The organism is Maricaulis sp. B-26 (assembly GCF_056857855.1).
Map to the genome: position 1 here is coordinate 55,428 of NZ_JBSXNX010000019.1, position 109,289 is coordinate 164,716.

The following is a 109,289-nucleotide window of genomic DNA, read 5'->3' on the forward strand; positions in this document are numbered from 1 at the left end:
GTCATGGAGAAATGCGACAACATCACGGTAGCCCCCTGGGGCGACCTTATTGTCGTCGAAGATGGCAGTGAGGATCAGTACATCCGTGGCGTGACGCCGCAGGGTCAGGTGTATACGATCGGCCGAAATGCCGCCACCGGCCCGAATGGCCAGAAGAGTGAGATTACCGGTCCATGTTTCAGTCCCGACGGTTCGACCCTGTTCTTCAACGTACAGCGCTATCCCGGCCGCACCTTCGCGGTGCGCGGTCCCTGGCGACAGCGCTCGCTCTGACGGCGTCCGTCTTCGCCCTCGCCGCCTGCGGTCAGAGCGACGAGGCGCCGGAGACGCCCGAGGGCGTCCAGGACGTCGAAGAGAATACCCGTGAAGTCCTCGTCACCGCTGCCTTCACGGGCGTCGATGGCGGGGCGGCGGCGGTGTCTTTCCTGCCCGATATGGATGCGCCCTCGCTGGGCTATGTCGTCACCGCGACCCGCGAGGGCGGTCTCGATCTCTTCGATCTCGACGGTGCTCTGAAAACCCGCCATGCGGGCGCGCGCCTGACCGGGATCGCCACCGCGCCGGGCTTCCAGCTGCGCGGCGAATCCCTGCCGCTCGTCTTCGGCGCTTCCCCGGACAATGACGCCGTCTTCGGTTATGCCGTCGTGCGCGAAGGTGCGCGCGTCCTCGACCTGCCGATCGAGACCGTTGAGCCGGTGGACGGCGTCGCCGGTCTCTGCCTGCACCGCGAAGGCACCGGTTTCGTCGACCTGGTCGTCCTGGGCACCGGTGCCCATGCCGAGATCTGGCGCGTCCAGGATGCCGGCGCGGATACGCTGTCCGTGGAGCGCGTGCGCGATTTCGCGCTGTCGGCCCCGGCGCGTCAGTGCACCAGTTTCGACGGCGACATCTACACCGCCAGCCCGGCCGGCGGCCTGACCCGCCTGAGCTCTGACGGCTCGATTCTCGCGGAGAACAATTTCCCGGCGACCAGTCTTGCCGTCGAGGAATTCAGCGGCACCCGCCTCCTCCTTGCCACTGACGGCACGGCCAATGACGTGCGCAGCTTCAATGCCCGCACGCTGGAAACGGGCCCGCTGATCGATATCGTGGACGGTCTGTCCACGCGCGGCGTGGAACAGCCGGCCGCCATCGCGGCGACTGCGGTCAATTACGGCTTCACGGCCTATATGAACGGCATGGTCGCCGTGTTCGACGATGCGGACGACCGGGTGAAGGTGATTTCCCGCGACGCTTTCTCGCGCGCCGTGATCACCGGTGAAGGCACGGACGTCGCCGAATAGGCCGACCAGACCCGCAACAGCAAAAGCCGGGCGCTCGAGGGCGGCCCGGCTTTTTTATGCGCGATCGTCCGGCAGACCTGACTCAGACGGCGCGGCGGGCCGTCCAGGCGGCGCAGAGCGTCGCGATGAAAAGCAGGATGGCCCCAGCCTGGTGGGCGAGCGACAGGCTCAAGGGCACCACGGCCAGCAGCGCGGCGATGCCGAGCGAGATCTGCGCGATGACCAGGGCCGGCAGGATTACCATGAAAGGTTTGAGCGAGACGCGCGGCTCGAACCAGACCGCGGCCGCATAGGCGGCGACGGCGAATGCCACGAGATAGCCCGTCCAGCGATGGTTCATCTGCACGGCGGCATGGCTCTCGAAAACTGCCGGGAAGACGTTCATTCCGGCGAGATAACCTTCGGGGATGAGTTCGCCATTCATCAGCGGCCAGGTGTTGTAGATACGCCCGGCATCCAGTCCGGCCACGAAAGCGCCGAGCAGGATCTGCAGGAAGATGAGTCCGAGCAGGGCGAAACTCCATCCGGCCAATTGGCCCCGTCGCAAGGGGGGCGGCCCGAAGCGCGCCTCCAGCGACAGCCAGATCGTGTAGCCGAGTATGATGAAGGCCATGCCGAGATGGGTCGCCAGCCTGTACTGGCTCACATCGAGCCGATCTGACAGACCGCTCGCCACCATCCACCAGCCGATCGCGCCCTGCGATCCGCCCAGCAGCAGAAGGAAGAGCAGGCGCGGCTTGAGGCGCGCGCTCAGCTTGCCCTGATACCAGAAGAAGACCAGTGGCAAGGCGAAGGCGAGACCGATCAGGCGGCCGAGCTGTCGATGCCCCCACTCCCACCAGAAGATGAACTCGAACTCCTGCAGCGTCATGGCGCTGTTCTGCTCCTGGAATTCGGTGGTGCGTTGATAGAGCGCGAACTCCTCTTCCCAGTCCGCCTGGGTGATCGGCGGAATGGCGCCGGAGATCGGTTTCCATTCCGTGATGGACAGGCCGCTATCGGTGAGCCGCGTGGTGCCGCCGATGATGATCATCAGACAGACCAGGCCGGCAACGACAAGCAGCCAGTTGGAAACGGCGCGAGACGTGGTGCTGGTGTGATACGACATGCGTCCTCCTGCGCGCGACAGGTAACGCATCCACCTGCTAGGACAAGATACCGGCTACACTCCGGTGCATTTTCGGACGCGCGTACAAGAGGCCCTGCGCCAGTATGTCACGGATTTCGGCTAGCCGGCGTGCCGGCCGATGAAGAGGACGTCGTCGCGATACAGACCGTAACGGGCCTCGTCTTCCTGCGGCGCGCGCCAGGTCTCGATCTCGAGTCCGCTCGCATCGGCGAAGCGTTTCGCGAAGTCATTGCCGTAATAGCGCAGATGGTCGGCATCATCGTAATGCGCATAGCGCTCGGCCTCGGTCGTCAGATCGGGGTTTTCATAGGTCGCATCGCGCGACCAGACCTGCGGAACGGTAATCACAGCGAGACCGCGTGGCGAAAGACAGCGCCCGATCTCGGCCATCGCCTTGCGATCGTCGGGCACATGTTCGAGCACATGATTGGCAATGATCATGTCGAGCGCACCATCGTCGAACTTGATGTCCGCGATATCCATGGCGAGATCCGCCTTGCCCGGCACGATGTCCGCGGTGGTATAGCCGTCCCGGTTGCGAAGCATGTCGCGGACATGCCGCTCGGGCGCGACATGAAGGATCGTGCCGAAATCGTCCAGCGTCGATCCCTGCTCATCGAGAAAGAGCTGGAAGAGCCGGTGCCGCTCGCGCGAACCGCATTGCGGACAGCGTCCGTCCCAGCGCGGCGGCGTTCCCACCGCGAAGAAGCGACCGACATAGCCGCAGATAGGACATTCGCGATCGGAGCGCGGCACGGAAAACTGCCGCGGATCGCGAATGGCCGCCTCTACGGTCTTCAGCATGATCCTGAAAGACATCAATCGAGCCCCTTCTCAAATCCCCAGACCCATGACTACCGCGTCGCGGATAGGGCCAACATCGGAAATCTCACAGCAGGAAGAGAAATAAATGGTCGGAGCGGCGAGATTCGAACTCGCGACCCCCGGTCCCCCAGACCGGTGCGCTAACCGGACTGCGCCACGCTCCGACACTTGTTTCGGACAGGCGATCCTGTCCTGTGGGGAGGCCGGTTATAGGCAGGGTGCCGGGCATCCGCAACACGGATGTCAGCAGGAAAGGCTCTCACGCTGAGATTTCTTCCGGTCAGGGCTCCAGGGCGACCTTGAGCTTGGCCCGCGCATCCTCGAGGTCATCGATGATTTCGCGGATCGGGCGCTTCGGCGCATTGGCCGGACGATGTGGTCCCGGCTGGCCTGCCACAGGCGTTTCCCGATCAGCCGCATCGACGGCAAGCGGCTCGATCGTCGCAGCCGGGCTCGCGCCCAGTTCGACCACGGAGGCCACGCCATTATCCTTGATGAATTTTCGGGCGCCCTTGATCGTGAACCCGTCTTCGTAGAGAAGACGTTTCACGCCCCGCAGCAATTGCAGGTCCTGCGGCCGGTAGAAACGACGGCCGCCGGCACGCTTGAGCGGGCTGATCTGGGGAAACTTGCTCTCCCAGAAGCGCAGGACATGCGCAGGCACATCCAGCTCGTCAGCGGCTTCGCTGATGGTTCGAAATGCGTCCGGAGACTTCTTGCTGACCGACATGCGTTTATCGCGTCAGTCTTCGGCCCCGTTGCCCCCTAGTCTTTCGACAGGGCCGAGTCGACGCGCTCCTTGAGAACTTGTGACGGTTTGAACACCAGAACACGACGCGCCTCAATCGGCACTTCCACACCGGTCTTCGGATTTCGACCGACACGGCCGTTCTTGTCCCGCAGAAGAAATGAACCGAACGAAGAGAGCTTCACGGACTCTCCCGCGGCCAGCGTATCGGAAATCATGCCGAGTACGGACTGAACCAGATCGGCCGATTCCTGTCGTGATAGACCGACTTCCTGGTAGACAGATTCGGCCAGGTCCGCTCGCGTCAAGGTTTTGTCTGACATATTCATCCCCAATTGGACGAGAGACAGGCTACGCCTCAGATCGGGGTCAGGTCAACGCCAAGGTCTTGGATAAAAGCGAGAAAAAGCGAAGAATCTACGGTTAATACCGCGCCAGGGCCGCGCCCCAGGTGAATCCGCCGCCCAGAGCCTCCATCAATACAAGGTCGCCCCGCTTGATCCGCCCGTCCTGCACGGCCCGGTCGAAGGCCAGCGGCACCGAGGCTGCCGAGGTGTTTCCGTGGTCCGCTACGGTGGAAATCACCTTCTCCGTCGGGATGGACAGCTTGCGGGCCACGCCTTCGAGAATGCGCTGATTGGCCTGGTGCGGCACGAACCAGTCGACATCCTCGATCGTCACACCGGCGCGATCCGCGATCGTGGTCATGGATTCAGATATATTCGTGATCGCGTGCCGGAAGACCTGGTTTCCAACCATGCGCAGATGGCCGACCGTGCCCGTTGAGGACGGCCCGCCATCGACATGGAGCAGGTCCTTGAAACGCCCGTCCGAGCGCAGATAGGTCGCCAGAATCCCGTCCGGCGTATCACCGTCGCGATCCCCGGCCGTCAGCACAATGGCCCCTGCCCCGTCTCCGAACAGCACGCAGGTGCCGCGATCGGTCCAGTCGATGATGCGGGACATCGTCTCCGCGCCGACCACGAGCGCCGTCTTCGCCTGACCGCGCGCCAGCATGTTGTCGGCCACGGACAGCGCATAGACGAAGCCGGTACACACCGCCTGCACGTCGAAGGCTGCGCCCCGGGTCGCGCCGAGGCGCGCCTGCAGCATGGTGCCGACCGACGGGAAGGTGAAATCCGGCGTGGTGGTCGCGACGACGATCAGATCGAGGTCTTCCGGCGCGATCTCCGCATCGGAGAGCGCCCGGCGGGCCGCCTGTTCGGCCAGGTCGCAAGTGGTCTGCCCTTCAGCCGCGATGTGGCGCTGACGAATACCCGTGCGTTCGCGAATCCACTCGTCACTGGTGTCGACCATGCGAGAGAGTTCGTCGTTCGACAGGATCCGGTCTGGCAGGTAGGAGCCGATACCGGCGATACGCGCAATCTGCTCGCTCATGAGGCCGCAGCAACATCCTGTTCTTCGAATTTCGCAAACTTGTCGAGATTCTTGCGAATCTCGGACATGAAGTCACTTTTCGCCATCACATAGGCTAGGCCGAGCGCGGACGCGAAGCCTTCTCCGTCGGCGCCGCCATGGCTTTTTACCACGATACCCTTGAGGCCCAGCAGAACGCCGCCATTGATGTAGCGCGGGTCCATGCGCTGGCGGAGACGATCGAGTGCACCCAGCGACAACAGGCCGGCAGCCAGCTTGGCCAGCAGGGAACTGGTCAGGGCCTCACGCACCCATCCGGCCACAAGGCGCGCGGTTCCTTCGGCGGTCTTCAGCGCGATATTGCCGGTAAAGCCGTCGGTCACGACCACGTCGATATCGCCGGCGGAGATATGATTGCCCTCGATAAAGCCGCGATAGTCGATATCCAGTCCGGACTTGCGGATCAGGGTATCGGCCTCGCGGACCGTATCATTCCCCTTCAGCTCTTCCTGGCCGACATTGAGCAGGCCCACGGTCGGTTCGCCTCCACCGAAGACAGCGCGGTGATAGGCTTCGCCCATAATGGCGAATTCGACGAGCTGGGTCGCGCCGCACTGAACATTGGCCCCGACATCGAGCACGACAGTGTGCCCTTTCGGGGTCGGCCAGTTGGCGGAGATCGCCGGGCGATGGACGCCCTTCTTCATGCGCAGGATGACCTTGGAAATGGCCATGAGCGCGCCGGTATTGCCCGATGACACGACGGCGCCGGCCTCGCCGTCCTTGACCGCGTGAACGGCATTCCACATCGAGGAGCCGCGCGCCCGGCGAACGGCTTCGCTGGGCTTGTCGGTCATCTGGACGAGCGTTCCGGTATGGCGCAGCTCGCACACGGCAGCGACCGCCGGATGCTTTTCCAGCAGCGGTTTGAGCTGGGCTTCATCGCCATGCAGGAGGTAGCGCGCCTTGCGGTCCGGCCAGCGCTTGAGCGCCTGGCCAATCCCTTCGACGACAGCCGACGGGCCGAGGTCGCCCCCCATGGCGTCAACGGAAATCGTGGTGATACCTGTCATGTGCAGCGATATCGTTCCTCGCCGGGGCAAAGGCCCCAAAAGTCCGCGGAACTTAGACCATGATCTATCAGATGCAAGACGGCAGGACCGCGATCAAGGGCGCGGGAAGCCCGGTTTCGCGCCCTGCACCAGTTCATCCGGCCCTTGCTGCTGCAACGCAGAGACGGCCGAACTGACGTATAGGGCAAGGCGATCGACGCGTGGGTCGTCGGTTTCGCTCCGCAAAAGATTGCGCGCGATGAAGGCCTGCAATTCCTTCGCATCGTCGGATGCAAGCGCATCATCCAGATTTTTGGCGCGACCATAAAAGCCTTCCGCCATGAACCGGATCTTCTTGCCGATTCCCGAATCCCCGACGCCCATTTCGCGCATGGCGGCATCGAAGTCGTCGAACATGGCATCGAATGTCGCCTGGGAGACGGCGGCCGCAGTGTCGTCATCGGCGCGACGCATCACGATAATCAGGAGCGCGGTGTGGAGCATGATCAGCTCGAACCGGCCCTCCATCGTGTCGGGAACGCCATTTTCGCCATACAGGGCAGGCTGTCGCGCCGCAGAAACGATGGCCGCGTAATGCGAGGAACCGATCTTTTTTTCGGGCTTGGGACCGAACCAGTTCCGCAACATGTCTGAGGGCTCCCTTCAATTCGCGCTTGAAGCTAAGCGCGCGCTTGTTTAGGTCAAGATATGGCAACAGGTTGCGCTTCACGGGAAGCACGCCTGAGGCCCGTGACCTGGGAGTTCCTTGATGAAGCGTCGTGTCAGCCTGTCCGTCCTTGTTCTCGCCTGCGCCGTCGGCGCATCGGCGTGCAATCCCGTGCTGCGCTCACACGGCTATCGCTACACCACGCAGGAAGCGCCGGTGATCACGCCTGCCGAGGACACCGAGTCCTCGGTGCTCGCCCGTCTCGGCAATCCGTCGACCCGCGGCACCTTCGAGGACAATACCTGGTATTACATCTCGGCGACCCGCGAGAGCCTGGCCTATCTGCGGCCGGTGACGCGCGACCGCCGCATCATCGCCGTCAGCTTCGACGAAACCGGTGTGGTCAGCGAAGTCAATGAATACGCGCTCGAGGACGGACGCGTGGTGGCCTATGCCGACAGCGAGACGCCGACACGCGGCCGCGAGCTGAGCCTGCTCGAACAGCTCCTCGGCAATGTCGGCCGACTGCCGACCGAACAGTTCGGCGGCGAACAGAATCTGCCCGGCGGCGCCGGCGGTCCCCGCCGCGATCAGTAGACCGTCTCGCGAGAGACTCGCGATCAGCCCCGGTCCACGACCGGGGCTTTTTGCTGCGCGCTCCGCAAACCTTCCATCGAACACGAAAAAGCCCCGGCGTCTCCGCCGGGGCTTTCCGTTCGATCGATGATCGCTTCGATCTAGCCGGCGAGGAAGGCCAGCAGCAGAAGCGCCACGATATTCGTGATCTTGATCATCGGGTTTACAGCCGGGCCCGCAGTGTCCTTGTACGGATCACCCACGGTATCGCCCGTCACGGCCGCCTTGTGGGCTTCAGAGCCCTTGCCGCCATGATTGCCGTCCTCGATATACTTCTTGGCATTGTCCCAGGCACCGCCGCCGACGGTCATGGAGACCGCGACGAAGAGACCGTTGACGATCACGCCGAGCAGCATCGCCCCCACCGCGGCCAGCGCTTGCGGCTGGTCGGCGATGAAGAGGATCGCGAAGTAGAGCACGATCGGCGAGAGCACCGGCAGAAGCGACGGGACGATCATTTCCCGGATCGCCGCCTTGGTCAGGATATCCACGGCGCGGCCGTAATCCGGCTTCGCCTTGAATTCCATGATCCCCGGGATCTCCTTGAACTGCCGGCGAACCTCGGCCACGACGGCCGTCGCAGCACGGCCCACAGCCATCATGGACATGCCGCCGAAGAGATAGGGCAGCAGACCGCCGAAGAGCAGACCCACGATTACATACGGGTTCTCCAGCGAGAAGTCCGGCTCGAGGCCCAGCAGGTGTTCGACATCGGTGGTATAGGCCGCGAACAGCACCAGCGCGCCGAGGCCAGCAGAACCGATGGCATAGCCCTTGGTCACCGCTTTGGTGGTGTTGCCGACCGCGTCGAGCGTATCGGTGGTCTCCCGGACGCTCTCGTCCAGTCCCGCCATTTCGGCAATACCGCCGGCATTGTCCGTCACCGGACCGAACGCATCGAGCGCGACGATCACGCCGGCAAGCGCCAGCATGGTGGTCACGGCGATGGCGATGCCGAAGAGGCCGGCCAGATTGAAGGTGACGAGAATGCCCACGATGATGATCAGTGCCGGCAGCGCCGTCGCCTCAAGCGATACAGCCAGACCCTGGATCACATTCGTGCCGTGGCCGGACTCGGACGCCTTGGCCACCGATCTGACAGGCCGGAACTCCGTGCCCGTATAGTACTCCGTCACCCAGATGATCGCCGCGGTGACGATCAGGCCGACAATGCCCGAGAAGAAGAGCGACTGGCCGGTGATCATGCGTTCGCCGATGGTACCGATATCGCCCATGCCGTTCGGCAGGGCGTAGGTGGTGACGAGCCAGAGGCCGCCCACGGAAAGTACGCCGGCAGCGATCAGGCCCTTGTAGAGCGCGCCCATCACATTGGTGGACTTGCCCAGACGAACGAAGAAGGTGCCGATGATCGAGGTGACGATGCAGACCGCCGCGATCGCGAGCGGGAAAATCATCATCGTGGCGCCGAGCGCGCCGGTGAAGAAGATCGAGGCGAGCACCATGGTCGCGACCACGGTCACCGCATAGGTCTCGAACAGGTCGGCCGCCATGCCGGCGCAGTCGCCGACATTGTCGCCGACATTGTCCGCGATGGTCGCGGCATTGCGCGGATCGTCCTCGGGGATACCCGCTTCGATCTTGCCGACCATGTCGCCGCCGACATCCGCACCCTTGGTGAAGATACCGCCGCCGAGACGGGCGAAGATCGAGATCAGGGAAGCGCCGAAGCCCAGGGCCACAAGCGCGTCGACGACGACGCGGTCGCCCGGAGCGTTGCCCATCGCGGACGTCAGCACCCAGAAGTAGCCGGCGACACCCAGCAGGGCGAGACCCGCCACGAGCATGCCGGTGATGGCACCGGAGCGGAAGGCGATGTCGAGACCCGCCGCCAGCGACGTGCTCGCCGCCTGCGTCGTGCGGACATTCGCGCGCACGGACACCAGCATGCCGATAAAGCCGGCAGCGCCGGACAGGATCGCGCCGACCGCAAATCCGAGCGCGACTTCCCAGCCCAGGAAAATGGCTATGAGGATACAGACGACGATGCCGACAATGGCGATGGTGGTGTATTGACGCTTGAGATACGCGTTAGCGCCTTCCTGGATGGCCGATGCGATTTCCTGCATCTTTTCGGAACCCGCACTCGCCGCCATCAAACGCTGTGTCTGCACAACGCCGTAGATGATGGCAAGGACGGCCGCTCCAATGGCCAATAAAAGCATGTTCATGGCTTCCTGCCCCGTTCTTTCACTTCGTTTGGTCTTGGAAGGAGAGAGGGAAACAAGCGCGCGAGAACCACGCCGACCATGATCAAGTTCCCCCCTTATTGTTTTTGTTATCGGGAGGACTATGCCCAATGCGTATCAGGCACGCAATACGCGGTCTTTATTTTGAAGAATCAGCAGGTTGAGAGATATCGAAACGCTAGTAGTAGTCGAGCATCCGCACATCGCTGCTGCGAATCTCCAGCGTTGCGATCGCCTCTTCGCCGTAATACTCGGCGAGTGCCGAAGACCAGACTTCCTCGGCCCGCTCGAAATCGAGCCCCGACCCGTCCGGCAGCGACAATGGCGTGCGGTAGGCCGCCCTCACGAGGATATCGAGAGCGTAATGGGCCCGTTCCTGCATGGTCCAGACATTGCGCCCGGCCGCCACGCGGATGCGGACATTCACATAGGCAAACCCGGTGAGCCGCCCGTCCGAGGACAGCGGCGCGACGAGCGCGGGCATATTGAAGGCGCGCGGATCATCCTCGACGATCTCCTCTTCGTCGTTTTCTTCCTCGGCGCCGGCGCGATTGAAGAGCATCAGGATGCGGTTCACGCCGCCCCCCTCGCCTTCAGAGCGGTCGTTTTCCGCAGGCGGTGCCGCAACCGCCGGAACAGACGCTCCCAGCAGTGTGAAGATAGCGAGAAAGATGACGGGCAAGATGCGCATGATGTCCACCTGGTTGACGATCACCGTGACAGACGCGCCTCAAAAATGCGTAAACCCGCCCCGCTTCACGTCAATCCGCTTGTCATGAAGCCGTGTGACGACCACGCCCGGTCCGGCCTCGACCGTCCCGATCCGCGTGACCGGTACGCCGATGACCTCCGCCGCAGCCTGTACGGACGGACGTTTTTCCACCGGCGCCGAGAAGAGAATTTCGTAATCGTCGCCGCTACTTGCCAGACGCAGCAACTCGTTTTCGGCGCCTCGCCGCCCAAGCCATCGGGCCATGCGGTCGGATACGGGCATGCGGTCCAGATCCAGCACGACCGAGACATCGCTCGTTTCGGCCAGATGCCCGGCATCCGCGATCAGGCCGTCCGATACGTCCAGCGCCGCACTCGCAATGCCGCGCAGGGCCATTCCCAACGAGATCCGCGGCTCCGGATGGGTATAACGCCCGAGCAGACCGGGATCGGGCTCGAGCCGACCGCGGGCCATCTCCAGGCCCAGGCCGGCATCACCGATGGTTCCGGACACCCAGACATCCTCGCCCGGACTTGCTCCGCCCCGTGTGAGAACGGCATTGGCAGGGCACTTGCCCAGAAGCGTCAGAGATACCGTCAGAGGACCGGGTGTAGAGGTGGTATCACCACCGATCAGGGCGATGCCGAAAGCGACCTGCTCGTGCTCCAGCGCCGCAATGAAACGGTCGCGCCATTCATCCGGGAGCGACTCCGGCCAGGCGATGGAGCTGAGATAGGCATCCGGCTCGGCACCCATGGCGGCCAGGTCGGACAGATTGGCGCGCAAACAGCGCGCGGCCACGGTTTCCGGCGGGTCGTCCTCGAGGAAATGAACCCCGGCAACCAGCATGTCGCTGGCAATGACGAGGGCCCGCCCGCTGTCCAGCTCCATCACGGCAGCATCGTCCGACAGACCAAGCGCGTCCGGCCGCCCTTCGGTCAGAGGCAGAAGGCGCGTCCGGATGAAATCGAACTCGCCGCGCCGCGCCATCGGCTAGAACTCGTCCGGCCGCGCCTGGCGCGCGCAGCGGTCCAGTGCCGCATTGATGAATTTCGGTTCGGAGCCCTCGAAGAAGGCATTCGCGACATCGACATATTCGTCGATCACGACACGCGCCGGCACATCGCTGCGCTCGAAAAGCTCATAGCCACCCGCTCGCAGAATCGCCCGCACGGTCGCGTCGAGGCGATCCATGCGCCAGCCTTCCGCAAGGAGCTTGTCGATCGCCGGATCGACCTTCGCCTGACGATCGACCACACCGGCTACCAGCGCCTCGAAGAAATCCTCGTCGGCCTCGACGATCTCCGGCCCTTCGCCATCCATGCCGAAACGGTGGTCGCGAAACTCACGGATTACCGAACTGGCGCCACGGCCCGCGATCTCCATCTGGTAGAGCGCCTGGACGGCAGAAAGCCGCGCAGCTCGCCGCAGACGGGCCCGGGTCTCGGACGGGTTTTCCTTTTCGCCGGCGCTCATGCCTCGCTCCTGAACTGGTTGCGCAGCCCGATCAGGCTGAGCGCGGCTTCTGCCGCATCCGCGCCCTTATTCTTGTCGACGGCCCGCTTCAAGGCCTGAGCGCGGTTCTCGACGGTCAGAATACCGTTCCCGACAGGCACCCCGCCCAGGTTCAGTTCCATAAGTCCTCGCGCGCTCTCGCCGCAGACATAGTCGTAATGTGTGGTCTCGCCCCGGATCACGCAGCCCAGCGCGACATAGCCGTCAAAACCGGCCTCGGCGAGTTCTGCCTGGACAATCGCCCCCGGGATCTCCAGCGCACCGGGCACCTCGACCGTTTCCGAACGCGCGCCGGCCGCCTCGATCGCCTTGCGGGCGCCCTCGATCATCGGATCGGCAATATCGCGGTAGAAGGTCCCTGCCACGATCAGGATGCGAGCTTCGCTCATTATGCGTTCTCCGGAAAGTGGCGGTCCTCGACCACCGACAGGCCATAACCGTCCAGACCGACAATGGTCTGGGGCTTGGTGCTGAGCAGCACCATTTCGCGCACGCCGAGATCAAGAAGAATCTGGGCACCGACACCATACTCCCGCAAGCGCCGCGCTTCACGTTCATCCTGTGGCAGGGCCGGATGAGCCCCGAGGCGCTCGACGATGGCGGTATGGGAGGTCTCGCGGATGAAGACCATCACGCCCGCGCCAGCCTCGGCCGCCAGGGCACGAATACCGGCCTCCACAAGCTCCCCGCGGGGGCCCTCTTCATGCAATACGTCATCCACGAAGCTGACCTTGTGCATGCGCACCAGGGTCGGCTGATCAGCACTGGGGCGCCCCTTGACCAGGGCAACATGCTCTGCGCCGTCCAGTGTATTGCGGAATACGACAAGCTTGAACGGGCCGCCGAACTTGCTCGTGAAATCGCTCTCGATCCGCCGCTCGATGAAGCGGTCATTGCGGCGACGATAGGCGATCAGATCCGCGATGGTTCCGATCTTGAGCCCGTGCAGCTGCGCGAAAGCGATCAGATCAGGAAGACGCGCCATCGTGCCGTCTTCATTCATGATTTCGCAAATCACGCCGGACGTGCCGGCACCCGCGAGCCGCGCGACATCGACGGAGGCTTCGGTATGGCCGGCGCGTACCAGCACGCCGCCGTCACGGGCGACGAGCGGAAAGACGTGCCCCGGCGTGGCGATATCGTCCGCCCCCTTCGAAGGGTCCGTTGCCACCTCGATCGTTCGGGCGCGGTCATGGGCCGAAATGCCGGTCGTGACACCGTCGCGCGCCTCGATAGAGGTCGTGAAAGCCGTCTGGTGCCGGGAGCGGTTTTCGGTCGACATGAGCTGCAGCCCGAGCTGTTCGATACGCTCCTGCTGCATGGCGAGGCAGATCAGGCCTCGCCCGTGCTTGGCCATGAAATTGATGGCATCGGGCGTCGCGAACTTTGCGGGAATGACAAGGTCGCCCTCGTTCTCGCGGTCCTCGGCGTCGACCAGGATGAACATCCGGCCGTTGCGGGCATCCTCGATGATGTCCTCGATGGGAGAAAGCGGGATATCGCTCACGCGGGAGCCTCCAGGGTCAGGCGGACGGGAATTCACTCAGGCGGGCGGCGTAGCGCGCCATGAGGTCGACCTCAAGGTTCACGCGTGCACCTTTTTGCAGGCTGCCAAGAGTCGTCACGTCCGCTGTGTGGGGAATGATCATCAGATCGAAGGTCTCGCGGGTGACCGAATTCACGGTGAGCGAGACGCCGTCCACCGTGACCGAGCCCTTGCGAGCAATGTATTTGTTGAGGTCAGCCGGGGGCCTGACCGTAAAGACCAGCCATTCGCCCTCCTCGCGACGGTCGACGACCTCACCGACGCCGTCGACATGCCCGGTCACGAGATGGCCGCCCAGCTCCTCACCCATGGCGAGGGCGCGCTCCAGATTGACGCTGTCACCTGCGGCCCAACCGCCGAGCGTCGTCAGGCGCAGGGTTTCCGGGGACACCTCGACGGCGAACCATCCCCCCGTCTGCGCCCGTCCCTTCTCGACCACCGTAAGGCAAACCCCGGCATGGGCGATCGACGCGCCGATATCGATCGTGTCCGGATCATAGGCCGCTTCGATCTCGAAACGGCGCACATCCTCGCCCGAAATTGCGCGGATACGGCCCTTGGCGGTGACAATACCGGTAAACATCAGCGAATCCGTTCGTAGCTTTCCTGGACATCATCGCCGCGCGGCGTCAGGGCTATACGCGTGAAGATGGGCGCGGCGTCGAGCGTCTCAAGCCCCAGGGCTGCAAACACCGGCAATCCGTCGCCGCCCAATATCTTCGGAGCGCGGAACCACTCGATCCGGTCGACCAAGCCAGCCGCGATCGCCGAAGCGGCGATACCAGCCCCCGCCTCGATCATCACATTTTCATAGCCCTGTATCGCTCGGGCGATATCCCGGTGCGGTATGAGCGCGACCTGGCGATCCGGTGCAGCAAAGACGGCAGCCCCGGCGGGCGTTCGCCCCCGGCTGTCCATAATGATCACGTCCGGCTGCTGCAGCGGCTCCCCCTCGATACGCGCCGTCAGTCGCGGATCGTCGGCCAGCACCGTGCCGATCCCGGTCAGGATCGCGTCGTGTGACGCCCGCATGCGATGCACTTCCGCGCGGCTTTCCGGCCCCGTGATCCATTGCGAGCGCCCATTGCCAAGAGCGATCATGCCGTCGAGCGAGGTAGCCAGCTTCAACGTAACGCGCGGTCGTGCCGCGGCGCTCATTCGCTGTCGTCTTCCGCAGCGTCCAGCCGGGCGGTCAGCGCCTCGTCGGTGATGAACTCCCGGAAGTCCTCGACCTTGTGGAAGTCCTTGTAGACCGAGGCGTAGCGGACATAGGCGACCGCATCCAGGTTTTTCAGGCCTTCCATGACCAGCTCGCCCACACGGTCGGAGGTCACATCGGTCTCGCCAGTCGATTCCAGCCGCCGCACGATCCCGGAAATCATCTGATCGATGCGATCCGGCTCGATATTGCGCTTCTGCATGGCAAGCCCGATCGAACGGTTCAGCTTGTCTCGATCGAAGGGAACCCGCCGGCCGGACTTCTTCGTCACGGTCAGTTCGCGCAGCTGGACACGCTCGAAAGTCGTGAAACGTGCTGCACAGGACGGGCATTGGCGGCGGCGGCGAATGGCATTGCCATCCTCCGCCGGTCGGGAGTCTTTGACCTGAGTGTCAGGATGGCCGCAAAATGGACAACGCATCCGCTAACCTTAGGCCAGTTCCGGGTAAATTGGGAAGCGCGAGGTGAGCGCGATGACTTCTTCGCGCACAGCGGCTTCCACATCGGCATCGCCGTCCGGCTTGTCGACAAGCGCGTCGAGCACTTTCACCATCAACTCGCCCACCCGCTTGAACTCGGCTTCGCCGAAACCGCGCGTCGTCGCCGCCGGTGAGCCGACGCGAAGGCCTGAGGTTACGGTCGGCTTTTCCGGGTCGAACGGAACACCGTTCTTGTTGCAAGTGATGTAGGCGCGCTCGAGCGCCGCTTCCGCAGCATTGCCCTTGAGTCCCTTCGGCCGCAGATCGACCAGCGCAAGATGGCTGTCGCTGCCGCCGGACACGATCGCATACCCGCCGTCGGTGATCGCCTTTGCCATGGCCTGGCAATTGGCCACCACCTGCCGGGCATAATCCTTGAACGACGGCTGCAGGGCTTCGCCGAAGGCCACCGCCTTGCCGGCAATCACGTGCATGAGCGGTCCGCCCTGCAGACCCGGGAAAATGGCCGAATTGATCTTCTTTCCGAGATCCGTGTCGTTGGACAGGATCATCCCGCCGCGCGGACCGCGCAGCGTCTTGTGGGTAGTGGTCGTGCAAACATGCGCATGGGGCAGCGGGTTGGGATAGACACCCCCCGCGACGAGGCCCGCGAAATGCGCCATATCGACCATGAGATAGGCCCCGACCTCGTCGGCGATCTTGCGGAACTCAGCGAAATCGATCTCGCGCGGATAAGCCGACCCGCCCGCTATGATCATTTGCGGTTTGACCTCATGGGCCTGCTTGCGCAGCGCGTCGTAATCGATCCGCGCATTGTCTTCGCGGACGCCATAAGCGTGGGCCTCGAACCACTTGCCGGAAATGTTCGGGCGCGCACCGTGCGTCAGGTGACCGCCTGCATCCAGCGACATGCCGAGAATCCTGTCGCCCGGCTTGAGCAGGGCCAGAAACACGCCCTGATTGGCCTGGCTGCCCGAATTCGGCTGGACGTTCACGAAGGCGGCGCTGAACAGGGCCTTGGCCCGTTCAATGGCAAGGTTCTCAACCACGTCGACATGCTCGCAACCGCCGTAATAGCGGCGGCCCGGATAGCCTTCCGCATACTTGTTCGTAAGCGGCGACCCCTGGGCCTCCAGAACGGCCCGCGAAACGATGTTTTCCGAAGCGATCAGCTCGATCTGGCTCTGCTGACGCTGGATTTCCGCGTGAATGGCATGTGCCACTTCACGATCGGATTCCACGATCGAGCGGGTAAAGAACGGGGTGCTGTTGGCGCTTTCGGCCTGTGTATCCGGCATGTCGCTTCCTCGCTGCTTTCGCACGTGTGATAAGGCTGTCCGCGGTCTCGCACAAGCGGCCTGTGCGGGACGGAATACGGATGCATGCAGGATCGACAATTCTGAATTTCGAATATTTGCTTTTCTGTAACAATTAGCTCCGTCACCTGATTTTCTGCTACATTACGCTTGAACTGATCAGCGCATCATAATATCGCTCAATTCGCCCCAAATGAATCTTCTATTCTTTGGTGCCTACAAAATAATCTACGAACGGAAGGTAAGACGATGGCTGACGACATGATCCCGGATATCGACAAGGAAGAACTTCTTCGCATGACCACCGACGTGGTCGCGTCCTACCTGTCGCACAATTCCATGCCGGCCGATAACGTCCCCGAACTTATCAAGTCCGTACACGCAACGATGAAGGAAGTTTCCGACACCGTCGTGAAGAGCGAGCCGAAATCCAAGCCGGCCGTTCCGGTGTCCAAATCGGTCAGCGACGATTACATCGTCTGTCTCGAAGACGGCAAGAAGCTGAAAATGCTGAAGCGCTATCTGCGCTCGCAATACAACATGTCGCCGGACGATTATCGCCGCAAATGGAACCTGCCGTCTGACTACCCGATGGTCGCTCCGGCCTATTCGCGCAAGCGTTCCCAGTTCGCCAAGGATATCGGCCTCGGCCGCGGCAAGAAGGGCAGCTGACGGGTCAGACCCCGCTCAGACACGAATTCCACGGCCGGACCCAGTGTCCGGCCGTTTCTTTTCGGGGTCGGAGTCGCCCTCCCCGGCCAGGCGCTTGAGCTTCCATTCGACCTTCGCGACAGCCAGCCGTTCGATCTCGGACCGTGACGCATGCTTGGGGACCTGGAAGACGACCTCTTCCGCCGTCTCCGCATCGATCGCGGCGACGCGGAGAGCCTGTCCGACGGCCAGAATTTCCAGATAGATTTCCCGTTGCGTCATCCGCACTCCGTTCCCGACAGAAGCGCGATCAGGCCCGGGCGACCCCCGTCTGCTCGGAAGCCCGTGTCCAGACATCATCAAGCGCTTCGGCCAGATGATCGAACATTTCGTCCGTGTGCAAGGGCGTCGGCGTCAGGCGCAGGCGCTCCGTACCGCGGGGCACGGTCGGGTAATTGATCGGCTGAACGTAGATGCCGTGCTCTTCCAGAAGCATGTCGGAAATGCGCTTGCAGAGAACCGGGTCGCCGACCTTCACGGGCACGATGTGAGTTTCCGAGGGCATGACCGGGAAGCCGGCATCCGAGAGGCGAGCCTTCAGGGTGGCAGCCCGTTCCTGGTGCTCCTCGCGCAGATGGTGAGCGGATTTGAGGTACTCGACGCTCGCGCGCGCACCTGCTGCGAGAGCCGGCGGCAGCGCCGTGGTGAAAATGAAACCGGGCGCCATAGACCGGATGGCATCCACGATCGCGCCGTCGGCGGCGATATAACCGCCCATGACGCCGTAAGCCTTGCCCAGCGTGCCCTCGATGATGTCGATACGGTCCATCAGGCCTTCGCGCTCGGCAATGCCCGCCCCGCGCAGCCCGTACAGCCCCACGGCATGGACCTCGTCGAGATAGGTCAGCGCATTGTACTTGTCCGCAAGATCGCAGACCGCTTCGAGCGGTCCGATATCGCCGTCCATCGAATACACCGACTCGAATGCGATAACCTTGGGAGCGTCATAGGGAGCCGCCGCGAGCAATTCCTCGAGATGTTCGATATCGTTATGGCGCCAGATCCGCTTTTCGCAACGAGCCCCCTTCACGCCCTCGATCATCGAGGCGTGGTTCAGCTCGTCGGAGAACATGATCAGCCCCGGCAGAATCTTGCCCAGCGTGGCCAGCGTTGCCTCATTGGCGATATAGCCGGATGTGAATAGGAGCGCGCCGTCCTTCTGGTGAAGGTCCGCGAGCGAGCGCTCGAGCTCGACGTGATAATGGGTCGTGCCGGAAATATTCCGCGTGCCGCCGGCCCCGGAGCCGACATCGTCGATCGCCTTCTTCATCGACTCGACGACACAGGGGACCTGCCCCATGCCAAGATAGTCATTGGAGCACCAGACCGTTACGTCCCGGACACCGCCGTCCGGAGAGCGCCAGCGCGCAACGGGGAAATCGCCCTTGCGGCGCAGCAAATCGGCGAAGACCCGGTAACGGCCTTCCGCCTTGACGCGGCGGACGGCATCTTCGAACGCGGTTTGGTAGTCCATCTAACGGGCCTTTCTCACATCAGTACGCGGCACAAGGCGTTACGAGTCGGCTTTTAAAGACAAATCTGCAGAGAGGCGAGCGGACGAAGCGCCGCACCTGCATGAAAAAACCTGGCCGCCCGATCATACCGGGTCTTTAGCGCCGAAAAAACCAGATGTAAGCACAGAAAAAGGGCGCGCCGGCAGAAACCGACGCGCCCCGTCTGTCTTTCGGCCATGGCCGCCCGGCTACATGCGGAAGCGGATATGGTCCGACCAGAACCGCTCGATCCGTGCCAACGCCGTATTCATCATCGGCAGCTGCGACACGTCCACACCACCGACCGGCGCGAGGGCTTCGCCCTGACGGGCGAACATCTTGTTGAGCTGCTCGCGCACCGCGTGGCCGGTCTCGGTCAGGCTGACGCGAACGGAACGACGATCGACCGCGGAGCGCTCATGGCGGATATAGCCCGCATCGACCAGCTTCTTGAGATTGTAGGACACGTTAGAGCCGAGATAGTGGCCGCGCGTTCTCAGCTCGCCGGCGGTCAGTTCCTGATCGCCAATATTGAAAAGCAGCAAGGCCTGGACCGAATTGAGATCATCCAGTCCTTCCCGATCCAGCTCGTCTTTTACAACATCGAGCAGCTGCCGGTGAAGTCGTTCCACCAGCTGCAAAAGCTCGAGATATTCCAAGTTCGGAGCCGCATCCGGCTCCATGTTTTCTGCCATAGCCATCACACTCTCCACCCGTTTTTCTGGGTTATTGTGCGTGAAGGCTACAAGAGGAGGCCTAATATCCGCTTAATCCGCGGACCAGCTACCATCGAGCAGCTTGTAGATTCCGGAAAAGTCGCTCGCACCGCCGCCGAGATTGTCGAACAGCGAATAAAGCGACTCCGCCTGGGCGCCCAAAGGCGTGGTCGCGCCGGCGCTCTGTGCGGCGTCCTGGGCGAGCTTCAGATCCTTCAGCATCATCGCCGTGGCGAAGCCCGGCTTGTAGCCGTTATTGGCCGGCGTCGCGGGCACGGGCCCCGGCACCGGACAATAGGACGTCATCGACCAGGACTGCCCCGAAGCTTTCGAGGAGATGTCAAAGAATTTCTGCTGGTCGAGCCCCAGCTTCTCGGCCAGGGCGAAGGCTTCGCACGTTCCGATCATCGTAATGGCGAGCAGCATGTTGTTGCAGATCTTCGCCGCCTGCCCGGCGCCCAGATCGCCGCCACGAATGACCGCCTTGCCCATGGCCTCCAGGAACGGCTTTGCCGCGTCGAAATCGTCCTCGGAACCGCCGACCATGAAGGTCAGTGTACCGGCCGTCGCTGCCGCCACGCCGCCGGAAACCGGTGCGTCCACGAAACGGAACCCCTTGCTCACGGCCTGGGCGCCGACATGCCGCGCGCTGTCCACATCGATGGTGGAGCAATCCATGAAGAGCGTGCCGGGAGCAGCTGCCGTAAAGACCTCGCCTTCATAGACGGCGCGCACATGCTTGCCCGCCGGCAGCATGGTGACGACGGCGTCTGCTCCGGTCACGGCTTCGGAAGCGGACCCAGCCGCGCTTGCACCGGCATCCACCAGCTTGGCGACCGCCGCCTCGCTAAGGTCGAAAGCCCGGACGTCGTGGCCGGCCTTGACCAGGTTCACGGCCATGCCGGACCCCATATTTCCCAGTCCGATAAAAGCAATCGTCGCCATGGCGCCCTCTCCCCGTCTCGTCAGTCCTGTTGTTCAAGCCCCGGCGGTCTCGCCGAGAAACGTCATTTCATGCTCCGCATCGAGCGGCGCGAAGGCGGCTTCGATGGCGGTGTCGTCGACATCGGCGAGCGAGGCCGGCGACCAGTTCGGCGCATTGTCCTTGTCGATGATGACAGCGCGCACGCCTTCGTAGAAATCCTTGCCGGTCAGGCACCAGCTCGACACGCGCAGGTCCTGGCGCATCACATCCTCGAAGGACAGATCGCCGCCCTTGCGCAGACAGGCCAGAGTGAGCTTCAGGGCGGTCGGAGACTTGCTCGCGATGATCTTCGCCTGCTTGGCAGACCAGCTGTCACCGGCACCCTCGATGCGCGAAACGATCTCCTCGACATCATCGCCGGCGAAGGCGGCATCGATCAGGCCGCGCGTGTGCCCCAGCTCGCTGTCACCCGGATCGCCGGAATGCTCCTCCAGGAGGACCTCGAGTGCATCCTCGTCCGACAGATCGGCGGTTTCGAGGGCGGACAGGAGCGCGTCGTACTGAGAGGACGGGCAGTAATGGGTGGCCAGCCCGGCCGCGACACAATCGGCCGCCTTCAGGCGCGCGCCGGTCAGCCCCATCCAGGTCCCGATCTCGCCCGCAAGCCGCGGCAGGAAGAAGGCCCCGCCCACATCGGGGTGAAAGCCGATCCCGGTCTCCGGCATGGCGAACATGGTCCGGTCGCCGGCCACACGGTGCGAGCCATGCACGGACACACCGACACCACCGCCCATCGTGATCCCGTCGACCAGCGCCACATAGGGCTTAGGATAATGATAGATCAGCGTGTTGAGACGGTATTCGTCGCGCCAGAACAGCCAGGCCTGATCATCGCCCGCCTTGCCCGAATTGTGCAGTTTGAGGATATCGCCACCGGCGCAAAAACCCTTCTCCCCGGCCCCGTCGACCACGACCGCCTTCACGTCCGCATCCTCGCGCCAGGCCTCCAGCGCCTCGATCATGTCCAGACACATGCCATGCGTCAGCGCATTGAGTGCCCTCGGGCGATTTAGCGTGATCCGGCCGATCTGGCCGGTCTTGCGGGCAATGATTTCCGGTTCGTCGGTCATGGATACTCGGTCCCTGTTCCGGTGCAAAAGGGTTACGCGGCCAAGCCTATTTCATCACGTCCTTGGCGATGATGACGCGCATGATCTCGTTCGTGCCTTCCAGAATTTGGTGGACGCGGAGATCGCGCACGATGCGCTCGAGCGGATAGTCCTTGAGATAGCCGTAGCCGCCGTGCAGTTGCAGCGCCTGATTGGCGACGTCGAAACACGTGTCCGTCGCGAAACGCTTCGCCATGGCGCAATACTTCGCCGCGGAGGGGTCCTTGGCATCGATCGCGGCTGCTCCGCGATAGAGCATCATGCGGGCGGCCTCTAGTTCGGTCGCCATATCGGCCAGTTTGAACTGGGTGACCTGGAACTGACCGATCTCGCGGCCGAACTGCTTGCGCGTACCGACATACTCCTTCGCCACGTCGAAGGCTTCCGATGCACCGCCCAGCGAGCAGGCGCCGATATTGATCCGGCCGCCATTCAGGCCGTTCATCGCGAGCGTGAAGCCCATGCCTTCCTCGGCGAGACGATTCTCGACCGGCACCCGGCAATCCTCGAAGGTCACGACGCGCGTCGGCTGTGCGTTCCAGCCCATCTTCTTCTCGTTGGCACCAAAGGACAGACCGGGCGTGTCTTTCTCGACCAGGATGGTCGAGACGCCTTTCGGCCCCTCGCCGCCTGTCCGGCACATCACGACGTAATAGTCGGACGTCCCCGCACCGGAGATGAAGGCCTTGGAACCGTTGAGGACGTAATGATCGCCGTCCCGCCTGGCCGTTGTCCGCAGGCTCGCCGCGTCGGAGCCGGACCCCGGCTCGGTCAGGCAATAGGACGCGATCTTCTCCATCGTCATCATCTGGGGCAGGAAGCGCTGGCGCTGTTCCTCGCTACCCCAGGTGTCGATCATCCAGGCGCACATATTGTGAATGGACAGGAAGGCCGCGGTGGCGACGCAGCCGCGCGACAGCTCTTCGAAAATGATCGCCGCATCCAGCCGCGACAGTGCCGATCCGCCCACATCGTCACGCGTGTAGATACCGGCAAAACCCAGTTCGGCAGCCTCGCGCATCGCCTCGACGGGGAAATGCTTTTCCTCGTCCCACTTGGCGGCATTCGGCTTGAGTCGGTCATTGGCGAATTTTCTCGCCATGTCGCGGATCAGGGTCTGATCTTCTGTGAGTTCGAAATTCACAGCAGCGCTCCTGTTGCTAATAAGGTGTCAGAGGGACAGATTTTGTCCCGAGAATTTGGCTGGAGCCGTAACGCGGCTTTCCGCCCGCGGCAAGTTTGATATGTGTTAGAGACTGAAACGAGAGCGCAGGGGCACTGCCGTTTCTTCCTTTCCGGACAAAACATTACAGAGTGTGTCGTCATGAACTCAGCGCGTATCCGCCCCTGTCCATCCTGCAGCATGCCAATTAGCCGGCATTCCGCTCGTCGCGAGCTCACTCACATGCCTACCGATCCGATCATTTCCCGTTGGCTGCCAAGCCAGCGTCGCTGTCCGCACTGCCGGGCCTTGATCCACTTCCCGGACTACAGCTGGCGATGGAAGCTCGGGCTCGGGGCGGGCGTAATACTCTTGATCATGATACTCGGTACAATGGGGATGCATCCATTGTTGATTTGCCTAGTCATGGGTTCCGTGGCGTTTGTGATCGGGATTCTCGGCCTCATCTTCGATCACTAACCCTAGCCCCCAAACGCCGCAGTGACAGACGGTTTGCGGCTCGCTATCCCTGTCAGTACCCAGCTCGGAAAGAGATCGTGATGTACCCAACGACCCGCCTGCGCCGCACCCGGCAAGCCGATTGGAGCCGCCGCCTCGTCCGCCAGAGCGAACTGTCAGTGAATGATCTGATCTGGTCGGTCGTCGTGTCCGACAGCGCCGATCCGACCGAGCCGGTCACAGCGATGCCGGGCGTGGAGCGTCTCTCCCTGCCGGCTCTCGCCAAGGCGGCGAAGGAAGCCGAAGCGCTCGGAATCCCGGCCATGGCGATCTTCCCGCACATTTCCGATAGCCGTAAAGACGAGGCCGGATCGGAAGCGCTCAATCCCGATGGGCTTGTGCCGCAGGCGATCCGCACGATCAAGAATGCCGCGCCCAATGTCGGCGTGATCTGCGATGTCGCGCTCGACCCCTTCACCACGCATGGTCATGACGGCGTGCTGGACGGCGAGAAAGTCGATAACGATGCCACGGTCGAGACGCTGATCGCCCAGGCTCTCGTGCAAGCCCAGGCGGGCTGCGATGTGGTCGCGCCCTCGGACATGATGGACGGGCGCATCGGCGCCATCCGCGAGGCGCTGGAAAGCGACGGACATCACGACACGATGATCCTGTCCTATGCGGCGAAGTACGCGTCCGGCTTCTACGGCCCCTATCGCGAAGCGATCGGCTCGGCGACCGCGCTGAAGGGGGACAAGAAAACCTATCAGATGGACCCCGCCAACCGGGACGAATGCCTGCGGGAAGTCGAACTCGATATCGCCGAGGGCGCCGACATGGTCATGGTCAAGCCGGGCCTGCCCTATCTCGATATCGTCCGGGCCTTGTCGGACACATTCCCGGTGCCGGTCTATGCCTTTCAGGTGTCCGGAGAGTACGCGATGATCGAGGCCGCAGCCGCCAATGGCTGGATCGACGGGGAGCGCGTCATGATGGAGAGCCTCCTCGCCTTCAAGCGCGCAGGAGCAGCCGGCATCGTCACCTATTACGCTGCGCGGGCCGCGAAGCTTCTGGGGTGACGGGTGGCTTCCGGTAAGATCACCTGCCCGGACTGCCAGCATCGATTTGAGGAAATCGCGGCGCTGGCGGCACTTGAAGACGAGATATGGGAGGCCGAGACACGCGCTGGCGGCTTCCGCTCCTTCGCTCGCCCCACCGTCGCCGGGTCACTGCACCCCATCAAATGCCCGAACTGCGGCATGCGCCTCCGCATGCCACTGTGGCCGTACAGCTTTCTGATCGCAGCATTCGTCCTGGGCTGGTGCCTTGGTCTGGCAGCCCTGATCAACACGCTCGGCGGCTATGTTTCCAACGAAATATTCGCCTATCCCGCGTGGGCCATTGGAGGCTTGGCGGTGTTCGGTGCCGTCTTTGCGATAGTCGCGTTCATTCGCGCCAAGCCTATCCGGTGCGGGCGCTACTAGTCGCTGATCGGGCTAGGCCTGCGCCGTTTTTATCGCGGTCTCAGCATCGATCGGCGCCACACCGGCCTCGATCAGCTGAATGAGGTCCTCGATCGGCATCGGTCGCCCGAAATGCCAGCCCTGCATGTAGTCGAGCTCCAGCATCCGGACCATCCGCGCCTGGTCGGCATTTTCGATGCCTTCCGCAACGACTTCCATGTTGAAGGTCTTCGACAGAAGTGCCAGTGCCTGGAGGGTTTGCATCGCGTTCGGATCGGTATCGCACCGGCCACCGTAATTGCTGTCGATCTTGATCTTGTCGAACTTGAAGGCCCGCAGATAGCCAAGGCTTGCGAAGCCGGTTCCGAAATCGTCGAGATTGACCTTGAAGCCGGACATCGAGAAATCGCGCAGGCGCGACTTCGCCCGGGCGAGATTGTCCACCAGGATGCCCTCGGTCAGCTCGATTTCCATGCGCTCGGGCGGCATGTCGTACTCTTTCAGGATGCGCGTGAAACGTTCGCAGAGATCGGGGTCCTTGAGCTGGGCGGGTGACAGGTTGATCGCCACATTGAGGCCCACGATCGGCGCGATTTCGCGACAAACCGTATGAAGCACGAACTCGCCCAGCGGCGCGATGAGTTTGGCATCTTCGGCAACCGGGATGAATTCATCCGGCCCCACCGGCTGCTGGCCAGGTCTGCTCCAGCGCAAAAGGGCTTCCACCGAGGCAATGTTTCCGCCCCGGGAGCGAACGATCGGCTGATAGGCGACGTGGAATTCCTCGCAGGCGATACCGACACGGATCGCATTGGCCATTTCGCGCCGCGCACGAACTTCGCGCTCCAGCTCGCCGCCATAACAGAGCGGCCGCGTCATCTGCTCGTTCTTGGCGCGATACATGGCGACGTCTGCATTCTGGACCAGTTCGACCAGCGACAGGGTGTGCGCCCGCGTCGAGAGCGCGACGCCGACGGCGGCGCCGACTTCGTAGAAGGCCTCATCAATCTCGAGCGGCACTTCGAGGCAGGAAATCAATCTCCGGGCAATGGGCATGGCGAGACGCGTCGCTTTCGGCCCAGTCAGAATGACCGCAAATTCATCGCCCCCGATCCGCGCGAGCGCCCCTTCATCATTGACGACTGCCGAAAGACGCCGCGCCACCAGACGCAGCACTTCGTCGCCGATGGCGTGACCGGCCCGGTCATTGATGGACTTGAAACCGTTGAGATCGACGAAGACGACGGCCGCCTGCCCGTCCAGCGCGGCCCTGTTCGCGCTCTCGCCTTCCAGAATATCATTGAACCCATTCCGGTTCGGTAGCCCGGTCAGACGATCCCGCCGCGCCGCGTCGATCGCCCGGCTTTCATTCTTCCGCGCCTCATTGCCCAGGCTGGCCGTGCGCCGCCCGATCACGATGGCCAGGATGAGAAAGAGGCCGACATAGCCGATAATCGGGAAAATCGCCACGCGAAGCGTGAAATAGCCCGGTGTCGATGCGAGCCAGGTCAGCACGCCGACGGAATGCCCCGCCGCATCCTGCAGCTCGACCTGGTTGGGCGCCCGCGTGCGCGCTTCGGAGAAATGCACCGAGTTCACGCCGAAAAGGTCGCCCAGATTGGCGACCCGGCGGGAGTTGAGCTCGCGCGCGATCATCAGGACGGGTCGGTTGTCGTCCGGCCCGGCCCTATCCCCGCCTGCTCCGGCCAGACGGGTCGCGGAGACGATAAAGGGCGTATTGCCCCGCTGCATTACATGTGTCCCGGAGCGAGCGCCACGCCGCTCTGCTGCACGCAGATCGGCCAGCACGATATCGCGCTCGGCGGGCGTGATGGCGACCGCATCGCCTGCCGCACTCCAGGTCAGGCTCTCATTGGAATCGGATAGATGAAACAGCGCCAGATCGAACGGCGCCGGCTCTTCGGGGGCACCGCCCGCTGTATCCAGCCAGGTCAAATCCCCGCTCCGCGAAAGCGCCGACGCTTCAGGGGCGACCGCGAGGCTTTCGACGATACCCTCATTCTCCGATATCAGTGCCGCGAACCCGGTCTGGACGAGCTGGTTGTCCGTTTCGACTGCCTGCCGGTTCAATTGTCCGATGAAATAATAGATGGCCAGCACGGAACCGATCAGGCTGAGCAGAACCGCGACGTTCACATATGACGTCAATTGTCGCTGCAGCTGAGTTCCCACCCCGGAGGCCTTTCTTTGAGGTCTTTTCCAAGGGTTGTTTTAACTCGAAGTCTTTGAATTTAAGTGAATAACGCGTTCACCAATGATGAACCATAAAAGCGGCCCGCCTTTAGGCGTGAAACCACCTGCCCGCCTAGTCGCCCAGCTTGATTGCGGGAAGGCTCCATTTGTAGCGGATCGCACAGCCCCGCAAGGAGAATGCGAGCACGGCCGAAACCAGCGTGACAAGGCTCGTATTGAAGCCCAGCGCTGTCCCTGAGACATACCCGGCCGCTCCTGCCAGTGCAGCCAGCGCGTAGATATCCGCTCTCAAAACCAGCGGGACATCGTTTACGATAACGTCCCTCAGCAGACCGCCGAACGCCGCGCTCATCGTCCCCGTCAGAAGGGCGATCGTCCAATGTGCCCCTGCGGCGAGGCCGGCTTGAGCACCAAGCACACTGAATACGGAAAGGCCGATAGCATCGGCCCAGACCAAAGCCGCCCGCCGCGAAGCGATTGCCTGCGCGCCCGGGGAGGTGAAATAGCCGGCCAGTGCGCCGGCGACGGCTACGAACAGGTAGCGCGGCTCGGCCACCCAGTAGACCGGGAGTTCACCCAGCAGGATGTCACGCAGCGTGCCGCCCCCCATGCCCGTTACCGCCCCGATAATCGCCGCGCCAAAAGGATCAAGCGCCTTCCGGGCTGCAAGCATGCCGCCGGAATAGGCGAAAAAGCCGATGCCGGCATAGTCGAGCCACAGGAAAAGCGTTTCCACGCTCACTGACCCGGCCCCTTCGCGTCTGCAAGCTCACGGCGCGCGATCTCGAAAGCGATCAAATCGGCCATGTCGCGTGCGCGCCACGCCGCGACCATCAGATAACCCGACAACATCAGCCAGACCCCGAAAGTCGTGATCACGCCTTCGATCTCGCTGAATCCGAAACGCTCCCAGATACCAGGCTGCAATTCGTTCAGCCCGACAAGAATACCGACCGGCAATGTCACAAGAATGAGGGCGGTTACGCGAAAAATCCGATCGACCCGGAGCGCGTTGAGCTCGGCATAAGTCTTGAGGAAGCCGAGCTGCGCATCCGATAGCCCTCCAAGAAGACCGAGACCGAGCTTCCAGTGAGATGCCCGCGTGAGCGGTGTGAGCTGATCATTGGAAAACTGGTAGAGCGCACGACGGGAAAACCCGGCGAACAGAATGGCGCGCCAGGCTGCGAAAAGATTTCGAAGCCGCAGCCATACGCCCATGGCCACCGGATCGGTCTTTATAAGTTCGACCGGCCCCGTCATGAGTCGCGCTCGAGTCGCGCGATCAGGCTGGACGTATCCCAGCGATTCCCGCCCATCTCTTGCACATCGGCATAGAACTGGTCGACGAGCGCTGCGACCGGAAGACGGGCGCCATTGCGGCGAGCCTCTTCAAGTGTGATGCGAAGATCTTTCCGCATCCAGTCGATCGCAAAGCCGAAATCGAACTCGTTCTCGACCATGGTCTGCCAACGATTTTCCATTTGCCATGACTGCGCCGCCCCTTTCGAGATCGCCCCGATCATAAGCTCCGGGTCGAGCCCGGCCCGTTTCGCGAAATGTAGGCCCTCGGATAGGCCCTGGACGATGCCGGCTATACAGATCTGGTTGACCATCTTGGCGAGCTGTCCGGCTCCGGCCGGCCCTATCAGCGATGCGGCCTTGGCATAGGCGTCCATGACCGGCTCGGCGCGCGAAAACGTGTCCGGCTCACCGCCGCACATAATCGTGAGCGCGCCGTTCTCGGCGCCGGCCTGACCGCCCGACACCGGCGCGTCGAGAAAGCCGATACCGCCGTCGCGCGCATCCTGGTCGAGTTCGCGCGCCAGCTCTGCCGAGGCTGTCGTATGGTCCACGAAAATGGCACCGGGTTTCATCGCCGGAAGTGCTTTTTCCGCGACCGCCCGGACATCCGGATCATCGCCCAGACAGGCGAAGACGAAATCGGCGTCGGCGACCGCCGTTTCCACGCTGTCCGCGGCCTCTCCGTCATGAGACCGCGCCCAGTCCGTGGCCTTGCTCGCCGTACGGTTCCAGACCGTCACAGCATGCCCCTTGGCCGCCAGATGACCGGCCATCGGAAAACCCATGACGCCGAGCCCAAGGAACGCACACCGTGACATTGCCATCTCCCATTACGATTTTCACCTTGCTAGTCTTCCCGCGAATGGGGAGCAAGTCATCATGATCAGAACAGTCCTTCGTACGACGGGCTATGCCGTCGTCGGTCTCGTTATTCTGGGCGTCATCGCGGCACTCATCCTGACAAACCGGCTTTATGCCTCGCTCCCGCAGACGCATGGCGAAATGACCGTTGCCAATCTGTCGGCGCCGGTTCGGATCGTTCGCGATTCTTACGGCGTGCCCCACATTTTCGCCGATGCCGATGCCGACGCCTTCCGCGCGCTGGGTGTCGCCCATGCGCAGGACCGCCTCTGGCAGATGGAAATCACCCGGCGCGCTTTGCGGGGCCGTCTTGCCGAAATCCTGGGCGAGCCCGGCCTGGAAACCGACATTTTCTTCCGCACCATGGGGCTTGGTCCGGCTTCGGATGAAGCGGTGTCGAACCTGCCGGCGGATGTTCTCGACGCGCTCGACGCCTATGCCGAGGGCGTGAACAGCGTTATCGAGGCGCCTGGCTTCGTCGCGCCGCCGGAATTCCAGATTCTCATGACAGCCCCGGAGCCGTGGACCCCGGCAGACACCGTCGTGGTCTACAAGGCCATCGCCCTCGACCTTTTCGGCAATGCCTTCAGCGAACCGGCGAGGAATGCGCTCGTCGAGGCGCTGGGGGAAAGCAGGGCGCGCGAATTCATCGGCCGCTATCCCGACAATGCGCCGCGCTCGCTGACCATGGCGGATATCGGCCTAGAAGCGCCCGCTACTCCATCAACTGGCGAAGACCCTGCGCCCGTTACCGGACCGGACGATACCGGCCGCGACGGATCGAACAACTGGGTGCTCTCGGGGAGCCGTACGGTCTCGGGTCAACCCATACTCGCCAATGATCCCCATCTCGGCCTGAGAGCACCGGCCATCTGGTATCTCGCCCGGCTGACCACGCCGACCGGGTCGGTCGTGGGCGCCACCCTGCCGGGCACGCCATTTGTCACCCTTGGACGCAATGACGATATCGCCTGGGGCTTCACCAATACCGGACCGGATGTCGGCGATCTTCATGCCGTCACTCAGAACGACGTGTCCGGCAGCCGCGAGGAAATCATCCGCGTGCGCTTTGGCGAGGACGTCACCATTACCCGTCGGGAGACGGCGACCGGCCCCGTGCTCGATCCGGCACATTTCGACTATCCGGTTCCCGAAGGCGCGGATTTCTTCGCTCTGCAATGGATGCTCGACGAACCTGACGACGCCACGACCGGGGTCGGCCTGCACATTCTGCGCGGCGATGACTGGGACGATTTCGTCAATGCGATCCGAGACTTCGTCGCGCCCCAGCAGAACATGGTCTTCGCGGCACGCGACGGCGATATCGGCTTTTATGCCCCCGCCCGCATCCCCGTCCGGGACGAGGCCGGGAATTGGGTATCCACCCTTCCCTTCGACATTCTCCCGCACACGCGCAATCCCGACCGCGGCTTTATCGCCACCGCAAACAACAAGATCGTGCCGGACGCTTACCCCTACTACCTGACCAGCGACTGGTATGGCGCCAGTCGAATCCGGCGCATCTATGCAGGTATAGAAGCGCGCGAGCGCCACGACCTCGATTCCATGGCCGATCTCCAGATCGATACGGTCTCCGACATGGCCCAGCAGATCCTGCCGGTCCTGCTCGAGGCCGAACCTGACAGCCAGGCTGGACAGTCCGCGCTTGCACTGCTGGCCGACTGGAATGCCGACATGGCCGTCGACCGTCCCGAACCCCTGATCTACTCGGCCTGGATGCGCGAGCTGTCGCGACGTGTCTATGCCGATGACCTGGGTGAACTCTTCGATGCCTGGTACGGCGACCGGCGTCTCTTCATGACCGACGTGCTGGCCGGCGATCTCGGCTATTGGTGTGACGACGTTACGACGGACGAGACGGAAGACTGCCAGACGCTCGCGGGCGAAAGCCTGGACGACGCCGTGCTCCGCCTCGTCGAAACGCGAGGCGATGACATCGCGTCATGGCAGTGGGGCGATGTCCATTATGCGCGCCATGCGCACGCGCCCTTCTCGGACATGCCGGTTCTGTCGGAGCTCTTCACGATCGAGACTCCGATCCCCGGAGACGGGTCGACGGTCAATGTAGCGCACTCGCGCTGGGGCGATCCGGACGATTATTCCGTCTTCCATGGCGCATCCTATCGCGCGCTCTACGACATGGCCGATCCCGACGCCTCGCGCTTCATGATCACGACCGGACAATCGGGCAATGTCATGTCCCGTCACTATGACGATCTGGCGCCGCTCTGGGGGCGTGGCGACTATATCGAGATCCGCACCGACTGGACGCCGGAGACCGCCCCGGCGGACGCGGACATGCTGACGCTTCAGCCGGACTCGCTATAGGTGGAGCGATAAAAGACGAGTGCCCGCGCGTCGCGAGGCTCATCGAGGTCCGTGACCTCGCCGACTATGATGTCGTGGTCGCCTCCGGGATGAACGGCCCGCTGACGGCAGGTCAGGCGCGCTACGGTATCCGGCAGGAGCGGCGCTTTGGTGCCTTCCCAGGCGATCCGGTTGGCGAGCAGGTCCGCATCCAGCGCGCAGGCATGCGCCAGCCCCGCCTGGTCGGCCGCGAGGACGTTGATCGCGTAATCCTCCGCATCGCGGAAAATCGCATAGCGGTCTGACTCGCATTCGATCGACCAGAGCACGAGCGGCGGATCGAGCGAAACGGACGCGAAGGAATTCACCGTCATGCCCTTGGCCACACCGTCGTGAAAGGCGGTTACGACGGCTACGCCGGTCGGATAGCGACCGAGAGCGTCACGGAATTTGCGGGTGTCGATCAAGGCAATCCTCGCAAGCGCATTTCGAAACCGGACTTTAACGCTAACGATCTATAGGTGGATGCAACCAAGAAACAAGGTGGGTGGACATGGCTGCTTCGGATCGGCCGATCGTCATCAAGAAAGTCATAAAGCGAAGCGGTGGCGGGCACCATGGCGGTGCCTGGAAGGTCGCCTACGCCGATTTCGTGACCGCCATGATGGCCTTCTTTCTCCTGATGTGGCTCATCAACACCACCACGCCGGAACAGAAGCGCGGTATCGCCGACTATTTCGCCCCGGCCAGCGTTTCCCCCGCGCCGTCCGGCTCCGGTGCACCACTCGCCGGCACATCGCCTGGCGATGACGGCGTGCAGGGCTCCGGCGACAGTTCCATGCGCCAGCGTCTCGCCCCGACAGCGCCGCAGATGAATGATCGCGACCGCCAGCAGGCACCGGAAGGCTCTCCCGTGGCTGTCGAGGAACAACCCAATGTGACCTCTTCCGCGATGGCGGAAGCACAGCAACGCCGCGAGGCCGCGGAGCTGCACAGTGCCGCCATGTCGCTGCGTCAGGCGATGCAGGAGATGCCCGAACTTGCCGAGCTGTCCAATCACGTCATTGTCGATGAAACGCCGGAAGGACTGCGCATCCAGCTGATCGACCAGGAAGGCCGGCCGATGTTCAATCCGGGTGCCATCGAGCCCAATGACCGCGCTGTGACCCTGCTGCGCGCCGTGGCGCGCATCGCCGAACGCCTGCCGAACAGGCTCTCTATCGCCGGCCATACCGACAGTGCCCCCTCTGCCGGTGGGGACTATACCAATTGGGAATTGTCTGCAGACCGGGCGAATGCATCGCGCGCAGTGCTCCAGGATGCCGGAATCACCGACGACCGCATCTATGAAGTACGCGGCAAGGCCGGCTCCGAACCGCTTTATCCGGACGATCCCTACATGCCGGGCAATCGCCGCATCTCGATCATCCTGCTGCGCGAAGCGCCTGTCATTCCGACCGGTCACGAGCTCTAGCGCGTCGCTTCGACATCATTAGATCACGGGAGGACTTCGCAAGCAGGCCTGCGCCATGCTAGCGTCCGGGTGCGGACTAATCACACCCATAGCTTCCTGAAATCATTATGATTGAATCGGCGTCAATCGACGTGTGGCAAATGTGGGCGATCCTGGCGGGCCTCACCGTCGCGATCGTGTTCTACGCCTGGGACAAATTCCCGCTCGAGATCGTTTCGGCCTCCATCGTCGCGATCCTGATGCTCTTCTTCGAGTTTTTCCCGCTCGCGGACGGCAATCCCGGCGTGGCCGAACTCCTGGCGGGATTCGCGAATCCCGCCCTCTTCACCATTCTGTGCCTGCTTATCGTCGGTCAGGGAATTTTCCAGACCGGTGCGATGGAGGGGCCGACCCAGTGGCTGCTGTCCTCCTACGATCAGCGCCCTCGCGGGACCATGATCGCGATATTCGCCTTCGTCTTCGTGATCAGCGCCTTCATCAACAATACGCCCGTGGTGGTGATGTTCGTGCCGATTCTGGCCGCGATCGCGAAACGGATGGAGACCAGCCCATCCAAGCTTATGATTCCGCTAAGCTATATCTGCATTCTCGCCGGCATGACGACGCTGATCGGCTCTTCGACCAACCTTCTGGTCGCAGATTCGCTCCGCAGCCTGCTGGCCGCCAATCCGGAACATGCGGGCCGTGGGCTCGAACTGGGCTTCTTCTCCCCCACGGGCATCGGGCTTTACATGGCGGCTGTGGGCATCATCTACATCGTCTTCATCCTGCCCCGTTTCCTGCCGGAACGCGCCTCCATGGAGAGCGAGATCGCCGGCGGCAAGGGCAAGCAGTACATCGCCCAGCTCGAAGTGACCCAGGACCATCCGCTGGCCGGCAAAAAGCCGGTCGCGGGCATGTTCGCGGACCTGCCGGACATGACGGTCCGGATGATCCAGCGCGGCGAGCATGCCCTCCTCCCGCCTTTCGACCAGATCGAGCTGCGGCCCGGCGATCTCGTCATCGTCGCGGCGACCCGCCAGACCCTGACCAATCTCCTGTCCAAGCGCGCCGACTTCATGCGCGGCATGCTGGAAGCGTCCGGTCCGGGCGAAGATCCGACACCCGGCGAGACGCTGATCATGACCGAGGCCGTGGTTGCACCGGGCTCGCGTCTGATCGGCCGGACCATCCAGCAGATCGGCTTCCGGCATGCGACCGGAACGATCGTTCTCGGCATCCAGCGCCGAAGCCGCATGATCCGCTCCCGCATGGGAGAAATCCGGCTCGAGGCCGGCGATACGCTGCTGCTGTTCGGATCATCGACGGCCATGCGTCATCTGCGGGCCGACCGCGACCTGCTTCTCATGGAATGGGCCACGACCTCGATCGCGGATCCGCGCCGTTCGACGGTTGCGCGCATCATCTTTGCCGGCGTTGTGCTTTCGGCGGCGACCGGTTTCCTTCCGATCGCGCTCGCATCCTTCCTCGGCGCCGTAGGCATGATCGCCGGCGGCTGCCTCAATACGCGCCAGGCCGCGCGGGCAATCGACATGCGAGTCTATCTGCTGATCGGCTCGGCCATCGCCCTGGGGACGGCCCTTCAGGTCACAGGTGCCGCCAATTTCATAGCGGGAGGTGTCGTCAACATCTTCGCGCCCTACGGACCGGTCGCGCTCATGTCGGCGCTCTTCATCGTGGTGGCCGTGCTCACCAATGTCCTATCCAACAGCGCCACCGCCATTCTGTTCACGCCGATCGCCGTCGCCGCCGCCAATCTGACCGGCGGCGACCCGGCCATGTTCGCACTGACAGTGCTTTTCGCTGCCAATACCTGCTTTGCCACCCCGATCGGATACCAGACCAATCTGCTGGTCATGGGCCCGGGCCATTACCGCTTCCGCGACTACTTGCGGGCGGGCGCCCCCATGGTCATCCTGTTCTGGATCGCATTTACGGCCTATATTGCCATGCGTTACGCCCTGGGCTGGAGCTGAGTTAGAATGACCGCCCAAGGCGCTGAGTCGAAGGTCGAGCAGTGACACACCCGTTTGCGACACGGCAGATACCCTTTTTCCTGACGGCAGCCGCGCCCTGCCCCTATCTGCCTGACCGCTGGGAGCGGAAAGTCTTCACCCGTATCGAGATCGGCGAAGGACCGGCGCTGAACGACGCGCTGACCCATGCCGGTTTCCGCCGCAGTCAGGGCGTGCTCTATCGCCCGGCCTGCGAAGCCTGCGACGCCTGCAAATCGGTTCGTGTCGATGCGCATCATTTCGACTGGAAACGCCGCTGGCGGAAAATCGCCAAACGGAATGCCGACCTGCGAGTCTCGACCGACGCGATCACCGCGACGATGGAGCAGTACGAGCTGCTCACCCGTTATCTGGAGAGCCGTCACGGCGACGGAGACATGGCGGGCATGTCTTTCGGCGAATATGTGATGATGGTCGAGGAAGGTGCCCAACGCACCCATGTTACGGAATATCGCGATGCCGACGGCAATCTCCGTGCCGCAGCGCTGACCGACGTTCTCAAGGACGGCCTGTCCCTGATCTACAGCTATTTCGACCCGGATCAGGATCGCCGCAGTCTCGGCGCCTACATGATCCTCGACGCGGTCCGTCAGGCCGAGGCCGCGGGCCTGCCCTTCGTCTATCTCGGCTATTGGGTCGAAGGCAGCCGGAAAATGACCTACAAGTCGTCCTACCAGCCGCTGCAAGTTCTCACACCGTCGGGCTGGCAGGCCTTCGACGAACTCGCTAACCATGAGCGCGAGGACGAGACGCACGAGCCGGACTGACCGGCCTACAGGATCCCGGGGGAGTTCAAGATGGATCGACGCACATTTCTGAGCGGCGCGACGGTCGCTGCCGCAACCGTTGCCACGGCTTGCGGGGAGACCGGCCAGGACAGCCGCTCGAGCGGATCGCCTTCGGCACCGGCGGTCAATCGCGGCGTGACCCGCCTGCGCATGGTCACGACCTGGCCCGCCAATTTCCCCGGTCTCGGCACCGCCGCGAACAATGTCGCCGATCTGGTCAACCGCATGTCGAACGGCACGCTGGACGTCCGCGTCTATGCGGCGGGTGAGATCGTCAGCGCGTTCGAGGCCTTCGATGCCGTCTCCGAGGGCACGGCGGACATGTATCACGGCGCCGAATACTACTGGCAGGGCAAGTCGCCGGCCTTCAACTTCTTCACCGCCGTGCCGATGGGCATGACCGCCCAGGAAATCATGGGCTGGGTGGAATATGGCGGCGGCCAGGAACTCTGGGACGAGCTCTCCGGCCAGTTCAACATCAAGCCCTTCCAGGCCGGCAATTCCGGTCACCAGATGGGCGGCTGGTTCAAGCGCGAGCTCAATACGCTGGAGGACTTCCGGGGGCTGCGCATGCGCATACCGGGCCTGGGCGGGAATGTCCTGCGCGAGCTGGGCGGCGCAGCCGTCACCCTCTCCGGCGGCGAAATCTATCCCGCGCTCCAGTCCGGCGCGATCGACGGCACTGAATGGGTCGGGCCCTGGAACGATCTGGCCTTCGGCTTCTATCGCGAGGCACCCTATTATTACGGACCGGGCTTCCACGAGCCGGGCTCCTGCCTCGGGGTCGGTATCAACCGTACCGTCTGGGACGGTCTCGCCGACGACCACAAGGCGATCATCGCCACCGCCTGCCGCACCGCGAACAATCTCTCCCTCGCCGAATTCCAGTACCAGAACGGCCTTGCCCTCAATGTCCTCGTCAATGAGCACGGTGTCGAACTGCGCCAGTTCTCGGACGAGATCTGGACCCGCATCGGCGAGATTTCCGAACAGGTCGTGGCCGATACCGGCAATGCCGATCCGCTCACCCGCCGCGTCTATGAGAGCTATCGCGCCGCACGAGACACGATGAGCCAGTGGGGCCGGATTTCCGAAATGCCCTATATGGTCCAGCGCAATCGCGTCCTCGGAGGCTGATGCCATGCGGCCGGGCGACCGCCTGATCATCATCGCCGTCCTGGCTTCGCTCGGCCTGCTCGCCATCGACATGGCGACGGGCGGCGGCGTCGCGAGCTGGGCGAATGCCAGTCTGCCCGGCCTCGCACAGAGCATTGGTGGCGTACTCGGCATTGCCGGTCTCGCCCTGTCACCGCTCCTGCTTGTGCCTCTGATCACAGCCTTCGCCGGACGCTTTATGCGCCTGCCGCCGATAGTGTGGAGCCTTCACCGCCGTGCCATCGCGTTTCTCGACACGATTGCCCTGACGATCGGCGGCGCAGCGCGCTGGTTCGCCCTCGGCCTCGTCGTCGCGACGGCCATCATCGTCATCCAGCGCTATGTGTTCGGTTATGCCTCGACCAAGCTGGCGGAGAGCGTGATCTACATGCATGCGCTTCTCTTCCTGCTCGCCTCGGCCTCGACCCTGCTCAGCGGCGGTCACGTACGCGTCGACGTTTTCTTTGCCAAGGCGACCGAGCGCGGCAAGGCCTGGACCGATCTCTGGGGCACCTATCTCACCCTCATGCCGATGAGCGCGCTCATTCTCTGGTCCTCGACCGGCTATATGAATTCCACCTGGCGGATCCTGGAAAGCTCCCGCGAGAGCGACGGGCTGGCCTTCGTCTTCCTGCTCAAGACCGCCATTCCCGTCTTTGCCGTGATGATGATCCTGCAAGGCCTCTCCATGGCCGCGCGGGCCGCCATGACGATCGGCGGCGAAGATGCGCCGGCCACGCCGGCCGCGCTCGCGGATGCGGAGATCTGAGATGGACCTCTTCATCTTTCTCCTGCCCTTCCTGATGTTCGTGGCCGCCTTTGCGGCGCTGCTGCGTGGTTATCCGGTTGCCTTCACGCTGGCCGGCGTGGCGCTGGCCTTCGCCCTCATCGGCATGTCGATCGGGATGTTCGACCCGATCCATTTCCGCGCCTTCCCGCAGCGCATCTACGGCAATCTAATGGAGATGGACCGGCAGATCCTCGTCGCGGTGCCGCTCTTCGTCTTCATGGGCGTGATGCTTGAGAAATCGAAGATCGCCGAGGAATTGCTCGAGGCAATGGGCGCGCTCTTCGGCTCGCTGCGCGGCGGTCTCGGTATTTCGGTCGTCGTCGTGGGCGCGCTTCTGGCCGCCTCGACGGGCATTGTCGGTGCTACGGTGGTGACGATGGGGCTGCTTTCCCTGCCGACCATGCTCAAGCGCGGCTATGACCCGGCCCTGGCCGCCGGCTCGATCGCGGCCTCGGGCACGCTGGGGCAGATCATTCCGCCGTCCATCGTACTCGTCCTGCTCGGCGACCAGATCTCGAACGCCTATCAGGAAGCCCAGCGTGCGCAGGGCATTTTCTCGCCGGACATCGTCTCGGTCGGCGACCTTTTCGCCGGAGCCCTGATACCCGGCATGCTCCTCGTCGGTCTCTATATCGCCTACCAGATCGCGATGGCGGTCTTCCGGCCGAACTCGGCACCGGCCGCACCGCGCCCGGAAGGCGGGACGAACTGGGGCGGGGTCATGCATGCGCTGCTGCCGCCGCTGGCGCTGATCGTCGCGGTGCTCGGCTCCATTCTCGCAGGCCTGGCCACGCCGACCGAAGCCGCGGGTGTCGGCGCCGTCGGTGCGACCTTCATCGCCGGTGCTCGCAATGCCGGGCGCGACAGCAATCCGAAAGCCGGCCAGATTCTCTCCTATCTGGGACTGGCCTCGCTGCTGGGCCTTATCGCCCTGATCGTGTTCGCGAATATCGGTGCGGAGCGGCGTCTTTACGTAGCCGATCTCGGCGCGGGCGGTACGCTGCTCGCCGGCGCCATGGTCATCCTGACCATCGCCGGTGCCGGGCTTTCCCTCTTGCGCCTCAAGCGGTCCGGCGTGCTGGACGATGTGATGAGCTCGACCGCGACGATCTCGGCCATGGTTTTCGTGATCCTGATCGGCGCCTCGCTCTTCTCACTGATTTTCCGCGAGCTGGGTGGCGACGAGACCGTGCAGCATGCGCTCGAAGCGGTCCCCGGCGGCATGTTCGGCGCGCTCGCAGTGGTCATGCTGGTCATGTTCCTGCTCGGATTCTTCCTGGACTTCATCGAGATCACCTTCGTCGTGGTCCCGATCGTCGCGCCCATCCTGTTGATGATGGGCGTGGATCCGGTATGGCTCGGCGTGCTGATGGCGATGAACCTGCAGACCAGCTTCCTCACCCCGCCCTTCGGTTTCGCCCTCTTTTATCTGAGAGGCGTCGCGCCGGAGAGCGTGAAGACGACGGACATCTATCGCGGTGCCATCCCCTTCGTGATCATCCAGCTCCTGGCCATTCTGGCCGTGGCCATGATCCCGTGGCTGGCGACCGGACTACCGAACTGGCTCTACGGATAGGACCGAGATGAAACAGGACCGGAAACTCCAGCTTGAACGCCTTTTCATCGCCGTCCTGGCCCTGGTCATCACGGCGGTATTCGGCTGGATGATCCGGGACTATCTCGCCGCGCTTTTCCTGGCCGGCGTGCTGACCATCTTCCTCTCCAAACCGCATACCAAACTGAGCAAGGCGCTCGGCGACCGGCCCGGACTCGCGTCCGGCCTGATCGTGGTGGCCGCGATTCTCGCTTTCGTTATTCCGGCCACGCTTCTGCTCGGCGTCGTGGTGGATCAGGCCATCGAGGTCACGGGTATGGTGACGCCCTGGGTACGCGATCAGGTCGCGAACATCCGGGCGGAGGGTCTGGACGGCCTGCCGGACTGGCTGCCCTTCCGCGAGAGCATCATCCAGTACCAGGCCGAGATCACGGCCCAGCTGGGCAATCTGGCCGGTACTATGGGGCGTCTGCTCGTCTCCAGCCTGCGCGCCGGCACAGGCGGTTTTCTCATCGCCTCGCTGAACGTCTTCATCCTGGTCTACGCCCTCTATTTCTTCCTGCTGACCGGCCGCCAGAGCGCCCGCAAGGCTGTGAGCCTGCTGCCCATGACCGGCGAGCAGCGCGACCTGCTGGCGGAACGGGTGCTCTCCACCATCCGCGCCACGGTGAAGGGCTCTTTCCTGATCGCGCTCGTACAGGGCGGGCTGACCGGTGTCGGTCTCTATTTCGCCGGCGTGCCCGGCGCGATCTTCTGGGCGGCGGTGACCGCCCTCCTTTCCATCATTCCGATGATCGGCCCGCCGCTGGTCTGGGGACCGGCCGCGATCTGGCTGATCGCCTCGGGTCAGTATCTGGAAGGCGGACTGCTGGCGGCCTGGGGCGCACTCGTCGTGTCGACCTCCGACAATCTCCTGCGCCCGCGCCTCGTGGGTCAGGACGCCAAAATGTCCGATCTCATGGTGCTGATCTCGACCCTGGGCGGTCTGACCCTGTTCGGCGCCGTGGGCATCATCATCGGCCCCGTCATCGCCGCCCTCTTTACCTCCATCTGGTTCATCTTCCGCGAGACGTATTCCGGCTTGCTGGAGGAGGAAGACGATGAGGGCGGAGCTAAGGATAGCGAGGCTGGCGAAGACGCCGAAGCCGCGACGGACTAGCCCGAAGTCGGAACGCTTGAGACGGGCTTGCGGCGCTTGCCTCCGGCATATTCGACCAGCATGTCGATGCGCTTCTCGATCGGCGGATGGGTGGCGAAGACGCCGAGAAAGCCCGTCTTCGGGTTTTCGATGAACATTTCGCGGACCTCGTCCGGCGAGTCCTCGATCTCGGCATGGCCGGAAATCTTTTCCAGCGCGGAGATCATGGCGTCCGGATTGCGCGTCAGCTCCACCGCCCCGGCATCGGCCATGTATTCGCGCCGGCGCGAGAGGGTGAAACGGATAACGATGGCCAGAAGATAGGCGATCGCGATGATCGCCACGGCAAGGGCCACGACCAGTGCCCCGCCCCGACCGCCGCGGCGGCCGCCGCCACCGCGCAGGCCCATCCAGAAAATTCGCCGGAAGATGATCTCGGCCACGAAGGAGATGATCCCGACGAAGATCACAGAAATCACCAGAAGGCGCACATCCTTGTGGCGGATATGGGAGAGTTCGTGCGCCAGCACGGCTTCCAGCTCGGCCCGGTCCAGCCGGTCCATCAGGCCGCGCGTGACGGTGACGGTATACTGGCCTTCGCGCAGCCCGGAGGCATAGGCATTGAGCGCGGAGGTCTCGATCACGGCCAGATTCGGCATGGTCAGCCCGCGCGAGATACACAGGTTTTCCAGGAGGTTATAGAGTTCCGGCTCGTCCGTGCGCTCGACCGGCCGGGCCCCGGTCGCCGCATTGATGATGGACTGGTGGAAGAACCAGGCGATCACGAACCAGATGCCTGCGGCGCCGAGCGACCAGAGGCCGATCATCGGCAGACGCGCCAGCTCCGACACGAAGATATTGTCGGGACCGCCGCCTTTGCCCATCCCCGGATCGACCGGCTGGAAGCCGGTCATCATGATGGTCAGGGCATAGCCGACCGCGACCAGCAGGACCGGAAACCCGGCCAGCAGCAGGACGGATTTCAGGTTGTTGTTCCAGATATGGGAGCGAAGCCCGGTCGCGCCCAGAAACATGGCCTAGAACTGCACCTTCGGGGCGGCGCGCTCGGTCTCGGCGACTTCGAAGAAATCGCGCTGTTTGAAGCCGAGCGAATTGGCGATCACGACGGCCGGGAATTGCTCGGTCGCCGTGTTGAACTCGCTCACCGCATTGTTGAAGAAGCGGCGGGCGGCGGCGATCTTGTTCTCCAGATCGGCCAGCTCGGTCTGCAGCGAGAGGAAGTTCTGGTTCGCCTTGAGGTCGGGATAGCTTTCGGACAGGGCGAAGAGCTGGCGCAATGCGCCGGAGAGCATGTTCTCGGCCTGGGCCAGATCCTTCACCGAGGATGCATCGATCGCCGTCTGGCGCGCCTTGATGACGTTTTCGAGCGTTTCCTTCTCGTGCGTGGCATAGCCCTTCACCGTCTCAACCAGGTTCGGCACGAGATCGTGCCGCTGCTTGAGCTGGACGTCGATATCGCCCCAGGCCTGATTGCAGGTCTGCCGCAAAGCGACGAGCCGGTTGTAGATCACCACCAGGAACACACCGAGTGCGATGATCACGAGCAAAAGAATGACGCCGGTATCCATGCCTGTCTCTCCTTGCAGGGCTTCGAACGGGCCTTACTCGCCCGCTATCCTGTCTATTCCGCTTTCGCCTGGGAGGCGAGGAATTCCGAACCTCTGGGTGCAAATCGCAGGCTGCGCGGGAAGCCGCGCGGGGCCATGCGCCCGGCTTGGGCCCGCTTGGCGGTCCAGAGCTGCCAGTCTTCCAGATTGAAGCGCCGGCCGGCCCCGTCGAGCCAGCTCAGCCCCTCTTCCGCATCGAACACGGTCGCATCGGCCAGCTTGGCGCCCTTGCCGCCCAGAAGGCGTACCCCCTTGCCGCGCGACATGAGCGGGATTTCCTCGAGCGGGAAAACGAGCAGCTTCTTGTTCTCTCCGATCAGGGCGCAGCTGTCGCCGATGGCGGGGATGCAGAGCAGCGCCTCGTCGCCCTCGACCAGGTTGAGTATCTGCTTGCCGCCCTTCTTGGACGCAAGGCAGTCCTTCTCCTTCACGCGGAAGCCCGTATTGCCGTTGGCGGCCACGAGGAGCGTGCGTTCCGGATCGTATTTGAACAGGCCGATCGGTGCGGCATCCTCGGGCAGGTCCACATGCAGGCGGACCGGCTCGCCATGGCCGCGACCGCCGGGCAGCTTGGAGGCTTCGAGCGTGTAGAACTTTCCGTCCGTGGCGAACATGAGGAGCTTGTCCGTCGTTTCGCACTTCACGGCGAAGGCAGAGCGGTCGCCCTCCTTGAACTTCAGCTCGGTGACGTCGTTGATATGGCCCTTGAGTGCCCGCACCCAGCCGCGCTCGGAGAGCACGGCCGTGATCGGCTCGCGCACCACGAAGGCCTCGATCGGGGCATCGCCCGCGATCGCCGGCGCCTCGCCGAATTCGGTGCGGCGCGCGCCAAGCGGCGTGTCCAGAGCGTAGAATTCGCCCACCGAGGCGACCTCCTCGCGCACCTTGTCCCATTGCAGGGCGTCGGAGCCGATAAGGTCTTTCAGGCTCTTGCGCTCGGCCCGCAGGGACTTGTCTTCCTTGCGGATTTCCAGCTCTTCCAGCTTGCGCAAGGCACGCAGGCGCATGTTGAGGATGGCTTCGGCCTGACGCTCGGTCAGCTCGAAATGCGCCATCAGCTTCGCCTTCGGCTCGTCCTCGAAGCGGATGATGCGGATCACCTCGTCGAGATCGGCATAGACGATAAGATAGCCGGCGAGCACTTCGAGCCGGTCCTCGACCTTGGCGAGGCGCGTGCGCGCGCGGCGCACGACGACTTCGCGGCGATGGCCGAGCCAGATCGACATCGTCTCTTTCAGACCCATCACGCGCGGCGTGCCGGTCGGATCGAGGACGTTGAGGTTCAGCGAGAGGCGCGTTTCCAGATCGGTCAGCTTGAACAGCGACTCCATGAGCATGTCCGGATCGACCAGCTTGCTCTTCGGCTCGATGACGAGGCGGATGTCTTCGGCACTCTCGTCGAGAATGTCGTCCAGCAGCGGCAGTTTCTTGGCGTCCATGAGCTGGGCGATGCGCTCGACCAGTTTGGACTTCTGCACCAGGTAGGGGATTTCCGTGACCACGATGCGCCACATGCCGCGGCCGATATCTTCCTTCTCCCACTTCGCCCGCACGCGGAAGCCGCCGCGCCCGGTCTCATAGGCCTCGCGCATGCTTTCCGGGCTCTCCACGATCGTGCCGCCGGTCGGCAGGTCGGGGCCCTTGATGTGCTTGAGCAGCGCGTCCGTATCGGCTTCCGGGTTCTCGATCAGCGCCATGGCGGCCTGGCAGATCTCCGCGACATTGTGCGGCGGGATCGAAGTCGCCATGCCCACGGCGATACCGGTCGAGCCGTTGGCCAGCAGGTTCGGAAAAGCGCCCGGCAAGACCAGCGGCTCGCGCTCCGAGCCGTCATAGGTTTCCTCGAAATCGACCGTACCGTGCTCGATATCCTGCAGCAGCAGTTCGGCGGCATGGGTCAGGCGGGCTTCGGTGTAACGCATGGCGGCTGCGCCATCGCCGTCGACATTGCCGAAATTGCCCTGCCCCTCGACCAGCGGATAGCGCGAGGCGAAGTCCTGGGCGAGTCGCACCAGTGCGTCGTAGACGGCCTGGTCGCCATGCGGGTGATACTTGCCGATGACGTCGCCGACGACGCGCGCGGATTTCTTGAACGCCTGGTCAGGGTTCAGCTTCAGCTCGCGCATAGCGTAGAGCAGGCGCCGGTGAACCGGCTTCAGTCCGTCGCGCGCATCCGGCAGAGCCCGCTGGGTGATGGTCGAGAGCGCATAGGCGAGATAGCGCCGCGAGAGCGCCTCGTCGAATTTCTCCTCGACGATATGCCCGCCATCGGGATCGAAATGCTCACCCATCGTCCATGCCTCTTGATTCGTTCCGCATCAGTATAAGCGGGCGAACATGATCACGCAGGGCTGGCACGCAGGATTAACTGTGGGGAATGGGCTCTCAGATCCTTCCCCTTGATGGGGAAGGTGGATCGCCGCAGGGCGGCGAGACGGAAGGGGTGAGACGCCAAGCGTATCTGCGCAAGCCGAGCCATCACCCACTCCATCCCCCCTTCGGCGCGGTCCCTTCGGCGCGTCGAACAGGCCCCCGGACTGTTTTTGAGCTCCTCAGCGCCCGTCAAGGGCGAGCACCTCTTGCAACCGCCCACCCACTCCAATTCCTCGATCGGTGACCGGAACGCTTGACCCGGCGTGCGCAATCAGGTCTTGCAGACCGAATTCCCGCCATCTGCGAGAAGTGCGCTCCCGGTGACGAATTCGGACTGGTCCGAGGCCAGGAAAAGCGCCACGCGTGCGATCTCCTCCGGTTCGGCCATCCGCTTGAGCGCGTGCAGGCCGGCGATAAAGGCCTGCGTCTCCGGATCACCGGGTGCCATGGCCGTCTTCGTCCCGCCGGGTAGCAGCGCGTTGACGCGAATGCGCTCCGCCCCGTGTTCCGACGCAAGCACCTGTGTCAGACCGACCAGCCCGGCCTTGCTTGCCGCATAAGCCCCCATGCCCGGCATACCAATCGTGTGCCCCACGAAACTACCGGTGAAAATGATCGAACCGCCGCCTCTTGCCTTCATGGCGGGCAATTGCGCCTTGGCTGCCAGAAACGCACTGTCCAGATTGGTCTCCATCACCTGCCGCCAGTTCTTCGCGTCCATATCCGCGACAGGAGCCATATCTCCCATCATCCCGGCATTGTTGAACGCGATATCGAGCCCGCCGAATTCACGCTGAGCCGTTCCTACCAGGGTCCCGGCAAACGCCGGAGACGTTATGTCGCCGGGTACGCTGACCGCCTCTCCGCCATGGTTTCGGATCTCCTCGGCGAGCCGGTTCAACCGGTCCTCCCGGCGGGCTGCCAGGACCAGTTTCGCCCCTTCCCGGGCAAAGAGACGGGCGGCCGCCTCGCCTATTCCGCTGCTGGCACCGGTGATGATGGCGATCTTGTTTTCGAGCTGCATCCTGTCCTCCTTGAATACGGGCAACTGCCGGGAGGGAGCCAGCAATCCGTCCCGCCCACGACCCGCTTCTTGCGGTGGACTAGGCTGACTTTCGCGCCGGAGCGATCAGGGTTGAGAGGTAACTGTCCCGCCGCAGCAGAAAATCCCGCAACAGGACTGGATATTCGGACGACACCGCCCGGGCGATGGACGGCCGCACAGCCAGATCACGACGCCAGAAAGTCACTTTTTCCAGGCCCTCCATAATCCCGAAATCGCCTATCTCGTCGAACACGTCGAAATATCGGAAAATCGGTCCATAGACGGCGTCCACCAGCGAAAATTCCTCGCCAGCGAAATACGGTCCGTCGCCCAGGATATTCTCCAGCCGCTGGAAGCCCGATCCGAGCGCATCCGCCTTCGCCTGGAAGCTTGTCACGTCGGCAGCATTGTAGAGACCTGCGATCAGGTTGAGCTGAGACGAGCCGAACTCCATCCAAGCGCGGTGGCGGGCGCGGTCCAGCGGATCGTGCGGGTGCAAACGCGGTGTCAGCGTGTCTTCAAGAAATTCCAGGATGGCCGCCGACTCGAAGATCGGCCGGTCGTCGACGAGGAGCACGGGAACCTTGCCGAGAGGAGAAATCCTCAGGAACCAGTCCGGCTTGTTACCAAGATCGATATCGATCCGTTCGAACGGGACACCTCGTTCGCTGAGCGCGATCGCAGCGCGCTGAACATAGGGGCAGAGGGTGTGGCTGATCAGGGTCAGCTTGGGTTGCAAATTCGACATGAGGCTTTCCTTTTCATGCAGGTGCATGGAAAATGGGCACGACGAGAACTAGATGCAAGTGCATGGAAAAGAGAAAATCGACATTGACGAAAAAATCATCGGCCCGTTCGCTTGCCTGGATCGCGCTCAATCGCGCATGGACACGCGTCTCGGACCGCATCGAATCCGCGCTGAAGCAGGCCGGCCACCCCTCGCTCGCCTGGTATGATGTGCTGTGGGAGCTGGAAAAGGTCGACGATGCCGGCCTGCGTCCGGTCGAGCTGGAGGCGCGTCTCCTGATTCAGCAGCACAATCTCTCCCGCCTGCTAGCCCGTATGGAAAAGGCCGGGATGGTCACAAAGCTTCGTTGCCCGGAAGATGGCCGCGGCCTACGCGTCAGGTTGACGGAAAAGGGACGCCGGACCCGCGACAGGATGTGGGATATCTACAGGCCAGCGCTCGATGACGCGCTGCGTGGATTATCGGATGAAGAGGCGAAGACTCTGGCGGACCGGCTCGACGGGCTCGGGGTATAGGCCAGCGATTCAGCAAGTCCCCCTCCTAGAGGCGCCCTACCCGCTCCAGCTCCGCGATCAGGCGCATACGCGCCTCCGGCAATTGCTTGTCGACCGGCCAGAGGACGCGGCGTTCCAGGAAATGGGCGGTAAGGTCGAGGCCTCGGGCGATGTCGCCCTCCCCGATCGTGCCGGATCCGCTCATGAAGGGCGGGAGTTCGAGGAGTTTTGGGGCGTAGGGCTCGGCCTCTTCGCGGCAGACGGCGCGGCCCGTGCGCGGACTGACATGGGAGAGGTCTTCGGTCTGGCCGGTGACAGCGCAATGCTTGAGGTCGAGCCCATAGCCGAGATCCGACAACAGGCCCGCCTCCCAGCGCACATAGAGGGCCGGCCAGATATCGATATCCTCGAAAGCGCCCAGCAGTACCTGGAAACCCTGATGAACGCGCGGATGCGATTCGCGTTCCGGCAGCGCCATGATGGAGAGCGCGCAAGCCGCATTCAGTCCCGCAAGCGCCGTGCGGTCTTCCATGACGGCACCGGCGGAAAGATCGTCCGGTTCGATCTGGAACATGCCGAGATGCTCGGACAGCCGGGCCCGCCAGCTCACGCCGATCTGGTTGCCGGGCTGCAGGATCGGCCGCATGGCACGCGAACGCGCACCGCGTACGAGGCCGGCATGACGTCCCTGCTCCCGGGTCAGCACTTCCACGATGGCACTCGTCTCCCCGTGCGGGCGCACGGAGAGGACGATGCCGTTGTCGGACCATTCCATGGGAATGCTTATGCCTGAGTCTCGGGCCGCAAACACGCCGCAGGCTGTCAGGGCTGTCGGCGGTTTGCCAGGACAGCGGCGACGTCGATACCGTGGCCGGCCGCGATCTGGCGGGCCTCGCCGGGCCGGGCGCCGGACAGCCGGTAGATCTCGTCCTCGCCGCAGACGAAGTCCCGGGCCAGCAGGTCGGCAGCGTCCCGCGCAATCTCATTGCCGCCCGCCATCATCGCATTGACATAAGCGACCGGACAGACCTCGGTGCCGCCCAGTCCGGTCAATGTGGTGACCACGAGCGTCTCGCCCCGGCCCCAGCTTCCGTCATCCAGCGGTATATTGCTGTAATAGCGATGGATGGTCGCGGTCGGGGACTCGCTTACCAGGCGCCATTCCACCACCGAGTGGAAGGAGCCGAAATTGCCCCGCACCTGCGGCTGGTGAAAAACAGGTGCCGTCCCGCCGCGCGTATAACCGGTGCGCTGGGCGTGTTCGCCGCCATCGATGTGCAGCGTCCAGCCGCCCACCCCGCCGCAGGCGACCCATTGGTAGAAACCGCCCTCGTCCGGATCGCTCTCCTCGACGACGCGGCAGGCGCCGTCCGTATCGGTGCGGGTGTAGGTGCTGTCGATCTGGGCTGCGGCGCTCCCGGCGCAAAACAAGAAGCCCGCGAGCGCGGCCGTGGTCTTGACGATCATGGTTTCCCCCTTGCGATCCGGGCGCAAGCATAGGCTGCAAACGCCCGTGCCGAAACGGGGAAGCGCAAGGAAAATCGCCGGCGGACTAGTCCGCGTCGAAATCGAGGCCGACGCTGGAATAATTCCCGCGCCGGTTCATCCATTTCGGATCGACCTTCACATTGAGGAAAAGGTGGACCTTGCAGCCCAGCACCTCCTCGAGCTCCTTGCGGGCCGCTTCGCCGATCGCCTTCACCGCACTGCCGCCCTTGCCCAGCACGATAGGTTTCTGGGTCTCGCGTTCGACGATGATGGACTGCTCCACACGGATCGAGCCGTCGCGCAGCTTCTTCCAGACCTCGGTTTCGACCATGGAGGCGTAGGGCAGCTCCTCGTGCAGGCGCAGATAGACCTTCTCGCGCGTAATCTCGGCGGCGAGAATGCGCGAGGGCAAATCGGCGACCTGGTCGGCCGGATAGTGCCAGACGCCTTCCGGCATCTTCTCGGTCAGGAAATGCTTGAGCTGCTGCACGCCGGAGCCCGTCTTCGCCGAGATCATGAAGACGTCGGAATAGACGCCCGTCTCGTAAAGTTCCTGCGACATGGCGAGCAGGTGATCGCGCTCGATCAGATCGACCTTGTTGAGCACGAGGATCGCCTGCCGCCCGGCCTTCTTGAGGCCCTCATTCACGCGCTCGTCGTCATCGACCATGCGCTTGTCGCCGCTCTTGGCGCCGCCATGCTCGAGCCGCGCGCGGGCGCCGGCATCGACGACATGGATGACCGCATCGGCATCCTCGGCGCCGGCCCAGGCAGCCGCGACCATGGACTTGTCCAGCCGCCGCTTCGGCGCGAACACGCCGGGCGTGTCGACGAGCACGATCTGCGCCTTGTCCTCGATCGCCACGCCGCGCACGGCGAAGCGGGTCGTCTGGACCTTGTGGGTGACGATGGTCACCTTTTCGCCGACCAGCGCGTTCACAAGCGTGGACTTGCCGGCATTGGGCGAACCGATCACGGCGACGAAACCGCAGCGTTGTGTGTTGTCTTGCGTCATCTGTTTTCCTGTCAGGCCTGCTGGCCTTCGCGCTCGAGCAGCGCGCTCGCGGCGGCCCGTTCGGCCGCCTGTTTCGATCCGCCTTCTCCGATCGCCGGATCGAGCGGGCTGACTGTGACCTCGACCGTGAAGACGGGCCGGTGGTCCGGGCCCGAACGTTCGGTGAGGCGGTATTTCGGGACGCCGTGGCCGGCCTTGGCCGCCCATTCCTGCAGCGCCGATTTCGGATTGGCGGGCTTGGCCTTGAGCGCCTCGATTCGCGGCCCCCAGAAGCGGTCGTAAAAGACCCGCACAGCCTTCATACCACCGTCCAGATAGATCGCCGCGATCAGCGCCTCGCAGGCATCGCCGAGGATGGACGTCTTCTCGCGCCCGCCGCCCTTGGCTTCCGACTTGCCGATACGCAGCGCCTCGCCGAGATCGACCTCGCGGGCCACCTCGGCGCAGGTCTCCTTGCGCACGAGCGCATTGAGGCGCGGCGCCAGCGCGCCTTCATCGGCCTTGTCGAAGACCTTGAACAGCGCGTCCGCCGTCATCAGGCCGAGCACGCGGTCGCCGAGGAATTCCAGGCGCTCATAGGACTTCACCTTGCCGCGTCCGTCGCCATGACTGGCATGGGTGAGCGCACGCTCGATCAGGGCGCGTTCCTTGAAACGATAGCCGATGCGTTCTTCCAGCGCCGCGATCGCGTCAGCCATGGACGACCTCGATCACACGCGCCTCGATCACCACGAAGGCCTGGGCGTAGGGATGGTCGTCCGTGATGGTGATGTGCGCATGCGCCTCCATCCCGTCCGGCGTGAGCTGCTGCAAACGCTCCAGCGCCCGCCCCCTGAATTCCAGTGTCGGCTTGCCGCCGGGCAGGTTCACCACGCCGATCTCCTTCCAGGAGACCCCGCGCGCAATGCCTGTGCCCAGCGCCTTGGCGCCGGCTTCCTTGGCCGCAAACCGCTTGGCATAGCTCGCGGCTCGCATGCGCCGCTTGTCGGATTTCGCCCGCTCGATCTCGGTGAAGACCCGATTGGTGAAACGCTCGCCGAAGCGTTCGAGCGACCGCTCGATCCGGCGAATATCCATCAGGTCGGAGCCGAGGCCGATGATCACGGCTGAATCTCCGCCCGTGCCTCTTCGATCAGGCCGCGCATCGTGGTGACCGCTTCGCGCAGGCCGCGGAAGATGGCTTCGCCGATGAGGAAATGGCCGATATTGAGCTCGGCGAGCTCGGGAATGGCGGCGACGGGTTTGACGGTGTCGTAGGTCAGGCCGTGACCGGCATGGACTTCCAGTCCGCGTCTGTGTGCTTCCGCCGCTCCGGTTCGCAGACGTTCCAGATGTTCCTCGACGGCCGCCGTCTCGCCGCGCAGGAAGGCTTCGCAATAGGCGCCGGTGTGAAGTTCCACGACGGCGGCCCCCATGGCTTCGGCCACGGCGACCTGGACCGGATCCGGCTCGATGAAGAGCGAGACGCGACAGCCCGCATCACCCAGCTCGCGAACATAGGGCGCGATATGGTTGTGACCGGCGGCGATATCGAGCCCGCCCTCTGTCGTGCGCTCCTCGCGCTTTTCCGGCACGAGACAGACCGCATGCGGCTTGTGGCGCAGGGCGATGTCGAGCATTTCCGGCGTCGCCGCCATTTCCAGATTCAGCGGCAGGTCGATCTCGTCCATCAGCCTGTCGATATCGCCGTCGGTAATGTGACGGCGATCTTCGCGCAGATGGGCGGTGATCCCGTCGGCACCGGCTTCGGCCGCCTGGCGCGCCGCACGCACCGGGTCCGGATGGGCGCCGCCGCGGGCATTCCGGATCGTGGCGACGTGATCGATATTCACGCCGAGCCGGATGGTAGCGCCCGTCTCGCTCATGCCAGGCCCCGGCTGCCCGGCTTGATGGCCGGGATGGCTTCCAGTTCCGGCGGGAGCTGGTCGGCCGGATAGGCCGGCACCTTGTATTCGGTCAGCGCGATCAGCGGTACGCCGACATCCGCCTCGCCGCCGGAGCGGTCCACCAGGCAGGCCTCGGCAACCACGGTCGCACCGGTCGCCTTGATCGCCTCGATGCATTCGCGCGAGCTCAGGCCCGTGGTGACGATGTCCTCGACGACCAGAACCTTGTCGTCCGAGCTCAGCTCGAAGCCGCGGCGCAGGGTGAATTCGCCATCCTCGCGCTCGACATAGAGTGCATTAAGCCCCATCTGACGCGCCGTTTCATAGCCCGGCACGATGCCGCCCACGGCCGGCGAGACGATCACGGTCGGCTCTTCGGTAAGCTGGGCCCGAACCTTCTCGGCCAGTGCCTTGCAGAGCTTTGCCGTGCGCGCCGGATCGGCAAAGACCTTGGCCTTCTGCAGGAAGACCGGGCTGCGCAGGCCGGAGGAGAGAATGAAATGGCCCTCGAGAAGGGCTCCGGCAGCCTTGAATTCGGCGAGGACTTCGTCGCGGGTCATGCGGGTCGGATCTCCATAATACGGCTCAGCCGCGCATACGCTCGGCCGAAACGACCGGTTCGCACATGCGCAGGGCGGCCAGGATATTGGCCAGATGTCGGGTATCGAACACTTCGACGTCGAATTCCATGTCGAAGAATTCCGGGGAACGGTTGCGCGTCATCACGCTGGCGATATTGCCGCGGTTCTCGCTGACCGTCTTGGCGATCTCTGCGAGCACGCCCGGCCCGTTGTGCAGGATGGCGCGAATGCGCGCGATCGAGACGGCGTTGTCCTCCGCCTCGGCGGTCCAGGCGAGGTCGAGCCATTTGTCCGCATCGGCGTCCTCCAGCTCGGCCAGCCGGTCGCAATCGATAGTGTGGATCTCGATGCCCTTCTCCGGCATCAGCACGCCGACGATCCGGTCGCCCGGCAGCGGCGAACAGCAATCGGCGAAATGCAGTGTAACGCCCTGGGTCAGGCCGCGGCCGCGCACATAGAGTCGCGCCTTCTCGTCCTGGATAAGCTCTCGCTGGGCCGCATCGCCGCGCTCGTCGAGCCGTCCCGGAAAGGCCGCGTTGAGCAGGTCCGTCGAGGTCACGCGACCGCGGCCGAGCGCCTCGTAGAGGTCCTCGACATCACGCAGTTCAAGCCGGCTGATCGCTTCGCCGAGGTCTTTCTCGATCAGCGTACGCCCCTCGCGGCGGAAGGCATGGTCGGCCATGATCTTGCCGATGCGCAGGAATTCGTCGCGCTCGCTGTCGCGGATGAGACGGCGGATGGCGGCTCGGGCGCGTCCGGTGATCGCAAGATTTTCCCAGCCCTGCGGAGGCTGGCGCACGCCGCCTTTTACGATCTGCACCACATCGCCATTGCGAAGCTGTGTGCGCAGCGGGCGTTCGCGGCCATTGATCTTGGCCGCGACCGTGGTGTGGCCGAGTTCGGTATGAACCGCATAGGCGAAATCGAGCGGCGTTGCGCCGGAGGGCAGCGAGATGAGATCGCCGTTCGGCGTGAAGCAATAGACCTGGTCGGAGAACATTTCGAGCTTGGCGTGCTCGAGGAATTCGTCCGGATCGCCGCCCTGGTTCAGGATTTCCACGAAGGGCCGCAGTCGCTCCAGCGGATCGCCACCGGCGGCCTGCGCCGCGGCGGCATCATAGGTGTAGGTGGAATTCTTGTAGCGCCAGTGCGCCGCCACACCGCTTTCCGCCACGGCCTCCATCGCTTCTGTTCGGATCTGCAGCTCGACCCGGACATTGCGCGGTCCGATTATGGTGGTGTGCAGGGAGCGATAATTGTTCGGCTTCGGCAGCGAAATGAAATCGCGGAAGCGCTCCGGCATACAGCGCCAGGCCTGGTGGATGACGCCGAGCGTGCGATAGCACTCGTCCGGTGTGTCGACGATCAGCCGGAAGGCGTAGATGTCGGCGATTTCCTCGAAGGTGAGCCCCTTTCGCTCCAGCTTCCGCCAGATCGAGTATGGACGCTTCTCGCGGCCGAAAATGCGCGCCTCGATACCGGCCTGTGCCAGTTTCTCGATCAGGGCCGCCGATACGGCGGCGACCTCTTCGCTGTGCTGGTCGCGCAGGAGTTTCAGGCGCTTGGTGATCGATTCCCAGGCCGCCGGATTGATGTGCCGGAAGGCCAGGTCTTCCAGCTCCACGCAGACGCGGTTGATACCGATGCGACGGGCCAGCGGCGCATAGATTTCCAGCGTCTCCCGCGCAATCCGCTCGCGCTTGTCGGCACGCGGAATGGCGTCGAGCGTGCGCATATTGTGCAGGCGGTCGCACAGCTTGACGATCAGCACCCGGACATCGTCCGAGATCGCGACGACGAGTTTCTGAAGGTTCTCGGCCTGTTTGGTGCGCTTGGAGCGCAGCTCCATCTGGCCGAGCTTGGTGACGCCGTCGACGAGGCGCGCAGTCTCCGCGCCGAAATGCTCGTCGACGTCCTCGCTGGTTACCGGCGTGTCCTCGACCGTGTCGTGGAGCAGACCGGTACACACGGTGGCGACGTCCATGCGCAGATCGGCAAGGATCATCGCCACAGCGGCGACATGGGCAAAATAGGGTTCGCCGGACTGGCGCCGCTGCGGCCTGTGCGCTTCCTCGGCAAAATCATAGGCGCGACGCACATAGTCGGCGTCGACCTTGGGGAAATAGCGTTGGATACGCGCGACCAGCTCGTCCGCGCTGGGTATGGCGGGCGGCGGCGATGCCAGATCGGGTGACGTCGCGCCGAGGGTCAAGACGGATCAGAGACGGCCGTCAGGCGCGCCGTCCCGATCATTCTGGAGCGCCTTGAGCATCTCAGCCTCGTCCAGCTCGACCTGCGGAGCCGGGAGGGCCTCCATCTGGGTCGCCTTTTCGGACTCTTCAGCCTTGGCTTCAGCTTCCTCGTCCTCGCTCGGCAGCACACGCTGCAGACCGTGAACCAGGCTTTCCTTCAGCGCATCCATGTCGAGCGTTTCGTCGGCGATCTCACGCAGCGCGACGACCGGATTCTTGTCGTTGTCGCGGTCAATCGTCAGCTCCGAACCGGCCGAAATATTGCGGGCACGGTGAGCCGCCATCAGAACGAGGCGGAAACGATTGGGAATTTTTTCGATGCAATCTTCGACAGTGACGCGAGCCATGCGCGCGATCTCCTTGAACCAGCGCTGTAGGTTTGGAACCGCGTTCCCTACCCTTCCCGCCTTGCAAAAGCAAGGCTCTCGGGTGCCGCGACTCCAAGCCATTACAGTCGATAGATGGGGGCCGTGTCGGCCTCCGGCAAGTCCGCCAGGAGATCGGATATCCCGCGGCCCGTACGCGGGTCCGTCCAGCCCGGCGCGATTTCCTGCAAGGGCAGCAGCACAAAGGCCCGCCCGGTCGCCCTCGGATGCGGAAGAACCGGACCGGCAGCGCCGGCATCCACCACCCCCTTGTAGTCGATGATATCGAGATCGAGCGGACGCGCGGCATTGACGACGGTGCGGGACCGGCCGAAAGCGGCTTCAACCGCGTGCAGGCAGGCCATCAGCGCCGCGGCATCCAGTTCGGTCTCGACCCGCGCCGCAGCATTCACATAGGGCGGATCGGCCGGGTCCGGCCAGGCCGGACTGTGCCAGTCCGAAGACCGCTCGGCGCAATGGACACCCCTCGCCTCGAGTTCGGACAGGGCTGCAGCCAGCGTCTGCTGCGGCGTGCGCGAACCGGATGGAAGATTGGCGCCCAGCGCGATATATATCGCCTCAGATTGCATATCCGAATTCATTCATTGCTTGAGGAATATTCGACATGGCCTTTTATCCCGACGAACGCATCGGATTGTTCATCGACGGCGCCAACCTCTTTTCGACCACCAAGGCGCTCGATTTCGATATCGACTTCAAACGCCTTCTCGAGGAATTCCGCAAGCGCGGCAAGCTGATCCGCGCGAATTACTACACCGCGCTGCTCGAGCAGGAAGACTACAATCCCCTGCGCCCCCTGGTCGACTGGCTGGACTATAACGGCTTCTCGGTGATCACGAAGCCGGCCAAGGAATATACCGACGATCACGGACGCCGCCGGATCAAGGGGGATATGGATATCGAGCTCGCAGTCGACATGCTCGAAGCAGCCAATTACCTCGATCACATCATTCTCTTCTCCGGCGATGGCGATTTCCGCCGCGCCCTCGCTGCGGCTCGGGCCAAGGGCGCCCGTGTCAGCGTCGTATCCTCCCTGAAGACTTCGCCCTCCATGATTTCCGACGATCTGCGCCGCGAAGCCGACACTTTCATCGAGCTGGCGGACCTGCAGCACATGATCGGCCGTAACGGGGGTCAGGACTGATGGGGGAAAACACCTCCGTCGCGCCCGCCGCCATCCCGCCCGAAGCCCCGCTCGACTGCCCGCTCTGCCCGCGCCTGGTCGAATTCCGCCGGGTCAATGCGGAAAAGTTTCCCGACTGGCACAATGCCCCGGTCGAGTCCTTCGGCCGCGACGATGCCCGGCTTCTGGTCGTGGGCCTCGCCCCCGGACTTCGCGGTGCGAACCGAACGGGCCGCCCCTTCACGGGCGACTGGGCCGGCGATCTTCTCTACGCGACCATGGGCAGGTTCGGCTTTACGCGCGGAACCTATGACAGCCGGGCGGACGACGGGCTCGAACTGGTCGACGCGATGATCACCAACGCCGTTCGCTGCGTGCCGCCGGAGAACAAGCCCGTCGGCGCGGAGGCGAATGCGTGCCGCCCCTTCCTGACGTCGCGGATCGCCGCCCTGCCCCGGCTCGAAGCCATTCTGTGCCTCGGCAAGATCAGCCACGACAATACGCTGCGTGCCCTCGGCCATCGTCTCAAGGATGCGAGCTTCGGGCACGCTGCCACGGCCGATCTGGAAGGGCCGAATGGTCCGATCCGTCTCTTCGACAGCTATCACTGCTCCCGCTACAACACGAATACCGGACGCCTGACCGAAGCGATGTTCGACGCCGTCTTTGCCGATATCCGCACCTGGCTGGATCGCTAACGCCCGAATCTGAACGCTGTGGAAAAATCACAAGCCATTGGCTTTAAAAGACCTTCCCAATCCATGCGCAGCGAAAGAAATACACATCTGGCAGAAAACCCCGAGCAGGCGGCGTCTTCCCATGTCCGGTGAACCGGGCATGTCGGATTATTTGCCTGCTTCCCGGATCTGGCGGCCGCCTTCCGATGCAAGGGTGTGAGACCTGCATGTGAAGCCCTTGCGACGAACATTTTCCCCGCCGGCATGATGGTTAACCGGCAAGGGCGCATCCGACGCCGTATCGCAAAGTTTTCTTGAAAAATCAGGCAATTTCTCCTAGCGAAACGTTAATCTTTCTGGCAAGAAACGGGGTATGCACGCATATTCCGCCAACCCCGCCGAAGCCGAGCGGTCGATCGCTTTCCTGACCTTCCCGAACGTCAAGCTACTCGACGTGACCGGACCGCTTCAGGTCTTCGCCGACGCCAATCGTTTCCTGGGCCGCCAGGCCTACGCCACGCCTTTAGCCTCGCATTATGGCGGACCGGTAGAGACCGATGCGGGCGTCCCCCTAACCACGCGGCGACTGGCGGGCATCGGACTCGACGATACGGACACGCTGATGATCGCGGGCGGGCATGGCGTCTTCACTGCCTGCCGCGACCAGCGGCTCGTTGCCGGCATCCGCAAGGCGCACGAACGCGGGGGCCGTATGGCCGCGACCTGCACCGGCGCCTTTCTGCTCGGCGCCGCCGGCCTGCTCGACGGGCGGCGCGCCGTCACGCACTGGAATTTCTGCGACGAGCTGGCGGCACGCCATCCCGAAGTCAGCGTCGACCCCGACCCCATCTTTATCGAGGATAACGGCGTCTGGACGTCGGCCGGCGTGACTGCAGGCATCGACCTCGCCCTTGCTCTGGTCGAGGCCGATCATGGCAGCCAGCTGGCCCTGGAACTGGCGCGCAGCATGCTCGTCTACGTCAAGCGCCCCGGCGGGCAGTCGCAATTCTCGGAAGCGCTGAAGCAACAGACCCGATCGGCCTCCGGGCGCTTCGACGCGCTGCATTTCTGGATGAAGGACAATCTGTCCGCCGACCTGAAAGTCGACGCTCTCGCCGAGCGCTGCGGCATGAGCCCGCGCAATTTCGCGCGGCTTTACGGCGAGGAGACCGGTCACACGCCGGCACGCATGGTCGAGCAATTCCGCGTCGATGCGGCCCGCGCCATGCTCGAAGACCCGGACGTCTCCATCAAGACCGTGGCGGATAGAAGCGGTTTCGGCAGCGACGAGCGCATGCGGCGCAGCTTTGCGCGGCTACTCGGCATAACGCCACAGGCCTATCGCGAGCGGTTCGCGATGGAACCGGCCTGACCCGGCGCCGCCCTCAGCCGTAATTCTTCATCAGGCGGGACTTCTGCTTGTCCCATTCGCGGCGCTTGATCGTCTCGCGCTTGTCGATTGTCTTCTTGCCCTTGGCCAGACCGATCTCGAGCTTGGCGATTCCGCGGCCGTTGAAATAGAGCTTGAGCGGAATGATCGTCCGTCCGTCCCGCGCCACCGCGCCGGAAAGCTTGTCGATCTCCTTCTTGTTGAGAAGGAGTTTGCGGTGCCGGCGCGGCTCGTGATTGAAGCGGTTGGCCGGTCCGTATGGCGGGATATCGGCATTGATCAGCCAGATCTCGCCACGCTCCGGGCTGACATAGCTCTCGGCGATATTGGCGCGGCCTTCGCGCAAGGACTTCACCTCCGACCCCATCAGCATGAGGCCGGCCTCGAATGTTTCCTCGATCTCGTAGTCGAACCGGGCGCGCCGGTTGACGGCGATCGGGCCGGTTTCGCTTCTGGGTTTCCTGCTCATCGCACGCCTGCCTTCACGCCGCCTCGATCAGGCCGGCGAATGCCATCGCCTTCCGCACTGCGGCCTTGGAGTTTTCGTCCGGCTCGGTGAGAGGCAGCCGCATTTCCGTATTGGTCACGCCGAGGAGCGACATCGCGTATTTCGTCGGCCCCGGACTCGAAGACGTGAAGAGTGCATGATGCAGCGGCAGCAGCTTGTCGTTCAGCGCGCGCGCCTTGTCCCAGTCGCCAGACAGCGTGGCTTCCTGGAATTGCGCGAAGAGTTCCGGCGCGACATTGGACGTCACCGAGATCGCACCGACGCCACCCGTCGCATTGAAGCCGAGCGTGGTCGGGTCGTCGCCGGACAGCTGGACGAAGTCCTCACCGATCAGGCGGCGGTGTTCGCTGACCCGCGCCATGTCGCCGGTGGCATCCTTGATGCCGACCACGTTCGGAAGTGTCGCAATCCGGGCCACCGTCTCGGCCTGGATGTCGACGACGGTTCGTCCCGGGACATTGTAGACGACGATCGGAAGATCGACGGCGTCATTGATGGCCCTGAAATGCTGGTAGAGACCTTCCGCATTCGGCTTGTTGTAATAGGGCGCGACCACGAGCCCCGCATCCGCGCCGAGTTCCCTGGCCCGGCGCTGGTTCTGGATCGCGACGGCGGTATTGTTCGAGCCCGTGCCGGCAATGACCGGCACACGCCCGGCGGCCACTTCGATCACGATTTCGACAACACGCATGTGCTCCTCGAACGTCATCGTCGCGGATTCGCCGGTCGTGCCGCACGGCACCAGGCCGTGTGTACCCGCCGCGATCTGGCGTTCGGCCAGCGCTGCCACGCCCTTTTCGTCGACGGCACCATTCTTGAACGGTGTGACGAGCGCGGTGATGGAGCCTTTAAACATGTTTCAATCCCGGAAGCGTCAGAATGAGCGCGCGACCATATATAGGGCCGTCCACACGGCCAAGCGTTCTTGTCAAGTCTGGACAGTCCGCCCCGCCTTCGGCGAGAATGGGCTTTCCAGTCGTTCCAGATGTGTCCGGGGTTCCATGTTCGCACGCTGCCTTGCCGCAATGCTGCTCATCGCCGCTTCCTTTCCGGCTTTCGGACAGGTCCCGACACCCCGCATACGCCCCGAACCGCTGAATTTCTCGCAATATCTGAGCGATGCCGACTTCAATCGGTTCCGCGAAGGGCTCGATGCCGCCGAGGACGAGGACTGGGAGCGCGTACGCGAACTGCGTCTCGAACTGACCGACACGGCCGCGCGCAATGTCCTGTTGTGGCGCATCGCGATGGACGATCCGCGCGCGACCTTCCTCGAACTGGACATGGTGCTCGCTGAACTCGAGAACTGGCCGCGCGACAGCTTCATCCGCTCGGAAGCGGAGTCGAAGATCAACGGCTCCGGTTTGTCGGCGCCTTTCATCGCCAACTGGTTCGAGAACAATCCCCCCACCACCGGTCGCGGCCAGATCGCCTATGCCGAAGCGCTGATCGATACCGGCCGGATCGAGGAGGGCGAGCACCTGCTGCGCGAGACCTGGCGCACGGAGCGCCTTCCCCTGCCCGTGCAGCGCGATACCTACCAGACGCATCGCGACCGGCTGACGGAAGCCGATCACATGGCGCGGATCGACTATCTCATCTGGTCGAACCAGCGCACTGCAGCACGCCGCGTCCTGCCGCTGCTGAGCGGAACCAATCGCGACCTCGCCGATGCACGCCTGCGTCTGGCCGGCCGCCAGAGCGGCGTCGACCGGGCGGTCAACCGTATTCCGGCCAGTCTCGCGAACGACCCCGGGCTCGTCTTCGAACGGGCACGCTGGCGCCGTCGTTCAGGGCTCCGGGACACCGTGCTTCCGCTCCTGCTGGAATTGCCTGACGCGCATGAAGACGTGAATGCGCTGGAACTCATGTGGACCGAGCGCAAGCTCATGATCCTCACCCTGATCCGCGACCGCGACTACCAGACCGCCTACGAACTCGCGCGTGCCCACGGCCTGCAAAGCGGTGCCGATTTCGCCGATGCGGAATTCATGGCCGGCTGGCTGGCGCTGGTACATCTGGACGATGCCAACAGTGCGATGGCCCATTTCACGCGGCTGGGCGAGAACGTTACCACGCCGGTCTCGCTGTCGCGCGCGGAATACTGGAAAGCCCGCGCCGCCGACGCGCTGGGCCAGCCCGATCTCGCCGCACAATACTATGCCGCCGCCGGCGAACACTCGACTGCCTATTACGGTCAGCTCGCCATGGCGCAGCTCACCGATCATGATGGACAGCTGGCACTGGATCCCGATCCCGAGCCGAGCGAGGAGACCCGCGTTCGCTTCGAGGCCCGCCCGCTCGTTCGCGCCATGCGTTTGCTCGCCGAGCAGGGCGAGGAGTATTATTTCCGCCTCTTCAGCTACCGGCTCGACGACCAGCTGACCGATCCGGAAGAAGCGGTCCTGCTGTCACGCCTCGCCAGCAATTATCTCTTCATGCGCCAGTCGGTACGCGCCGCGAAGGCAGCCCGTCTGCGCGGCATCATCCTGCCGCAGAGCGCCTATCCGACGATCGAACTGCCCGGCGAAACGCGCGGTCTTCGCCCGGAGGAGGCCCTGGTTCATTCCATCATTCGCCAGGAAACCGAATTCGGACAACACGCCGTCTCCGGCGCCGGCGCCCGTGGCATGATGCAGCTCATGCCGGCCACGGCCCGCTCAACGGCCCGGCAGATCGGCGAGCCCTATCGCTTCAACTGGCTGACCGACGATCTCGACTACAATCTGACGCTTGGGATGCATCATCTCGGCGAGGTGGTGAATGATTTCGACGGTTCCTATGTCGTCGCGCTGGCTGCCTATAATGCCGGCGCCCACCGTGCGCGCCGCTGGATCGAGGATTACGGCGATCCGCGTGACCCCGATGTCGACCCGATCGACTGGGTAGAGAGCATTCCCTTCTCCGAGACGCGCAATTACGTCATGCGCGTTCTCGAGAACCTGCAGGTCTATCGTTCGCGCCTCAATGACGACGCGACGGTCCCGCTCATGATCGAGGACGATTTGCGGCGGGGCAGCGTGCCTGAATAGACATTGGCCGGTTCGCAAGGAGTTTGAGGGACGTTATGTTCGCAGCTTAGCGAGCATATCGTCGGCAGTCTCACCATTGCCACGACTGAAGCTGGCGCACTCGATCAGGTCTTGTATGTCTTCCAATCCCTGTCGGGCCAGTCGCGCCTTGTACAGATCGACCAATTGTGCGCCGAATTTCTGCACCGTACCCAATTCCGTTCTCGGAAGTATGAGCGCAAGTTGCGACGCACTGGCACGAACCACGACAGCTGATCGCGGCAAGGCCTGGTCGCAGGTTGCCGCGAGCATTTGCAGGACTGCGTCGTTGGAAAGCCGCCTCTCGGGGCCGGTCAGATCCTCCCCATGACTGGATATTCCGATCCGGAGGAGACCGAGCGGACTGACATCACGCTCGGCGATGTGAACTGCGAGCGCCAACTCCGCCATGAGCGAGGCCGTCGTCCGTGCACCCGTCATACCTTCGGTCATCGACTGGCGGCGCAGTTCCATTTCGTCCATCACAAGACCGGCCAGATCTTCCAGCAGGGCTCGTTGCCGGTCATTCATGGTGCGCGGCACGCGATCGATGGCGCATAGCGTACCGATCTTGAATCCGTCGCGCGTCTCGAGCGGCATACCGGCATAGAACCGTATAAAGGGCTCTCCCCGCACGAGAGGGCTTTCCGAGAAACGGGGGTCTTTCAGCGCATCCGGGACAATCATTACGCCGTCCCGCTCGATGGCATGGCTGCAGAACGAAACTTCGCGTGGCGTCTCACGCACTTCAAGACCGTGACTGGACTTGAACCACTGACGGTCGCGATCGACCAGCGAAACCAGCGCAACAGGAACACCCAGCGCCGACATGGCCACGCGCGTGATCCGGTCGAAACTTTCTTCGGGCGGAGTATCGAGAATACTATAGCGGTGCAGGGCCGCGACCCGTTCCACTTCCAATCTGGCATCCATCACGAACACTCCTCGGCGATGGATCACTCCTAGGGTGAGTCTTCGCGGCAGGAACTAACGCCGACTAATACTATATAATTCCAAATCAGAACGGGTTCGGCCCTGAATTCTGCCGCCCTCAACCACGCTCTACGGCCCGTGAAAAGACCGCGCGATCCACATTGCCGCCGGTGATCAGAACTCCGACCGTCTTGCCTGCCAGGTCAAGCTGGCCGGACAGCAACGCCGCAAAGGCGGCCGTGCCGCCCGGCTCTCCGACGATCTTCAGATGGCGCCAGGCGAAAGCCATTGCATCGAGCACTTCCTCATCGCTGACGGCAATGCCGCCGCTGAGCTGTCTCGAATTGAGCGACCAGGTCAGCTCGCCCGGTTCCGGCGTGATGATGGCATCGCAGATCGACCCGGTGAGCGCCGGATTGCGCTCGCGCTTTCCGCTCTTCAGCGAACGCCGGTGATCGTCGAAACCCGCCGGCTCGGCCGCCCAGATCTCGACGTCCGGGTGCGCCTGCTTCATGGCCAGGCCGACACCGGCAATCAGGCCGCCGCCGCCCGCACAGCAGACGATGATGTCCGGTGTTTCGCCGATTTCGGCGAATTGCTCGACCATTTCCAGACCGGCCGTCCCCTGACCCGCAATGATGTGTTTGTCCTCATAGGGCGGAACCAGGATCCGGCCTTCCTCGCGCGCGATTTTCGCGCCCATTTCCTCGCGGCTCTGCGTGGCTCGGTCGTAGGGCACAACCTCTCCGCCCCAGAAGCGTACGCCCTCGACTTTGGCGGAGGGGGCATCCCCCGGCATCAGTATCTTCGCCGTCGTCCCTGTCAGTTTCGCCGCAGCAGCGACTCCCTGCGCGTGGTTGCCTGAGGAATAGGCGATCACACCGCGCGCCTTCTCGGCCTCGGAGAGGCGGGAAATCCGGTTATAGGCGCCCCGGAATTTGAAGGAGCCCGTCTTCTGGAGGCATTCCGGCTTGATGAAGACCTTCGCCCCCAGATCGGCGTCGAGACGATCATTGCGCATCAGCGGCGTTCGTACGGCCAACCCGTGAAGACGCGCGGCGGCGTCGAGGATATCGGCATGGGTGGGGACGAGCGCCGTCTGGCTGTTCATGGGCGAGTTACTCCAGATAGAACGGGAATCCGCGAGGACTGTTATTGAACGCATACGCAATCGTGCAAGATTGAGCAAAAGGATTGCGCCGTTCGCAGTAAGGCCCTTTGATGGCACAAAACACGAAAACGCGAACGCGGTTGAATAAAGGGGAGACCAATGACCTTGATGCGAGCCCACATGATGGATTGTCCGTTGATGATTTCGGACATTCTGGTCCATGCCGCCAATTGCCATGGCGATCAGGAGATCGTTTCACGGCTGCCGGAAAGCGGCCAGATTCATCGTGAGACCTATAAAGAGGCCCATGCCCGCACCAAGCAGCTGGCCAACGCGCTGCAGAAGAAGCTGAAAATCCGCGAGTCCGACAGGGTCGCGACGATCGCCTGGAATTCCCACCGCCATTTCGAGCTTTATTACGCCATTTCCGGCATCGGCGCCGTGGTGCACACGGTCAATCCCCGTCTCGATCCCAAGCAGATCGCCTGGATGCTGGACCATGCCCAGGCCAAGGCCGTCTTCTTCGACAAGACCTTCGCCCCGATCGTCAATGCGATCGCCAAGGCCTGCAAATCGGTCAAGAACTGGGTCCTGATGACCGACGAGTCCCATTCCGACGCCGTCGACATCAAGCACAAGACCTATGAGGAGCTCATCGGCGACCAGTCCGAGGACTTTACCTGGCCGAGCTTCGACGAGCACGCCGCCGCCGGCCTCTGCTATACATCCGGCACGACGGGCGATCCGAAAGGCGTGCTCTATTCGCACCGTTCCAACGTGCTGCATGCCATGGCCTGCTCGGCATCTGATGTAATCGGCGTGGGCGCACGCGGCATCATCATGCCGGTCGTGCCGATGTTCCACGTCAATGCCTGGGGCATTCCCTATGCGGCACCGATGAACGGCGCCAAACTGGTCATGCCGGGCGCCCAGCTGGACGGTCCCAGCCTGCACGAGATGATCGAGGCGGAGGACGTGAACTACGTTGCCGGCGTTCCGACCGTCTGGCTCGGCCTGCTCAACTTCCTCGAACAGGAAGGCAAGCGGATCGACAGCGTCCAGCGCGTCCTGATCGGCGGCTCTGCCCTGCCGGAAGCGCTGCTGCGCGCCTATGAGGACAAGTATGGCGTCGTCATGCAGCAAGGCTGGGGCATGACCGAGATGAGCCCGCTGGGCACGGTCAGCTCGCTTCTGCCCAAGCACGAGAAGCTGGACCGCGAGGAACAGATCAAGGTCAAGCTCAAGCAGGGCCGCCTCGTCTTCGGCGTCGGCATGCGGATCGTCGACGATGAGGGCAAGGAACTGCCCTGGGACGGCAAGTCTTCCGGCCACGTCCAGGTCCAAGGGCCGTGGATCGCCTCGTCCTATTATCGGGGCGCCGGCGCCGAGAGCTTTACCGAGGACGGCTGGTTCCAGACCGGCGACGTGGCGCACCTCGACGGCAATGGATTCATGACCATTACCGACCGCTCCAAGGACGTCATCAAGACGGGCGGCGAGTGGATTTCCTCGATCGACCTCGAAAACGCCGCCATGGGGCATCCGGACGTGGCCATGGCGGCCGCGGTCGGCATGCCTCATCCGAAATGGCAGGAACGGCCGCTCCTCGTCGTCCAGCTCATGGAAGGCGCCGAGCCGAACGCCGAGTCGATCCTGGAATATCTGCGCGGCGAGGTGCCGAAATGGTGGGTGCCGGACGCGGTCGAGTTCATCGACGAAATGCCGATCGGCGCGACAGGAAAGATTCTCAAGACCAAGCTGCGGGAAATCTTCAAGGATTACGAATTTCCGGGCGTCGAAGCCTGACGCTCCGAGAAACCGCTATTCGAAGCCCCGGCCTGACGGCCGGGGCTTTTTCATTGGATGCAGGCCTCAACGGGGACTTAAACCTTCGTAATCCCCCCTCGCCCGCTCTTGCGCCTTCGCAGGCTGAGGCGTAACTTCATATCGAAATTCGATAAGGGCTTTCCGGAACGGGAAAGGAAGAAAAATGGAGATACATGTCATGGGCCCCGAAGTCGCGATCGTCGCCTTGATCCTGCACTTCATCCCGACGCTGATCGCCTTGCTGCGCGGGCACGACAACACCTTCGCCATCTTCCTGACCAACCTGCTTCTGGGCTGGACGGTGATCGGCTGGGTCATCGCCTTCATCTGGTCCTTTACCGCCATCCGCAGACGCGTGCGGGCCTAGGGTACCCACCCCGAAAAAAGCCGGGCCTCCCCGCCTCACTCACCCGGCTCACGGCGAACGCGTCCCGATCAGTTTTGGTTGGTCGGACAATGGAACGCCCGGACCTTGCCCCGGTCCGGGCGTTTCTTTTGGTGTTGATTTTACGTCCAGAATTTCAGTCCGCCCGCGCTTAATTAGACAAACGGCAAAATAATGCTTGCCTTCGTTTCGATATTTGGCTAATTGTCTACTCATGATCCGACAACGCCTCTGAACCCGAGCCGCCCGAACGCGGCACACACGAACCAGTCACCGTCAGACCCCAAAACGCCCCACGGGCGAATGATACCGCTTACCCCGAACCCAGGAGTTCGACATGGCCCGCAAGGGAAAACTCTCCATCGGCGCCCTCGCCGGTTTCATCTTCATCCTCCTCGCCGGCGCGGCGCGCGCCGATGAGGATCCCGCCGGCGACTGGATCGGCACTCTCGCAACGCCGGGCGGCACGCTACGTCTGCTCGTTACCGCGACACCGACCGCCGAAGGCGAATACTCCGGCGTGCTGGAAAGCGTCGACCAGGCCCCTGGCCAGAAAATCCCGATGAGCACCTTCTTCATCGACGAAGGCGAAATGCGCTTCGAGATCGCCGCCATGGGCGCTCGTTATCAGGGCGTATGGAATGCGCAGGCCGAATATTATGAAGGCGAATTCAACCAGGGGATGACGCTGCCGCTGAACTTTGCCCGGCCTGAGGCCGTGGAGGTCTCCATTATTGAAGGCCTTGACGGCAGCTGGGCAGGCTTGCTCGATCGCGAGACGATTCAGCTCGAATTCGCTCTGAATATCGCGACCGACCCCGAAAACGGCACTCATGCTAGCCTCGATTCCATCACCCAAGGAGCCTATGGCATCCCGGTCACCGATCTGGCGCACGAGGGCCGCCGCGTAAGTTTCCGCGTCCCGGCAGCCAATGTGACCTATCAGGGCGAGCTCGATCCGAACGGGAGCGCGCTGAGCGGTATATGGAGCCGGCCGGGCTTTGACGATGCCGTCGTGCGCTTTGAGCGTCGAGCGTCCGAAGTCAGTGGCCCGAACCGGCCACAGACGCCGGTAGCACCGTTTCCCTATCGATCCATCGACGTGCGTATCGACAACCCGGCCGCGCGGGGAGTCTCACTCGCCGGCACGCTGACCCTGCCGGCGGGCGACGGCCCCTTCCCGGCTGCCGTCCTGGTTTCCGGCTCCGGTCCCCAGGACCGCAATGAGACGGTCTGGACGCACCAGCCTTTCGCGGTACTCGCCGACCATCTCACCCGAAACGGTATCGCCGTACTACGCTATGACGATCGCGGCTTTGCCGAGTCGACCGGCGACTACGCCTCGTCCACCTCGATGGACTTCGCCAGCGATGCGGCAGCCGTGACCCGGTGGCTCCGCGCGCATCCGGCCATCGACGCCTCGTCCGTCGGCGTGATCGGCCACTCCGAAGGCGGTCTCATCGCTCCGGTTCTGGCGGCCGATGATCCCGATCTGGCTTATATCGTACTGCTCGCCGGCCCTGGCACAGACGGCCAGCGCATCATCATGGACCAGTCGATCGCCAATGCCCGCGCTTCCGGCCGAAGCGAAGCCGACCTTGCTGCGCTGCGCGACATCATCGCCGAGATCACCGAAACCTCCCGTACGGCGCCGGACCAGGCCAGCGCCCGCGACGCTCTGGATGCGCTGATGACGGATGAAGTCCTCGCCATGCTCGGTGCGACGCCGGACCAGAAAGATCTTTTCGTTTCTCAGAATGTGCGCGACTGGAACCGGGCCTTCCTGAATCATGATCCGGCGCCCTGGCTGTCTCGCGTGAACCAACCGGTCCTTGCGCTCAACGGATCACTGGACCTCCAGGTCCTGCCCGAACCCAATCTCGCCGGGCTGGAGCGCGGCCTTGCCCATAATCGGGACGTTACGATCTTGGAGATGCCCGGCCTCAATCACATGTTCCAGACGGCGCAGACCGGCACAATTCCGGAATACGCCCAGATCGAGGAGACTTTCGCCCCCGAGGCGCTCGCCCTCATCGAGGACTGGATCAATACCCGTTTCGGTCAATAGAAACCGAGAACCCGCATGAGAAAGGGGCGGTCGCCATCGGCGCCGCCCCCTTTTTTTTGAATTCAGACTCAGCCCGCCGCTCAGAGCCAGGTGGTGATCTCGTCGAGGCTCTTCTTGATCAGCGCATGCTCGGGCACGGTGGCGTCCTTGGCGGGATAGCCGCCGACGATGAGCATGTAGGGCTTCTCGCCAGCCGGACGCTCGCAGACCTCATTGAGGAAGCGCATCGGATTGGGCGTGTGGGTCAGCGTGACCAGGCCCGCCTCGTGCAGCGCTGCGAGCAGGAAGCCGCAGGCGATGCCGACGCTTTCATGGATGTAGTAATTCTTCTTGTCCTGCCCGACCTTCTCGCCGCCACGCTTTTGCGCGAAGACGGCGATCAGGACCGGCGCTGTCTCGAGGAAGGGCTTGTTGGCATCCGTGCCGAGCGGTTCCAGCGCTTCGAGCCACTCGTCCGACGCCTTGCCCTCATAGAAGGCCCGCTCCTCGGCCTCGGCCGCCTCACGCAGCGCCTTGCGCTTTTCGGCATCCTGCAGGACCACGAAATGCCAGGGCTGGTGATTGGCGCCCGACGGAGCCGAGCCGGCTGCATCGATCGCCTGTTCGACGATCGCGCGCTCGACCGGACGGTCGTCGAAATCGCGCACCGTCCGGCGGCGCTTCAGATTCTGCGCAAACCGCGTCACCCGCTCGCGCATCTCCGCTTCGGGATATTCGACATAGTTTTCGAGGGGGACGCGCGGTTCGGCAGTCATACTCAGCTCCAGTCCAGGACCACTTTCCCCGACTTGCCGGCGCGCATGGCGTCGAAACCCTTCTGGAACTCGTCGGCGGAATAGCGGTGGGTGATGATGCGGGAGACGTCGAGGCCGCTCTCCAGCATGGCGATCATCTTGTACCAGGTCTCGAACATCTCGCGGCCGTAAATGCCCTTGAGCGTGATAGCTTTAAGCACGAGCTGGCCGAAATCGACCTCGATCGGCTTGGACGGCAGGCCGAGCATGGCGATCTTGCCGCCCATGACCATGTTCAGGAGCATGGAGCCGAAGGCCTGCGGCGCGCCGGACATTTCCAGTCCGACATCGAAGCCTTCCGTCATCTTCAGCTCGTGGCGGACATCGGCGAGGTCTTCCTTGGAGACGTCGACTGTGCGGATATTCGGCGCGACCTGGCTGGCCAGGTGCAGGCGGTGCGTATTGATATCCGTCAGCACGACATGGCGCGCGCCGACATGACGGGCGATCGCGGCCGCCATGATGCCGATCGGACCGGCGCCCGTGATCAGCACGTCCTCGCCGATCATGTCGAACTGGAGTGCCGTGTGCACGGCATTGCCCAGCGGATCGAGGATGGAGCCGATCTCGTCCGGCACTTCTTCCGGCAGCGGCACGACATTGAAGGCCGGCAGCTTCATGTATTCAGCGAAAGCGCCCGGTATATTGACGCCGACACCCTTGGTGTCCGGGTCGAGGTGGAATCGCCCGGCGCGGGCCGCGCGGCTGGTCACGCCTACGACATGTCCTTCGCCGGAGACGCGCTGGCCCGGCTTCACACGGGTCACATTGGCGCCGACATCCACGATCTCGCCGGCATATTCATGGCCGACCACCATGGGCGTGGGCACATTCTTCGCGGCCCAGTCGTCCCAGTTGTAGATGTGAATGTCCGTGCCGCAGATGGCGGTCTTGCGAATCTTGATGAGGACGTCGTCCGGTCCGATCTTCGGCTCCGGCACCTCGTCCATCCAGATGCCTTCCTCGGGCTTGGCTTTCACCAGCGCTTTCATGCGTCAATTCCTCGACCTGTGGCAGATCCGTCTATGCGGGTTTCCCGCGAAGATACATCACGGCAGCCACAGGGAAAGTCAGCATGAAGGGAATGAGCAGTATCCCCATGATCTCGGCCATCTGCCCGCTCGAATTCGAGGCCCATGTCGCCGCGATGGCAATACCCGCCGCAGCGGGCGGCAGGGCGAGAACGGGACGGCGGTCGAGCACCTGCAGCCCGGCCATCAGGATCGCATAGACGCCGATCAGACCCCACTTGATCCAGGTATGCCCCTTCAGAGCGTCCAGCCGCGCGCTCGGGTCTTCGCCGGCCGCAAGATCGGCAAGAATCCGGTTCATGACCTCATTCTCCGCCCAGTCCGCCCCGATCGTGATCAGCGCGGCAATGATGGCGAGCCCCGCGAGGACGCGGCGCAAGAGTCCTGCATCCGGCCGCAGCGCAATCCCGGCGAAAAGGGTCGCCGCCATGCCCGCATAGGCCGGCGGGAAGAACCAGTCGATGAATTGCACTTCGGCCAGATAGGCGCGCAACGCAGCCGCCTCTTCGCCCTGCAGGAAGGCCAGATCGCGCATGGAACGTGCGAGCTCGAAGGCAAGGATGGGCGATTTGAACCCGCTCGCCATCGGCGCCGCGCCGGCATCGGGCGGCGCACCGAAAAGGACCACGCAGACGATGGAGGCCGCGGCCAGAACAAGCGACGCGATGAAGGCGATTCTGGATGGGTTCACGCGGCTCTCTCCTGCTCTGACGGACGCGGATTGGGCCGCAAGGACCTGTTGTCGTCAAGTCGGACCCGAGACGAGCGTAGCCCGTGACCTAGCGGCATCCCTTGACGCCTTCCGCGAAGGCGCCGAGTCTCACCGTCAGGGAAAGGGACATGAACAATCCGGGGGAAGGCATTGGACCGTCGAGATTTTTTACGCACCGGCTCGGCCGGCATCCTGATCGCGGCCGCGGCTCCGCCAGCGTTTGCGCAAACTTTTCCGCGCCGGCTGCGGCTGCCTCCCGTACAGCGCAATCTGCCGAATATTCGCGATCTCATGGACTCGAGCCCGCCCGCCATCACGCCCAGAGCCAGCCATCGGATCGTGCTGATCGACAGCTTCAATGCCGCAGCACCGACAGGCCGTAGCCGCATTGTGACATCGCCGGCTCATATCGACGCCTTTACCGGCGGCGCGGGCCATGCGGGCGCCCTTGCAGCGCTGGATCTCGGCGCGCCGGAAATCTACACCGTGAACGCCGCCGCCGGCGCGGACGGCGTACCGGACTATCTCGGCGCGCTGCAGTCGCTGGATGCGCCGGACACCCCGGATTTCGGCCTACTGCACCTGTGCGATGCGGCACGGCGCCTGCCGACTGCCCGCCGGGACGCGCTCTACGGGTCGGCCATCGCGGCGGCGCGGGAGCATTTCGCCATGCTGACCATCGATGCGCCGGACACGCCTGGAGAGGCCCTTGCCTTCGGTGCCGCGCTGGACACCCCGGACGCGTCCGCTTTCATGCCCTCCCTCTCCTCGCCCCGTGGCGAGATCATCGGCGCAGGTCTCGCCGGTGCAGCCGTGACCGCGCGTACCGATGCGAACCGCGGGCCCTGGCAGGCGGCAGCCGGACAGTCCGCCAACCTGCCCGGCTATACGCCCTCGGTCACCTTGAGCGACAGCGATATCGCGCAGCTCGCGCCGGCGGGTATCAATCCGGTCCGGCCCGGCGCCGGCTTGCCGGTCTTCTGGGGCGCCCGGACGCTGTCCACGAACGGGGATTGGCGCTACATCCCCGTCCGGCGCCTGGCGCGCTGGTGCGAGGCCTCGGTTCAGGACTGGATGCAGGACTGGGCCCACGAGCAGCCGAACGAGCCCGCGCTCTGGGGCGCTGTCGCGCAGGGCATTTCCGACTTCCTGGAACAGATCTGGCGCGCTGGCGGCCTTCAGGGCGCAACGAGCCGTGACGCCTTCTATGTCGCATGCGGGGTAGGCCGCACCATGACGCAGTACGATATCGACCGCGGCATACTCGTCGCCCAGTTCGGGATCGCAGCCATCCGCCCGGCCGAATTCGTCATCCGCGAGATCGAGCAGGAAATGGCCGGCTGAGCCACATCTGCGGTTCGGCGACTACGGTTTCTCAGGGTTTGGATACAGGCGATCGGCGACATGGGCCCCGATCGCGAGCGATGCCGTGAGCCCGGGGCTTTCGATACCGTAGAGCGCGACCAGTCCATCCAGGCCATGCCGCTCCACGCCATCGATCCGCCAGTCCGGCTGGTCCTCTGCGGCCCCGTGAAGCTTGGGCCGGACGCCGGCATAGTCCGGGACCAGCGCACCGTCTGTGAGGCCCGGCCAGAAGCGGCGTATTGCCGTGTAGAAATCTCCGGCCCTTGCCGGGTCCACCGAATAGTCCGGCGCATCCACGTATTCCAGGTCCGGCCCGAAACGCGCCTGCCCGCCCAGGTCGCGGCGGTAATGCGTGCCCAGGGCGCCCGGAACCGGCAGCGGATAGACCAGATGGGAGAACGGCGCAGGGCCGGCCATGGTGAAATAACTGCCCTTGCCGAAATGAAGCGTGGGGATTGTCTCGGGCGGATAGCGCTCGATCTGGGACGCCGCTTCCTGAGCACCGAGCCCCGCCGAATTGACCAGAAAGCGCGTCGTCACCTCGGTCGGATGCTCGCCGCCGGTCCGGACCCGAAAGCCGCCCTCCGGAAGCGGAGACGCGCCCGCGAAGGGCGTATTCACCGCGATCGCGCCGCCCTGCCCCATGATCCGCCCCAGGAGCGCGTCCATATACCCGTGCGCATCCATGACGCCGCTTTCGGACGACAGGAGAGCCGCTTCGCAGCGCAGCTGCGGCTCCAGCGTCCGCGCCTCGGCGCCGGACAATCGAGATACGCCTTCCACACGGTTGGCCGCGGCCTGGTGGAGGATGGCATCCAGTCGCTCGACCTCCTCCGCCTCGGTGGCTACGACCAGCTTGCCGCACTTGGCGTGCGGGACCTTGTGAGCCGACAGGAACACGTAGAGCGCCCGCCGTCCGGCCACGCAGAGCTGCGCCTTGAGCGATCCGGAAGGATAGTAGAGCCCGGCGTGAATCACTTCCGAGTTGCGCGACGAGACGCCTTGACCCGGTTGCTGGTTGCGCTCGAGCACGATGGTCTCGAGCCCGCGGCGCGTGAGGACCTCCGCAATGGCCAGGCCGACCGCGCCGGCTCCGATCACGATGGCATCGGTATCAAATGCCAAGCCGTCTCTCCCGACTGTTTCGCCCGACGGCCACCTGATCGGCCGCCTAGATCACCCCGAGTTCCTTGCCCACCTTGGTGAAGGCTGCCACGGCGCGGTCGATCATTTCCGGCGTGTGGGCGGCGGACATCTGGGTGCGGATGCGGGCCTTGCCCTTGGGCACGACCGGGAAGAAGAAGCCGATCACATAGACGCCCTCTTCCATCAGCTTCGCCGCCATTTTCTGCGACAGCGCGGCATCGCCGAGCATGACCGGAATGATCGGGTGCTCGCCCGGCAGGAGGTCGAAACCGGCCTCCGTCATGCCGGCGCGGAAACGTTGGGCGTTCTCGAACAGGCGCGCCCGCAGATCGTCGCCCTCGGCGACCATCTCCAGCGCCTTCAGCGAGGCGCCGACGATGGACGGGGCCAGAGAATTGGAGAAGAGATAGGGCCGCGAGCGCTGGCGGAGCATGTCGATGATGTCCTTGCGCGCCGCGGTAAAACCGCCCATCGCGCCGCCCAGCGCCTTGCCCAGCGTGCCGGTAATGATGTCGATCTCGCCCATCACGCCGCAATGCTCCGGCGTGCCGCGGCCCTTGGCGCCCATGAAGCCGTGGGCGTGGCAATCATCGACCATGGTCAGGGCGTCGTATTTCTTCGCCAGGCCCACGATGGATTTCAGGTCGGCAATATAGCCGTCCATCGAGAAGACGCCGTCGGTCACGATCAGGATATGGCGCGCCCCGTCCGCCCGGGCCTGCTTCAACTGGGCTTCCAGGTCGTTCATGTCGGAATTGGCGTAGCGGTATCGCTTGGCCTTGCACAGACGCACGCCATCGATGATGGAGGCATGGTTGAGCGCGTCGGAAATGATCGCGTCTTCCGGACCGAGCAGCGGCTCGAACACACCGCCGTTTGCGTCGAAGGCCGCCGCATAAAGGATGGAATCCTCCTGCCCCGTGAACTCGGCGATCTTCGCCTCGAGCTGTTTGTGCAGGTCCTGCGTGCCGCAGATGAAGCGCACCGACGCCACGCCGAAACCGTGACTGTCGAGCGTGGCCTTGGCCGCGTCGATCAGTTCCGGCCGGTTGGCCAGGCCGAGATAGTTGTTGGCGCAAAAATTGATGACATGGTCTTCGTGACCGTCCGTCTTCACATCGATCTCGGAGAATTGCTGCGAGGTGATGATGCGCTCGCGCTTGTACAGCCCGTCCGCCTCGATCTGGGCGAGTTCGGCTTTGAGATCAGAGAAAAACGCGTCGGACATGAAGGGCTCCGTGGGTGAGTCAGGGGTTTGGGGTTTTGTATGGGGACGCATCCGGATTGTCATCCCTGACAGCCGCAGAACTACCTAGGCGCGCCGGAGAGACGTCCGAGCGCCAGCGAGGGATGAGGGGCGCGTCCGAAGGACGCCACTCAAGAGTCTTTTCTGGCCGCTTCGCGGCCGCCCTCATCCGGCCCTCCGGGCCACCGTCTCCCCGGTCGGGGAGAAGGACTCACTCCACGCTCGGCAGGTCCAGTCCCTGCTCTTTCGCGCATTCCTTCGCGATCTCGTACCCCGCATCCGCGTGGCGCATGACGCCGGTGCCGGGGTCGTTCCAGAGCACGCGGCCGACGCGCGCGGCGGCGTCATCCGTGCCGTCGCAGAGCACGACCTGGCCGGAATGGATGGAATAGCCCATGCCCACGCCGCCGCCATGGTGCAGCGAGACCCAGGTCGCGCCGGAGGCGGTATTGAGCAGCGCATTGAGGAGCGGCCAGTCGGCGACGGCGTCCGAGCCGTCCATCATGGCTTCGGTTTCCCGGTTCGGGCTGGCGACGGAGCCTGAATCGAGGTGGTCGCGGCCGATCACGACCGGGGCCTTCAGCTCGCCATTCTTGACCATCTCGTTGAAGGCGAGGCCCAGCTTGTGACGCTCGCCCAGGCCGACCCAGCAGATGCGCGCCGGCAGGCCCTGGAAGTGAATGCGCTCTTTGGCCATGTCGAGCCAGCGATGCAGGTGCGGATTGTCGGGGATCAGCTCCTTCACCTTGGCGTCGGTCTTGTAGATATCCTCCGGATCGCCCGAAAGCGCCGCCCAGCGGAACGGCCCCACGCCCTTGCAGAAGAGCGGGCGGATATAGGCCGGCACGAAGCCCGGGAAGTCGAAGGCGTTCGAGACGCCCTCGTCGAAGGCCATCTGGCGGATATTGTTTCCATAATCGACGGTCGGAATACCAGCCTCTTGGAAGGCGAGCATGGCTTTGACCTGGATCGCCATGGAGGCCTTGGCCGCGGTCGCGACAGCGTCGGGATTGCTCTCGCGCTTGCTTTCCCAGTTCTCCAGCGTCCACCCGAGCGGCAGGTAGCCGTTGACCGGGTCGTGGGCGGAGGTCTGGTCGGTGACGATATCCGGGCGCTCGCCGCGCTTGACGAGTTCCGGGAATATCTCGGCCGCATTGCCCAGCAGGCCGACGGAGACCGCCTCGCCTTTCGTGCAGGCGTCCTTGATGATAGCGAGCGCCTCATCGAGATTGTCGGCTCGCTTGTCGAGATAGCCGGTGCGCAGACGCATCTCGATCCGGCTGGGCTGGCATTCCACGGCGAGCATGCATGCACCGGCCATGGTCGCGGCGAGCGGCTGGGCGCCGCCCATCCCGCCAAGACCGCCGGTAAGAATCCACTTGCCGGTGAGATCGCCGTCATAGTGCTGGCGGCCGGCCTCGACGAAGGTCTCATAAGTGCCCTGAACGATGCCCTGCGAGCCGATATAGATCCAGGACCCGGCCGTCATCTGGCCGTACATCATCAGGCCCTTTTTATCGAGCTCGCGGAAATGCTCCCAATTCGCCCAGTGCGGAACCAGATTGGAGTTCGCGATCAGCACGCGCGGCGCAACCTTGTGCGTGCGGAAAACGCCGACCGGCTTGCCGGACTGGACCAGCATGGTCTCGTCTTCCTCAAGTCGCTTGAGCGTGTCAACGATGCGGTCGAAGCTCTCCCAGTCGCGCGCGGCCCGGCCGATCCCGCCATAGACGACCAGTTCTTCGGGCTTCTCGGCCACGTCCGGGTCGAGATTGTTCATCAGCATGCGCAGCGGCGCTTCGGCTGCCCAGCTCTTGGCATCGAGTTCTGTGCCGTGCTTGGCGCGGATGGTGCGGGAATTGTCGAGCCGGGTATGGGTCACTTCACGTCTCCGGAATAAAGCGAACGCGCTGCGTCGAGCGCGGCCCGCATAGTGTCTTTCAGGACCGGGCGCAGGGCGTCGGCCTTGGTTTCGTCGAAGGCATAGGGTGCGCCTTCGGTCATGTAGTTGGACTGGGCGAGTTCCATCTGCAGGGCATGAACATTCTGGCTGGGCCGCCCGTATGCGCGGGTGATCCAGCCGCCCTTGAAACGCCCGTTGACGATCGAGGTGAAGTCCTCGTGATCCATCATCGCCTTCACGGCCCAGCGCTCGATCATGCGATCGCAGCTCTCGCCGCCATTCGTGCCGAGATTGAGATCGGGCAGCGTCCCCTCGAACAGGCGCGGCACTTCCGAGGCGATGGAATGGGCGTCCCAGAGCAGAGCGAAGCCGTGCTCCATGCGCGTTTCCATGATCAACTCGGTCAGGGCCTTGTGATACGGATCGTAATAATCCGTCCGGCGCTGATCGATTTCCGCCTCATCGGGTTCCTGACCGTCGCGATAGATCGGCGTGCCGTCGAACAGTGTCGCCGGAACAAGTTCGGTCGTCGCCTGACCCGGATAGAGCGAGGCACCTGTCGGGTCGCGATTGAGATCGATGACGTAGCGCGAATAACTGGCGCGGATCACACTGGCACCCAGATCGTCGAGAAAGTCGTAGAGCTGGGGCACGTGCCAGTCGGTGTCGGGCAAGGGTGTCGCTTCCGCCGTCAGACGGTCGGAAAGCCCCGGACTCAATGCCAGACCGGAATGCGGCATGGAGACAATGAGCGGACTCTTGCCCGTCTTGAGGTCGTAGACGTCCATCACGACACGCCCGGCAAATCGCCCGCAGCTGCAGCGATCGCGCCGCTTGCGACGAGATCGCGCGCCTGTTCGATATCGGTGGCGAAATAGCGGTCATCGCCATAGGCCGGGATTTTCCCCCGAATGAGCGATCTGGCGGATTCCAGCGCTCTGGAAGATTTCTGCGGCGCGTGGAAATCCACGCCCTGCGCCGCGCTCAAGAGCTCGATACCGACGATCGCCGCCAGATTCTCGGCCATCTTCGCCAGGCGGAAGGCGCCATGGGTCGCCATGGAGACATGGTCTTCCTGATTGGCACTGGTCGGAATGGAATCGACCGAGGCCGGATAGGCTTTCTGCTTGTTCTCCGAGACAAGCGCCGCGGCCGTCACATGGGCGATCATGAAGCCGGAATTGATGCCGGGATTGGGGGTCAGGAAAGCCGGCAGGCCCGAGACGGCGGGGTCGGTCAGCAGCGCTACGCGACGCTCGCAGATCGAGCCGATCTCGCAGGCCGCCATCGCGATCTGGTCGGCCGCAAAGGCAACCGGCTCGGCGTGGAAATTGCCGCCGGAGATCGCTTCTCCCGTATCGGTGAAGACCAGCGGATTGTCCGTCACCGCATTGGCTTCGCGTTCGAGCACCTGGCCCGCCTGACGCAGAAGATCGAGCACGGCGCCCATCACCTGCGGCTGACAGCGCAGGCAGTACGGGTCCTGGATCTTCTCGCAGTCGGAATGGCCGTCGAGGATGTCCGACCCGTCCAGCAGGTCGCGAAGCGCACCGGCCACATCGATCTGACCGGGCTGGCCCCGCAGCGCATGAATACGCGGATCGAAGGGCGCGACCGAGCCCTTCGCGGCATCGACGCTCAGGCCGCCGGAGACCAATGCCGCCTTGAAGCCTGTTTCAACGCCGAAAAGGCCGGCCAGCGCGAGTGCGGTCGAGGTCTGCGTGCCGTTGAGCAGCGCGAGCCCTTCCTTCGGGCCGAGCTGCACGGGTTCCAGGCCCGCTTTCGCCAGGGCCACGGCCGCCGGCAGGCGCTCGCCCCGATAGGTCGCCTCACCCGCCCCGATGAGCGCCGCGCTCATATGCGCCAGCGGCGCGAGGTCGCCGGACGCACCGACAGACCCCTGGGACGGGATCACGGGCAGCACGCCTTTATCGAGCATGGCCTGGAGCGCTTCGATGGTTGACCAGCGCACGCCGGACGCCCCGCGTCCGAGGCTGGCCATCTTCAGCGCCATCAGAAGGCGGACCACATTCCCGGCCAGCGGCTCGCCGATACCGGCGGCATGGGACAGTACGAGGCGTTCCTGGAGCACGGCGAGTTCGTCGTCCGCGATTCGCGTCTGCGCCAGCTTGCCGAACCCGGTATTGAGGCCGTAGACGGCGCGCCCCGAGGCAATCAGGGCGTCGACGGTCGCGCTGGCCGCATCGACATCAGCCTTCGCACCCGGATCGATCCGGACAGCTGCGCCTTCGTAGACGGCGCGCCAGTCGGACAGTTTCATCTGCCCCGGTTTGATGATGACGGCACTCACAGCCATTCTCCCTTGAGGATGCGGCCATGCAGAGGCCGGCGTCCGATCCATTGAATGAGTTCGGCGGGACGTTCCACGTCCCAGACGGCAAGGTCGGCATATTTGCCGGCCTCGACTGTCCCCACTTCGTCCTGCAGGCCGAGGGCGAGCGCCGCATTGCGCGTCATCCCGGCCAGCACTTCGTCGATGGTCAGCCCGAAAAGCGTACAGGCCATATTGGCGACCGTCAGAAGCGAAAGTACCGGTGACGTCCCCGGATTGGCGTCGGTCGCGATCGCCATCGGCACGCCCCGCGTCCGCATGGCCTCGATCGGCGGGAGCTGCGTTTCCTTCAGCGCATAGAAAGCCCCGGGCAAAAGAACGCCTACCGTCCCGGCCTCCGCCATCGCCGCGATGCCGTCTTCATGCGTGTACTCGATATGGTCGGCCGAGAGCCCGCCGAATTCCGCAACGAGCCGGGCGCCGCCCGTATCCGAAAGCTGGTCGGCATGGAGCTTGACCGGCAGGCCCGCTGCCTTTGCCGCAATGAAGAGCCGACGCGTCTCCTCGGGCGAAAAGGCGATGCCCTCGCAATAGGCATCGACCGCGTCGGCCAGTCCTTCCCGCGCGGCTTCGCGCACCAGCGGGATACAGACCTCGTCGATGTAATCGCCGGAGCGGCCTTCATATTCCGGCGGAATCGCGTGGGCTGCGAGCAGGGTCGTGGAAATCCGCATGCCCGAGGCGAGCCCGCAGGCTCGCGCCGCCTTCAGCATGGCCAGCTCGCTCTCCATGGTCAGCCCGTAACCGGACTTGATCTCGACCGTGCCGACGCCTTCTTGCGCCAGGCTGTCGAGGCGTCCCAGAGCGCCCGATGCGAGCTCGGCTGCGCCGGCCTCGCGCGTTGCGGCCACCGTCTTGCGGATGCCGCCGCCCGACCGGGATATGGATGCGTAATCCTCGCCCGCAAGCCGGCGTTCGAACTCGTCAGACCTGTCGCCGGCGAAAACGAGATGGGTGTGACAGTCGATCAGGGCCGGTGTGACCCAGCGTCCACCGAGATCATCCCGCTCGACAGCCTCGCCGCTGAAGTCCGCCCGCGAGCCGACCCAGGCGATACGCTCCCCGTCGATCGCGATCACGGCATCTTCCATGATCCCGCAAGGCGTTTCGCCCGGAACCATGCTCGCAAGTCGCAGATTGGTCAGAACGCGGTCATACCGCATGTGAGGCCCTTTGCATCCGCTTAATTGTCTATACAATAAATCCCGGATTTCGATTCTGTCCAGCGGGGCGGTGCCGCAATGACTGCATTCCATTTCGACGAAGCGCTCCTGCCGGACGGCTGGGCCCGGGACGTGACGGTCGAGGTCGACCAAGGCGGAACGATAACATCCGTCACGGCAGATAAGCCGCTTCTGCCGGGCGCCCTACGCCAAGGAACCGCCCTGCCCGGCATGGCCAATCTCCACTCGCACGCCTTCCAGCGTGGCATGGCGGGGCTGTCGGAGCGCCGGGGCGAGACCACGGACAGTTTCTGGTCCTGGCGCCAGATCATGTACGGCTTCAACGACCACCTCACGCCGGATCATGTCGAGGCGATCGCGGCGCTCGTCTACGCGGAAATGCTTGAAGCGGGTTTCACCAGCGTCGGCGAATTCCACTATCTCCACCATGACCGCGACGGCTCCCCGTTCAACGACCGGGCGGAGATGGCCGGGCGCATCTGCGCGGCCGCTGAGAAGACCGGCATCGCACTGACTCTCCTGCCTGTCTTCTACCGGCATGCCGGCTTCGGCGATGCCGTGGCAAGCAACGGCCAGCGACGCTTCCTGCACGATCCGGACGGCTATGCGGATCTGATCGCCGCGAGCCGCCGCCATGTCGAAACGCTCGATAATGCGGCACTCGGCATTGCGCCGCACTCTTTACGCGCGGCCAGTCACACCGATATCGAGACCATCCTGCCTCTGGCGGAGGATGGTCCTGTACATATCCATATCGCGGAGCAGGTGAAGGAGGTCGCTGATTGCGAAGCCGCGCTCGGCGCTCGCCCGGTCGCACATCTTCTCGATACCCAGCCGGTCGACGCACGCTGGTGTCTCGTTCATGCGACCCACATGACACACGATGAAACGGCCGCCCTCGCCCGCAGCGGCGCCGTGGCGGGGCTCTGTCCGCTGACCGAGGCCAATCTCGGCGACGGAATATTCCCGGCGCAGGATTTCCTCGCGGCAGACGGCGCGATCGGTATCGGCTCGGACAGCCATATCCGGATCGATCTGGCCGAGGAAATCCGCCTGCTCGAATACGGCCAGCGCCTGACATCGCGGCAGCGCAATGTTCTCGCCCGTTCCGGGGAGAGCACGGGACGTCGCCTGTTCGAGGCCAGCCTCGCCGGCGGCGCCCGGGCGTTGGCCCAGCCCACCGGCCGCATCGAGGCGGGCGCCCGCGCCGATTTCGTCATCCTCGACTCCGCCAGCCCGCCACTCGCAGGCCGCACCGGCGACGCTCGTCTCGACAGCTGGCTCTTCACCGGCGATGCCCGGCAGGTCGAGAGCGTCTACATCGCCGGACAAGCCGTCGTGAATGACGGACGGGCCCTCGCGCGGGACACCATCGACGCATCCTACCGGGCCGCGATGACCGACCTCATGGACCGGATTTCTTCATGAACGAAATTGGCTCGGATATCGCGCTCGACGGCGACGGACCAGTCTACGACCAGCTCAAGCGCGCGGTGACGCGTCAGATCCGCTCGGGCCGATGGGCACCGGGTCATCGTCTGCCCTCGGAAGCCGAACTGGTCGACCAGCTAGGTCTCGCACGCATGACGATCAACCGGGCCCTGAGAGAGCTGACCGAGGAAGGTCTTCTGGTTCGCCGCCGCCGCGCCGGAACATTCGTGGCTCAGCCCAACGCGCCGACCGCCATTCTCAAGATCGTCGACATGTCGAGCGCCATTCCCGAGCGCGGCGAGTCCTACGGCTATGAATGCGAGGTCAATGAGACCATACCGGCACCCGACGATATCGCCCGCCACATGCGCCTGCCGCACGGCTCGCGCGTACAGCATCTGGTCTGCCTGCACACGGCGGACGGCAATCCGGTCGAACTCGAGGAGCGCTGGATCAACCTTGCGCTTCTGCCGGAAGCTGCGCACGCGGATTACGGTGCCGAAGCGCCGGGCAGCTGGCTCTTGCGCGCCGCGCCATGGACGGAGGCCGAACACACGGTCTCCGCAGTCAATGCCGACCGGACGCTTGCACGAGCGCTGGGCGTGAAGACCGGCGAGGCCTGCCTCGTCCTCGAGCGCCGCACCTTCCAAGACGACGCCGTGGTCACCTATGCCCGCCTCGCCCATCCGGGCACGCGCCACAAAATGACCGAGCGTTTTGGGCCGGGACGGTAGCTATTCCTCTATCGCCGCCATCAGGCGCCGGATGAATTCGTTTCGCTCGCCGGACTCGATCCAGCGAACCACGGCCACGATGTCGTGTTCCGGGTCGATGAAGATCATGTTCGCGCCGGCACCGAGATAGGCGAAGCTGTCAGCGGGCGCTTCCTCGACGGAGATCGCCGCGCCGTCCACATCCGGCCGGTTCAGGAAAAAGTTCATATAGCCGTAGTGCGGAGCGACATCCGTCGGCGTCAGCGATTGTTCGTACCAGGCTTCGGACAGGAGCTGCTCGCCGCCCCAGTTTCCGCGGCGCAGGCCGAGCAGGCCGAGCCGCGCCTGATCGTAGGCGGAGAGCATCATGCCGCCCCCCCAGTGACCGCCGCCGGAGACGGACCACATTTCTTCGCCGCCGATCTCGACATGGCTGTTTTCATAGCCATGCCACTCCCAGGTCCCCGCAGATCCGATCGGATCCATGATGCGTTCGGCCAGCACATCCGGCAGCGGCCGCTCCCAGACGTGCAGCGCCGCCAATGCCAGGGCGTTTACGCGGACATCATTATACTCCCAGGCCGCACCCGGCTCGGGCGGCCCAGCGACGAGGTCGCGCGCCGGGTTGTCGCGAGCGGGTCGGTCGGCCCAGGCCGGCTTGTCGAATAGCGTGCCCCACCAGCCCGAAGTCTGGCGCAGCATCTGGTCCCAGGTGATGGGCGTATTGTGTTCCGTGTGGAAGAGCGGATCCTCGACATAGTCGGAGACCGGGTCGTTCACATCTCCGATCAACCCGTCATCGACCGCCAGCCCGACCGTGTGGGACAGAAAGGTCTTCGAGACGGAAAAGGTCATGTCGACCCGCTCCAGATCCCCCCATTCCGCGACGATAAAACCGTCGCGCAGGATGATCCCCGCCGGTCCGCCGCGCGGACGCAACTCGCCCAGCGGACTGGAATGCGGTTCGTAAGCCCAGGTCAGCGGGACCATGACGGAGAGATCGCGAGCGTCGACACCGTCCCAGCCTTCGCGGGGCCGGGTCTCGTTCTCGATGGCGAAATTCACCGCCTCCTGGAGCGCAGCCGCATTGAGTCCCAGCTCGGTCGCGTCGCGCCGCTCCCAATTCACATCGCCACGCGGCGGCACATAATCCTGCGCCGCCGAACAGGCGCTAACGGAAATCGCGGCCAGACCGGCCAAGAGATACTGTTTCATGCTTGCCTCCCAGGGCCTGATTGCACTGCCGGGCCTGAATCAGGCGTCAGCGGTCCGCGCGTACCGCATGGCGCTTGCGCAGGACCGCAATGACATCGTCCAGGCTCAGATTGCGCGATTCGAGCAGAACCATCAGGTGAAAGAGAAGATCCGCGGCCTCGCCGGTCAGCGCGGAACGACCTTCCGACACGGCAGCCATGGCGACTTCCACGCCCTCTTCGCCAACCTTCTGGGCCGGGCGTTTCGGGGCACGGGCCATGAGCGAGCCGACATAGGAGCCCTTGGGCTTGTCCTTCTTGCGCTTGCGGATGATGGCGCGCAGATGGGCCAGAAAGCCCAGCCCCGGCCCCGGATCGTCGCCGAAGCAGCTGACCGTTCCGGTGTGGCAGGCCGGCCCTTTCGGCTTCACCTCGACCAGAAGCGTGTCGTTATCGCAATCGACCGAGAGATCGACCAGCTTGAACGTGTTTCCCGACGTTTCGCCCTTCTTCCAGAGAGCCTTGCGCGAGCGCGAATAGAAATGGACCTTTCCGGTCTCCTGCGTCTTCGCCAGTGCCTCGGCATTCATGTATCCCAGCATCAGGACCTGCCGCGTGGCACAGTCCTGAACGATCGCCGGGATCAGCCCGTCGCCCTTGGCCCAGTCGAGTTCGGCTGCATCGATCATGGTCTGATCACTACCCCTTCGGTCATGAGCCAGGCTTTGAGTTCGCCGATTCCGATGACCTGTTTGTGAAACACGCTGGCAGCCAGCGCACCGTCGACATTGGCAAGTTCGAAGGCGGATTTGAAGTGCTCTTTTCGGCCCGCTCCGCCCGACGCGATCAGAGGTGTGGAACACAGTGCGCGCACCGCGCTCAGCTGTTCGATGTCATACCCGTCGCGTACCCCGTCCTTGTCCATGCAATTGAGTACGACCTCGCCGGCGCCGCGCTCGATACCTTCGCGAATCCAGTCCGTCGTGGTCCGCGCATCCGCAAGCGTGCGGTCCGGATCGCCGGTATACTGGTGCACGCGCCACACGCCATTGATCGCCCGGCTGTCGACACCGAGCACCACGCACTGGCTGCCGAACTCGCGGGCGAGCTCATCGATAAGGCCGGGGTTCTCCAGGGCCGGCGAATTCACGGAAATCTTGTCCGCACCGGCAAAGAGGCGGGCCCTGGCATCGTCCACCGACCGGATACCGCCGGCCACGCAGAACGGGATATCGATGGCCTGTGCAACCTTGCTCACCCATTCCGGTTCCACGGTGCGCCCGTGCGCGCTGGCGGTGATGTCGTAAAAGACGAGTTCGTCGGCACCCTCTCGCGAATACCGGCTCGCGAGTGCGACGATATCGCCGACATCCTCGTGATCCCGGAAGCGCACGCCCTTGACGACGCGGCCGTCGCGAACGTCGAGGCAGGGAATTATGCGGCGCGCAAGCATTCCAGCGCCTCCTCCAGCGTGAAGCGGCCCTCATAGAGCGCCTTGCCCGTAATCGCACCGGCCGCGCCGGCATCGCGGGCCGCCGCCAGATCCTCTACGGATGCCACCCCGCCCGACGCCTGCCAGTCGATTTGCGGCCAGGTCTGCGCCAGGCGCCGGTAGAGGGGGATATTGGGGCCGGACAGGTCACCGTCGCGGCTGATATCCGTCACCAGAGCGTGACGCAGTCCGCTTGCCTCGTAACCGCGAATGACATCATCCAGTGTGGTCATCATCAGATCCGTCCAGCCGGACAGGGCGGGGCGGTAATTACCGGCTACCGGCCTCACATCGAGCGCGAGCGTAATATGCTCGGCGCCGTATTCGTCGATCCAGCCCGAGACGCGGTCCGGTTCGGTCACGGCGAGCGAGCCAATGATGACGCGCTCCACACCGACGGCCAGCAGGCTTTCGACATCTTCGCGCGAACGGACGCCGCCCCCGGTCTGGACCCTGAGCCCGGTACCGCAGATTTCGTGGATGAGATCGCTCTGGCGGCGCGCGCCTTCACGCGCGCCCGACAGGTCGACCACGTGCACCCAGCACGCGCCGGCATCGCCGAAACCCGTCGCCACAGCGACCGGATCGTCGCCATAGTCGGTAACGGCGTCGAAGGCACCCTTGTGCAGCCGCACAACGCGGCCGTCCAGAAGGTCGATCGCAGGATAAAGGATCACGATGAGGCTCCCGAGAAATTGGCCAGGATGCGGGCTCCGGTCTTGCCGGAGCGCTCCGGGTGAAATTGACAGCCAGTGACAGAACCGCTGCGCACCAGCGCCGAGATGGTGGCGCCGTAACCGGTCGTCGCGCGGGCTGCAGGCCCGAACGGGACGTAAAAGCCATGGACGAAATAGACGAAATCGCCCGGTTCGATGCCGTCGAGGAGCGCCTCGTCCCCGGGCTCGAAATCAAGACTGTTCCAGCCCATATGCGGCCAGACCAATCCCTCCGCCGGGGGCAGTTTCTCGACACGTCCTTCGATCAGACCGAGACAGGGCACATCGCCCTCCGCGGAATGCGCGAACAGCAATTGCATACCGAGGCAGATGCCGAGAAGCGGCCTTGCGTCCTCGCGCAAGCTGGCAGCCCAGCCGCGCGCAGTGAGGCGTTCCATGGCCGGCGCCGCTGCGCCCACACCCGGCAGGATGAGCCGGTCGCAGGCCCGCGCCTCGTCCGGATCGCGGACGATTTCATAGGCGTGCCCGCCGCGTTCCAGAGCAAAACGCACCGAGGCGAGATTGGCGCAGCCGGTATCGATCAGCGCGATACTCATGCGAGTACGCCCTTGGTGGATGGCATTTCAGCACTCTCCACCCGAATCGCCTGGCGCAGCGCCCGCCCGAAAGCCTTGAAACAGCTTTCCACCATGTGGTGCGCATTTTCGCCTTCCACGCGGACATGGATGGCGGCGCCCATGGCTTCAGCCAGCGACCGAAAGGCGTGCGCCGTCATCTCGACCGGGAAATCGCCGACACTCTCGCCGGGTATAACCCCTTCGAATTTCGCGAACGGCCGCCCCGACAGATCGATCCAGACGGCGGCCCGGCTTTCGTCCATCGGCAATTCGAAGCCGAAACGGGCAATGCCACGCTTGTCGCCCAGTGCCTCGCGCAGGGTTTCGCCAAGCGTGAGACAGACATCCTCGATCGTGTGGTGAGCATCGACCTCCAGATCGCCCTCCACCTGAGCATCGATGGCGATACCGCCATGACGGGAAATCTGTTCGAGCATGTGATCGAAATATCCGATCCCGGTCTCGATCCGGGACGGACCGGCTCGATCGAGATTCACGCTCACCGTGACGTCGGTTTCTGCCGTTTTGCGCCGCTTCGCGCCAGCGCGCGGACCGGCCGGGAGATCGTTCGTTTTCCCCACCGGTTCGACCCTCTCCCGCCGCAGACGCATGGCCGTTGCATGTGCCTCGAGCCCCTCGAGGATCGCCAGCCGCTCCACGGTCGGCGCCATGCCGGCCGCGCCGGACGCGCTGGCCCGAAGGATGGTGGTCGTCTTCTGGAAGGACTCCACCGTGACGCCGCCGCAGGCGCGCGCCGCCCCGCCGGTCGGCAGTGTGTGATTCGGTCCGGCCGCATAATCGCCCGCAGCCTCGGGCGCCCAGGCCCCGACGAAGATCGACCCGGCATTGCGGATTTCGGACACAAGCCGCTCGGCCGCATCCAGCTGCAGGATCAGGTGTTCCGGCGCATACCGGTTCGCCACTTCCGCAGCCTCTGCGAGACCGGCGCAGACGATTGTGCGGGAATTCGCCAGGGCTGCACGCGCGATCTCGGCGCGCGGCAGCGCGGCAAGCTGAGCCTCGGTCTCCGCCAGCACGCGTTCGCGTGTTTCTTCGTCGAAACAGACCAGTACGACTTGAGCCATCGGATCGTGTTCGGCCTGGCTCAGCAGATCGCTGGCGACGAGCGCGGCATCGGCCTGGGCATCGGCCACGACCATCACTTCGCTCGGCCCGGCCGGCAGATCGACGGCCGGGCCGCCGGGCAGAGCCGACACATAAGCTTTTGCGGCCGCCACATAGGCATTGCCGGGGCCGAAAATCTTGTCCGCTCGCGGCAGGCCACCCGTTCCGGTCGCGAGCGCGGCCACGGCCTGGGCGCCACCGATGGCATAGACCTCGTCGAGGCCGAGAATGTCGGCGGCGGCGAGCAGGGCCGGGTTCACACCGCCCTCCCCGTTCGGCGGGGCTACGACAACGATCCGCGGCACGCCCGCCAGCTGCGCCGGCACCGCCAGCATGATCAGTGTGGAGACCAGCGGCGCGCTGCCCGCGGGCACGTAGAGCGCGGCGGTATCGACCGGCGTGGCGCGGCGCGATGCGGTAACGCCAGGCCAGGTCTCGACGTCATATGCGGTGTATCCCTGCCTGACGTGGAAACGGCGCACGGCATCGGCAGCCACCTTGATCGCCTCAACATCCTCTTGAGTCATGGCAGCGCGGGCAGACCGCAACGCATCGCCGGACACCCGAAAGCTGTCCGGCGCATAGCCGTCCAGGCGCAGGGCATAGGCCCGAACGGCTTCGTCGCCGCGGGCGCGTACGGCATCGACGATGTCGCGGGCTGCCTCGGACGCCGTCCCGGTCTCTACCGGTCTTGCGAGCGCGGCGCTGCGGGCATTCTCGTCCGCCTGCGCCCAGATGATCGGGTCGAGCATTGTCTACCTCAGGCCAGCATTTTTTCGATCGGAAGAACGAGGATGGCGCGCGCGCCCTCGGCTTCGAGAGCTTCCAGGGTTTCCCAGAACACCCGCTCGCGGCACACAGCATGAAGCGCCACGACATCCTCACGCCCTGCCACTTGCGCAACCGTCGGCGCATCCGCCCCCGGCAGCAGCGAACGGATCGCGTCGAGGCGGTCGCGCGGGGCATTGAGCATGATGTATTTCGTCTGCGAAGATGCGATCACGCCCTCGGCGCGACGCATGAGCACTTCGGCGATGGCATCGGCTTCGGCGTTCCGGTCCCGGCGGCGGCGTATCAGCACGGCCTCGCTTTCAAGTACGGTCGCGAATGCGGCAAGTCCGTTGGCCTGCAAGGTTGCGCCCGACGAGACCAGATCACAGATGGCGTCGGCGATACGAAGGCGCGGTGCGACCTCGACCGAACCTCGCATCTCGACGATCTCGGCCTTCACGCCGGCATCGGCGAGAAAACGTCCGGTGATCGCCGGATAGGATGTCGCCACCGCCTTGCCTTCGAGATCGCCAACCGACCGGATCGCGCCGCCTTCGGCTGCTGCCAGTTTCAGCGTGCATCCGGCAAAGCCGAGGCGAAGCGCAACGTCGAGCTCGGCCGCACGACCGCCGGCGGCCTGCTCCTCACACAGGACATTTTCGCCAACAATTCCGTAATCGCAGGCACCACTGGCCACGAAGTTGGGGATATCGTCATCCCGGACCAGCATGAGATCGACCGGCATGTTTTCGGCACGCTGGTGCAGCTTGTCCCGCCCGTAGGCGAAACGAAGCCCGCAACGCTTGAGCAGGTCCATTCCGCCCTCGGCGAGGCGCCCCTTGCTCTGCACGGCGATACGCAAACGATTATCGGTCACTGCTCACCCTCCTTGAGGCGATCGAGAATGGCCCGGTAGCCGCGCCACGGCTCCTGACTGAGAAAGCGGGAAACACGGGTCACGGTGGTCGTGCTGGCCCCGGTCATCTCGCTGATCTCGCGATAGGAATGCCCGCCCTCATCCAGCAGGCGCGCCACGCGCCAACGCTCGACGAGCGTCTTGATCTCGCCCGGCGTGAGCAGATCGCGCAGGAATGCTTCCATCTCTTCGCCGCCCCGGCACGCAAGCAGGGCCTGGCACAGCGGAGCGAGATCGGGCCGTGCCGGCCCCCGCGCAATATCGTTCGTATCTGCCATGTCCGGCCTCCTTTGCGGCTCGATATAACGTGTTAGCGCGCTAACACAATCCCACGAACTGCAATCAAGTGCAAAAAACTGACCGCTGATGCGGGCTGAAGCCGGGGCTGGAGCTATCAGGTTTCGCCGACTAACCTGTTTCTGCAAGTCAATCCGGATGCCGACCCATGCGCTATGACGAGATGATGCCACTCGCCGAAGATGTCGCCGAGATCATGAAAACACTGGCCCATCCCGGCCGACTACTGGCGCTCTGCGCCGTCATGGAAAGCGAGCGATCGGTCGGCGAACTCGCCGAAACGCTCGGCATGCGCACCCAGGCCATGTCCCAGCAACTCGCCATTCTCCGTTCGAACGGGCTGGTGAAGACGCGGCGGCAGGGACAGACGATCTATTACGACCTCGCCGATGACCGCTTGCGAACCCTGCTGACAACGCTCTACGAGACCTATTGCCAGCCGTCCGGCTAGGCTAAAGAGCGCTGCGCCCACCGTCTAATATTTGCAGATTTACGCAAGTACACTATATCAAGCGAAGTCCCGCGTCCCAGGAGCGTGAAACACCATGTCGAAGCCCGTTATCCAGCCCTTCTTCGATCCCGACACCTATACGGTCAGCTATGTCGTGTCGGATCCGGAAACGGCGCGTGCGGCCATTATCGACTCCGTGCTCGACTACTGCCCGAATTCCAGCCGCACCAGCACGCGATCGGCCGACGCGCTCGTCGAGCACGTACGCAAGAACGCCCTCACCGTCGACTGGATCCTGGAAACCCACGTCCACGCCGACCATCTCTCGGCAGCCCCCTATCTCCAGAAGACGCTGGGCGGCCGTATCGGGATCGGCGAACATGTAACCGACGTCCAGACCGTCTTTGGCGACCTGTTCGATGCGGGCGACGGGTTCGCGCGTGACGGGTCCCAGTTCGGCCACCTGTTCAAGGACGGCGAACGCTTCACGATCGGCAATCTGGAAGCCGAGGCGATCTGGACGCCCGGTCATACACCGGCCTGCATGGTCTACCATATCGGGGATGCGGCCTTCGTCGGCGACACGCTCTTCATGCCGGACTTCGGGACGGCCCGCTGCGACTTCCCGGGCGGCGATGCGCGAGCGCTCTACCATTCCGTCCAGAAGATTTTCGCCCTGCCTGACGAAACGCGCCTCTTCATGTGTCACGACTACAAGGCGCCGGGCCGCGATCACTACGCCTGGGAAACGACCGTCGCCGAGGAGAAGGCGCGCAATATCCACATCCATGAAGGCGTCACCGAGGACGAATTCGTCAAGATGCGCTCCGAGCGCGATGCAACGCTGGACATGCCCCGTCTGATCCTGCCCTCGGTGCAGATCAACATGCGCGCGGGCAATCTGCCGGAACCGTCCGGCAACGGCACGCGCTATCTCAAGATACCGCTAGATGCCGTCTGACCTGCTCCGCACAGCCGAACGCTTTTTGCCCGGCCTAGGCTGGCTGCGCGGCTATTCGTTGCGCACGCTGGGCGAGGACGGACTTGCCAGCATTGTCACGGCGATCCTCCTGATCCCGCAAAGCCTCGCCTACGCACTCCTTGCGGGGCTTCCACCCCAGGCCGGCCTCTACGCCTCCATCGCCCCGCTTTTCGCCTATGCGCTTTTCGGCTCGAGCCGCGCGCTCGCCGTCGGGCCGGTCGCCGTCGTCTCGCTGATGACCGCGGCAGCGATCAGCAGTCTCGGCCTTTCCGACCCGGCCGAACAGGTCGCCGCGGCCGGCGCACTCGCGCTTCTCTCCGGGCTTTTCCTGGTGCTGTTCGCTGCTTTCCGGCTGGGTAGTGTCGCCAACTTCCTCAGCCGACCTGTCATCGGCGCTTTCGTGACCGCATCGACCATCCTCATCATCACCAGCCAGCTCCGGCATATTTTCGGCCTCCATCTGGAAGGTGCGACCCTGCCGGAAGTCGCGGTTTCCGCCGTACGCAGCTTTGACGGGATCAATATGGTTGCGGTGGCGGTTGGCAGCGGCAGCCTCGCCTTTCTTGTCGCCACACGGACCGCGCTCCCATGGATGCTCGACCGGATTGGACTGAACGGCGAGCTCAAGGACAGTATTGTGAGAGGTGCGCCCGCCCTGCTCGTCGTGATCACGACCGTGATCGCCTGGCGCTTCAATCTCGCCGAGACGACCGGTCTCTCCATTGTCGGGAGCCTGCCCTCGGGGCTGCCGCCATTCCAGTTCCCCCTGGTCGACCTGGAGATCTGGCGCGCGCTGATCGGGCCGGCCGCGCTGATCTCGCTGGTCGGTTTCGTCGAAAGCGTCTCGGTGGGGCAATCCATGGCGGCCCGCCGCCGCGAAAATGTGATTCCGAACCGGGAGCTTCTCGGCCTCGGTGCCGCGAACGCCGCATCCGCCCTGACGGGCGGCTATCCGGTGACCGGCGGTTTCGCCCGCTCGGTCGTCAATGAATCGGCCGGCGCCCAGACTCCGCTCGCCGGCATCTTTACCGGGATCATCATCCTGATCGTCGCCGCCTTCTTCACGCCGCTCTTCTACCATCTCCCGAAGGCGGTCCTCGCCGCCACCATTCTGGCGGCGATCTACAAGCTGGCGAATTTCGGGGAATTGCGGGAGGCCTGGCACTATTCCCGCCCGGACGGGGTTGCTGCGCTGCTGACCCTCGCCGGCGTGCTTTTCCTCGGGGTCGAGGTCGGCCTGACCCTGGGAGTCGCCCTCTCGGTCGGCTCGATCCTCCAGCGCACCATGCATCCCCACTGGGCCGAGGTGGGACAGGTTCCAGGCACGCACCATTTCCGCAATGTCGACCGGCATGACGTGATGGTCTCGCCGCACGTCATCACCTTGCGGGTCGACGCGGCGCTGTATTTCGCCAATGCGCGCTTCCTGGAAGAACTGACGGGGCGGATCGTGGCGAATCATCCGGGCACCACGGATCTGGTTCTGATGTTCCCGGCGGTCAATTTCGTCGACGCCAGTGCGCTGGGAAGCCTGCGGGCGATCAATGAACGCCTCGCTGACGCCGGGGTTCGGCTGCACCTGTCCGAAGTGAAGGGTCCGGTCGCGGACCAGCTGATCGGGGCGGGTTTGTTCGACGAATTGACCGGCGAAGTCTTCCTCTCGCAATACGCCGCCATGCGTATTCTCGATCCGGAGACGACCCTTCGCGCCGAAGGCGTGACCCCGGCCTAGCCGGGGCCGGACGAGCCCTGTCGCAGCGCCGGGCCAAGATGCGGTTTGCCTCCCCCGCCTGAATCGCTAACGTTCCGCCTGCCCTTCCAGATCCGCGGAGCCCGCCATGTCCGAACATCACGCCCCCGCCCTTCATCCAGTCACCGACGACTGGAAGAACTCGGCTCATATCAATGCCGATCGCTATGCGCAGATGTACCGGCAATCGCTGGAGGATCCGGACGGGTTCTGGCGCGACCAGGCCAGGCGTATCGACTGGATCAAGCCTTTTACCGAGATCGACGACGTCTCCTGGAACAAGGACGACCTTCATATCCGCTGGTTCGGCGATGGCGAACTCAATGCGGCGGCAAACTGCATCGACCGCCACCTGCCTGACAAGGCCGACCAGCCGGCGATCATATGGGAGGGCGACGACCCGGAGGTGGACGCGACCATCACCTATGGCGAGCTCTACGAACATGTGGGGAAGTTCGCCAACGGCCTCAAATCGCTCGGTGTCAAGAAAGGCGACCGCGTCACCATCTATATGCCCATGATCCCGGAAGCGGCCTACGCCATGCTGGCCTGTGCCCGGATCGGCGCCGTGCACTCGGTCGTGTTCGGCGGGTTCTCGCCGGATGCCCTGGCCGGGCGGATCAATGACTGCAAGAGCAATTTCGTCATCACTGCGGACGAAGGCGTGCGCGGCGGCAAGCACATCCCGCTCAAGGCCAATGTCGACAAGGCGGTCGAGACCGCGGACCATGTCGATCATGTCGTCGTTGTGCGCCGGACCGGCGGCGAGACCGGGTGGGTCGAGGGACGCGACGTCTGGTACGACGAGCTCGTCTCGAAACAGTCCGCCGACTGTCCTGCCGAACCGATGAATGCGGAAGACCCGCTCTTCATCCTCTACACCTCGGGATCGACCGGAAAGCCCAAGGGCGTGCTGCACACGACCGGCGGCTACATGGTCTGGGCGTCGATGACCCATGAATATGTTTTCGACTACAAGCCCGGCGACATCTACTGGTGCACGGCCGATGTCGGCTGGGTCACCGGCCACAGCTATATCGTCTACGGACCGCTGGCCAACGGCGCCATCACGCTGATGTTCGAGGGCGTGCCGACCTGGCCGGGACCGGACCGTTTCTGGCAGGTCGTCGACAAGCACAAGGTCAACACCTTCTACACGGCCCCGACCGCCATCCGCGCCCTTATGCGCGAAGGCGACGAGCCCGTGAAGAAGCATTCCCGCGCCACGCTACGCTTGCTCGGTTCGGTCGGCGAACCGATCAATCCGGAAGCCTGGGAGTGGTATTACCGCGTCGTCGGGGACAATCGCTGTCCGATCGTCGATACCTGGTGGCAGACCGAGACGGGGGGTATTCTCATCACCCCCCTGCCCGGCGCAACGGACCTCAAGCCCGGCTCCGCCTCCATGCCGATGTTCGGCATCCAGCCCGCCCTGGTAGACAGTGAGGGCCAGCGCCTGCCGGAGACGGGGGCCGCAGAGGGCAATCTCATCATCACCCGGTCCTGGCCGGGACAGATGCGTACCGTCTATGGCGACCATCAACGCTTCTACGAGACCTATTTTTCGGCCTATCCGGGTTATTATTTCAGCGGCGACGGCGCCCGCCGGGACGCTGACGGCTATTGGTGGATCACGGGCCGCGTCGACGACGTGCTCAACGTGTCGGGCCACCGGCTCGGCACCGCGGAGATCGAAAGCGCGCTCGTCGCGCATGACGATGTCGCGGAGGCCGCCGTGGTCGGCTATCCGCACGACATCAAGGGCCAGGGCATCTACTGCTTCGTCACGCTCATGGGCGGTCGCGACCCGGAGGACGAAGATACGGCCGCCCTTCGCGCCTGGGTCCGCGAGGAGATCGGCCCGGTCGCCTCGCCCGACCTGATCCAGTTCGCTCCCGCCCTGCCCAAGACCCGTTCTGGCAAGATCATGCGCCGTATCCTGCGCAAGATTGCGGAAAATGACTTCGGAAATCTGGGCGACACCTCTACGCTGGCCGAACCCGAAGTCGTGGATCAGCTGATCGAGAACCGGAAGAACCGATGAAACGAGTACTCGCGTGCCTTACCGCGCTCGGCGGCGTTTTCGCCGCATCCTGCGCGACGGAAACCGTGCCGGCCTGCCGTGCGCCCATGGCGCATGAAATGCAGGCTTTCACTGCCATTATCAGTCATAACGAGGCCAGCCTCGCCCTCGCCATGCCGCCCGGCGATTTGCGCAATGCGGTCCAGGACCAGGACCCGCAGGTGCGGGCCTGGCTGTGGGGCGCACGCGGCGAGACCCGCGGCACGGTGGTGAATGTGCTCGCCCGTCCGCCGCTCTGCGTGCTCGACGACGCGACGGCCGCGACGAATTCAGACACGGTCCGCAATGTCCTCGTCTATCCGCAGACGGAACATGACCGCCTGGCCCCGCCGCCGACCACACCGCTGGCCGAGGCGCGCATCCCCTACGGCACCGAAATGCGGGACTATCTCTCCTGCCGGTTCGAGCAGACCGCCAGCGGCTGGAAGCTCGCCGATCTGTGCGGTTATCGCGGTTTCCAGCCCGCGCCGGTCACCGGCTGACGGATACCAATTCCTCAACAGACGAAGGCCCGCCCCGGACGATCCGGAGCGGGCCTTTTGCATGCCGGGGAGGACATACGACGCCGTATCAGTCTTCGAACTCCATCAGCCGCATCGGCGAAGCGACATCGCCGGTCATCCGCTCATAGGCAGGCAGCGTCAGGAAGTCCGCGAAGTCTTCGGACAGGACCAGGTCGGACAGAATTTCCGCTGCGGACCGAATGCGGCCGCAGAGTTCGTCCTGACCGGGCACCTCGTCCTGGATCGCCGAGCAGATATCCTCGATCTTGTTTTCCAGGAAGGCGCCGGTAATGGCCGTTCCTTCCTTGGTGGAACAGTTGAAGGTCCGCCACTGCCAGAGCTGGGCCCGGGCGATTTCCGCCGTTGCCGCATCCTCCATGAGATTGCGGATGGGCACGGCTCCGCGTCCGCCGAGCCAGGCGGCGATATAGCGGATCGCCACGTCGATATTGTCGCTCACGCCGTGATCGGTGATGTCGCCGTCTGGCGCATCGAGCAGGGCTTTCGTGGTGACGGGCAGTTCGTGCGGATCGGCCGGACGGTCGATCTGATTGGCACCGGGCATGTGTTCGTCGAACACGGCCCTGGCGACCGGGACGAGATCCGGATGCGCGACCCAGGTTCCGTCATGCCCGTTCTTCACTTCGCGCAGCTTGTCCTGACGCACCTGCTCCATGGCGGCATCATTGGCGGCCTCGTCGCCCTTCACGGGGATGAAGGCCGACATGCCGCCCATCGCATGGGCGCCGCGCCGGTGACACACCGCGACCACGCGGCGCGAATAGGCGCTCATGAAGTCCACGCTCATGGTGACGGCGGAACGGTCGGGAAGGACATGTTCAGGACGTGCACGCAGGCACTTGATATAGCTGAAGATATAGTCCCAGCGGCCGCAATTGAGGCCGACGATATGATCCTTCAGCTCGTAGAGAATCTCGTCGAGTTCGAAGGCTGCCGGCAGGGTTTCGATCAACACGGTCGCGCGCAGCGTGCCGCGTTCGAGGCCAAGCTCGTCCTCGGCATGCTGGAAGACCAGGCTCCACAGGCGTGCCTCGAGCCGGCTCTCCAGCTTGGGCAGATAGAAATAGGGCGCCGTGCCCCGCTCTTTCAGCGCTTCATGATTGTGAAAGACGTAAAGGCCGAAATCGAAGAGCGAGCCGGAGATGGCCTGCCCGTCGACGCGCAGATGACGCTCGTCAAGATGCCAGCCGCGCGGGCGCACGATGAGCACGGCGGCATCATCATTGACCCGGTAGCGCTTGTTGTTCTTCGGATCCGTGAAATCGATCTCGCGGCGGATGGCGTCTCGCAGATTGATCTGGCCGTCGACAAGGTTCGACCATTGCGGAGACGTCGCATCCTCGAAATCCGCCATGAAGCATCTGGCGCCGGAATTGAGGGCGTTCACAACCATCTTCCGGTCGACCGGACCGGTAATCTCCACGCGGCGGTCCTGCAGATCGTCAGGCGCCGGACGCACTTTCCACTCGCCGGCGCGGATATCGGCCGTCTCGTGCGGGAACATGAGCAGCGCGCCGGCATCGAGTTCGGCCTGGCGCTCCTTGCGATAGCGCAGCAGCGACTGGCGGCGCTTGGCAAAGCGGCGATGCATGCCGGAGAGAAAATCGAGGGCCTCGTTCGAGAGGATGTCGCGAAAACCGGGCTCGAGATGTCCCAGGATTTCAATACCGCTCGGTGTGGTGAGTGTCATTGGTCACTCCAGTTCTGTGCGGGTCTGAGGCGGCAGGCCCGGACCGGTGGCGATGGGGTGCGCGTTTGGGGTCGCGCACCCCGCGCCGGGCGGATTTCGCGGAGGGCTTATTCCGCCGCGACGAACTGAGCGGTCTCGGTCGATTCGCTCATGGCCGTGGTCGAGGCGGTACCGCCCGAAATGGCCAGCGACACCTTGTCGAAATAGCCGGTACCGACCTCACGCTGGTGGCGCGTGGCGGTGTAGCCGTCGGACTCGGAGGCGAACTCGGCCTGCTGCAGCTCCGAATAGGCGCCCATACCGCGATCCTTGTAGCCGCGGGCCAGTTCGAACATGCCGTGATTGAGCTGGTGGAAACCGGCCAGGGTCACGAACTGGAACTTGTAGCCCATCGCACCCAGCTCGCGCTGGTAGGTCTCGATGGTGGCCTTGTCGAGATTGGCTTCCCAGTTGAAGGAAGGCGAGCAGTTATAGGCCATCATCTTGCCGGGGAATTCCTTCTGGACTGCCTCGGCGAAGCGGCGTGCCTCGTCGAGATTCGGCTTGGAGGTTTCCCACCACAGGAGGTCGGCGACCTTGGCGTAGGCCAGACCACGCTTGATGCAGTGATCGACGCCCATGCCCTGCTTCAGGCGGAAGAAGCCTTCCGGCGTACGGCCGGCATCGAAGTCGATGAATTCATGGTCGCGCTCGTCAATGTCCGAATTGATCAGCGTGGCCGATTCCGCATCGGTGCGCGCCACGGTGATGGTCGGTACACCCATCACGTCGGCGGCCAGACGGGCCGCAGCGAGATTGCGCTCGTGCTGGCTGGTCGGGATGAGAACCTTGCCGCCCAGATGGCCGCATTTCTTTTCGGCCGCGACCTGGTCCTCGAAGTGAACGCCGGACGCGCCCGCCTCGATGAAGGCCTTCATGATCTCAAAGCAGTTCAGCGTGCCGCCGAAACCGGCCTCCGCATCGGCCACGATCGGGGCAAACCAGTCGCGGCTGGCCTGGCCGGTTTCGGAAACCTCGACCTGGTCGGCACGCTGGAGCGTGCGGTTGATCTTCTTGGCCAGTTCCGGCGCGGAATTGGCCGGATAGAGCGACTGGTCCGGATACATGGCGCCCGCCGTGTTCGCATCGGCAGCGACCTGCCAGCCCGACAGGTAGATCGCCTTGAGGCCGGCCCGGACCATCTGCATGGCCTGGTTTCCGGACAGGGCTCCCAGCGCATTGATGTAGGGCTCGGTCTTCAGGAGCTCCCAGAGCTTGACTGCACCGCGCTCGGCCAGGGTGTGCTGGATCTGCACGGAACCGCGCAGCTTGAGAACGTCCTCTGCCGTATAGGGGCGCTCAATTCCGTCGAAACGGCCAGCCGGGGCGTTCGGAACCAGATCGTTGAATGTCGTCATCATACTCTCCCTGACGGGGTTGGTGTGGCGCGTGTTGCGTTGCACTCAACCTGTCAAACGGCAGATGACGTGTCGATATGGCCTTTCTTAGAAAGAGGATCACGTGTATATACATTACATTGTATATATGTCGTGTTGTAAATTTTCATACACTGAGGCCATGCGATGAGTGACGGTCAGTCTCTCGAGAAGATCTTCGCCGGCGCCCGTCTGCGGCGCCTGCGCCGCGAACGCGGCATGACCCAGGCCGAAGCGGCGGACGCACTCGGCCTGTCGGCGAGTTATCTCAACCTGCTCGAACGCAATCAGCGCCCGGTGACGGCTCGCGTCCTGCTCGCTCTTGCCGACGCGTTCGATGTCGATGTCCGCGCCTTTGCCAACGAATCCGACCGCCAGCTCCTGGCCGACCTGCAGGAAGCCGCCGCCGACCCGGTACTTGCCGGCATGGCGCTCGACCGGATGGAGCTGAACGAACTGGCGGACAGTCAGCCGCGCGCGGCCGAAGCCTTCGCCAAGCTTTTCCAGTCCTATCGCGAAATGTCCGTGGCGACCGCCGACCTCGCCTCCCGCATGTCCGGGCCCGGTGCCGCGACCGGTGGCCCCGGGGCGGTGCTCGAGGATGTCCGGGACGCGATCGACCAGAAGCAGAACCATTTTCCCGAGCTTGAGGACGCCGCAGAGGCGCTTTCCAGTCGCGCTGATATCCCGGCACGGAACAAGGATGCGGCACTCGCGGCCTATCTCCAGAACCAGCACGGCTTCACGGTTCGCGTCCTCACCGAGGAGACCATGGCCGGAGCCCGCCGGCGGCTCGACTTTCACGGCCGCCGCTTGCTCCTTTCGGAAACCCTGCCGCCCCTCTCCCGCGCCTTTCACATGGCAGTCGTCCTCGCCACTCTGGAACAGGGCGAACGGCTCGACCGGATCGCCGATGAGGCCGAGCTGGCGACCGACGAGGCGCGACGTCTCTACCGGTCGGGCCTCGCGAACTATTTCGCCGGCGCCGTGCAGATGCCCTATGAGGCTTTCCTCAAGGCGGCGGAAGATACGCGCTATGATATCGACCGCCTGCAACGGCGTTTCGAATCCAGTTTCGAACAAGTTTGTCACCGCCTGACCACGCTCCAGCGGGCGGGGCGGCGCGGACTGCCCTTTTTCATGATCCGGGTGGACCAGGCCGGCAATGTCTCGAAGCGTTTCGGCGGCGGGATCATGCCCTTTGCCCGATCCGGCGGCGGCTGTCCGAAATGGAATCTCTACGACGCCCTGCGCATGCCGGAACGGCTCATGGCGCAGTCTTTCGAACTGCCCGACGGAACCCGCCTGCTCTCGCTCGCGCGCGGGCAGATCAGCCCGGCCCCCGCCGGTCAGCCGCCTGTGGTTCATGCGATCGCCCTGGGTACCGACTGGTCCCATGCGAGCAAGATCGTGCATGCGGACGGGCTCGACGCGGCTAACCCCGCTCCTGTCGGCATCGCCTGCCGCCTGTGCGACCGCGAGGATTGCGCGCAGCGCGCCTTCCCGCCACTCAACCGCAAACTCACCCTCGACCAGCACCAGCTGCGCGCCTCGCCCTATTCCTTCGGCGAGAGCTGAGCCGCGCCAAAAGAAAAGGGCCCGCATGGCGGGCCCTTGACCGTGTGTCGGGATTTAGAGTTCAGACTTATTCCGCCTGTCCCGCAACAGCGTGGACATAGGCCATGCGCACATCCTTGTGCTGCTGGCGGTCGAGATCCTTGGCGATCTCTTCGTCCTGCCTGGCCAGTTCCTCAAGATCCTGGTCGGCATAGTGGAGCACGCCCATATCGGCATAGGCCTTCTGGATCTTCGGGCCCCACAGGCCGATATCCTTCACCACAGGCACAATGCGCTGGAAGAGAAGGGTCCGGAACAGCTTGTTCATTTCCGAATTCTCGGCCCATTCGATGCATTCCTCGACGGGCAGGCCCATGACTTCATAGACCTCGCGGGCCTGGAAGCGGTCGCGCATGTGATAGCAGGCCTGCACCAGGAATTCCTCGCGCTCGTCGCGCTCGGCCTGGGTAAGCTGCGGATAGTAATCGCGCAGGGAGAGCCGGCCGAAGGCCACATGGCGCGCCTCGTCTTCCATCACATAGGCGTTGACCATGCGGGCGAGCGGGTTCTGGGCCAGATCGCGGATCGTGCCGAAGGCCGCCAGGGCAAGGCCCTCGATGACGACCTGCATGGCCAGATAGGTGAAGTCCCAGCGGCTGTCGCGCAGCGCCTCGTCGACCAGCTGGCGCAGCGGTTCGGTCATCGGATAGGCGACGCCGAACTTCTGCATGAGCTTCTGGTAGGCCTCGACGTGGCGGGCTTCGTCCATCACCTGCGTGGCGGCATAGAATTTCGCGTCGAGATCCGGAACGGATTCGACGATCTTGGCGGCGCAGATCAGGGCCGCCTGCTCGCCCTGCATGAACTGGGAGATGTTCCAGGCCTGGGCGTGACGACGGAACTCGATGCGTTCCTTCTTGGTCATCTTGTCCCACATCGGCGAGCCGTGCAGGGCGATGCCTTCATCGGGCAGCTGCATGGGATTTTCGAAATCGAGTTCGAGATCCCAGTCGATACGGGTCACCGCATCCCACTGCATGTCCTTGCCCTTCTGATACAAGTGCATGAGCGTGGAGCGGCCTTCGTCGTATTCGAAATCGAAGGTGGCGTCGAATTGCTGCGGAACCGACCAGTTCTTGTCGATATCCGGCATCGGATAGAGCTCGCGAAGCGTACCCATGGCGCTTATTCCTCCCCAGGGGCGACCAACCGTTATATGTTAGTGAACAACGTTCACTCTACTAACGTGATTCATATTCGCGTTTTTGGCAAGAGCGCGGATCGAAAATCGATCGATTTTCCGGCAGGAATCCCGCCGCGTACCGGCACCGTGGCAGCGCCGCTATTCCGCCGCGACCGTATCGCCGCCCTGCCCGCTTTCCTCGCCCTCTCCCCGGCGCGCCTTCCAGCGCTGCAGCAGCTGCCGCGACGTGCTCCGCGAGCCGTCCGGGGACCAGCCCGGCGGCGCCACGAGATAGAGAACAGCGTCCTTGACCGACCCGGCCTGGCGCATGTCGTTGACGATGCCCAGCCATTCGTGAAGGCAGATTTTCAGCGGATTATAGGTCGCGATATTCTTCACGATGCCGTAGCGGCAGGGCTCGTCCTCGAGCTCCGGCTGGAAGGTGCCGAACATACGGTCCCAGATGATGAAAACGCCGGCATAATTGCGGTCGAGATAGATCGGGTTCGTCGCGTGATGGACACGGTGATGCGACGGCGTGTTCATCACAGACTCGAACCAGCGCGGCATCTTTCCGATCGCCTCGGTATGGATCCAGAACTGGTAGATCAGGTTGAAGCCGGTGACGATGCCGATCACGAGCGGATGAATGCCGAGCAGGATCAGTGCCGAGCCGAGCCAGAGGAATTTCAGCGTCAGCGGGCTCAGCCAGGACTGGCGCAGCGCCGTCGTCAGATTGTAGTGCTGGGACGAATGGTGGATGATGTGATCGGCCCAGAACCAGCGTATCGTGTGACCGAAACGGTGCGACCAGTAATAGACGAGATCGTCCAGCACGAAGGCGAGCGGCCAGACCCACCAGGCAAAGCCGATATCGAACATCCGGAACTGGTAGATGAACATGGCCCAGGCTGTTAGCAGGCCGCCGAAAAGCACGCCGGACACGGTACTGCCCAACCCCATCAGCAGGCTGGCCGCGCTGTCGCGCGGCTCGAAGCGCGCCTTGCCGCTGCGCTTGGCGTAGACCATTTCCGCGACCACGAGAATGGTGAAGAGCGGAATGGCCCAATAGACCGGATTGAAGCTTTCGACGAAGGCCGGAATTTCCATTCTCTACCCCTGTAACGCGTTGAGCCGGTCGGCCCAGTGGCGGGCTTCGGAACCGTCGGCGAAAGCCAGATCTGTCGCCGGGAAGGTGAAATCATTGAGGCGCAGCGTGACAGTCGCATTTTCGCCCATACGGGCCCCGCGCACAGCGCCCGGCGTCAGATAGCGGATGACATGGGAATCATTCCGCGCAACGACAAGCGCCAGACGCTCGCTCCCGGCCTCCTCGACAAGTGCGGCCTTGTGATCGGCAGCGAGCACCCCCTCGCCGGCCGCAAAGCCGACTGAATCGGTATCGATACGGTCGACTGCGGCTTCGAGGCTCTCGATTTCGGCAGGCTCATTGAGCCCCAGCCAGACATTGACCGCGACCATGCCGGCTATGCCGGCGAGCGATCCCAGCAATATCCACACAAACACCATGCCTCACTCCCGGCACTCACGCCGGCGAGCTGAGGACGGCCGGCGCACAAAAGACAACGGGCGGAGGCTACTAAGCCTCCGCCCGCTCTCAAAGCAGTTTTTGAACAGCGTTTACCTAGCCGCGGATGCGGAAGGTGACGCCGTAGGTCTGCGGGTCGCCCGGATAGGCGTTGTAGCTGGTGCCGAGATAACCGACGGACGGGAAACCACCCTTCGTGTAGTCCTCGTCGAAGATGTTCCGGCCCCAGAGCTGGATGCCCCAGCTCTCGTCGTCGGACGCCAGCGTGATGGAGGCGTTGTAGAGCGTGAACGCGTCCTGGTTCGCGAACGGACGCGGATCGAGACCCGTCGTGTGTGCGAATTCGGACACATGGCTCATTTCGCCACGCCAGGACATTTCCATCGTCTCGCCCACGCGGTGCGTATAGGTACCCGTCAGCGAGCCGACGAATTCCGAATTGCCGCGATCGCGACCGGTCAGGTCGTTGAACAGTGCAGTGACGCCCGCATTGTTCGTCCGCTCATTGCCCGGCACGCAGAGTGCGAAGTTCGGGTCGGCCACGTCGAAATCGTCCGGGCACGGTGCGAATTCGTAATCGCCGTACTTGCTATCGAGCAGGTAGGTGAAACCACCGGTGAAGATCAGGTTGTCGGTCGGCGCCCACTGGCCCTCGAACTCGATACCCGAAACCTCGATGGAACCGGCATTCTCGAGCGCGAAGCCGTTGCCGACGAAGTTGTTCGTCTGGAAGTCCTCGATCTCCTGGTCGAAATAGGCGATCGCGTAGACGAAGCGGCCACCGTCGAGCGAACCCTTGGCACCGATCTCGAAGCTCTCCGCGGTCTCTTCCTGGAATTCGAACACGCCCGTAAAGGCCGCATTGGTCGAGACGTTGAAGCCGCCCGGCTTGAAGCCGGTGGAGTAGCTACCATAGACGTTGAACGTATCCGACACGTCGTAGGACAGAATGATATTGCCCGAGAAATTCGTGTCGTTACGCGAGGTCGGGAAATTGGCCGCGCTGACCGGCGGGAAGTTCTGGAACGCCGTGAAGCCCAGCAGCGGGTTCAGCGGCGTGCCGGCATAGATGCCCGGCAGCGGCTGGGTCGGATCGATCGGCGAACCGTCCGGATACTGCGTCAGGCCCTGACCCAGCAGGAGCGACGGCACCAGATAGGCACAGGCATCGCCGCCGATGACGCCGAACAGGACCGGATCGCACGTCCCCGGGGAAACCAGTCGCAGGTCCTGGCCGAGATCGGCGAAGGAGAAGGCCGAGATCGGATCGACCTGGTTGATGGTCGTCGCCATCGTCTTGTCTTCGTCCGAATAACGGCCGCCGAGCGTGACGGTGAACTGGTCGGTGACGTGCCAGTCGAACTGGGCGAAGGCCGACCAGGCCTCGGTGTCGTACTGGTATTCTTCGGAAATCAGACCGTGCTGCGTCGAGATGAAGCCCTCGGCCGGCGTGGTCGGCAGAGCGGCATTGCCCGAAGCGAGCGGCACGAAATTACCGACGCCGGCTGCCTGGTTCATGTTCAGGAAGACCTCGAGCAGCGTGATGCCGCCCGTGCCGGCCGGAAGGCCGAGGCCCGCGACGATCGGCGCGACTGCCGGTGCGGAAGCCGCATCGAAGAAGGTCCGCGCATCCGCACCATAGGGCGTCGTATTCGCGTAGTTCAGCTCGTTATTGTAGTAGAACGTACCCACCATCCAGTCGACGGCATTATCGCCGGTGGAGGTCAGTCGGAACTCCTGGGTGAAGCTGTCATACTCGTTCTGGATATGGCGCAGGGAGACCAGGTCGAGATCGGAGAAGTCCGCGTCGAAAATCTGGTTCTCGTCGTAATTCCGGAAGGCCGTGATGGACGTGAAGGTGAAGTTCTCGAAATCGTGGTCGACCTGCATCGAGATACCCTGCGTGGTCAGCTGGGTATTCAGGTCGCCGTCGATCGCGATGCGATCGCCGCCATTCGGATCGGCCGGGACGGCTGTGCCGCCGAGACCGACGAGCGCGGCGAGGTCGATCGGATCGTAGAAGGCGAAGGGCGCGGCGCAGCAATTCTCGTCGATATCGCCGTAATCCGCGATGATGCGGACTTCGGTGTTGTCGCCCGGATTCCAGAGCAGCTGGCCGCGGAAGCTGGAGCGGTCGCGATTATTGATCTCGCGTCCGTCGACCGCGTCGATATAGCCGTCATTCTGGTGGATGTTTCCGTCGATGCGGAACGCCATGTTCTCGCTGATCGGGCCGGTCATCGTGCCGCGCGCCAGGCGCATGCCGTAATTGCCGATCGTCACTTCGCCGGCATAGCCGAAATCGAATTCCGGTGCCTGGGTAACGACGCTGACGACGCCGCCCGGCGTGTTGCGGCCGAAAATGGTGGATTGCGGGCCGCGAATGACCTCGACGCGCTCGACCGACATCAGGTCGTTGATCGCGGAGCCCGAACGCGGACGGTACACACCGTCGATGAACACACCCACGGACGGTTCGAGGCCCGGGTTGAAGCTCGACGTACCGATACCCCGAAGACTGAATTCGGTATTGGTCGCGGTCGCGAATTCGGCGACGCGGAGCGACGGAACCAGGGTCTGCAGGTCAGCAGCGTCGCGGATTTGCGACTGCTCGAGCTGGTCGCCCGTGACGACGGCCACCGAGACCGGCGTATCCTGAAGCGTCTGCTCACGCTTTTGCGCCGTGACCGTAATCACGTCGACCTGCGCCATCGCACTCGACGCGAAAACGCCCGTTACAATGGCAGTCGTGCCCAAAGCGGCTGCCTTAGAAAACATTTTCATTGGATTTACTCCCCTCGTGGCGCGGTTATCTAGCCAACCATTCCGCGCATGTGACTGTTATAGGAACACTATCCGGACAAACTGTCAGCCGGTTTATGCGATTCCCGCAAAAAACGTGCCCCTCCTGATGCACGTATACCTCACCTGCAAATTTGAAGCGCCGGTACGGCCCCCCTCTTTTCAGACGCCCGAACTCTGCTACGGTGGAAAGTGAACAGCGTTCAAATCGCTGTCATGGGGAGAAAAATGAAACGTATATTCATAGGCTTGGCTTGCCTAATCGCCATTGTCGCAATCGCCGGAGCCGGCTGGTTCTACCGACCCTGGTCCGACTACTCACCCGCCGAGATTCAGGCCGCGACCGCGCCGGAACGGCTCGCCGACACGTTTCGGCATATGGGAGAGGTTTTCCCCTATCGCGAGATTCACGCGTCCGATTCGGCTACACCCCTTCCGCGCAACCGCGCCGACGACCCGGTCCGGTATAGGTTCGACGGGACCGAAAAGGCCATCGACGACTGGCTGTCCGAGTCCGATTCGACCGGCCTCATGGTGCTCCACAACGGGGAAGTCGTGCACGAGCAATATCTGCTCGGTTCTGACGAGAGCACGCACCACACCTCCTGGTCGGTCGGCAAGAGTTTCGTCGCGACCATGATCGCCATGGCCATGGAGGAAGGCCGCATCGCCTCGCTGGACCAGACGGCGGAAATGTTCGCGCCTCAGTATGGCGGGACGGATTACGGCAGCACGACGCTGCGCCATCTCCTGATGATGTCGGCCGGCGTCGATTTCATCGAGGATTACAACGCCCCCGGTTCCGATATCCGCCGGCTCTTTTTCGGCGCCAACATCTACGGCAAGAATGTCGACGACATGGTCGCCGAGGTCGAGCGGAACCGCCCGGCCGGAGAGGATTTGCACTATGTCAGCGCCAATACGCACGTGCTCTCGGCCGTGCTGCGCGGCATCTACAACCAGCCCCTGGCGGACATCACGGAACAGCAGATCTGGCAGCCGCTGGGCATGACTTCCGACGCCTACTGGAACCAGAACGTGCCGGGCGAAAACGGCATGGCGATCCGCTATTGCTGCCTCAACGCGACCCTGTCCGACTATGCCCGTTTCGGCCAGTTCTACCTCCAGGACGGCGTCTGGAACGGTCAGCGTCTGCTGCCGGAAGGCTGGGTCGAGATGGCGACGCGTCCGAATGCCGATTTCCAGGAGCCGGGCCCGGACGCCCCCTACGCCCATCGCGGATACGGCCTGCATTTCTGGGTGCCTGAAGGCTATGACGGCGAATACTTCATGGCCGGCGTCTACGGCCAGTACATCTGGGTCGACGAGCGCCGCAATATCGTGATCGCCCGTACCGCGGCCGATACGCAATGGACCGCCCGGACCGCTGAGTCCCTGGCGGCCATGCGCGCCCTCGCCGCCCATTATGGCGACACGCTCGAAGCAATGGACGCAGATATGGCTGCCGAAGAAAATGGTGACACCGCCGAAGACGGTGACGCCATGGAGGGCGGCGATGAGTAACGCTGAGTACGATTACATCGTCTGCGGCGCCGGCTCCGCCGGCTGTACCGTCGCGGAACGCCTCAGCCGCGATCCGGATGTCTCCGTTCTCGTGCTCGAGGCAGGCGGCAGCGATAACAGTCCGATCATCCGCACGCCCATGCTGCTGCAATACGCGGTCACCGGCGAGCAGTTCAACTGGGGCTACTGGACCGAGCCGCAAAAGCAACTCAACGACCGCAAGCTGCTCTGGCCGCGCGGCAAGACGCTGGGCGGGTCCTCCTCGATCAACGCCATGCACTACATGCGCGGCGCGCCCGAGAATTACGACGAATGGGAACAGGAATACGGGGCAGAAGGCTGGGGCTGGAAGAACGCCCTGCCCGCCTTCAAGGACGTCCAGCACCAGACCCGCGGCGCCAGCGATCTGCACGGAACGGACGGCCCGCTCTGGGTGTCGGATATCGAACCGCTGAACCCGCTGACGGAAGACTTCTTCAAGGCCGCCGACCAGCTCCAGTACAAGCGCAATAGCGACTTCAACGGGCCTGCCCAGGAAGGCTTCGGCCCCTATCAGGTCACGCAGAAGAACGGCAAGCGCTGCTCGGCCGCAGACGCTTTCCTGCGCCCGGCACTCGAGCGGGAGAATTGCTCGGTCCAGACCGGCGCCCTGGTGCGCCGCGTGGTGATCGAGAACGGCCGCGCGACGGGTGTCGAGGTCGATATCGACGGCACGACGACCCAACTGACCGCGCGCAAGGAGGTCATCCTCTCCGGCGGCGCGATCAACTCGCCGCAGACGCTCCTTCTCTCGGGCATCGGTCCGGCCGACGAGCTGCGCGAGGCTGGCGTCAGCGTCGAGCACGACCTGCCCGGCGTCGGCAAGAATTTGCAGGACCATCTCGACGTCACCGCGCAGGTCTGGACCAAGTCCGCGACCTCGATCGGCAATTCCCTGCGCTCCCTGCCGCACCACATGTACATGGTGCTCCGCTGGGCGCTGAAGGGCGACGGCCCGTTCACGGTCAATCCGGTGCAGGGCGGCGCCTTCATCAAGTCCGCCCATGCCGGCGACCTGCCCGACCTCCAACTCGTCTTCATTCCGGCGATCTCCAATCCGCACGGTATGGAGAAGACGCGCGGCCACGGGATCACGCTGCATGTCTGCCAGCTCTATCCCAAGAGCCGCGGCGAGATCACGCTGAAGTCGACCGATCCCCACGACCACCCGGCCATCCAGCCGAATTATCTCGAAGAGGAATTCGATCTCGACGTGATGGCGGACGGACTGGCGAAAGTGCGCGACATCCTCAGCGCGCCGGCCTTCGATCACGATCGCAAGGAAGAGCGTTATCCCGGTGCCCACGTGACAAGCATGTCCGATCTGAGAGATGATGTGCGGGCCCGCGCGGAGACGCTCTATCACCCGACCTCGACCTGCGCGATGGGATCGGGCGAGCTCTCCGTGACCGACAGCCGCTGCCGCGTGAAGGGCGTGGACGGGTTGCGCGTCGTCGATGCTTCGGTCATGCCGCGCCTGGTGGGCGGCAATACCAATGCCCCGACCATCATGATCGCCACGCGCGCCGCGGCGATGATCGCCGAAGACAACGCCTGAACGAGCCGAGACAGGAGGCCGCCATGAGCGAAGCCGAAGCCAAGCAGATCGAACGCATGAAAACCCTGCTCGCAGACCAGAAGGCCGCCTTCCGGTCCGACCGGCACCGCCCGATCGAAAAGCGCAAGGCGGATCTCGATCGCATTGCCGAGCTGTGCCGCAAGAATGCCGATGCGATCGCCGAGGCGATCAGCCGCGATTTCGGGAACCGGGCGAAGCAGGAAAGCGTGATCGCCGAGATCGCCTTCGTCATCCAGGACGTGGCTCACACCAAGAAGCATCTCGCCAAGTGGATGAAGCCGCGCAAGGTCGGCGTGCCTCTGACGCTGATGCCGGGCAAGGCCACGATACGGCGCGAGCCGAAAGGCGTGGTCGGGATCGTCTCGCCCTGGAACTACCCCTTCCAGCTGGCCATGGCCCCGCTCGTCGCCGCCCTCGGTGCGGGCTGCCGGGCGCTGATCAAGCCCTCGGAACTGACCCCGGCCACCGCCGAGATCATGAAGTCCCTGATCGCCGACGCCTTCGAGGAGGATCATGTCTCCGTGATCACCGGCGGACCGGCCGTGGGCGAAGCCTTCTCCAAGCTCAAATTCGACCACCTTTTCTATACCGGCTCGACCCAGGTCGGCCGTCTGGTGGCGCTTGCGGCGGCTGACAATCTCGTTCCGGTCACGCTCGAGCTCGGCGGCAAGTCGCCGGCCATCGTGACGCCGGGTTACCCGAAGGATAATGCTGCAAAATCAATCGGCTGGGGCAAGCTCTTCAACGCCGGCCAGACCTGCGTGGCGCCCGATTACGTGCTTGCGCCGAAGGGCAGCGAACGCGATCTCGGCGAGGCCATCATCAAGGTCGCCCAGCACCAGTATCCGGAGGCGGCGAGCGACGACGCCTACACCGCCATCGTTTCCGACAAGCACTATGAGCGACTCGCCGGCATGATCGAGGAAGCGCGCCAGGGCGGCGCCGAAATCCTGCAGCCCGAGCACGATGCCCAAGCGGCGCAGGCCGCCCGCAAAATCCCGCCGACCGTGCTCATCAATCCGCCGGAAGACGCAAAGGTGATGACCGAGGAAATCTTCGGCCCGATCCTGCCCGTCGTCGGCTACACCGAACTCGATGCCGCCACGGACTACATCGCCGACCGGGATCACCCGCTGGCGCTCTACGTCTATTCCACCGACAAGGCCCAGGCCGAGGAACTCCTCGACCGGACCATGTCCGGCGGCGCCGGCGTGAACATCAATCTTCTGCACCTCTCCGTGCCCGACCTGCCCTTCGGCGGCGTCGGCGCGTCGGGCCAGGGCGCCTATCACGGCGAATCCGGTTTCATGACCTTCACGCACGAGCGCTCCGTCTTCAAAACCGGCAAATGGCACCCCTCCCGCCTCCTCGCCCCGCCCTACGGCAAGTTCGCGGAAAACATCGCGAAGAAACAGATGAAGTAGGATTGCGGAGGGCGGGATACAGCTCATAAGGCAGGGTAGAAGCGATCAGGGTTCCTCTATCCCGCTTGGCGCTTCCGTTCGATCTGAACGCGTCTTTCCCGAATTCCGCTTTGCGATCCGGGTCCTGACCTTCGTCAGGATGACGGCGTTTGGGGCGGCTGGATGAGATTTATCCCCGCCCTCCAACTCTCCCGCATAATCACCCCGTTCTCGCACCGCTCGAGGCCCGGCCTGGTTCGCCGGGGGTGCGGGGAGTACGGAGCCTGCCCGTCCCTGCTGACTGACCAAAGCAGGGCCCGGTGGTGGCCATCGGTTCGGAGAGGCAGCAAAAGCGCTGACTGTCTGTCCAGACCGGTTTCGAGAGGGAGCCCGTGAGGGCTCCAGTAAATCTCCGTGTGCAGGATGTCCCTGAT

General features: G+C 63.8%; 104 protein-coding genes and 1 tRNA gene (1 of these 105 only partly in view). 34 read left to right on the forward strand and 71 right to left on the reverse strand.

The window, feature by feature from the left end; genetic code table 11:
• Both AC13HB_RS06055 and AC13HB_RS06060 read left to right on the forward strand, forming a co-directional pair.
• Positions 1-273, forward strand: partial view of an alkaline phosphatase PhoX gene (locus AC13HB_RS06055; protein WP_482948836.1) — the 3' end only. The gene continues 1,149 nt to the left of window position 1, outside the view; only the last 273 of its 1,422 coding nucleotides appear in the window; the start codon falls outside the window, past its left edge; the stop codon is at positions 271-273.
• Complete coding sequence (locus AC13HB_RS06060; RefSeq protein ID WP_482948837.1) at positions 174-1,283, forward strand: phytase; 1,110 nt, start codon at positions 174-176, stop codon at positions 1,281-1,283. The genes AC13HB_RS06055 and AC13HB_RS06060 overlap by 100 nt, the downstream gene beginning before the upstream one ends.
• An 82-nt stretch (positions 1,284-1,365) precedes the next feature.
• Here AC13HB_RS06060 and AC13HB_RS06065 read toward each other — a convergent pair whose 3' ends face one another.
• The 8 genes from AC13HB_RS06065 to AC13HB_RS06100 all read right to left on the reverse strand — a co-directional run bounded on the left by AC13HB_RS06065 (position 1,366) and on the right by AC13HB_RS06100 (position 7,062).
• Entirely contained in the window at positions 1,366-2,391 is a 1,026-nt protein-coding gene (locus AC13HB_RS06065; protein WP_482948838.1) for a COX15/CtaA family protein, read from the reverse strand.
• Between the two features lie 120 nt (positions 2,392-2,511).
• Complete coding sequence (locus AC13HB_RS06070) at positions 2,512-3,231, reverse strand: methyltransferase domain-containing protein (RefSeq protein WP_482948839.1); 720 nt, start codon at positions 3,229-3,231, stop codon at positions 2,512-2,514.
• A gap of 92 nt (positions 3,232-3,323) precedes the next feature.
• Positions 3,324-3,401: transfer RNA gene (locus AC13HB_RS06075), tRNA-Pro, on the reverse strand.
• Positions 3,402-3,517: 116 nt separating this feature from the next.
• Positions 3,518-3,967, reverse strand: coding sequence for a MerR family transcriptional regulator (locus tag AC13HB_RS06080; RefSeq protein ID WP_482948840.1), 450 nt, complete (start codon positions 3,965-3,967; stop codon positions 3,518-3,520).
• 35 nt (positions 3,968-4,002) lie between these two features.
• A complete protein-coding gene (locus AC13HB_RS06085; protein ID WP_482948841.1) occupies positions 4,003-4,308 on the reverse strand; it encodes an integration host factor subunit alpha in 306 nt (101 codons plus the stop codon).
• A 100-nt stretch (positions 4,309-4,408) separates the two neighbouring features.
• Positions 4,409-5,383: a beta-ketoacyl-ACP synthase III gene (locus AC13HB_RS06090; RefSeq protein WP_482948842.1), complete on the reverse strand. Its 975-nt coding sequence runs from the start codon at positions 5,381-5,383 to the stop codon at positions 4,409-4,411.
• Positions 5,380-6,435 (reverse strand): phosphate acyltransferase PlsX, encoded by a 1,056-nt coding sequence (gene plsX / locus AC13HB_RS06095; RefSeq protein WP_482948843.1) that lies wholly within the window; start codon positions 6,433-6,435, stop codon positions 5,380-5,382. The genes AC13HB_RS06090 and plsX overlap by 4 nt, the downstream gene beginning before the upstream one ends.
• Before the next feature lie 93 nt (positions 6,436-6,528).
• A complete protein-coding gene (locus AC13HB_RS06100) occupies positions 6,529-7,062 on the reverse strand; it encodes a ubiquinol-cytochrome C chaperone family protein (RefSeq protein WP_482948844.1) in 534 nt (177 codons plus the stop codon).
• 121 nt (positions 7,063-7,183) lie between these two features.
• Here AC13HB_RS06100 and AC13HB_RS06105 point away from each other — a divergent pair, with 121 nt between their 5' ends.
• Positions 7,184-7,678 carry an outer membrane protein assembly factor BamE gene (locus AC13HB_RS06105; RefSeq protein ID WP_482948845.1) on the forward strand — a complete coding sequence of 165 codons (495 nt, stop codon included), beginning with the start codon at positions 7,184-7,186 and terminating at the stop codon, positions 7,676-7,678.
• A 140-nt stretch (positions 7,679-7,818) separates the two neighbouring features.
• On the opposite strand, the gene AC13HB_RS06110 is transcribed toward AC13HB_RS06105, so the two are convergent.
• The 10 genes from AC13HB_RS06110 to glyA all read right to left on the reverse strand — a co-directional run bounded on the left by AC13HB_RS06110 (position 7,819) and on the right by glyA (position 16,654).
• A complete protein-coding gene (locus AC13HB_RS06110; RefSeq protein WP_482948847.1) occupies positions 7,819-9,906 on the reverse strand; it encodes a sodium-translocating pyrophosphatase in 2,088 nt (695 codons plus the stop codon).
• Positions 9,907-10,102: 196 nt separating this feature from the next.
• The gene (locus AC13HB_RS06115) at positions 10,103-10,615 is read right to left on the reverse strand and encodes a hypothetical protein (RefSeq protein ID WP_482948848.1); all 513 of its coding nucleotides are present in this window, start codon (positions 10,613-10,615) and stop codon (positions 10,103-10,105) included.
• A gap of 39 nt (positions 10,616-10,654) precedes the next feature.
• Positions 10,655-11,626 (reverse strand): thiamine-phosphate kinase, encoded by a 972-nt coding sequence (thiL, locus tag AC13HB_RS06120; protein ID WP_482948849.1) that lies wholly within the window; start codon positions 11,624-11,626, stop codon positions 10,655-10,657.
• A gap of 3 nt (positions 11,627-11,629) precedes the next feature.
• Entirely contained in the window at positions 11,630-12,112 is a 483-nt protein-coding gene (gene nusB / locus AC13HB_RS06125; protein WP_482948850.1) for a transcription antitermination factor NusB, read from the reverse strand.
• Positions 12,109-12,540, reverse strand: coding sequence for a 6,7-dimethyl-8-ribityllumazine synthase (ribH, locus tag AC13HB_RS06130; RefSeq protein WP_482948851.1), 432 nt, complete (start codon positions 12,538-12,540; stop codon positions 12,109-12,111). Before ribH ends, nusB begins: the two co-directional genes overlap by 4 nt.
• On the reverse strand, positions 12,540-13,658 hold the full coding sequence (gene ribB, locus AC13HB_RS06135; RefSeq protein WP_482948852.1) for a 3,4-dihydroxy-2-butanone-4-phosphate synthase: 1,119 nt from the start codon (positions 13,656-13,658) through the stop codon (positions 12,540-12,542). Before ribB ends, ribH begins: the two co-directional genes overlap by 1 nt.
• A gap of 16 nt (positions 13,659-13,674) precedes the next feature.
• On the reverse strand, positions 13,675-14,280 hold the full coding sequence (locus tag AC13HB_RS06140) for a riboflavin synthase (protein ID WP_482948853.1): 606 nt from the start codon (positions 14,278-14,280) through the stop codon (positions 13,675-13,677).
• Complete coding sequence (locus AC13HB_RS06145) at positions 14,280-14,855, reverse strand: RibD family protein (protein WP_482948854.1); 576 nt, start codon at positions 14,853-14,855, stop codon at positions 14,280-14,282. Before AC13HB_RS06145 ends, AC13HB_RS06140 begins: the two co-directional genes overlap by 1 nt.
• Positions 14,852-15,337, reverse strand: coding sequence for a transcriptional regulator NrdR (gene nrdR, locus AC13HB_RS06150; protein ID WP_482948855.1), 486 nt, complete (start codon positions 15,335-15,337; stop codon positions 14,852-14,854). The genes AC13HB_RS06145 and nrdR overlap by 4 nt, the downstream gene beginning before the upstream one ends.
• 9 nt (positions 15,338-15,346) lie before the next feature.
• The gene (glyA, locus tag AC13HB_RS06155; protein ID WP_482948856.1) at positions 15,347-16,654 is read right to left on the reverse strand and encodes a serine hydroxymethyltransferase; all 1,308 of its coding nucleotides are present in this window, start codon (positions 16,652-16,654) and stop codon (positions 15,347-15,349) included.
• Between the two features lie 267 nt (positions 16,655-16,921).
• On the opposite strand from glyA, the gene AC13HB_RS06160 reads away from it, so the two are divergent.
• Positions 16,922-17,344 (forward strand): Ros/MucR family transcriptional regulator, encoded by a 423-nt coding sequence (locus AC13HB_RS06160; RefSeq protein ID WP_482948857.1) that lies wholly within the window; start codon positions 16,922-16,924, stop codon positions 17,342-17,344.
• A gap of 15 nt (positions 17,345-17,359) precedes the next feature.
• Here the strand turns inward: AC13HB_RS06160 and AC13HB_RS06165 are convergent, their stop codons facing one another.
• The 6 genes from AC13HB_RS06165 to AC13HB_RS06190 form a co-directional block, all read right to left on the reverse strand.
• On the reverse strand, positions 17,360-17,605 hold the full coding sequence (locus AC13HB_RS06165; protein ID WP_482948858.1) for a DUF6898 family protein: 246 nt from the start codon (positions 17,603-17,605) through the stop codon (positions 17,360-17,362).
• Positions 17,606-17,633: 28 nt separating this feature from the next.
• Complete coding sequence (gene hemA / locus AC13HB_RS06170; RefSeq protein ID WP_482948859.1) at positions 17,634-18,857, reverse strand: 5-aminolevulinate synthase; 1,224 nt, start codon at positions 18,855-18,857, stop codon at positions 17,634-17,636.
• A gap of 228 nt (positions 18,858-19,085) precedes the next feature.
• Positions 19,086-19,577, reverse strand: a complete 492-nt coding sequence (gene ldtR, locus AC13HB_RS06175) for a transcriptional regulator LdtR (RefSeq protein ID WP_482948860.1) — start codon at positions 19,575-19,577, stop codon at positions 19,086-19,088.
• 66 nt (positions 19,578-19,643) lie between these two features.
• On the reverse strand, positions 19,644-20,537 hold the full coding sequence (gene mmsB, locus AC13HB_RS06180; protein ID WP_482948861.1) for a 3-hydroxyisobutyrate dehydrogenase: 894 nt from the start codon (positions 20,535-20,537) through the stop codon (positions 19,644-19,646).
• 33 nt (positions 20,538-20,570) lie between these two features.
• Positions 20,571-21,647, reverse strand: a complete 1,077-nt coding sequence (locus tag AC13HB_RS06185) for an enoyl-CoA hydratase/isomerase family protein (protein ID WP_482948862.1) — start codon at positions 21,645-21,647, stop codon at positions 20,571-20,573.
• Between the two features lie 46 nt (positions 21,648-21,693).
• The gene (locus tag AC13HB_RS06190; protein ID WP_482948863.1) at positions 21,694-22,830 is read right to left on the reverse strand and encodes an isobutyryl-CoA dehydrogenase; all 1,137 of its coding nucleotides are present in this window, start codon (positions 22,828-22,830) and stop codon (positions 21,694-21,696) included.
• 578 nt (positions 22,831-23,408) lie between these two features.
• Between AC13HB_RS06190 and hemB the strand changes: the two genes are divergently transcribed.
• Together hemB and AC13HB_RS06200 are read left to right on the forward strand one after the other, a co-directional pair.
• Positions 23,409-24,386, forward strand: a complete 978-nt coding sequence (gene hemB / locus AC13HB_RS06195; protein WP_482948864.1) for a porphobilinogen synthase — start codon at positions 23,409-23,411, stop codon at positions 24,384-24,386.
• 3 nt (positions 24,387-24,389) lie between these two features.
• The gene (locus AC13HB_RS06200; protein ID WP_482948865.1) at positions 24,390-24,791 is read left to right on the forward strand and encodes a CpXC domain-containing protein; all 402 of its coding nucleotides are present in this window, start codon (positions 24,390-24,392) and stop codon (positions 24,789-24,791) included.
• A 12-nt stretch (positions 24,792-24,803) separates the two neighbouring features.
• On the opposite strand, the gene AC13HB_RS06205 is transcribed toward AC13HB_RS06200, so the two are convergent.
• The 4 genes from AC13HB_RS06205 to AC13HB_RS06220 all read right to left on the reverse strand — a co-directional run bounded on the left by AC13HB_RS06205 (position 24,804) and on the right by AC13HB_RS06220 (position 29,104).
• The gene (locus AC13HB_RS06205; RefSeq protein WP_482948866.1) at positions 24,804-26,927 is read right to left on the reverse strand and encodes a putative bifunctional diguanylate cyclase/phosphodiesterase; all 2,124 of its coding nucleotides are present in this window, start codon (positions 26,925-26,927) and stop codon (positions 24,804-24,806) included.
• 169 nt (positions 26,928-27,096) lie between these two features.
• Positions 27,097-27,726, reverse strand: coding sequence for a trimeric intracellular cation channel family protein (locus tag AC13HB_RS06210; RefSeq protein WP_482948867.1), 630 nt, complete (start codon positions 27,724-27,726; stop codon positions 27,097-27,099).
• A complete protein-coding gene (locus AC13HB_RS06215) occupies positions 27,723-28,244 on the reverse strand; it encodes a hypothetical protein (protein ID WP_482948868.1) in 522 nt (173 codons plus the stop codon). The genes AC13HB_RS06210 and AC13HB_RS06215 overlap by 4 nt, the downstream gene beginning before the upstream one ends.
• Positions 28,241-29,104 (reverse strand): NAD(P)-dependent oxidoreductase, encoded by an 864-nt coding sequence (locus AC13HB_RS06220; RefSeq protein ID WP_482948869.1) that lies wholly within the window; start codon positions 29,102-29,104, stop codon positions 28,241-28,243. Before AC13HB_RS06220 ends, AC13HB_RS06215 begins: the two co-directional genes overlap by 4 nt.
• Positions 29,105-29,165: 61 nt before the next feature.
• On the opposite strand from AC13HB_RS06220, the gene AC13HB_RS06225 reads away from it, so the two are divergent.
• A complete protein-coding gene (locus AC13HB_RS06225; RefSeq protein ID WP_482948870.1) occupies positions 29,166-31,496 on the forward strand; it encodes a penicillin acylase family protein in 2,331 nt (776 codons plus the stop codon).
• On the opposite strand, the gene AC13HB_RS06230 is transcribed toward AC13HB_RS06225, so the two are convergent.
• Positions 31,478-31,942 (reverse strand): flavin reductase family protein, encoded by a 465-nt coding sequence (locus AC13HB_RS06230; RefSeq protein ID WP_482948871.1) that lies wholly within the window; start codon positions 31,940-31,942, stop codon positions 31,478-31,480. The two genes, AC13HB_RS06225 and AC13HB_RS06230, sit on opposite strands and share 19 nt — an antisense overlap.
• Before the next feature lie 86 nt (positions 31,943-32,028).
• On the opposite strand from AC13HB_RS06230, the gene AC13HB_RS06235 reads away from it, so the two are divergent.
• The 7 genes from AC13HB_RS06235 to AC13HB_RS06265 all read left to right on the forward strand — a co-directional run bounded on the left by AC13HB_RS06235 (position 32,029) and on the right by AC13HB_RS06265 (position 40,411).
• Positions 32,029-32,949, forward strand: coding sequence for a flagellar motor protein MotB (locus AC13HB_RS06235; RefSeq protein WP_482948872.1), 921 nt, complete (start codon positions 32,029-32,031; stop codon positions 32,947-32,949).
• Positions 32,950-33,056: 107 nt separating this feature from the next.
• On the forward strand, positions 33,057-34,925 hold the full coding sequence (locus tag AC13HB_RS06240; RefSeq protein ID WP_482948873.1) for an SLC13 family permease: 1,869 nt from the start codon (positions 33,057-33,059) through the stop codon (positions 34,923-34,925).
• Positions 34,926-34,966: 41 nt separating this feature from the next.
• Positions 34,967-35,731 carry an arginyltransferase gene (locus AC13HB_RS06245; RefSeq protein WP_482948874.1) on the forward strand — a complete coding sequence of 255 codons (765 nt, stop codon included), beginning with the start codon at positions 34,967-34,969 and terminating at the stop codon, positions 35,729-35,731.
• A 30-nt stretch (positions 35,732-35,761) separates the two neighbouring features.
• Positions 35,762-36,889, forward strand: a complete 1,128-nt coding sequence (locus AC13HB_RS06250; RefSeq protein WP_482948875.1) for a TRAP transporter substrate-binding protein — start codon at positions 35,762-35,764, stop codon at positions 36,887-36,889.
• A 4-nt stretch (positions 36,890-36,893) separates the two neighbouring features.
• Positions 36,894-37,676 carry a TRAP transporter small permease subunit gene (locus AC13HB_RS06255; RefSeq protein WP_482948876.1) on the forward strand — a complete coding sequence of 261 codons (783 nt, stop codon included), beginning with the start codon at positions 36,894-36,896 and terminating at the stop codon, positions 37,674-37,676.
• A 1-nt stretch (position 37,677) separates the two neighbouring features.
• A complete protein-coding gene (locus AC13HB_RS06260; RefSeq protein ID WP_482948877.1) occupies positions 37,678-39,273 on the forward strand; it encodes a TRAP transporter large permease in 1,596 nt (531 codons plus the stop codon).
• A gap of 7 nt (positions 39,274-39,280) precedes the next feature.
• The gene (locus AC13HB_RS06265) at positions 39,281-40,411 is read left to right on the forward strand and encodes an AI-2E family transporter (RefSeq protein WP_482948878.1); all 1,131 of its coding nucleotides are present in this window, start codon (positions 39,281-39,283) and stop codon (positions 40,409-40,411) included.
• Here AC13HB_RS06265 and AC13HB_RS06270 read toward each other — a convergent pair.
• The 5 genes from AC13HB_RS06270 to AC13HB_RS06290 all read right to left on the reverse strand — a co-directional run bounded on the left by AC13HB_RS06270 (position 40,408) and on the right by AC13HB_RS06290 (position 46,211).
• Positions 40,408-41,424, reverse strand: a complete 1,017-nt coding sequence (locus AC13HB_RS06270) for a M48 family metallopeptidase (protein WP_482948879.1) — start codon at positions 41,422-41,424, stop codon at positions 40,408-40,410. The two genes, AC13HB_RS06265 and AC13HB_RS06270, sit on opposite strands and share 4 nt — an antisense overlap.
• Before the next feature lie 3 nt (positions 41,425-41,427).
• Positions 41,428-41,979 carry a LemA family protein gene (locus AC13HB_RS06275; protein WP_482948880.1) on the reverse strand — a complete coding sequence of 184 codons (552 nt, stop codon included), beginning with the start codon at positions 41,977-41,979 and terminating at the stop codon, positions 41,428-41,430.
• 53 nt (positions 41,980-42,032) lie between these two features.
• Positions 42,033-44,309 carry a DNA topoisomerase IV subunit A gene (gene parC, locus AC13HB_RS06280; protein WP_482948881.1) on the reverse strand — a complete coding sequence of 759 codons (2,277 nt, stop codon included), beginning with the start codon at positions 44,307-44,309 and terminating at the stop codon, positions 42,033-42,035.
• 353 nt (positions 44,310-44,662) lie between these two features.
• On the reverse strand, positions 44,663-45,415 hold the full coding sequence (locus tag AC13HB_RS06285; protein WP_482948882.1) for an SDR family oxidoreductase: 753 nt from the start codon (positions 45,413-45,415) through the stop codon (positions 44,663-44,665).
• Positions 45,416-45,494: 79 nt separating this feature from the next.
• Positions 45,495-46,211 (reverse strand): glutathione S-transferase family protein, encoded by a 717-nt coding sequence (locus AC13HB_RS06290; protein WP_482948883.1) that lies wholly within the window; start codon positions 46,209-46,211, stop codon positions 45,495-45,497.
• A 56-nt stretch (positions 46,212-46,267) separates the two neighbouring features.
• On the opposite strand from AC13HB_RS06290, the gene AC13HB_RS06295 reads away from it, so the two are divergent.
• Positions 46,268-46,699: a MarR family winged helix-turn-helix transcriptional regulator gene (locus AC13HB_RS06295; protein ID WP_482948884.1), complete on the forward strand. Its 432-nt coding sequence runs from the start codon at positions 46,268-46,270 to the stop codon at positions 46,697-46,699.
• A 25-nt stretch (positions 46,700-46,724) separates the two neighbouring features.
• Here AC13HB_RS06295 and recO read toward each other — a convergent pair whose 3' ends face one another.
• From recO to folK, 10 genes are all read right to left on the reverse strand, one after another.
• A complete protein-coding gene (recO, locus tag AC13HB_RS06300; RefSeq protein ID WP_482948885.1) occupies positions 46,725-47,453 on the reverse strand; it encodes a DNA repair protein RecO in 729 nt (242 codons plus the stop codon).
• Between the two features lie 47 nt (positions 47,454-47,500).
• A complete protein-coding gene (locus AC13HB_RS06305; RefSeq protein ID WP_482948886.1) occupies positions 47,501-48,145 on the reverse strand; it encodes a hypothetical protein in 645 nt (214 codons plus the stop codon).
• An 85-nt stretch (positions 48,146-48,230) separates the two neighbouring features.
• Positions 48,231-49,181, reverse strand: a complete 951-nt coding sequence (gene era, locus AC13HB_RS06310) for a GTPase Era (protein ID WP_482948887.1) — start codon at positions 49,179-49,181, stop codon at positions 48,231-48,233.
• 11 nt (positions 49,182-49,192) lie between these two features.
• Positions 49,193-49,879, reverse strand: coding sequence for a ribonuclease III (rnc, locus tag AC13HB_RS06315; RefSeq protein WP_482948888.1), 687 nt, complete (start codon positions 49,877-49,879; stop codon positions 49,193-49,195).
• On the reverse strand, positions 49,872-50,285 hold the full coding sequence (gene acpS, locus AC13HB_RS06320; RefSeq protein WP_482948889.1) for a holo-ACP synthase: 414 nt from the start codon (positions 50,283-50,285) through the stop codon (positions 49,872-49,874). The genes rnc and acpS overlap by 8 nt, the downstream gene beginning before the upstream one ends.
• Complete coding sequence (locus tag AC13HB_RS06325; protein WP_482948890.1) at positions 50,282-51,046, reverse strand: pyridoxine 5'-phosphate synthase; 765 nt, start codon at positions 51,044-51,046, stop codon at positions 50,282-50,284. The genes acpS and AC13HB_RS06325 overlap by 4 nt, the downstream gene beginning before the upstream one ends.
• Positions 51,043-51,627 (reverse strand): orotate phosphoribosyltransferase, encoded by a 585-nt coding sequence (gene pyrE, locus AC13HB_RS06330; protein WP_482948891.1) that lies wholly within the window; start codon positions 51,625-51,627, stop codon positions 51,043-51,045. The genes AC13HB_RS06325 and pyrE overlap by 4 nt, the downstream gene beginning before the upstream one ends.
• Before the next feature lie 25 nt (positions 51,628-51,652).
• Positions 51,653-53,860 (reverse strand): RelA/SpoT family protein, encoded by a 2,208-nt coding sequence (locus tag AC13HB_RS06335; protein WP_482948892.1) that lies wholly within the window; start codon positions 53,858-53,860, stop codon positions 51,653-51,655.
• A gap of 6 nt (positions 53,861-53,866) precedes the next feature.
• Complete coding sequence (rpoZ, locus tag AC13HB_RS06340) at positions 53,867-54,247, reverse strand: DNA-directed RNA polymerase subunit omega (RefSeq protein WP_482948893.1); 381 nt, start codon at positions 54,245-54,247, stop codon at positions 53,867-53,869.
• A gap of 101 nt (positions 54,248-54,348) precedes the next feature.
• Positions 54,349-54,855, reverse strand: a complete 507-nt coding sequence (gene folK / locus AC13HB_RS06345) for a 2-amino-4-hydroxy-6-hydroxymethyldihydropteridine diphosphokinase (RefSeq protein WP_482948894.1) — start codon at positions 54,853-54,855, stop codon at positions 54,349-54,351.
• 35 nt (positions 54,856-54,890) lie between these two features.
• Between folK and AC13HB_RS06350 the strand changes: the two genes are divergently transcribed.
• The 3 genes from AC13HB_RS06350 (at position 54,891) to AC13HB_RS06360 (ending at position 57,458) form a co-directional block, all read left to right on the forward strand.
• Entirely contained in the window at positions 54,891-55,430 is a 540-nt protein-coding gene (locus AC13HB_RS06350) for a LabA-like NYN domain-containing protein (RefSeq protein ID WP_482948895.1), read from the forward strand.
• Positions 55,430-56,107 (forward strand): uracil-DNA glycosylase, encoded by a 678-nt coding sequence (locus AC13HB_RS06355; RefSeq protein ID WP_482948896.1) that lies wholly within the window; start codon positions 55,430-55,432, stop codon positions 56,105-56,107. Before AC13HB_RS06350 ends, AC13HB_RS06355 begins: the two co-directional genes overlap by 1 nt.
• A gap of 352 nt (positions 56,108-56,459) precedes the next feature.
• Positions 56,460-57,458 (forward strand): GlxA family transcriptional regulator, encoded by a 999-nt coding sequence (locus AC13HB_RS06360; protein ID WP_482948897.1) that lies wholly within the window; start codon positions 56,460-56,462, stop codon positions 57,456-57,458.
• Between the two features lie 13 nt (positions 57,459-57,471).
• Here AC13HB_RS06360 and smpB read toward each other — a convergent pair whose 3' ends face one another.
• The gene (smpB, locus tag AC13HB_RS06365; RefSeq protein ID WP_482948898.1) at positions 57,472-57,945 is read right to left on the reverse strand and encodes an SsrA-binding protein SmpB; all 474 of its coding nucleotides are present in this window, start codon (positions 57,943-57,945) and stop codon (positions 57,472-57,474) included.
• A gap of 13 nt (positions 57,946-57,958) precedes the next feature.
• Positions 57,959-58,840, reverse strand: a complete 882-nt coding sequence (gene dapA / locus AC13HB_RS06370) for a 4-hydroxy-tetrahydrodipicolinate synthase (RefSeq protein WP_482948899.1) — start codon at positions 58,838-58,840, stop codon at positions 57,959-57,961.
• 145 nt (positions 58,841-58,985) lie between these two features.
• Between dapA and AC13HB_RS06375 the strand changes: the two genes are divergently transcribed.
• On the forward strand, positions 58,986-61,016 hold the full coding sequence (locus tag AC13HB_RS06375) for a lytic transglycosylase domain-containing protein (RefSeq protein WP_482948900.1): 2,031 nt from the start codon (positions 58,986-58,988) through the stop codon (positions 61,014-61,016).
• A gap of 33 nt (positions 61,017-61,049) precedes the next feature.
• Here the strand turns inward: AC13HB_RS06375 and AC13HB_RS06380 are convergent, their stop codons facing one another.
• On the reverse strand, positions 61,050-61,967 hold the full coding sequence (locus AC13HB_RS06380; protein WP_482948901.1) for a sensor domain-containing diguanylate cyclase: 918 nt from the start codon (positions 61,965-61,967) through the stop codon (positions 61,050-61,052).
• Positions 61,968-62,085: 118 nt separating this feature from the next.
• Positions 62,086-63,078 (reverse strand): threonine ammonia-lyase, encoded by a 993-nt coding sequence (locus AC13HB_RS06385; protein WP_482948902.1) that lies wholly within the window; start codon positions 63,076-63,078, stop codon positions 62,086-62,088.
• A 168-nt stretch (positions 63,079-63,246) separates the two neighbouring features.
• Here AC13HB_RS06385 and AC13HB_RS06390 point away from each other — a divergent pair, with 168 nt between their 5' ends.
• The 3 genes from AC13HB_RS06390 (at position 63,247) to AC13HB_RS06400 (ending at position 67,358) form a co-directional block, all read left to right on the forward strand.
• Positions 63,247-64,884 carry a long-chain-fatty-acid--CoA ligase gene (locus AC13HB_RS06390; protein ID WP_482948942.1) on the forward strand — a complete coding sequence of 546 codons (1,638 nt, stop codon included), beginning with the start codon at positions 63,247-63,249 and terminating at the stop codon, positions 64,882-64,884.
• A gap of 199 nt (positions 64,885-65,083) precedes the next feature.
• Positions 65,084-65,272 (forward strand): superinfection immunity protein, encoded by a 189-nt coding sequence (locus tag AC13HB_RS06395; protein WP_482948903.1) that lies wholly within the window; start codon positions 65,084-65,086, stop codon positions 65,270-65,272.
• A 355-nt stretch (positions 65,273-65,627) separates the two neighbouring features.
• Positions 65,628-67,358, forward strand: coding sequence for an alpha/beta hydrolase family protein (locus AC13HB_RS06400; RefSeq protein ID WP_482948904.1), 1,731 nt, complete (start codon positions 65,628-65,630; stop codon positions 67,356-67,358).
• Between the two features lie 80 nt (positions 67,359-67,438).
• Here AC13HB_RS06400 and AC13HB_RS06405 read toward each other — a convergent pair whose 3' ends face one another.
• Genes AC13HB_RS06405 through AC13HB_RS06415 form a run of 3 tightly spaced genes read right to left on the reverse strand, consistent with a single transcriptional unit; the run spans position 67,439 to position 69,874 of the window.
• Positions 67,439-68,113 carry a nitroreductase family protein gene (locus tag AC13HB_RS06405; RefSeq protein ID WP_482948905.1) on the reverse strand — a complete coding sequence of 225 codons (675 nt, stop codon included), beginning with the start codon at positions 68,111-68,113 and terminating at the stop codon, positions 67,439-67,441.
• A gap of 2 nt (positions 68,114-68,115) precedes the next feature.
• Positions 68,116-69,144: an L-threonine 3-dehydrogenase gene (tdh, locus tag AC13HB_RS06410; RefSeq protein ID WP_482948906.1), complete on the reverse strand. Its 1,029-nt coding sequence runs from the start codon at positions 69,142-69,144 to the stop codon at positions 68,116-68,118.
• 31 nt (positions 69,145-69,175) lie between these two features.
• Positions 69,176-69,874, reverse strand: coding sequence for a hypothetical protein (locus AC13HB_RS06415; RefSeq protein ID WP_482948907.1), 699 nt, complete (start codon positions 69,872-69,874; stop codon positions 69,176-69,178).
• Between the two features lie 171 nt (positions 69,875-70,045).
• Here AC13HB_RS06415 and AC13HB_RS06420 point away from each other — a divergent pair, with 171 nt between their 5' ends.
• The gene (locus tag AC13HB_RS06420) at positions 70,046-71,239 is read left to right on the forward strand and encodes a phage tail sheath C-terminal domain-containing protein (RefSeq protein WP_482948908.1); all 1,194 of its coding nucleotides are present in this window, start codon (positions 70,046-70,048) and stop codon (positions 71,237-71,239) included.
• Between the two features lie 21 nt (positions 71,240-71,260).
• On the opposite strand, the gene AC13HB_RS06425 is transcribed toward AC13HB_RS06420, so the two are convergent.
• From AC13HB_RS06425 to hutI, 6 genes are all read right to left on the reverse strand, one after another.
• Complete coding sequence (locus AC13HB_RS06425; protein ID WP_482948909.1) at positions 71,261-72,385, reverse strand: NAD(P)/FAD-dependent oxidoreductase; 1,125 nt, start codon at positions 72,383-72,385, stop codon at positions 71,261-71,263.
• A gap of 46 nt (positions 72,386-72,431) precedes the next feature.
• Positions 72,432-73,634, reverse strand: a complete 1,203-nt coding sequence (locus AC13HB_RS06430) for a glycine C-acetyltransferase (protein WP_482948910.1) — start codon at positions 73,632-73,634, stop codon at positions 72,432-72,434.
• 229 nt (positions 73,635-73,863) lie between these two features.
• Positions 73,864-75,534, reverse strand: a complete 1,671-nt coding sequence (gene hutU / locus AC13HB_RS06435; protein ID WP_482948911.1) for a urocanate hydratase — start codon at positions 75,532-75,534, stop codon at positions 73,864-73,866.
• Positions 75,531-76,343, reverse strand: a complete 813-nt coding sequence (gene hutG, locus AC13HB_RS06440; RefSeq protein ID WP_482948912.1) for an N-formylglutamate deformylase — start codon at positions 76,341-76,343, stop codon at positions 75,531-75,533. The genes hutU and hutG overlap by 4 nt, the downstream gene beginning before the upstream one ends.
• Positions 76,343-77,872, reverse strand: a complete 1,530-nt coding sequence (gene hutH / locus AC13HB_RS06445) for a histidine ammonia-lyase (protein WP_482948913.1) — start codon at positions 77,870-77,872, stop codon at positions 76,343-76,345. The genes hutG and hutH overlap by 1 nt, the downstream gene beginning before the upstream one ends.
• A complete protein-coding gene (gene hutI / locus AC13HB_RS06450; RefSeq protein WP_482948914.1) occupies positions 77,863-79,071 on the reverse strand; it encodes an imidazolonepropionase in 1,209 nt (402 codons plus the stop codon). The genes hutH and hutI overlap by 10 nt, the downstream gene beginning before the upstream one ends.
• A gap of 78 nt (positions 79,072-79,149) precedes the next feature.
• Here hutI and AC13HB_RS06455 point away from each other — a divergent pair, with 78 nt between their 5' ends.
• Both AC13HB_RS06455 and hutC read left to right on the forward strand, forming a co-directional pair.
• Positions 79,150-80,520 (forward strand): formimidoylglutamate deiminase, encoded by a 1,371-nt coding sequence (locus tag AC13HB_RS06455; RefSeq protein WP_482948915.1) that lies wholly within the window; start codon positions 79,150-79,152, stop codon positions 80,518-80,520.
• Positions 80,517-81,257 (forward strand): histidine utilization repressor, encoded by a 741-nt coding sequence (gene hutC / locus AC13HB_RS06460; protein ID WP_482948916.1) that lies wholly within the window; start codon positions 80,517-80,519, stop codon positions 81,255-81,257. Before AC13HB_RS06455 ends, hutC begins: the two co-directional genes overlap by 4 nt.
• Here the strand turns inward: hutC and AC13HB_RS06465 are convergent, their stop codons facing one another.
• Genes AC13HB_RS06465 through AC13HB_RS06500 form a run of 8 tightly spaced genes read right to left on the reverse strand, consistent with a single transcriptional unit; the run spans position 81,258 to position 88,305 of the window.
• Positions 81,258-82,451: a serine hydrolase domain-containing protein gene (locus AC13HB_RS06465; RefSeq protein ID WP_482948917.1), complete on the reverse strand. Its 1,194-nt coding sequence runs from the start codon at positions 82,449-82,451 to the stop codon at positions 81,258-81,260.
• Positions 82,452-82,497: 46 nt separating this feature from the next.
• Positions 82,498-83,118, reverse strand: a complete 621-nt coding sequence (gene hisIE / locus AC13HB_RS06470; RefSeq protein ID WP_482948918.1) for a bifunctional phosphoribosyl-AMP cyclohydrolase/phosphoribosyl-ATP diphosphatase HisIE — start codon at positions 83,116-83,118, stop codon at positions 82,498-82,500.
• Positions 83,115-83,882, reverse strand: a complete 768-nt coding sequence (gene hisF, locus AC13HB_RS06475) for an imidazole glycerol phosphate synthase subunit HisF (RefSeq protein WP_482948919.1) — start codon at positions 83,880-83,882, stop codon at positions 83,115-83,117. The genes hisIE and hisF overlap by 4 nt, the downstream gene beginning before the upstream one ends.
• Positions 83,864-84,598, reverse strand: a complete 735-nt coding sequence (hisA, locus tag AC13HB_RS06480) for a 1-(5-phosphoribosyl)-5-[(5-phosphoribosylamino)methylideneamino]imidazole-4-carboxamide isomerase (RefSeq protein WP_482948920.1) — start codon at positions 84,596-84,598, stop codon at positions 83,864-83,866. The genes hisF and hisA overlap by 19 nt, the downstream gene beginning before the upstream one ends.
• Positions 84,595-85,194: an imidazole glycerol phosphate synthase subunit HisH gene (gene hisH / locus AC13HB_RS06485; protein ID WP_482948921.1), complete on the reverse strand. Its 600-nt coding sequence runs from the start codon at positions 85,192-85,194 to the stop codon at positions 84,595-84,597. Before hisH ends, hisA begins: the two co-directional genes overlap by 4 nt.
• Positions 85,191-87,092, reverse strand: coding sequence for a histidinol dehydrogenase (hisD, locus tag AC13HB_RS06490; RefSeq protein ID WP_482948922.1), 1,902 nt, complete (start codon positions 87,090-87,092; stop codon positions 85,191-85,193). Before hisD ends, hisH begins: the two co-directional genes overlap by 4 nt.
• An 8-nt stretch (positions 87,093-87,100) precedes the next feature.
• Complete coding sequence (gene hisG, locus AC13HB_RS06495; protein WP_482948923.1) at positions 87,101-87,988, reverse strand: ATP phosphoribosyltransferase; 888 nt, start codon at positions 87,986-87,988, stop codon at positions 87,101-87,103.
• A complete protein-coding gene (locus AC13HB_RS06500; protein WP_482948924.1) occupies positions 87,985-88,305 on the reverse strand; it encodes a YerC/YecD family TrpR-related protein in 321 nt (106 codons plus the stop codon). The genes hisG and AC13HB_RS06500 overlap by 4 nt, the downstream gene beginning before the upstream one ends.
• Positions 88,306-88,472: 167 nt before the next feature.
• Here AC13HB_RS06500 and AC13HB_RS06505 point away from each other — a divergent pair, with 167 nt between their 5' ends.
• The 5 genes from AC13HB_RS06505 to AC13HB_RS06525 all read left to right on the forward strand — a co-directional run bounded on the left by AC13HB_RS06505 (position 88,473) and on the right by AC13HB_RS06525 (position 94,072).
• On the forward strand, positions 88,473-88,775 hold the full coding sequence (locus AC13HB_RS06505; protein WP_482948925.1) for an ArsR/SmtB family transcription factor: 303 nt from the start codon (positions 88,473-88,475) through the stop codon (positions 88,773-88,775).
• A gap of 94 nt (positions 88,776-88,869) precedes the next feature.
• The gene (locus AC13HB_RS06510) at positions 88,870-89,736 is read left to right on the forward strand and encodes an MBL fold metallo-hydrolase (RefSeq protein WP_482948926.1); all 867 of its coding nucleotides are present in this window, start codon (positions 88,870-88,872) and stop codon (positions 89,734-89,736) included.
• Positions 89,726-91,489 carry a SulP family inorganic anion transporter gene (locus AC13HB_RS06515; RefSeq protein WP_482948927.1) on the forward strand — a complete coding sequence of 588 codons (1,764 nt, stop codon included), beginning with the start codon at positions 89,726-89,728 and terminating at the stop codon, positions 91,487-91,489. Before AC13HB_RS06510 ends, AC13HB_RS06515 begins: the two co-directional genes overlap by 11 nt.
• A gap of 106 nt (positions 91,490-91,595) precedes the next feature.
• Positions 91,596-93,551, forward strand: a complete 1,956-nt coding sequence (acs, locus tag AC13HB_RS06520) for an acetate--CoA ligase (RefSeq protein WP_482948928.1) — start codon at positions 91,596-91,598, stop codon at positions 93,549-93,551.
• Positions 93,548-94,072, forward strand: coding sequence for a hypothetical protein (locus tag AC13HB_RS06525; protein ID WP_482948929.1), 525 nt, complete (start codon positions 93,548-93,550; stop codon positions 94,070-94,072). The genes acs and AC13HB_RS06525 overlap by 4 nt, the downstream gene beginning before the upstream one ends.
• A gap of 88 nt (positions 94,073-94,160) precedes the next feature.
• Here AC13HB_RS06525 and aceB read toward each other — a convergent pair whose 3' ends face one another.
• Both aceB and aceA read right to left on the reverse strand, forming a co-directional pair.
• Positions 94,161-95,804: a malate synthase A gene (gene aceB / locus AC13HB_RS06530; RefSeq protein WP_482948930.1), complete on the reverse strand. Its 1,644-nt coding sequence runs from the start codon at positions 95,802-95,804 to the stop codon at positions 94,161-94,163.
• Positions 95,805-95,911: 107 nt separating this feature from the next.
• Entirely contained in the window at positions 95,912-97,201 is a 1,290-nt protein-coding gene (gene aceA / locus AC13HB_RS06535) for an isocitrate lyase (RefSeq protein WP_482948931.1), read from the reverse strand.
• Positions 97,202-97,366: 165 nt separating this feature from the next.
• Here aceA and AC13HB_RS06540 point away from each other — a divergent pair, with 165 nt between their 5' ends.
• Positions 97,367-98,797, forward strand: a complete 1,431-nt coding sequence (locus AC13HB_RS06540) for a helix-turn-helix domain-containing protein (protein ID WP_482948932.1) — start codon at positions 97,367-97,369, stop codon at positions 98,795-98,797.
• A 67-nt stretch (positions 98,798-98,864) separates the two neighbouring features.
• Here the strand turns inward: AC13HB_RS06540 and AC13HB_RS06545 are convergent, their stop codons facing one another.
• From AC13HB_RS06545 to AC13HB_RS06560, 4 genes are all read right to left on the reverse strand, one after another.
• Positions 98,865-99,956, reverse strand: coding sequence for a diiron oxygenase (locus AC13HB_RS06545; protein ID WP_482948933.1), 1,092 nt, complete (start codon positions 99,954-99,956; stop codon positions 98,865-98,867).
• Between the two features lie 162 nt (positions 99,957-100,118).
• On the reverse strand, positions 100,119-101,069 hold the full coding sequence (locus tag AC13HB_RS06550) for a sterol desaturase family protein (protein ID WP_482948934.1): 951 nt from the start codon (positions 101,067-101,069) through the stop codon (positions 100,119-100,121).
• 3 nt (positions 101,070-101,072) lie between these two features.
• On the reverse strand, positions 101,073-101,489 hold the full coding sequence (locus AC13HB_RS06555; RefSeq protein WP_482948935.1) for a hypothetical protein: 417 nt from the start codon (positions 101,487-101,489) through the stop codon (positions 101,073-101,075).
• Between the two features lie 115 nt (positions 101,490-101,604).
• Positions 101,605-104,292, reverse strand: a complete 2,688-nt coding sequence (locus tag AC13HB_RS06560; RefSeq protein WP_482948936.1) for a TonB-dependent receptor — start codon at positions 104,290-104,292, stop codon at positions 101,605-101,607.
• 246 nt (positions 104,293-104,538) lie between these two features.
• On the opposite strand from AC13HB_RS06560, the gene AC13HB_RS06565 reads away from it, so the two are divergent.
• From AC13HB_RS06565 to AC13HB_RS06575, 3 genes are read left to right on the forward strand one after another with little or no spacing between them, the layout of a single operon-like run.
• Positions 104,539-105,834, forward strand: a complete 1,296-nt coding sequence (locus tag AC13HB_RS06565) for a serine hydrolase domain-containing protein (protein WP_482948937.1) — start codon at positions 104,539-104,541, stop codon at positions 105,832-105,834.
• Positions 105,827-107,431 (forward strand): GMC family oxidoreductase, encoded by a 1,605-nt coding sequence (locus AC13HB_RS06570; RefSeq protein WP_482948938.1) that lies wholly within the window; start codon positions 105,827-105,829, stop codon positions 107,429-107,431. Before AC13HB_RS06565 ends, AC13HB_RS06570 begins: the two co-directional genes overlap by 8 nt.
• Before the next feature lie 23 nt (positions 107,432-107,454).
• Positions 107,455-108,876, forward strand: coding sequence for a coniferyl aldehyde dehydrogenase (locus tag AC13HB_RS06575; RefSeq protein WP_482948939.1), 1,422 nt, complete (start codon positions 107,455-107,457; stop codon positions 108,874-108,876).
• Positions 108,877-109,289 lie beyond the last annotated feature (413 nt).

Excerpts from the sequence above, each read along its gene's own strand:
- acs (WP_482948928.1), top strand. The coding sequence starts at position 91,596 with ATGTCCGAACATCACGCCCCCGCCCTTCATCCAGTCACCGACGACTGG.
- AC13HB_RS06500 (WP_482948924.1), bottom strand. The coding sequence starts at position 88,305 with ATGGCAGATACGAACGATATTGCGCGGGGGCCGGCACGGCCCGATCTC.
- hutI (WP_482948914.1), bottom strand. The coding sequence starts at position 79,071 with ATGCGGTATGACCGCGTTCTGACCAATCTGCGACTTGCGAGCATGGTT.
- nrdR (WP_482948855.1), bottom strand. The coding sequence starts at position 15,337 with ATGCGTTGTCCATTTTGCGGCCATCCTGACACTCAGGTCAAAGACTCC.
- AC13HB_RS06160 (WP_482948857.1), top strand. The coding sequence starts at position 16,922 with ATGGCTGACGACATGATCCCGGATATCGACAAGGAAGAACTTCTTCGC.
- AC13HB_RS06065 (WP_482948838.1), bottom strand. The coding sequence starts at position 2,391 with ATGTCGTATCACACCAGCACCACGTCTCGCGCCGTTTCCAACTGGCTG.
- AC13HB_RS06250 (WP_482948875.1), top strand. The coding sequence starts at position 35,762 with ATGGATCGACGCACATTTCTGAGCGGCGCGACGGTCGCTGCCGCAACC.
- AC13HB_RS06220 (WP_482948869.1), bottom strand. The coding sequence starts at position 29,104 with ATGTCACGGTGTGCGTTCCTTGGGCTCGGCGTCATGGGTTTTCCGATG.
- mmsB (WP_482948861.1), bottom strand. The coding sequence starts at position 20,537 with ATGGCGACGATTGCTTTTATCGGACTGGGAAATATGGGGTCCGGCATG.
- nusB (WP_482948850.1), bottom strand. The coding sequence starts at position 12,112 with ATGAGCGCCGGCGAAAAGGAAAACCCGTCCGAGACCCGGGCCCGTCTG.
- pyrE (WP_482948891.1), bottom strand. The coding sequence starts at position 51,627 with ATGACCCGCGACGAAGTCCTCGCCGAATTCAAGGCTGCCGGAGCCCTT.
- thiL (WP_482948849.1), bottom strand. The coding sequence starts at position 11,626 with ATGGCGCGGCGCGGCGAGTTCGATTTCATCCGGACGCGCCTTCTGCCT.
- AC13HB_RS06385 (WP_482948902.1), bottom strand. The coding sequence starts at position 63,078 with ATGAACAGCCAGACGGCGCTCGTCCCCACCCATGCCGATATCCTCGAC.
- AC13HB_RS06265 (WP_482948878.1), top strand. The coding sequence starts at position 39,281 with ATGAAACAGGACCGGAAACTCCAGCTTGAACGCCTTTTCATCGCCGTC.
- AC13HB_RS06260 (WP_482948877.1), top strand. The coding sequence starts at position 37,678 with ATGGACCTCTTCATCTTTCTCCTGCCCTTCCTGATGTTCGTGGCCGCC.
- parC (WP_482948881.1), bottom strand. The coding sequence starts at position 44,309 with ATGGGTGAGCATTTCGATCCCGATGGCGGGCATATCGTCGAGGAGAAA.
- AC13HB_RS06090 (WP_482948842.1), bottom strand. The coding sequence starts at position 5,383 with ATGAGCGAGCAGATTGCGCGTATCGCCGGTATCGGCTCCTACCTGCCA.
- AC13HB_RS06395 (WP_482948903.1), top strand. The coding sequence starts at position 65,084 with ATGGGCCCCGAAGTCGCGATCGTCGCCTTGATCCTGCACTTCATCCCG.
- hisF (WP_482948919.1), bottom strand. The coding sequence starts at position 83,882 with ATGCTTGCGCGCCGCATAATTCCCTGCCTCGACGTTCGCGACGGCCGC.
- AC13HB_RS06550 (WP_482948934.1), bottom strand. The coding sequence starts at position 101,069 with ATGGAAATTCCGGCCTTCGTCGAAAGCTTCAATCCGGTCTATTGGGCC.
- plsX (WP_482948843.1), bottom strand. The coding sequence starts at position 6,435 with ATGACAGGTATCACCACGATTTCCGTTGACGCCATGGGGGGCGACCTC.
- hutH (WP_482948913.1), bottom strand. The coding sequence starts at position 77,872 with ATGGCTGTGAGTGCCGTCATCATCAAACCGGGGCAGATGAAACTGTCC.
- AC13HB_RS06165 (WP_482948858.1), bottom strand. The coding sequence starts at position 17,605 with ATGACGCAACGGGAAATCTATCTGGAAATTCTGGCCGTCGGACAGGCT.
- AC13HB_RS06140 (WP_482948853.1), bottom strand. The coding sequence starts at position 14,280 with ATGTTTACCGGTATTGTCACCGCCAAGGGCCGTATCCGCGCAATTTCG.
- hemA (WP_482948859.1), bottom strand. The coding sequence starts at position 18,857 with ATGGACTACCAAACCGCGTTCGAAGATGCCGTCCGCCGCGTCAAGGCG.
- AC13HB_RS06390 (WP_482948942.1), top strand. The coding sequence starts at position 63,247 with ATGCGAGCCCACATGATGGATTGTCCGTTGATGATTTCGGACATTCTG.
- aceB (WP_482948930.1), bottom strand. The coding sequence starts at position 95,804 with ATGACACTCACCACACCGAGCGGTATTGAAATCCTGGGACATCTCGAG.
- hemB (WP_482948864.1), top strand. The coding sequence starts at position 23,409 with ATGTACCCAACGACCCGCCTGCGCCGCACCCGGCAAGCCGATTGGAGC.
- ribH (WP_482948851.1), bottom strand. The coding sequence starts at position 12,540 with ATGAGCGAAGCTCGCATCCTGATCGTGGCAGGGACCTTCTACCGCGAT.
- hutC (WP_482948916.1), top strand. The coding sequence starts at position 80,517 with ATGAACGAAATTGGCTCGGATATCGCGCTCGACGGCGACGGACCAGTC.
- AC13HB_RS06225 (WP_482948870.1), top strand. The coding sequence starts at position 29,166 with ATGATCAGAACAGTCCTTCGTACGACGGGCTATGCCGTCGTCGGTCTC.
- folK (WP_482948894.1), bottom strand. The coding sequence starts at position 54,855 with ATGCAATCTGAGGCGATATATATCGCGCTGGGCGCCAATCTTCCATCC.
- hisD (WP_482948922.1), bottom strand. The coding sequence starts at position 87,092 with ATGCTCGACCCGATCATCTGGGCGCAGGCGGACGAGAATGCCCGCAGC.
- AC13HB_RS06355 (WP_482948896.1), top strand. The coding sequence starts at position 55,430 with ATGGGGGAAAACACCTCCGTCGCGCCCGCCGCCATCCCGCCCGAAGCC.
- AC13HB_RS06085 (WP_482948841.1), bottom strand. The coding sequence starts at position 4,308 with ATGTCAGACAAAACCTTGACGCGAGCGGACCTGGCCGAATCTGTCTAC.
- AC13HB_RS06270 (WP_482948879.1), bottom strand. The coding sequence starts at position 41,424 with ATGTTTCTGGGCGCGACCGGGCTTCGCTCCCATATCTGGAACAACAAC.
- AC13HB_RS06380 (WP_482948901.1), bottom strand. The coding sequence starts at position 61,967 with ATGGATGCCAGATTGGAAGTGGAACGGGTCGCGGCCCTGCACCGCTAT.
- ldtR (WP_482948860.1), bottom strand. The coding sequence starts at position 19,577 with ATGGCTATGGCAGAAAACATGGAGCCGGATGCGGCTCCGAACTTGGAA.
- AC13HB_RS06235 (WP_482948872.1), top strand. The coding sequence starts at position 32,029 with ATGGCTGCTTCGGATCGGCCGATCGTCATCAAGAAAGTCATAAAGCGA.
- AC13HB_RS06375 (WP_482948900.1), top strand. The coding sequence starts at position 58,986 with ATGTTCGCACGCTGCCTTGCCGCAATGCTGCTCATCGCCGCTTCCTTT.
- AC13HB_RS06545 (WP_482948933.1), bottom strand. The coding sequence starts at position 99,956 with ATGGGTACGCTTCGCGAGCTCTATCCGATGCCGGATATCGACAAGAAC.
- AC13HB_RS06185 (WP_482948862.1), bottom strand. The coding sequence starts at position 21,647 with ATGACCGACGAACCGGAAATCATTGCCCGCAAGACCGGCCAGATCGGC.
- AC13HB_RS06455 (WP_482948915.1), top strand. The coding sequence starts at position 79,150 with ATGACTGCATTCCATTTCGACGAAGCGCTCCTGCCGGACGGCTGGGCC.
- AC13HB_RS06240 (WP_482948873.1), top strand. The coding sequence starts at position 33,057 with ATGATTGAATCGGCGTCAATCGACGTGTGGCAAATGTGGGCGATCCTG.
- AC13HB_RS06105 (WP_482948845.1), top strand. The coding sequence starts at position 7,184 with ATGAAGCGTCGTGTCAGCCTGTCCGTCCTTGTTCTCGCCTGCGCCGTC.
- AC13HB_RS06255 (WP_482948876.1), top strand. The coding sequence starts at position 36,894 with ATGCGGCCGGGCGACCGCCTGATCATCATCGCCGTCCTGGCTTCGCTC.
- AC13HB_RS06540 (WP_482948932.1), top strand. The coding sequence starts at position 97,367 with ATGAGTGACGGTCAGTCTCTCGAGAAGATCTTCGCCGGCGCCCGTCTG.
- AC13HB_RS06570 (WP_482948938.1), top strand. The coding sequence starts at position 105,827 with ATGAGTAACGCTGAGTACGATTACATCGTCTGCGGCGCCGGCTCCGCC.
- AC13HB_RS06405 (WP_482948905.1), bottom strand. The coding sequence starts at position 68,113 with ATGACTGCCGAACCGCGCGTCCCCCTCGAAAACTATGTCGAATATCCC.
- AC13HB_RS06465 (WP_482948917.1), bottom strand. The coding sequence starts at position 82,451 with ATGAAACAGTATCTCTTGGCCGGTCTGGCCGCGATTTCCGTTAGCGCC.
- AC13HB_RS06400 (WP_482948904.1), top strand. The coding sequence starts at position 65,628 with ATGGCCCGCAAGGGAAAACTCTCCATCGGCGCCCTCGCCGGTTTCATC.
- AC13HB_RS06215 (WP_482948868.1), bottom strand. The coding sequence starts at position 28,244 with ATGACGGGGCCGGTCGAACTTATAAAGACCGATCCGGTGGCCATGGGC.
- AC13HB_RS06115 (WP_482948848.1), bottom strand. The coding sequence starts at position 10,615 with ATGCGCATCTTGCCCGTCATCTTTCTCGCTATCTTCACACTGCTGGGA.
- AC13HB_RS06565 (WP_482948937.1), top strand. The coding sequence starts at position 104,539 with ATGAAACGTATATTCATAGGCTTGGCTTGCCTAATCGCCATTGTCGCA.
- AC13HB_RS06360 (WP_482948897.1), top strand. The coding sequence starts at position 56,460 with ATGCACGCATATTCCGCCAACCCCGCCGAAGCCGAGCGGTCGATCGCT.
- AC13HB_RS06060 (WP_482948837.1), top strand. The coding sequence starts at position 174 with ATGTTTCAGTCCCGACGGTTCGACCCTGTTCTTCAACGTACAGCGCTA.
- AC13HB_RS06070 (WP_482948839.1), bottom strand. The coding sequence starts at position 3,231 with ATGTCTTTCAGGATCATGCTGAAGACCGTAGAGGCGGCCATTCGCGAT.
- AC13HB_RS06325 (WP_482948890.1), bottom strand. The coding sequence starts at position 51,046 with ATGAGCGAGACGGGCGCTACCATCCGGCTCGGCGTGAATATCGATCAC.
- rnc (WP_482948888.1), bottom strand. The coding sequence starts at position 49,879 with ATGGCTGACGCGATCGCGGCGCTGGAAGAACGCATCGGCTATCGTTTC.
- AC13HB_RS06555 (WP_482948935.1), bottom strand. The coding sequence starts at position 101,489 with ATGGTGTTTGTGTGGATATTGCTGGGATCGCTCGCCGGCATAGCCGGC.
- aceA (WP_482948931.1), bottom strand. The coding sequence starts at position 97,201 with ATGACGACATTCAACGATCTGGTTCCGAACGCCCCGGCTGGCCGTTTC.
- AC13HB_RS06145 (WP_482948854.1), bottom strand. The coding sequence starts at position 14,855 with ATGAGCGCCGCGGCACGACCGCGCGTTACGTTGAAGCTGGCTACCTCG.
- AC13HB_RS06110 (WP_482948847.1), bottom strand. The coding sequence starts at position 9,906 with ATGAACATGCTTTTATTGGCCATTGGAGCGGCCGTCCTTGCCATCATC.
- hisH (WP_482948921.1), bottom strand. The coding sequence starts at position 85,194 with ATGAGTATCGCGCTGATCGATACCGGCTGCGCCAATCTCGCCTCGGTG.
- AC13HB_RS06275 (WP_482948880.1), bottom strand. The coding sequence starts at position 41,979 with ATGGATACCGGCGTCATTCTTTTGCTCGTGATCATCGCACTCGGTGTG.
- AC13HB_RS06560 (WP_482948936.1), bottom strand. The coding sequence starts at position 104,292 with ATGAAAATGTTTTCTAAGGCAGCCGCTTTGGGCACGACTGCCATTGTA.
- AC13HB_RS06350 (WP_482948895.1), top strand. The coding sequence starts at position 54,891 with ATGGCCTTTTATCCCGACGAACGCATCGGATTGTTCATCGACGGCGCC.
- hisIE (WP_482948918.1), bottom strand. The coding sequence starts at position 83,118 with ATGATCGATGCAGCCGAACTCGACTGGGCCAAGGGCGACGGGCTGATC.
- AC13HB_RS06080 (WP_482948840.1), bottom strand. The coding sequence starts at position 3,967 with ATGTCGGTCAGCAAGAAGTCTCCGGACGCATTTCGAACCATCAGCGAA.
- AC13HB_RS06505 (WP_482948925.1), top strand. The coding sequence starts at position 88,473 with ATGCGCTATGACGAGATGATGCCACTCGCCGAAGATGTCGCCGAGATC.
- era (WP_482948887.1), bottom strand. The coding sequence starts at position 49,181 with ATGACGCAAGACAACACACAACGCTGCGGTTTCGTCGCCGTGATCGGT.
- rpoZ (WP_482948893.1), bottom strand. The coding sequence starts at position 54,247 with ATGGCTCGCGTCACTGTCGAAGATTGCATCGAAAAAATTCCCAATCGT.
- AC13HB_RS06285 (WP_482948882.1), bottom strand. The coding sequence starts at position 45,415 with ATGCAGCTCGAAAACAAGATCGCCATCATCACCGGTGCCAGCAGCGGA.
- smpB (WP_482948898.1), bottom strand. The coding sequence starts at position 57,945 with ATGAGCAGGAAACCCAGAAGCGAAACCGGCCCGATCGCCGTCAACCGG.
- hutG (WP_482948912.1), bottom strand. The coding sequence starts at position 76,343 with ATGGACGTCTACGACCTCAAGACGGGCAAGAGTCCGCTCATTGTCTCC.
- tdh (WP_482948906.1), bottom strand. The coding sequence starts at position 69,144 with ATGAAAGCGCTGGTGAAAGCCAAGCCCGAGGAAGGCATCTGGATGGAC.
- AC13HB_RS06430 (WP_482948910.1), bottom strand. The coding sequence starts at position 73,634 with ATGTCCGACGCGTTTTTCTCTGATCTCAAAGCCGAACTCGCCCAGATC.
- AC13HB_RS06510 (WP_482948926.1), top strand. The coding sequence starts at position 88,870 with ATGTCGAAGCCCGTTATCCAGCCCTTCTTCGATCCCGACACCTATACG.
- recO (WP_482948885.1), bottom strand. The coding sequence starts at position 47,453 with ATGGAATGGTCCGACAACGGCATCGTCCTCTCCGTGCGCCCGCACGGG.
- dapA (WP_482948899.1), bottom strand. The coding sequence starts at position 58,840 with ATGTTTAAAGGCTCCATCACCGCGCTCGTCACACCGTTCAAGAATGGT.
- AC13HB_RS06525 (WP_482948929.1), top strand. The coding sequence starts at position 93,548 with ATGAAACGAGTACTCGCGTGCCTTACCGCGCTCGGCGGCGTTTTCGCC.
- AC13HB_RS06305 (WP_482948886.1), bottom strand. The coding sequence starts at position 48,145 with ATGATCGTCAAGACCACGGCCGCGCTCGCGGGCTTCTTGTTTTGCGCC.
- AC13HB_RS06575 (WP_482948939.1), top strand. The coding sequence starts at position 107,455 with ATGAGCGAAGCCGAAGCCAAGCAGATCGAACGCATGAAAACCCTGCTC.
- glyA (WP_482948856.1), bottom strand. The coding sequence starts at position 16,654 with ATGCCGGATACACAGGCCGAAAGCGCCAACAGCACCCCGTTCTTTACC.
- AC13HB_RS06290 (WP_482948883.1), bottom strand. The coding sequence starts at position 46,211 with ATGCACCTGCATGAAAAGGAAAGCCTCATGTCGAATTTGCAACCCAAG.
- AC13HB_RS06515 (WP_482948927.1), top strand. The coding sequence starts at position 89,726 with ATGCCGTCTGACCTGCTCCGCACAGCCGAACGCTTTTTGCCCGGCCTA.
- AC13HB_RS06100 (WP_482948844.1), bottom strand. The coding sequence starts at position 7,062 with ATGTTGCGGAACTGGTTCGGTCCCAAGCCCGAAAAAAAGATCGGTTCC.